We start from the raw sequence: 111,508 nt of genomic DNA on the forward strand, positions 1-111,508 counted from the left end.
GTACGCAGGTAGGCGCTGCCGGGCGCTGGCCGCCGAGCTGGGCATCACGGTGTCCATGAGCAGGAGGGCCAACGCCTGGGACAACGCGCCCATGGAGAGCTTCTTCAAAACGCTGAAGGTCGAGCGCATCCATCAGGTACGCTACGACACGCGGGCGCAGGCCAGGCTGGACATCGTCGATTGGATCGAAGGCTGGTACAACCGCCAGCGCTTGCACTCGGCCAACGGCTTCCTGCCCCGAGTGATCTGGGAGAGTACCCGCTTGGCTGCATGACTTGATGTACGTTGAAACGAGGCAGGGTCACTTCGCATCAGCGTTCCAAGACAGCCATCCAAGCCGTCGGTAGTGGACACCGCGATCGGAATGCACAACCGGCCGCTCGCTTCTGGCTGAGACGGTTCCGATGGTCGTGCCAGCGCACAGGCTCTGGCGTGACGCGGCGCAGGTGCTGATCCGCTACAGCCGCGGCGAAGCTGAGGCCAAGGCAGTGGCGGCGCGTGATCGGAGGGACCGGCCAGGCTGCCGGAGCTGCCTGCGCCAGCAAACCTGGCGGCGCCATGCCTGTCTCCAGCAGAGGACGAGCATGTGTCGGCGCTGGAAGCGAAAGGCTACTAGTCGCCGTTCAGACCCCCAGGATGAAGTAGCGTATCTGCAGCACGCCGGCATCAAAACGATAGATCTCCACCGTCTCGATCCCCCTATCCGCGCCGCGCAGTTTGTTGCGGTTGTGGCAGGCGGCTTCGGCACCGTTGACGATGGTCACGACCTCCTCTATCTCGACCTTGGCGCTTTGGTGCTCCCACATCTGCTCCAGGACCGGCCAGCCGTCCGCCTCAGCTCGGCCGACATACTCGATTCGCAGACCGTTGGGTGCGGCCGCCCGGTAGGCAGCGAAGAAGCCCACCTTATCACCCCTGTTCCAGGCCGCGACCTGGGCGTGCAGAAAGGCCTCGATGGCTTGCTTGTCCATGGCTCAGTCCCAGACCACATGGACCGACTTGGCGCCACGCAGGTGCGCGCCCTCGATCTTCGGCGCCGACTTGTCCGGGTCCAGCCGCAGGTTAGGCATGAGGTCCAGGATCGCATTGACGGCGCACTGCAGCTCAATCTTTGCCACGAACTGCCCGATGCACATGTGCGGGCCGAAGCCGAAGCCGAACGAGGGCTTCTGGCGCCGGTCGATGTCGAACCGATCGGGGTTCTCGAAGGTGTCGCCGTCGCGATTGGCCGACGCCACCATGCACTGCACGAACGAGCCCTTGGGGATCTTCACGCCGCGGATCTCCACGTCGGCCGCCGTCTCGCGGACCTTGAAGGTCGACACCGGCTCGAAGCGCACTGCCTCGTCGATCAGCTTATTCACCAGCGCACGGTCGGCACGTACGCGGTCCAGCAGGCCCGGGGTGGTGAGCAGGATCGTCATCACCGAGCTGAAGGTGCGGGTCGTGGTCTCGCCGGCGGCTGGCAGCAGCGAGCGCGCGAATGTCGCCACCTCGTGGTCGTTCAGCTTGTGGCCTTCGTACTCGGCCTTGATCAGGCGAGAGATCACGTCGTCGGTGTGTTCGGCACCTTCGGCCCGGCGCTTCTGCGTGGCCTCTAGCAGCGCGTCGTACAGGCCCTTGACGCCGATGTAGGCGAGGCGGCGCGCCTCCTCGACCTTGGAGGGATCGATCTGGTTGGCGCCCAGCATGGCCAGCGCCCAGGCGGCGTACTGGTTGTACTTCTCCTTGTCGCCCTCCGGAAACCCGACCAGGGCGTACATCAGGCGGATCGGGAAATACAGCCCGAACTCCATAAGATCGGCGCGCTTGTTCGGCACCAGTGGTTCGATGAAGTACTCGCGGATGATGCCGTCGATCTTCGGGCGCCACTTGTTGACCGTGTCGGGCATGAACCCAGGCTGCAACAACGCGCGCACGCGGCGGTGCGCCTCGCCGTCCATGCCCAGGATCATCAGCCCGTCCCAAACCTTGCCCAGGCCTTCGAGGATGAAGCCGTTGGTGTAGTTAGTGCCGTCCTTCAGCACCGCCATGACATCCTGATACTTAAAGATCGCGTAGGTCGGCCGCGTGCCGGCCTGCAGGCCGGCGTTGGTCGGCACGTTCAGGAACTTCGCGATGAAGTCGCCTTCGTAGACCGGCGTGGTCTCGCGCATCTCGCTGCAGGCCGCGAAGATGTCGTCGACGTTGCCCTTGTAGAGGGCCGAGACGCTGGAATAGGCCTCTTCAACCAGCTTGGCGCTGTCCTTCGGTTCGGCGATGGCTTGGGATGTGGTCATAGCAGTCTTTCGTGGGCTGTGATGGAGGTGGCACGGCGGCAGGTGCGCCGGCGCTGGCGTGGTGCTGGCTACTGCACTTCGGGCAGCGTGACGGACAGGCCGGAGAGTTCGGACGACATCACCACGCGGCAGGCTAGGCGGCTCGACGGGCGCCGAGGCTCGGCCGTGCAGTCGAGCATCGCGTCCTCTGTGTCGTCCACCGGCTCCAGGCGCGCCTGCCAGCCCTCGTCGATGTAGACGTGGCAGGTGGCGCACTGGCAGGCGCCGCCGCAATCACCGTTGAAGCCGGCCAGACCCTGGGCCAGCGCCGCCTGCAGCAGGCTGGTTCCGTGGGCGACCTCCAGCGTCGAGGTGCGCCCATCGGCATGGTTCACATTGCAAGTGGCAGTGGTCATCGGCTCTCCGGATGGCAGTAGGGTTGCAGCATGATATATAAACACTTATCAACTTTGTGTTCATATTTTCCCTAAGTTGGATAAGCCGCCAATAGATATAAACACCATCACGACAAGTGTTCACTTTTCGTTAAGCTGCACCGCAAGACAAGGGACCCGACCATGAACATCGACCTCAGCAACCGGCGCGTCATCGTGACCGGCGCCTCGCGCGGCATCGGCCGCGCCATCGCCTCTGCCTTTGCCGCCGATGGCGCGCGTGTGGCCATCTGCGCCCGCAACGCGGCCGAGCTACAGGCCACCGGCCGCGCGCTGCAAGAGCATGCCGGCGCGGTGATTGCACGCTCGGTGGACGTCACCGACACGGCTGCCGTCCGCCGCTTCGTTGACGAGGTAAGCGAGGCCTGGGGTGGCATCGACGTGCTCGTCAACAACGCCGGCCAGGGCCGCGGCGGCAACCTGGACACGCTGACGCCCGAACAGATCCTGGAACATGCCAACGTGCTGCAGATGGGGCATTTCCGCTTCATCCAGGCCGTGGTGCCTCACATGCGCCAGCAGCGCTGGGGGCGCATCATAGAGATCAATGCGCTGGCCGGCGCCGTGCCCACGCCGGACGGCATCCCCTCGGTCATCAACCGCGCCTCGTGCATCGCGCTGTCCAAAAGCCTGGGCATGTCGCTGCCCAAGGACGGCGTCCTGGTCAACACGCTCAACATGGGCTGGATCGACACCGGCCAATGGGACCGGCACTTCAGGGAAATGCCCGAAGGCAGTTGCACGCGCGAGGAGTTCGACGAGATGGCGCTGAAGGTGGTGCCAGCCGGCCGCTTCGGCCGCCCGGAAGACGTGGCCGGCATGGTCCTGTTCTTGGCCAGCGACCACGCTGGCTTTATCAGCGGCGCCTCGATCGACATCGCCGGCGGCATGCAGGGCCAGATCGCTTACTACCCCACGCTCAAGCGCGAGTTCAACGAGCAGATGAAGGCCCGCGTGGCGGCACAGCAAACCGCCTGACGTAGGTGTGGCAGGGCGGGCGCCCCGCTTCCCGCTCAGCGCCGCCGGGCCAGCGCCTCGGGATCCATGACCTCTTCCGGCGCACGCACGCTGGGGCCAAGGATGGGTCCCACGATCTCGTGGCCCCAGGTGCTGAGCTTCTCGGGGTTGAGCTCGAAGCCATCCTGGTGCCAGGGCTCCAGTTCGGTGATGGTCTCGATCGCGAAGCCGGACGGAGTGAAGTGATAGAACGACACATGCGGGTCCTGCACATGCTGGCCTAGCGTCATCATCATCTGCAGCTTGTGCAGCTTGACCAAGTCGTATGTCTCGCCCACGTCGCGCAGCGTCTTGACGAACAGGCCGACGTGCTGGACACCCATCTTGGCCGGCCCGAAGCCGTAGGCGATGTCGTGGCTGGTGTGCTCGTTGAGCTTGGCACGGTAGAAGCCCGTCGTGCCCTTGCCGGCGCCGGCGCCGTACCAGTGCATCCCCATCACCTCGGTCAGGAATTGTTCCAGCTCGGGCGGCTGCTCGGGCGTGATCACCACCACGTGCCCCAGCCCGCGCGCATCCGCGAGAAATCCGCCATGAGGCCGTCCCGGCACAAAGGAGCGCGGCAGCCACTTCTGCGCATAGAAGAGCTCGTGACGGAAGCCGACCGGGTCCAGGAAGCGCACCACCTCCTTGACCCCGCGGAGCTCGCACAGCGCAGCATCGCCGACCGTCACCTCGACCCCATGCTCGCGCAGCCGCGCCACCGCGGCGCGGTACTCGAGCTTGCCGCGCGCCTCCCAGCCGATGTAGGCCAGCCGGTCGACCTTGCCTGGGTGGAAGGCAAAACGGTGCCGCCGGTCGTCGATCTTGAAATAGACAGAGTCCGCGTCCGCCTCGGGGGCCTTCACGAGCTGGAAGCCCATGACCTGCGGGCCATAGGTGCGCCACTCGTCGAGCTTGGCGGATTCAAAGCCGAGGTAGCCGATGCCGATGAGGTCCATGTCTGCTCCTCAGACGGCTTCGACGCGCAAGGCCTCGGCCGGGCAGGCGGCCGCCCCCTCCCGAGCCTCTTCCTCCAACCCGGGCGGCACCATGTCGTCGTCCAAGTAGACGAGGCCGTCCGCATCGAGCTTGTAGACCTGCGGGCACACCTGCGCGCACAAGCCGTAGCCGCAGCAGCGGCTGCGGTCGGCGAAGACACGGAGGACACCCGAGGCTTTCATCGTCTGTTCTGTCATGCAAAGTCTCCTGAACAAGTCAATTAGTGAACACAATACCCCAAAGTGTCTCAAATATCCATGCCGTCTGTCTTGGTGTTTCTTCCGATATCGGCAAGTTATTCCGACTATAGAATTTGACTTGGCGCCAACCAGCCCGCTAACCGTACAGCGGCACCGTGCAGTGCGTCAGAACACATGAATCGAACCGCACGCGCACGCCTACCTGAACCATCCCCGCATGCCGCCGACGACGCACCTGAAACGGATGCTGGCAGCGTGCAGGCCAACCGCATCGGCGGCGGCGTCACCGTCAAGCCGGTCGTCAACACCGTCGGCATCCTGCGCCACCTGGCGCAGACTGGGACGCCGGAGCGTGCCGCCGACCTCGCCCGGCACCTGGCCATCAATCCCAGCACCTGCTTCAACATCCTGCGCACGCTGGTGGCCGAGGACGTGGTCGATTTCAACCCGGTGACGAAGATGTACTCGGCCGGTCTCGGTTTGGCGCGGCTGGCGGCCCAACTGGTGACGCAGGGCCAGCGTATGGAACACGCCAAGCCCTTTATGCAGGACCTGGCGGCACGCTTTCACGTCACCATCACCCTGTGGCGCCGCATGGGACCCGACAGGATCGTGCTGGTGAGCTCTGAAGCCAGCCCGACGGACCTGCGCATCGACATGGCCACAGGGCAGCGCCTTCCGATCCTGATGGGTGCCAGCGGCCGGCTCTTCGCCGAACAGTTGTCCGACAAGGAGTCGGATATCCGTGAGGCGTTCGATCAAATGCGCTGGATGAGGCCTTTGAGCTTCGACGCCTACATGCGTGAGGTCGGGCGCGCTAAGCGCCGGGGCTGGGCCACAGATGACGGCCATTTCGCCAACGGCATCCTGTCGGTCGCCGCGCCCGTGCGCGAAGCATCCGGCGCCATCGGCTTCACTATCTCCGCGGTCATGATCCGCGGCCACCACGATGACGCTGGCGTCGAGGCGCTCGGCGAAGCCCTGCGCGAGACCGGCGAGCAACTCTCTCAGATCCTCTTCTAAGTCCCGCCGGCTTCGGGCGCCGCATGGCGCCACCGGCCTGTCAGTGCTCCACCCGGCGGGCCTGACACCTCCTCGCCCCGCCGCCGTACACCGTCGCGCGCCATGCGCGGACGCCCTCTTCGCGCCACGCCTCTCCCGCGCGCTCCATGCATCGCCTGCCGCACCGAGCCTCTCGCCGGGGCGCGGCGCACGCCTGCGCCTGCCTGGAGCATGCGCACGAAATCGCACCGTCTAAGGGCAAATACTGAACACATTTCAACTTTATGTTCATATCATGGCCTGCGTCAATCGCAACCCCCTGCGTCACCGCCGGGCCCCAACTGCTTCAGAGGACATCATGAAACTGGAAGACCTCATCCTCGTCAGCGTCGACGACCACGCCATCGAGCCGCCGAACGCCTTTGCCCCCCACATGCCGCTGAAGTACAAGGGGCGCGAGCCCCACGTGGTCCACCGCGGTGGCCGCGACGTGTGGATGTTCGAAGAGCGCGCCACCGGCTACATGGGCCTGAACTCCGTGGTCGGCCGGCCGAAGGAGGAGTACGGCATGGAGCCCCTGTCGTACGAGCACATGCGCCGCGGCACCTGGGAGATCAAGGCCCGGGTGGATGACATGAACGCCAACGGCGTGCTGGGCTCGCTGTGCTTCCCCACCTTCCCCGGCTTCGCCGGGCAGCGCTTCCAGAACGTCGAGAACCGCGACATCGCGCTGGCAGCGATCCAGGCCTACAACGACTGGCATCTGCACGACTGGTGCAATGCTGCGCCCGGGCGTTTCATTCCGCTCGCGCTCGTGCCCTGGTGGGACATGCAGGCCGCTGCCGCCGAGATCACGCGCCTGGCCAAGCAGGGCGTGCATGCCGTTTCGCTGTCGGACAACCCGACCGTGCACGGCTTCCCCTCGATCCACAACGACCACTGGGACCCGCTGTGGAAGGCCTGCGCAGACAACGACGTCGTCGTGTGCTGCCACATCGGCACCGGCGTGAAGGCCGCGCATGCGTCCGACGAGTCGCCGATCGACGCCTGGATCACCTCCATGCCGATCTCCATCTCCAACTCCGCGGCCGACTGGATCTGGGCGCCGATGTGGAAGAAGTTCCCCAAGCTGCGCATGGCGCTGTCCGAGGGCGGCATCGGCTGGATTCCCTATCTGCTGGAGCGCGCCAACTTCACGCACAACCACCACAACGCCTGGACCAACTCGAACTTCGGCGGCAAGAAGCCCAGCGATATCTTCAACGAGCACATCATCACCTGCTTCATCGAAGACGAGTTCGGCCTCCACAACCTCGACTACATCAACGTCGACAAGGTCACCTGGGAATGCGACTACCCGCATTCCGACTGCACCTGGCCCAACTCGGCCAACGTGTTCCATTCGCAAAGCGGCCACCTCAGCGACGAGATCATCAACAAGATCACGCACCTGAACGCCATGCGCGAGTTCAGCTACGACCCGTTCTCCATCCTGGGCCGCGAGAACTGCACGGTCGGCGCGCTGCGCGCCAAGGCCACCCACGTCAGCATCGAACCGGCGCTGGGCATGGGCGGAGCAGCGCCCGAGCGCGACCCGACCAAGCCCGTCACGTCCGGCGACATCAACAAGATGTTCGCCGCCGCCGACGCGCAGACCGCGCTGTAAGCCGACGCCCGCACGCCGATGAGCATCGCGCAGTTCAGCTACAGCCGCATCCCGCCCCAGGCCGAGCGCCTGCGTGCCGATGTGCGGGCCTTCCTGAAGGAGGCCATGGCGGATTACCCCGCCGTGCGCCGCGCCGATTCATGGATGGGGTTCGATGCCGGCTTCAGCCGCAGGCTCGGCGCGCAGCGCTGGGTCGGCATGGCCTTGCCGCGCAGCCACGGCGGCGGCGAGGCCAGCCCCTTCGCGCGCTATGTCGTGATCGAGGAGCTGCTGGCCGCCGGCGCGCCGGTGTCCGCGCACTGGATCGCCGACCGCCAGAGCGGCCCGCTGATCCTGCGCTTCGGCACGGAGCGGCAGAAGGACCGGCACCTGCCGCCGATCTGCCGCGGCGAACAGTACTTCTGCATCGGCATGAGCGAGCCCGGCTCGGGCTCGGACCTCGCGTCGATCAAGACCCGCGCGCGCCGCGACGGCAGCGGCTGGGTGCTGTCGGGCCAGAAGGTCTGGACCACCAACGCCCACAAGTCCCACTACATGATCGCGCTGGCCCGCACGGCCGACCAGACCGCGTCGCGCCACGAAGGCCTGTCGCAGTTCATCGTCGACCTGCAGGCGCCGGGCGTGACGATCCGTCCGATCAAGGACCTGACCGGCAGCGAGCACTTCAACGAGGTGTTCTTCGACGACGTCAGGCTCGGCCCGGATTCCCTGATCGGTACCGAAGGCCAGGGCTGGGAGCAGGTCACGGCCGAGCTCGCGTTCGAGCGCAGCGGCCCCGAGCGCTTCCTCAGCAGCATGGCGCTGCTGCACACGCTGGTCGATGCCGTGGGCCCGCAGCCTGACGCGCTGCAGGCCAAGGAAATCGGGCGCCTGGTCGCACGCCTGCACGCGCTGCGCAACATGTCGCTGGCCGTCACGGCGCAGCTGGCATCGGGCGGCAACCCGGCCTGGGCCGCGTCCTGCGTGAAGGACCTGGGCACCGGCTTCGAGCAGGAGCTGCCCGAGATCGCGCAACTGCTGACCGATCTGGCACCTACCACGCAGGGCGGCACCAACCACGCCCGCGTGCTGGCGCAGCTGGTGCAGATGGCCCCCTCGTTCTCGCTGCGCGGCGGCACGCGCGAGATCCTGCGCGGCATCATCGCCCGTGGTCTCGGCCTGCGCTGACCTCCAAGGACACCCATGCGCGAAATCTACGAATCGACCCTCGACCGCCTGCTCGCCGATGCCGTCACGCCCGCCGTGGCACTGGCCGCCGAGGGCGGACAGTGGCCTGCAGCCCTCTGGGATGCGGTGGAGGCCTCGGGCTTCGCCCTGGCGGCCGCGCCCGAGAGCGCGGGCGGTGCCGGCGGCAGCTGGGACGACCTGTTCGTCGTGCTGCGCACCTGCGGCCGCCACGGTGCCCCGGCCCCCCTGCCCGAAGCCTTGCTCGCCAACGCCGTGCTGGGCCAGTGCGGCCTGGCGCCGGTGGAAGGCGTGCTGTCGTTCTCCACCAGTCGCGTGCCGCTGGAGCACGGCAGCGCCAGCGGCACGTTGCTCGACGTGCCCTGGGGCCGCCATGCCGCCCACGTGCTCGCCCTCTCCGACGATCCCAGAGCTCCCGAGCTGCTGCTGCTTCCGGCCACCGGCCTGCGCCACACGCCGGCGCTGAACACGGCCGGCGAGCCGCGCGACACGCTGCACCTGGACGCCGTCGTGCCGGTGGCCCGCGCGCCGCTGCCGGCCGGCGTGCCGCACGACGTGCTGCTACTCGGCGGTGCGCTGCTGCGCTCGGCACAGACCGCCGGCGCCCTGCAGGCCGTGCTCGAGATGACCACGCAGTACGCCACCGAACGCGCACAGTTCGGCCGGCCGATCGGTGCGTTCCAGGCCATCCAGCACCAGATCGCGGTGCTGGCCGAACACGTGGCGCTGGCCGGCATCGCGGCCGAAGCGGCCTGCGCGGAATCCAACAGCGCCTGCGTGGGCGGCTACGCCCCGCTTCCCATCGCCGTGGCCAAGGTCTGCAGCGCCGAAGCGGCGGGCACCGCAGCCGGCATCGCGCACGCCGTGCATGGCGCCATCGGCTTCACGCACGAGCACACGCTGCACCTGCTGACCCGCCGGCTCTGGGCCTGGCGCAGCGAGTACGGCTCCCTCACCCATTGGTCGCAGCGCCTGGGTACCGCCGCCTGCGTCGGCGGCGCCCAGGCCCTGTGGCCGGCCATCACCGCGGGCGGCTTCGCGCCCCAGACTGCAACGGCATCTCCATGAGCGACAAACCCTTTCTGATCATCGAACGCGATGGCCCGGTCGTCACGGTCCGCATGGACCGCCCCGACACGCGCAACGCCCTCACCGAGCCCGCGCAGATGCGCGAGATCACCGACCTGTGCCATGCGCTGCGCAGCGACCGCGAGGCCAAGGTCGTCGTGCTCACCGGCAATGGCACGGCGTTCTGCGCCGGCGGCAACGTCAAGGACATGCAGTCGCGCGGCGGCATCTTCGCGGGCAGCCCCTACGCGGTGCGCAACAGCTACCGCGACGGCATCCAGCGCATCCCGCTGGCGCTCTACGAACTGGAGCTGCCGGTCATCGCCGCCGTCAACGGCGCGGCCATCGGCGCCGGCCTGGACCTGGCCTGCATGTGCGACATCCGCATCGCATCCGACAAGGCGGTGTTCGCCGAGAGCTTCGCCAGGCTGGGCATCGTGCCGGGCGACGGCGGCGCCTGGCTGCTGCCGCGCGTGGTCGGCATGCCCAAGGCCAGCCTGATGGCGCTGACCGGCGACAGCATCGACGCCGCCCAGGCCCTGGCCTGGGACCTCGTCACCCAGGTCGTCCCGGCCGAGTCGCTGCTCGGCGAAGCGCAGGCGCTGGCCCGCCGCATCGCCGCCAACCCCAGCCACGCGCTGCGGCTGACCAAGCGCCTGCTGCGCGAAGGCCAGCACATGCGTCTCGACTCGCTGCTGGAGCTGTCGGCCGCATTCCAGGCCCTGGCCCACCACACAGAAGACCACCATGAAGCGGTCAACGCCTTCCTCGACAAACGCGCCCCCGTCTACACCGGCCGCTGACACACCACCATGACCACCCGCCCCGTCTTCCGCGACGACCACGAACACTTCCGCGACACCGCACGCCGCTTCGTCGAAAAGGAAATCGTCCCCCACCTGCACGCCTGGGAGAAGGCCGGCATCGTGCCCAAGTCGCTCTGGCAGAAGGCCGGCGCCGCCGGGCTGCTGTGCTCGACCGTGCCCGAGGAGTACGGCGGCTCGGGGGGAGACTTCGGCCACTCGGCCGTCATGATCGAGGAACTGGCGCGCGCCAACGCGACCGCCGTCGGTTTCACCACGCACTCGGAGATCGTCGCGCCCTACATCGTGGCCTATGGCACCGAGGAGCAGAAGCAGCGCTGGCTGCCGCGCATGGTCAGCGGCGAGCTCATCGCCGTGATCGCCATGAGCGAGCCCGGCATCGGCAGCGACCTGCGCTCCATGCGCACCTCGGCACGGCGCGAGGGCGACGACTACATCGTCAACGGCCAGAAGACCTTCATCACCAACGGTGGCAACGCCGGCCTGATGGTCACCGCCACCAAGCTCGACCCCAACGACAAGAAGCTCACGCTGGTCTGCGTCGAGGAAGACCGCGACGGCTTCTCCAAGGGCCGGCTGCTCGAGAAGATCGGCCTGAAGGGACAGGACACGTCGGAGCTGTTCTTCGACAACGTGCGCGTGCCGGTGGCCAACCGCCTCGGCGCCGAGAACGAGGGCTTCAAGTACCTCACGCACCAGCTGGCCTGGGAGCGCACCATCATCGGCATCCGCGCCGCCGCGTCGATCGAGACGCTGCTGGCCGAGACCATCCAGTACACGCGCGACCGGCGCGTGTTCGGGCAGACCGTGTTCGACTTCCAGAACACGCGTTTCAAGCTGGCCGAGTGCAAGGCGCAGGCCACGATGCTGCGGTCGTTCGTCGACGACTGCCTGGCCCGCGCCATGCGCGGCGAGCTGACCGCCGAGGTCGGCGCCATGTGCAAGCTGATGGGCTCGGAGATGCAGGGCAAGGTGCTCGACGAGCTGCTGCAGCTGCACGGCGGCTACGGCTTCATGAGCGAGTACAAGGTCTCGCGCGCCTGGGTCGATGCCCGCGTGGCCCGCATCTACGGCGGCACCAGCGAGATCATGAAGGAAATCATCTCCCGCAGCCTGTAGCCGACAGGCCCGGTGCGGACCGGCCATGCCGGTCCGCCTTCCTGCGCGAGCCGTCAGTCCCAGAGCACGTGGACGGCGTGCGGCCCGCGCAGCTGGGCGCCGGTGATCCTCGGCGCCGGCCGGGAGGGATCGAGGCGCAGCCCGGGCAGCATGTCCAGCACCGCGTTCACGGCCACCACCAGCTCGGTCTTGGCAACGAACTGCCCGATGCACATGTGCGGCCCGAAGCCGAAGCCGAACGAGGGCTTGGGCCTGCGGTCGATGTCGAAGCTCTCGCTGTTCTCGAAGGCGTCCTCGTCGCGGTTGGCCGAGGAGACGATGCACTGCACCATCGCGCCCTTGGGGATCTTCACGCCGCGGATCTCCAGGTCCTTGGCGGCCTGGCGCACCTTGAACGTGGCCACGGGCTCGAAGCGCACGGCCTCGTCGATGGCCTTGCCCACCAGGCTGCGGTCGGCCTGCACGCGGGCCAGCACATCCGGCCGCTCCAGCAGCAGCGCCATCAGCGAGCCGAAGGTGCGCGTGGTGGTCTCGCCGGCCGCCGGCAGCAGCGAGCGCACGAAGGTCGTGACCTCGTGGTCGTCCAGCGAGCGGCCTTCGTACTCGGCGCGGATCAGCCGGCTGATCAGGTCGTCGCCCTGCGCACCGCTGGCGCGCACTTCCTTCACGGACAGGTTGACCGCGTCGTACAGCGCCTGCGCCGCAGCCATGGCCTTCTTGCGCGCGATGGCCGCCTTCTCCGCATCGACCTGCGGGCCGGTCAGGATGTCGAGCGCCCAGGCCGCGTACTGGCGCACGCGCGCCGGGTCGTTGTCGGGAAAGCCGATCACCGAGTAGATCAGCCGGATCGGGAAGTGCAGCCCGAAGTCCATCAGGTCGCCCTGTCTGTGCGGTGCCAGCGCCTGCAGGTACTCCTCCCGCACGATGCGGTCCATCCTGGGCTTCCAGCGGTTCACCACCTCGGGCATGAACACCGGCTGCAGCAGCGCGCGCGCATGGCGGTGCGTGTCGCCGTCCATGCCGGTCAGGATCAGGCCGTCGAAGAACGCACCCAGGCCCTCGGCGATGAAGCCGCTCGTGAAGTTGGTGGCATCGCGCAGCACGGCCATCACGTCGGCGTACTTGAACAGCGTGAAGGTCGGCCGGTTCGGATCGAGGCCGGCGATGTCGGGCACACCCAGCCGCCCCATGAAGTTGCCCTCCATCACGGGCGTGTTGCGCCGCATGTCGCGGTAGGTGGCGTGCAGGTCGACATCGGACCCGCGGTAGTTGTCGGCCACGCCTTCGAACGCGCTCTGCAACGCTGCGGATTGCTCATTTGCCATCACGGTCTCCATGGGGTTTCTACGGGTCAATCAGCTGCCTGATCGTCATCAAGTGCCCGCATAATTTGAACACTTTTGTCAATTGTGACTCAATTAAGAAAGAGTTCAAGGAGCATCGATGGAATCTGTGCAGTACGACGTGGCGATCGTCGGCGGCGGCCACAACGGCTTGTCCGCCGCCTGCTACCTGGCCATGGCCGGCAAGAAGGTGGTGGTCATCGAGGCGCTGGACAAGGCCGGCGGCATGGCCACCTCCAGCTACGCCATCCCGGAGGCGCCGCAACACCTGGTCCACACCTGCGCGCTGGACCTGATGTCCTTGCGCGTGCATCCGATGATGCCGATCGAGCTGGAGCTGGAGCGCCACGGCTTCAGCCAGGTGGAGATGACGCCGGGCTATGTCTACCTGCATCCGGACGGCAGTTCGCTGGTGTTCTGGCGCGATCCGCAGAAGACCGCGGCCGAGATCCGCCGCTTCTCGGCGGCCGATGCCGAGGCCTTCCTGGCGTTCATGCAGGTCATCTACGCCTTCATCGACATGGCCGTGCCGATGATGCGGGTCGACCCGGCGCGCCGCAACATCGGCGCGAAGTGGCAGGCCCTGCGCACGCTGATGCGCAACAAGCACCTGAAGCCGGACATCATGGCCCTGCTGTCGGGCTCCGCCTATGCCGCCATCAAGGAGCGCTTCGAGCACCCGGTCACGGTGTCGGCGCTGTGCGCCCTGGTCGGCGCGGCCGGGCCCATCACCAACGACGGCACCGGCATCTACTTCGCGCTGCTCGGCTTCCTGCACCGCTTCGGCGTGGGCCGCGTGGTCGGCGGCATGCACAAGCTCAGCGGCGCGATGACCGCGCGGCTGAAGGAGCTGGGTGGCGAGCTCCTGCTGTCGGCGCCGGTCGAGGAGATCGTGGCCGCCAACGGCGCCGTGCAGGGCGTGCGCCTGGCCGGCGGGCGCGTGGTCAAGGCCCGCGCGGTGATCGCCACGCTGCACCCGAAGATGGCGCTGGAGATGGTGACGCCCGGGCAGATCGAGAAGCGGCTGCTCACGCGCGTGGCGCTGGCGCCGGCCAATGCCCACGGTGGCGCGCCGCTCAAGGTCGACGTGGCGCTGCGCGGGCAGGTCTCGTTCGGAAGGTATGAGGCCCTGCGTCCCGACGGTCTGAGCCTGCGCAAGAGCGTGCTGCTGATCGGCACCGAGGAGGCCGTGCTCGACAACTTCCGCTGCGCCGCACGCGGCGAGGTGTCCGAACAGCCCTACATGTGGATCACCGCGCCGAGCGCCGTGGACCCGACGCAGGCACCCGCTGGTCAGGACGTGGCCTATCTCTATCCGATCGCGATGCCGGTGAACCCGCGCGAGGGTTGGGATGCCATCCGCGCCGATGTCGGCCAGCAGATCATCGAGCAGGCCGACGGCTACATGGAGGGACTGGTGGAGTTCGAGATCGGCCGGCGCGTCGAGGCCGCGCCCGACCTGGCCAAGCGGCTGAACGTGCACAACGGCTGCGTCGTGCACATCGACACCTCGACGACGCGCTCGGCCGCCATGCGCCCGGCCGCCGGGCTGGGCGGCGACACGCTGCCCGTCAAGGGCCTGTACCTCGGTGGCGCCGGCATCCACCCCGGTGGCGGCATCAACGGCCTGCCCGGCAAGCTGGCCGCCAGCCGCGTACAGCGCTTCCTGCGCTGATGCCAGGCCCAGGGCCCAAGACGGTGAAGCCTGCAGCCGCCACCACGGCGCCCGATGGCGAGTTCAGGGCGGGCTGGCCGACGCTGCTGATGGCCCTGGCCGGCGTTGCCACCAGCGTGTCCGCGCTGCTGATCTACACGCTGGGCAGCTTCATCGTGCCGCTGGAGACCGGTCTGGGCTGGGACCGGGCCGACCTGCAGCTGACCGTGAGCTTCCTGGCCGCCGGCGGCGCGCTGTCGGTCAACCTGGCCGGGCCGCTGAACGCGCGCCACGGCATGCGCCGCGTCACGGCCGTGTCCGCACTGGCCGTGGCCGCGGGCTTCCTCGCGATGACGCAGCTGCAGGGCTCGGTCGGCTGGCTCTATGCCGCGTACTTCGTGCTGCCCTTCGTGGGCCTGGGCACCACGCCGGTGACCTGGAGCCATGCCGTGAGCCTGCGCTTCACGCGCCACCGCGGGCTGGCACTGTCCATCGTGCTGTGCGGCACCGGCCTCACCGCCGCGCTGCTGCCGCCGCTGCTGTCGCAGGCCATGGCCCAATGGGGCTGGCAGGCCGGCTATGCCGTGCTGGCGCTGGTGGCGCTGGCGATGTGGCTGTCGCTGGCCTGGCGCGGCCTGCCCGGCCGGCTGCCGCCGCCGCAGGCCGCCGCACCCGGCGCGCCCACGCCGCCCGAGGTGCAGGGCGAGCCTTTCGCCCGCGTGCTGCGCAACCGCAAGTTCTGGCTCTGCAACCTGGCGCTGGGCCTGGTGGTCTCGGCCATCTACGGCATGGCGGCCAACATCCTGCCGGTGCTGCGCGGCCTGGGCCTGTCGGCCGCGCAGGCCGGCGCCATCTTCAGCAGCTTCGGCGTCGCGCTGATCGCCGGCCGCATCGTCGTCGGCCTGCTGATCGACCGGCTCTGGGCGCCCGGCGTGGCCGCCGTCGCGCTGGCCCTGCCCGCCGTGGGCTGCACGCTGCTGCTGCAGGCCGATGCGCAGACGCCGCTGCTCTGGCTGATCGTCGCCACCGCGCTGTGCGGCATCGGCTCGGGCGCCGAGTTCGACGTGGCGGCCTACCTGGTCTCGCGCTACTTCGGCCTGCGCGACTACGGCCGCGTGTTCGGCCTGCACCTGAGCCTGGTCACGGTCGGCTCCGCGCTCGCCCCCTTCGCGTTCGCCGCCATGCTGCGTGGCAGCGACGGCTACGACGCCATCCTGGCCTCGTGCGCGCTCGCCTGCGTCGCCGGCCCGCTGCTGCTGTTGCTGATGGGCCGCTACCCGCGGTTCAGCCCTTCCGAGCCCCGGCTCGACCCTCGGACGGCCGATGCCGCTGCGCGGCCGTTCCCCCAACCCAAGGAGACGATGACATGAGAGTGTTCGAAAAGCCCACGCTGCAACGCGGCGACTTCGCGTTCCAATGCCTGGCCGGCCCGCAGCAGGTCAGCGGCGAGAGCCTGTTCGACCTGCGCGACCACTTCGGCCTGAAGCTGACCAAGCACATGCCCTTCGCCGTGCTCAAGGACGACGAAGGCCACGGCTACGCCATGGTGCGGGCCGTCAACGCGCCCGGCACCTCGCCCAACCCCACCCGCTTCATCTACCAGTCCACGCGGCTGGACGGCCAGAACTACCGCATCGACAAGCCGCGCTCGGCCGCCCAGGCCCGCACCGAGTTCGCCACGCGCGCGTTCGAGAACGGCGCGGCGGTCTGGACCAACCAGCCCGGCGAGGAAGGCCAGCCCTGGCGCATCACCGCCTCGGGCGAGCGCCTGACCTGGAAGGAGGAAGGCCTGTTCGACCTGCAGGGCCCGCTGCTGGGCACCGGCATGCAGTGGTACCTGCCGGGCCGCGACTGGGGCACCTTCTACGTCTCGCAGGTGTACGACCTGCAGGGCACCTGCGAAGGCCGGCCGGTCAAGGGCCTGATCGCGCTGGACCAGGCCTGGATGGCCGAGGGCGGCGCCATCCACTTCAAGAAGGACCTGGTCGTCAACAACAACATGCACGTCATCTGGTGGACCTTCGCCACCGTCTACAAGGACGGCACCTGGGACGTGGGCTCGTTCATGGTCGGCCACGACCACCTGGGCTACGCCATCTTCCAGGACCACACCGGCAAGGTGCGCGTGACCACCGACATCGAAGGCCTGGCCTCGCACAAGCCGGGCAGCTACTTCGTCGACAAGGCGCGCATCGTGCTGGAAGGCGGCGAGGAATGGGAGTTCCTGCCCGACGCGCGCGGCGAGATGGTGGACTTCGTCGGCGGCTTCCCGATCACCGCCCAGCAGCAGGGCCGCTGGCGCCGCGTGGGCGACACGCGCGAGCCCGACCGCTGGCTGGGCTGGGGCGAGAGCGACCGGCGCAACGGCAGCGCCCGCAACGTGCGCGGAGCCGACCTGTGAGCGCCGCCGCCCCCGCCCCCATCGACCCGGCAGCGGTGCAGCGCTTCATGCACGGCCAGGTGGCCTGCTGGAACGCCCACGACAAGGCCGGCTTCCTGGCGCTGTACCGCGCCATGGCGCCCGAGGCGCTCGACATCGAGTACGTGGGCCGCGACGACCAGCAGGACGGCTGGTTCGTGATCGAGGAGATGTGGGACAAGCACAACCGGCAGATCACGCTGGACGTGGTGACCTGCATCGTCAACGGCCACGAGGCGGCGGCGCACCACCGCAACTGCATCGTCGGCACCGACCTGGCGATCGAGAGCCTGGAGACCTACAGCTTCACGCCCGGCCGGCTGTCGATCCGCTACTTCCTGAAGCCGCCGCCCACCCAGGGCCTGGACCTGGCGCAGTTCCGCGGCTTCGCAGCCGCACCGGCGGCATGAAGCCCGCCATGCCGCCCCTGCCGGCGGTGCGGCCCGGCCGTTTCGACGGCCAGGTCGCCATCGTCACGGGCGGCGCCTCCGGCATCGGCGAGGCCACCTGCCGGCGGCTGGTGGCCGAGGGCGCGCAGGTGGTGGTCGCCGATGTCGACGGCGCGCGCGCCGGCGCGCTGGCCGATGCGCTCGGCCCGGCCGCCTGGGCCCAGGCCTTCGACGCGGCCGACGTCGCCTCGATCGAGCGCGTCGTGCGCACCTGCGTGGAACGCCACGGCCGGCTGGACGTGCTGCACAACAACGCCGCATTGAGCTCGCCCGAGGTCCATGCGCGCGACCGCAACGCCATCGAGATCGACTTCGACACCTGGGACCTGGTGTTCGCCGTCAACCTGCGCGGCTACCTGGCCGGCTGCAAGTACGCGCTGCCGACCATGATCGCGCAGGGCCGCGGCGCCATCGTCAACACCGCCTCCACCGGCGGCTTCGCGGGCGACATCACGCGGCTGGCCTACCCGGTCAGCAAGGCCGCCATCGTCGGGCTCACGCGGCAGATCGCCACGCAGCACGGGCGCCAGGGCATCCGCTGCAACGCGGTGGCGCCAGGCCTGGTGCTCACGCCGGGCACGCGCGGCGCTGCGGCGAGCGTGATCGAGGTGATGCAGCGCCACCTGCTGGTGCCCGAGTTCGGCGAACCCGAGGACATCGCCGCGCTGGTCTGCCATCTCGCGTCCGCCGAGGCGCGCTACATCAACGGCCAGACCTACATCGCCGACGGCGGCATGCTGGCGCACAACCCGACCATGGCGGACCTGATCGACGTCGTCGCGCGTGGTGCCTGAGCCCCGCGACCCGGCGACCCTGCGCGCCACGCTGGCCAGCCCGGCATTCGCGCGGCTGTGGCTGGCCTGGCTGGCCGGCAACGTGGCCATGTGGATGCACGAGGTCACGGCCGCCTGGCGCATGGCGCAGCTCACCGACGACCCGCTCATGGTGGCACTGGTGCAGGCCGCCGGCACGCTGCCGCTGTTCCTGCTCGGCCTGCCCAGCGGCGCGCTGGCCGACCGCTTCGACCGCCGGCGCGTCTACGCCGTGGCGCAGGCTGCGCTGGCCGTGGTCGCCATCGTGCTGGCCGTGGTGGCCGCCACCGGCACCGCCACGCCCATGCTGCTGCTGGCGCTGTGCGTGGCCAACGGCATCGGGCTGGCGGTGCGCTTCCCGGCGTTCGCCGCGCTGGTGCCCGACCTGGTGCCGGTGCACCAGTTGTCCGCCGCGCTCACGCTCAATGCGCTGGCGATGAACCTCACGCGCGTGGTCGGTCCGCTGATCGCCGGCGCGATGATCGCCATGCTGGGCAGCGCGGCGGTGTTCGCCGCCAACGCACTGATGGCGCTCGTGGCCTGTGCGCTGGTGCTGGGCGCGCGCGTGCCGCAGGCCGGCCCGGCGCCGGTGCGTCGTGTCCACCCGCCGCTGGCGGCGGCCATCGCCGAAGGCGTGCGCTACACCGTGCGCACGCCGCAGCTGCGCGCCATCGTGCTGCGCGCCTTCGTGTTCTTCGTGCAGACCATCGGCCTGGTGGCGCTGATGCCGCTGCTGGCGCGCCGGCTCGGCGACGATGCCACCCTCTACACCGCCATGCTGGCCGCCGCCGGCGCGGGCGCGGTGCTGGTGGCGCTGGCGCTGCCGCGCCTGCCGTCGGTGCGCCCGCGCGGCCGCGTGGTCGATGCCAGCGTGCTGGCCTATGCGCTGGCCACGGTCGTGGCCGTGCTCGCATCCAGCCTGTGGCTGGTGCTGCCCGCGCTGGCGCTGTCGGGCGCGGCCTGGCTCAGTGGCGTCAACACGCTGACCATGTCGGCCCAGCTGCTGCTGCCGCCGGCGCTGCGCGCGCGCGGCATGGCCATCTACCAGATGAGCATCATGGGCGCCAGCGCCGGCGGCGCCGCGCTGTGGGGCGCGCTGGCCAGCCGCAGCTCGGTCGCCACCGCGCTCGTCGCCTCGGCGCTGCTGGGCCTGGCGCTGCTGCCGCTGACGCGCCGGCTGTCGATCGAGGACGCCGCGCGGCCCGCCTAGAAATTGTGCTGCAGGCCGATGTCCACGCCGGTCCGGTCGGCCCAGGCCTCGGTGTCCCGAGCGATGTTGGCGTACAGGAAGCTGCGTTTGGACAGGTGGTGGTTGTAGCCCAGCGCGTACTTGCGGCTGATCGTCTGCTTGCCGCTGGTGTTCTCCAGGTCGCCGTAGACCAGCTTCAGGCGACCTGAGGCGATCGGCAGGTAGGCGCCGACGATCCAGCTGCGGCGCTGCTCCAGCGTGTCCGTGCGGCCACGGCCATAGCCGCCGGCCAGCGTGACCGGCCCGACCTCGGTACGCGCGGTGGCGAAGTGCCAGTGGTCGTGTCGGCCGCCCGGGTCTTCGTAGCCATAGCCCAGATACACCGGGCCGGCGCGGTAGGTCAGGCTCAATCCCTTGGGCCGCCTGGCCGTCGCGGGCGCCGGCAGCGTCGTGGAGTTCGGATGGCTGGCGTTCGCGATCTGCGCCTGCATGCCGAAGTCGCCGGCGTCGAACTTGTAGGTCATGGCACCGTCGTTGCGCACGGTACCGATGTTGCCGTTGCCGAACGCCACCATCGACGACACGCCGGTGTGGATGAACGGGTCGGGCGTCATCTGCACCTCGACATAGCCGGCGATGTAGTCACGGCCGAACGACAGGCTGCCCCAGCCGCCCTTCAGCCCGACGATGGACTGCCCCTGCCAGAAGCGCACGGCGGTGGACTCGCCGGTGTTCGAGCGCAGCCGGTGCTCGAGCCAGAAGAAGGCCGACAGCCCCCCACCCAGGTCTTCGGTGCCGCGAAAGCCGATGCGGCTCTGGGCGCCCTCGCCCATGCCATTCGTGCCCTGGGCGGTCTTGCTGCCGATCTTGTTGACATAGCCGGCATCGAGCTTGCCGAACACGGTGACGGAGGATTGGGCCGCGGCGATGCCGACGGTACCGAGGGCTGCCACGGCGGACAGCAGTTGCTTGTATTGCACGCAGGGTGCTCCAGGTGCGCGCAGGCTGCGCCCGGCCCCTGGGGCCGGCCGCGCCTGCACTGAGGATGAAAGGACGCGCGAAGCCGCGCGAACGGGAAGGGGCTGGTGGCCTACTCGGCCTGGATGCCGGCGTCGCGGACGATCTGGCCCCAGAGCTGGCTTTCCTGCACCACGAAGCGGCCGAACTGTCCGGCCGGCAGCACCGTGGGCACTGTGCCCAGGCGGTCGTTGGCGGCCTTGGCCGCCGGCGTGGCCGCGGCGCGCGCCAGCAGCGCGTTGAGCCGGTTCACCACCTCGGGCGGGGCCTTGGCGGGCAGGAACACGCCGAGCCAGAAGCCGATGTCCATGCGCTGCACGCCGGCCTCCTCGAAGGTGGCGAGTTCAGGTGCGAACGGACTGCGGGCGGCGTCGGTCACGCCGATCGGCCGCAGCTTGCCCGACTGCACGAAGGGCATGCCCGACAGGTCGGTGAACAGCATGTCGACCTCGCCGCTGACCAGATCCGGCAGCGCGGCGTTGCCGCTGCGGTAGGGCACGCCGACGATGTCCAGTCCGGCGGACTTGCGCAGCACCTCGGCCGGCAGCCGGCTCGTGATGCTGGTGTAGGCGAACGAGAACTTGCCCGGGTTCTTGCGCACCAGGTCGACGAAGCTGGCGATGTTGTCGACCGGCATCTTGCGCTGGTTCACGTACAGGATCATCGGCCCCTTGGCCACGGTATTGACCGGCGTGAAGTCGGCCACCGGGTCGTAGGGCAGCTTCTTGAACACGTGCGGATTGCCGGTGAAGGCCACGTTGCCGGTCACCAGCACGGTGTAGCCGTCCGGCGCGGCCCTGGCCACCGACTGTGCCGCCAGCATCGCGCTGGCACCCGGCTTGTTCTCCACGATGGCCTTGACGCCCGCCTCGGCCGCAACTTCGGCGGCGAGCGCACGCACCAGCACATCGGGCGCGGCACCTGCGGTGAACGGCGTGACGAAGGTGATCAGCTTGTGGGGGTACGTGGGCGCGGCCGTCGCCACGGGTGCAATGGGTGCCGCCAAACCTGCCATGGAGGCGGCCCAGCTGCAGGCGATCAACATACACAGCGACATGTTCGGTCTCCAGAAAGTTCTATTTGAAGAATGTGGTTCTGATATTAGATTGTTGATGCCACATCCGTGACAAGGTAAACCCTGAACACTTTTCTGTTTTGTGTCTATTAAATTCGTTCCATGCTGCGCGCCGGCAGCTGCACCAGGGAACACGCCATGCTGACCTTCTTCCACGCCCCCGGATCGTTCTCGTCGCGCATCGCGTGGCTGCTGGAAGAACTAGGCGCGGAAGTCCGCGTCGTCATCGTGGCGGCCGGCCCGGGCGCGCCGGTGCCGCCCGGCGCCCTGCCCGGCGACCCGCCGAATCCGCATCCGCACGGCTATGCGCCGGCCCTGCTGCACGACGGCCACGTCGTCACCGAGTCGGGCGCCATCGCGCTGTACCTGACGGACCTGCACCCGCACAGCCCGCTCGGCGTGCCGCCCGGCCATGCGCTGCGCGGCGCCTACCTGAGCTGGCTGTTCTACCAGGTCGGCGTGGCCGAGCCGCTCTACTACATGAAGGGCGCGGGCCTGCTGGCGCAGGACCGGCCGATGACGGCGCTGGACCGGCAGATGGCCCACCACATCGAGCACACGCTGCGCGAGGGCGGCCCCTACCTGCTGGGGGAGCGCTTCACCGCGGCCGACGTGCTATTCATGAGCCTGTTCGACCACGCGCGGGCCCTGCTGCCGCACAGCGCGGTGCTGGCGCGCTACCTGGCCCTGGCGGACCGGCCGGCGCGCCAGCGCGCGCTTCAGTGGAAGACGCGCAGCGTCACCGAGCCCTCGCCGAACTCGTAGATCTCGATGCCGGTGCTGAACTCGGCCTTCTCGGCCCACAGGTTGCGGTAGTAGCAGGCGACGCTGGCACCGTTGACGATGACCTCGACCGGCTGGATCTTCACCAGCCGTGCGTAGCCGTCCCACATGGACTGCAGGCCGGCCCAGGCGGCCTCGCCCGTCATGGTGGCCTTGCCCACGTACTCGATGGTCAGCGCCCGGGGCGCGAACTCGCGGTACAGCGCGATGAAGTCGTCGTGGTTGCCGCTGTTCCAGGCGGCGGCCTGGCGCACGATGAAGCGGCGGATGGTGGCGGTGTCGGGAATGCGCATGGTGATGCCCTCGGGTTGGAGTGTCAGGAAGATGCGGCGGCGTCCGGGCTGGCCAGCACGTGGTAACGGCCCTGGAAGTACAGCAGCGGCTCGCGCTCGGCGTCGGTCTCGAAATGCCGCACATGGCCGATGAAGACCAGGTGGTCGCCCGCGTCGTGGATGCCGTAGGTGTCGCAGGCGAAGTGCGCGACCGCGCCCTCCAGCCAGGGCACGCCCGGCGAGCGCAGCGACCAGCCGATGCCGGCGAAGCGGTCTTCCACGTGGCGCGAGGCGAAGCGGCTGGACAGCGCCTGTTGCGCGCTGCCCAGCACGTTGATGCCGAAGCTCGGCACGCTCATGAAGCGGCCCAGGCTGGCGGAACGGCGGTCCAGGCAGAACAGCACCAGCGGTGGGTCCAGCGAGACCGAGGTGAACGAGTTGGCCGTGAGGCCCACGGGCGCGCCGTCCTCGTCGGTGGTGGTGACCACGGTGATGCCGGTGGCGAACTGGCCGAAGGCATTGCGCAGCGCGCGCGGGTCGACGCCGGCGGCGACCGCGGCCGCGAGGTGCGGGGCGTTCATCGCAGCGGCTCCGCTGGCGCGCCATCGGCCGCCTGGATCTGCGCCGGCCGCCACCACGGCAGCGTGGCGCAGCGCTGCATCAGCAGCTGCCAGGCCTGGTCGGCCGCGCGGCGCGCGGCAGCGCGCGTCATGCCCAGGCCGCACAGGACGCCGCGGGCCAGGGCCGTGGCGTAGGCGGCATCGAGCCGGGGCAGGCGCTGCACGCGGCGCGAGCCTTCCATCGAGGCACCGATGGCCAGGTCGATGGCCGCCTCCAGCGACTCGAAGTGCAGCACGCCGGCCTGGCGCGCGGCCAGCAGCTGGTCGGTCACCACCATGCCGTGCAGCCGGCCGGTGGCGAAGTAGGCGCCGAAGTCGACGCTGGCGGTGCAGGCCACGTGCGTGGGGTCCATCGCCGAACGGCACAGGCTCAGCAGCGGGCCGACGGCGATGCGCACGGCCGGGTCGGCGATGTCGCCGAACAGCCGCTGGAAGGTGTCGACCATGTCGTCGGCCATGCGCTGGCCGAGCTCGGGCAGGATCTCCTCGATGGAATCGAAGTACTTGTAGAAGCTGCCGCGCGACACGCCCGCCACGCGCACCACGTCGTCGATCACGGGCCGCAGGCCGGGCGTGGAGCCGGCATAGGCCTGCAGCGTGGCCTCGACCAGCCGCTCGCGCATGCGTTCGCGCTTCTCGGCGGCGACGCGGCTGCGGAAGTCCTGGTCCGGCGCCTGCACGGCGGCGACGGTGGCCGCGCGGCGGCGCGGGGCCGGCACGGGCGTGGCGGCGGGAGGGGTCTTGCGCATGGTTCAGGCGCCCGCGTCGATGCGGGCCAGCAGCTGCAGGTTGGAGTCCAGCCCCAGCAGCGCCCGGCCGTACAGCTCGGACGACAGCGCGCTGTTGAGCGCGGTGTGGCGCGTGCCCACGCTCAGGTCGCGCCAGTAGCGCTGCAGCGGGCTGGCGGCGGCGAAGGCACCGGGGCCGGCCACGTCCATCAGGCGTTCGCCGGCGCGGCGCAGGTGGCGCATGGCATGGCCGCAGTCGGCCTGCACGCGCGCCTTCTCGAAACCGGTGAGCGGGCGCTGCTGCGCCGTCTCGTCGACCGCCGAGACCGCGCGGCGCACGTGCAGCCAGGCCGCGTCGATGTCGAGCGCGGACTCGCCGATCTGGTTGACGAAGACCTGCGAGTCGGCCTGGTTGGCGTACTTCCAGCCGATGATGGGACGCTGCCTGGCCGAGGCCACCACGGCGTCGAGCAGGGCCGTGGCCGCGCCCAGCATCGGCGACAGCACGCCCAGCGGGAACAGCGGCTCCACCGGCCAGCGGTCGCGCGGCTCCAGCGCGGACGCGGCGGCCGAGACCGGCTGGCCGGCGCCCTGGCGCATCTGCGAGAAGCGCAGCACGCGCGTGCGCGGCACGGCGACCTTCTCGGCCACCACGGTGTTGCTGCCCGAGGCGGCCAGCCCGGCCACCTGCCAGGTGTCGCGCACCGTGACCTGGGCGCCGTCGATCTGCAGCAGCGCGAAGCCGGCGTCCACCACCTGGCCGTCGCGGTCGAGGATGCGCACGCCGTTCAGCGCCCAGTCGGCATGCAGGCAGCCCGAGGCATAGCCCCAGGCGCCGTCGATGAGGTAGCCGTCGCCGGTCTCGCGCGCGGTGCCGGTCTGGCCGGCCACGCTGCAGACCAGCTCGTTGCCGGTCTGGAAGACCTGCCCGGCGACCACGGCCGGCATCGAGGCCACCGAGGCCGTGACGCCCGACAGCAGGCCGAACGCCCAGGCCGTGCCGGCGCAGCCCTTGGCCAGCTCGGCCACGGTCTCGACGTGGGTGATCAGCTTGTGGCCGGCGCCGCCGGCGCGGCGCGGAAACATCATGCGCAGCAGGCCGGCCTCGCGCAGTGCGCGAATACTCTCGTCGCTGGCGCGCCGGTCCTTCTCGGCCGCGGCGGCGTTGGCCGCGAGCAGGGGCACCAGGCTGCGGGCCACCGCCACCGGATCGGTGACGGCGGGGAAATCGGTCGTGGCTTGGGTCGTCATCGAACACCTCTCGGTAGTGGCAATGACGCCGATTAAATCAACACCAACGTCACAATGACATTGGTGTTTATTCTTATATCAGGCCTTGCGCTCGCGCACGCTGGTGGTGATCTTGCCGTGCGGGCTGGACACCTGGGCGGCCCAGGCCTGCGGGGCCTGATCGAACGTGAAGTGCTGCTGGTCCACCTCGAACGGCTGCTCGCGGTGCAGCTGCAGCAGCCGCTCCCAGATCGCCTGCCGGTCGGCCGGCGGGCGCTGGCCGGTGCCGATGCACGACAGCGTGCGGAACAGCAGGTCGGCGATGTCCAGCTGCACCTGGCGGCCCGCGCCGGTGCCGATGGTCAGCACGCGCGCGCCCCAGCGCGTGGCCTTGAGCGCCGCGATCATCGGCGCGCCGCACACCAGGTCGAGCACCACGTCGAAGCCCTCGCCCGCGGCCTGCTTCAGCGCGGCGGCGTCGTTGTCGCCGCCCAGCTGCACCACCGCGTCGGCCCAGCCCCTGGACTTGAGCAGCGCGAGCGCCGGCCCGGAGCGCGCGGCGCCGACCACCCGGCCCGCGCCCAGGCGGCGCGCCATCTGCAGCGCGAGCTGGCCCAGCGTGCCGGTGGCGCCCAGCACCAGGACCTGCTCGCCGGGCTGGATGCGCGCCTGCTCCAGCGGCACCCAGGCGCCGGTGGCGGCAATGCCCAGCGTGATGGCCGTGGCATCGTCGATGTCGTCGGGCACCGGCCAGACCTCGGCGGCGGGCACCAGCGTGCGCTCGGCCCAGGCGCCGAAGGGCTGCACCGAGCGCTCGCCGAAGTACACGCGCCGGCCGGCCGGGTCGCGGCCCACGCCCTCGCCGCGGATCACGCACGGGAACTCGATGCCCAGGCGGTAGGCGCCCAACACGTCCCAGCCGCCCAGGCCGGCGGTGTCGACGTCGATCAGCACGGCGCCCTCCTGCGCCACGGGGGCACGGAAGTCGGTCAGCACCGGCGTGGCGCCGCGCTCTGCGATCACGGCCGCCTTCATGCGCGGCTCCCCGGGGAAGAAAGCTTCAAGGTGTTCATCGTTCAGACTCCTGGTTGAAAGAAACGGGATCGGCCGGCGCGGGCCGCACGCCGCGCGCCTGCCAGGCGCCGGCACCGGTGGCCAGCGCCATCAGCCAGAACAGTGGCGCGGCCCCCAGCGAGGTGCCGAGCGCGCCGAAGGCCAGCGGCATGGCCGCCATCGAGAAGTGCACCGTCATCGAGCGCACGGCCAGCGCCTCGCCCTGGCGCTCCGGCGGCGCCACGTCGTGCACGCTGGACAGGATGGCCGGCTGCACCGCGCCCAGCGCCAGGCCCAGCACCGCGGCGGCCAGCGCCATGCCGGTCACGCCGCCCAGCAGCGGGAACACGCCGAACACGGCGGCCACCAGCGCCAGCGCGCCGCCCATGACCCAGCGCGGCGACAGCCGGTGCGCCAGCAGCGGGATCAGCAGCCGCACGGCCATGGAGGCGGCGGCATAGGCGGCCAGCACGCTGCCGATGGCCACGGCGCTGAGGCCGCGCTCGTGGCCCAGGATGGGCAGCGCGAAGCCGAACACGTCCCAGCTCGTGGCCACCAGCCAGTTGACGAGCAGCAGGCGGCGGAACGGCGCGGCGCGCAGCAGCTCCCAGGCCGGGCGGGGCCGCGCCGGCCCCGGGCCCGCGTCCACGGCCTGCAGCCGGCCGGTGTCGCGCGGCACCGCCTGCGCCAGCAGCAGCATGGCGGCGGGCAGCAGCGCCAGCGCGGCGAAGGCGCTGCGAAAGCCCGCGTGGTCGATCAGCACGCCCGCCAGCATCGGCCCCAGCAGCCCGGCCACGGCCGGTGCCATGGCCACCCAGCTGAAGATGCGCAGCCGCTCGGCGCGGCTGCGGGCCATGCGGCCGGCGCTGCGCTGCACGGCGATCATGCCGAAGCCCGAGCCCGCGCCGCACAGCGCCGCCGCGGCGCACAGCGCGGCATAGTGGCCGCCCAGCGCGGCGATGCCCGTGCCCAGCAGCGACAGCGCCCCGGCGATGCGCGCCGGCCGGTGGTAGCCGTGGCGGTCGGCCATGCGCCCGGCCGGCAGGGCCAGCACGGCCGGCAGCAGGCCGAACAAGGCCATCAGCAGGCCCACGGCGGCCGGCCCCTGGCCGCCATCGAGGGCCTGCAGCGGCGCGGCGAGCCGCACGCCCTGGGTGCAGGCATGCAGTCCGACCTGGCACAGCACCAGCGCCGTCAGCGCGGCCGGCAGCGCAGGCGGGGGCGTGTCGCCCGCGTCGGTGCCGGCCAGCGGTTCGGACATGCCTCGGCCCATGCGTCTTCAGGACGCGCGCAGGGCCACGGGCCCGGCCGGCCGGGCGGGCCACAGCACGGCCACGATCGCCGCGACGATGGCGGCGATGGCCGCGCCGTCCTGCCAGTGCAGCACCTCGCCCAGCCACCATGCGCCCGACAGCAGGCCCAGCACGGGGATCAGGCTCACGCTCACGCTCGACGCCACCGGCGGCAGCGCGCGCGCCAGCGCGAACCAGGCCGCATGGCAGAAGCCGAAGATCAGCACGGCGTTGTAGGCGATGGCGCCCCAGGTGCTGGCGTTCGGCCAGGCGCGGGGCGGCGCTTCGGTCAGCAGCGCCAGCACGCAGACCACGGCCGTGGTGATGGCCGTCATCCAGAAGGCGATGGCCAGCGTGGGCACGGGCAGCGTGGCGCGCCGCAGCTGCTGCGTGCCCAGCGCCCAGATGGCGGCGCCGAACAGCAGCGTGGCGGCCGCCACCGGCGCGCCGCTCAGGCGCGAGAACTCGTGCCACAGCAGCAGCAGCACGCCCACGCCGGCCGAGGCCACGCCGAACAGCTGGCGCCCGTCGAAGCGCTGCCCATACAGCAGCAGCCCCCACAGCGCCGAGAACACCGGCATGGTGTAGCCCAGGATGGCCGCGCGGCCCGAGCTCAGATGCGGCAGCGCCAGCATCAGCGCCACATGCCAGACCACCATGTTGGTCAGCGCCAGCCCGGCCACCGGCAGCCAGTAGCGCCGCGGCAGCGCAAACGGCACGCGGCACCACGCCAGGCCGATGGCCAGGCAGGGCAGGCCCAGCAGCATGGACAGCGCACGAAAGCCCATCGGCGGGTACTGGCCGACGGCCAGCTTCATCACGGGCCAGTTCACGCCCCAGAACAGCGTGAGCAGCACCAGGGCCAGGGTCTGGGATCGGGTCAGTCGGAGCATCGGTCTTGCGTGGGTTGCATCAGGGAATCATCAGGCCACCGTCCACCGCCAGCGTCTGGCCGGTGATGAAGCGCGCGCCCTCGCCGAGCAGGAACACCAGCACCGGCGCCATGTCGCGGTCGGGGTCGCCGAGCCTGCCGCCGAGCGGGATGGCGCGGGCCATCATCGTGTCGTGCGCCTGCAGCTCCTCGGCCGACATGCGGGCACGGTGGGCCTCGTACATCGGCGTCCACATGCCGGGCGCGAGCGCGTTGACGGTGATGCCGTGGCGCGCCCATTCCTTGGCGACGGTGCGTGTCCAGCCCAGCACGGCGGCCTTGGCGGCCGAGTAGTGCGCACAGCCCGGCAGGCCCATGACGCCGGCGGCCGAGGCGAAGTTGAGGATGCGCCCGCCCCGCTCGCGCAGGTGCGCGAACGCGGCCTGGTTGGTGTGCAGCGTGCCGCGCGCGTTGACGTCGAACATCAGGTCCCAGTCGGCGTCGGCGATCTGCTCGGCCGGCGCCGCGCGCTCGACCCCGGCGATGTTGACCAGCGCATCCAGCCCGCCGAGCCGCTCGGCCGCGGCCGCGAACGCGCGTTCGACCTCGCCGCGGTCGCGGATGTCGCAGTGCAGGTAGTGCGCCGTGCCCGGGCCCTGGGCCGTGGCGCCGGCGGCGACCTCGCGGCCCGCGGCGTCGGCGACGTCGAGCGCCGCCACCTGGGCACCGGCGGCGACCAGCGCGCGCACGGCACTGGCGCCGATGCCGCCGGCCGTGCCGGTCACGATCACGCGGTGCTTGGTCAGCATGGCAGGCTCTCCTTCAATCGGTTGGCGGTGTCGTCTTCGATGCGGGCCAGCGCCTGCGCCACCAGGCGCTGCGCCGAGGCGTGGTGGCGCTCGCCGATGGTCGTCGGCGCCAAGCCGGCGCAGGCGCGCGCATGGCTGCCTTCGAGCAGGATGGCCAGCTTGTAGCCGGCCAGGGCCACGTACCACGGCAGCTGCGCCAGGTCGCGCGGGCTGCCGGCGCGGTAGTGCGCGACCAGCTCCTCGGGCTGCGGGAAGCCGTCCCAGGGCTGCACGTGGATGGTGCCGGCGCCGTGGCCGCTGGCGTCGGGCCAGGTGGCCAGCAGCCAGCCCAGGTCGAGCAGCGGATCGCCGATGGTGGCCAGCTCCCAGTCGACGACGGCCGCGATTTCGGGCGCGTCGGGGCGGAACATCACGTTGGACAGGTGGAAGTCGCCATGCAGCAGCCCCGGCGTGAAGCGGGCCGGCATGTGGGCCGCCAGCCACTCGCCCAGCGCCTGCAGGCCCGGCACGCCGTCCGCGCCGGGCCAGCCGGGCAGCCCGGCATAGCCTTGCAGCTGCTTGCGCCAGCGCGGCACCTGACGTTCCAGGAAGCCCTTGGGCCGCCCGAAGCCGGCCAGGCCGGCACGCTGCGGGTGGACCTCGCCCAGCCGCAGCAGCGCATCGACCATGGCCAGGCCCATGCGGTGGCGCCAGGCCGGGTCGGCGGCAGGCGGCGCCGGCAAGGGCCGGCCGGAGGGGTTGAAGCCGTCCACCGGTTCCGTCAGGTAGAAGGGCGCGCCCAGCACGGCCGCGTCCAGGCAGGCGCCGAGCAGGCGCGGGTGCGGCACCTCGGTGGCGGCCAACGCCTTCAGCACCATGGCCTCGCGGTCGATGGTGGAACTGCCGGCCGGCCGGCCCGGCGCGGGCCGCCGCAGCACGAAGCCCTGGCCGCCACGCGCGAAGCGCAGCAGCAGGTTCTGCGTGCCGCCGGCCAGCGGCACGGCGCTGCCGATGGGGCCCTGCCCCAGCCCCTCGGCGTCCATCCACGCGGCGAGCCGGTCCAGGTCCACCGCCGCCTGCCAATCGGGCACCGCCCGGGTGGGCGTCGAGCTGTTCATCCGAGCACCGCCTTGAACTTCTCGCGCGCGGCGCGTGCGGGCGTGGGCCGGCGGCAGGCCGGGAACAGGCTGCCGCTGGGCTGGTACCCGCGCAGCAGTTGCCGGGCCACGGTGGCCTTGTGCACCGCGGTCGGCCCGTCGGCCAGGCCCATCTGGAAGGCGCGGTTCACCAGGCCCGCGAACGGCATCTCCTGCGACACGCCGACCGAGCCGTGTGGGTGCAGCGCACGCGCGACGATGTCGTGCAGCAGCCGGAGCATGGCGGCCTTCACGGCCGAGATGTCCTTGCGTACCTTGCCCATGGGCGATGCCAGGAACAGCGCCACATGGGCCATGTCCTGCGGCGTGCCGAGCCGGCCCAGCGGGATGCGGCGCAGCGCGGCGTCCAGCCGCTTGGGGTGGGCGGTGGTGATGCGCGTGAGCTTGGTCTCCACCAGCCCCGGCGCGATGCCGTTCACGCGGATGCCGTCGCTGGCCCAGGCCTCGGCCAGCGCGCGCGTGAGGCCGAAGGCCCCGGTCTTGGAGGCGTTGTAGGCCGGGTTGCCGCGTGTGGAATGGAAGGCCGCCGCGGAGCTGACGACGACCATCGCGCCGACCGCCGCCTTCAGCGCGGCATGGCAGCGCGCGGCGCAGGCCATCAGGCTCGTGCGGTTGACGGCCAGCACGCGTTCGAAGCCGGCGGTCTCGCACTCCTGCCGGTCGTACAGCACCGTGCCCTGGGCCTGCACCAGCACGTCGAGCCGGTCGAAGCCCAGCGGCACGGCGGCGATGCGCGCGGTGTCGGCCACGTCCACCTGCGTGTAGTGCAGGCCGTCCAGCTGCGAGCCGGGCTCGTTCGCATCGTCGGCCGCGCCGGGCCGCGTGCCCCAGACGTGCACGCGGGCACCGCGCGCCAGGAAGGCGCGGGCGATGCCATTGCCGATGCCGCTGGAGCCACCGACCACGAGCACGCGCCGGCCGCTGAAGTCGAGAAGGTCGGGTGGGGTCGTCATGGCGCCAAGGCGTTTGCGGGTTCACACGCGCAGCAGGCCGCGCTCGGCCAACTGGTCGATCTGCGCGGGCGCCAGCCCCAGGGACAGCAGCACCTCGCGGCTGTGCTCGCCCAGCGCGGGCGGCGGGCGCTGCAGCGCCAGCGGCAGGTCGCCGAAGTCCCACAGCGCGCCGACCTGCTCCAGCGTGCCGTAGACCGCATGCTCGTAGCGCGTGCGCAGCGGCGCGTTGGCGGGGTCGTCGAAGAAGGGATCGAGCGGCGCCTGCAGCACCGGCGCCGCGGGCACGCCGGCCTGTGCCAGCGCGGCCAGCGCCTGCGCCGTGTCCTGCGTGGCCAGCCGCTCGGCGGGCGCGGCGCCAGCGCAGGCGGTCCAGGCGGCGAGTTCCTGCGGCTGCGTGGCGGCCACGGCGATCCAGCCATCGGCGCAGCGGTACAGCCGGTGCGCGGCCGACACGCCGGTCTGCCCGGCGTCCAGCCGCTCCATCGGCGTCATGCGGCCGTCGTCGGCGCCTTGCACGGCCTCGCCGGCCGTCAGCAGCATGGCGCCCAGCAGCGACGAGGCCGTGGCCTGGCCCTCGCCGGTGCGGCCGCGCCGGTACAGCGCCAGCAGCAGCGCGAACACGCCCGACAGCGCCGCCAGGTGGTCGCCCACGCCGAAGCGCAGCCACAGCGGCGGGTTGCCCTCGCCGCCGCTCTCGACCTCCCAGCCGCAGGCGGCCTGCATGAGCTGGTCGAAGCCGGGCCAGTCGGCGCGCGGCCCGGCGGGGCCGTAGGCGCTGATGTGGCCGGACACCAGCGTGGGGTGGATGGCGCGCAGCGACGCGTCGTCGATGCCCAGCTTGCGCGCGGCCGGCATGCGCACGTTGTGGTGCACCACGTCGGCCCAGCGCACCAGCGCTTCGAGCGCCGGCTGCGACGCGGGATCGCCGAGCTTGAGCGCCACGCCGCGCTTGCCGCGCTGGGTGCCGGCGAAGGCGCGTTCCAGCCGGCGCATGGCGTCGCCAGCCGGCGGCTCGACCTTGACGACGTCGGCCCCCAGATCGGCCAGCAGCATGCAGGCGAAGGGGCCGGCCAGGTAGGCGCCGAGGTCCAGCACCTTGAGGCCGTGCAAGGGCGGCAGCGGCGCGGCGGCGGGCGCGGCCCTGGCGGCCTTGGCGCCTTGAGGGGCGGCGGGCACGGGCGCGGCGGTGTCCACGCCCAGCGCGCGCAACGGCCCGCGCACCCGGGCCGGCGGCGTGACGCTGTAGGCCGGTCCGGGCTGCAGCGTGCGGCCGAGCTGCGGATCGTCCACCGCGACGACGTAGCCGTTCAGCCGCGCCTGCGCGTCGCCGTAGATCTCGCCGAAGGGCAAGGCGACCTGGGCCGCCACGTCGTGTTCCCAGAAGTGGCGCACCCAGTCGTCGGCCGTGCGGGTCGCGATGATGCGCCGGTTGGCGCCGAAGTTCGGCGCCACATGGCTGGGCGGCCACTCGGCATTGGCCTGGGCCACGGCGGCCTCGCCCATCGCGGCCAGCGCCTCGGCCATCCAGGGCGCCCGGTCGGGCGAGTAGTGCACATGGATCCAGCGGCCGTCGGCGCACCGGTGCAGCGGGATCGGCAGGCCCTTGTGCAGGCCCTTGGCGAAGGCCGGCGTGGGCGTCGCGGCGCGCGCCCAGTGCATGGTCATGGGCACCAGCGCGGCCTGGGCCAGGCTGGTGCGGGCCAGGCCGCCATGGCCGTCGCGTTCGCGTGCGATCAGCCGCGCCAGCACGCCGATGGCGCTGAGCCAGCCGGCGATCCAGTTGGCGAACGGCATGCGGATGAAGACGGGACCGGGCCGGTGCCCCGGTTGTTCGTCGAGGACGCCCAGCCTGGCCAGGACCAGGGTTTCGCGCAGCGGCGTGTCGGCGCAGGCGTGCTGGCGCGGCCAGGCGCCGATGGCGCCCACGACCAGCCGCGGATGGCGCGCCGCCAGCGTCTCGTCCGCCAGGCCGCGCGCGCGGGCGGCGGCCGGTGGCAGGTCGTGGATGAGCACGTCGGCCGCCGCGAGCTGCTGTTCCAGCGCGGCGGCATCGGCCGGATCGAGCACGAGGCTGCGCTTGCCACGGTTCAGCACCGCGAACAACGCCGTGCCGCGCGCCGGGTCGCCGGCCGCTGCCTCGATCCTGCGGACCTCGGCACCGGCCTCGCTCAGGTGCAGGCCGGCGCTCCAGCCGGCGATGCCGCTGGCCAGCTCCACGACCACGAGGCCGTGCAGCACGCCGGGTTCGGAAGTGGCGATGGGCATCTTGTCTCCTGCCTTGTTGTCGGGTGGCCGGGTCCATCGCGCCCCCGGGAAATGCGCTGTGTCAGCCGAGCGCGGCCTCGATCGCCGCGACCAGCGCCGGGTCGTCCGGTGCGGTGTCGGGCGCAAAGCGGCCGAGCACGCGGCCGTCGCGGCCGACCAGGAACTTCTCGAAGTTCCAGGTCACATCGCCTTCGTGCCTGGGCAGCAGGCCGTGCTTGGCCAGCGTCTGGCGCAGCTGATCGCTGCCCGATTCGCGCGCCACGGGCTGGGCGGCGATCAGCTCGGCGTACAGCGGATGGCGCGGCGCGCTGTTGACCTGCAGCTTGCTGAACATGGGAAAGCGCACGCCGTAGTTGGCGCTGCAGAAGGAGGCGATCTCCTCGGCCGAACCCGGCTCCTGCGCGCCGAAGTCGTTGCTCGGAAAGCCCAGCACCTGCAGGCCGCGCGGCTGGTAGCGCTCGTACAGCGCCTCCAGCCCCGTGTACTGCGGCGTGAGGCCGCACTTGGAGGCCACGTTGACGATCAGCAGCACCTGGCCGCGGTAATCGGCCAGCGTGGCCGCGCTGCCGTCCAGGCGTTGCAATGCGATGGTGTAGAGGGAGTTGCTCATGCGTCTGCCTGGGTCCTTGCGTTCGTGTCTGTGTCTGCATAGGCCTGCTGCACCAGGGTCATGCGGCCGCCGGCCAGCATGAGTGCGCAGTACAAATTGAGTTCGACCACCTGCGGCACGCTGAACACCTGCTTCAGCGCGTCGAACACGGCGTCGTCGATGGCCAGGGGATCGGCCGCGAACAGCTCGGCATAGCGCAGCGCCGCCCGCTCGGGCGCGCTGAAGTGCGCGCTGTCGGCCGACAGGCAGGCCAGGTCTTCGTCGCTCACGGTGTCGCTCTTGCGCGCCAGCTGGCAGGCCTGGCAGGTGGTGACCGCGGCGATGCGCAGCCGCACCAGTTCGCGCAGCCGCGCATCGAGCAGGCTGTCGGTGTGCAAGGCCTCCAGCGTGGCCAGCCAGGCCTGCGCCACCTGCGGGCGGTGCGCCCAGACCTGCACCGGCACCGGCGTGCTGAGCGTGCCGCTGGCGCGCCCGCGCTCTACGGCCGCGCGCAGCGCGGGGGGCAAGTCGGCCAGCGGGACGAGCGGAAGCCGCGCCATGTGCCCTCTCAGCCCAGGCGCTCGATCAGCGTCGCCGTGCCCAGGCCGCCGGCGCAGCAGATCGCCTGCAGGCCGTAGCGCGCGCCGCGGCGCTCCAGCTCGTGCAGCATGGAGGTCATGATGCGCGCGCCGCTGGCACCCAGCGGATGGCCCAGCGCGATGGCGCCGCCGTTGACGTTGAGCTTGTCCTGCGACACGCCCAGCTCGTGCATCCATGCCAGCGGCACCGGGGCGAAGGCCTCGTTGACCTCGAACAGGTCGATGTCCGCCGGCGTGAGCCCGGCCTGGGCCAGCACGCGCCGCGTGGCGTCGATCGGGCCGGTGAGCATCAGCGTGGGGTCGGAGCCCACGGTGGTGAAGGCCTTGATGCGCGCGCGCGGCTTCAGGCCATGGCGTTCGGCCGCGGCGGCCGACATCAGCAGCAGCACGGCCGCGCCGTCGGAGATCTGCGAGGAGTTGCCGGCCGTCATCAGGCCCGCGGGCCGGAAGCTGCTCTTCAGCGTGGCGAGCTTGTCGGCATGGGTGCCGGGGCGGATGGTCTCGTCGGCGGCGAACAGCGCGGCCTCGCCTTCGATGGACTTCTCGCGCAGGCCGACCACCGGCACGGGCGCGATCTCGCGGCGGAAGTGGCCGGCCTCGGCGGCCGCGGCCGCGCGCCGGTGGCTTTCCACTGCGAAGGCGTCGAGCTGGGCGCGCGTGAGGCCCCAGCGTTCGGCCACGCGCTCGGCGGCCTCGCCCTGGCTGGTGAGTTCGAAGCGCTCGGCCGCCAGCCAGCCGAAGGCCTCGCCGTGCAGGTCGCGGTTGCTGCCCATGGGCACGCGGCTCATGTTCTCGGCACCGCCGGCGACCACGACCTCGGCCGCGCCGGCGTGGATCAGCCCGGCCGCCAAGTGGACCGCCGCCTCGCCGGAACCGCATTTGCGGTCGATCGTGAGGCCGGGTACGGCTTCCGGCCAGCCTGCCCCCAGCAGCGCTGTGCGCGCGATGTTGGCCGACTGCTCGCCGATCTGCGTCACGCAGCCGAAGACCACGTCGTCGACCAACCCGGGTTCCAGCCCGGCCCGACGCAGCAACTCGCCCAGCACATGGGCCCCCAAATGATCGGCACGCACGCCGGCCAGGCTGCCGCGGAATTTGCCGATCGGCGTGCGAACGGCCTCGACGATGACGACATCGCTCATGGCCGCCCCCGCCTCACAGCGCATGTGATGCACGGGCCCATCCGGCTGGCGCCCACCACCAGCACTGACATGTTGTTTTCGATCATTTCCTGATTTCCTTCGATCCTCGATGTGCGGACCGTTCGCACGGGGCCCGGACGCCCACGCCGGCTCGGGTGGAAGACGTCACGGGGCCAAAATCACAATTCTTCATGAAGAATAAAATTCTAATATTGAAATTCATATCCTTGAACAGAGGAAACACCGACCTGTTGCGCGAACCGCCTCCACTCAGGGCGGCGCCGCGCCGGGACGGGGCTCCCCGGCGTCGAAGTCCACCTCGACCTCGCAGCCGTTCGGGTCCTCGAAGAAAACCTGCCACGTACGGAACGGCGCGGGCGCGCGGATCAGCTTGTGCGCAATGCCATGCTGCCCGAGCAGGGCGAGAAAGCCGCCCAGGCCCTCGCCGGCGTAGGCCATGTGGTCGAGCACGCCGCGGCGGGGCTGCGGCATGGCATCCCGCTCGATGACGTGCAGCACGGCCTGGCCGTTCAGGTAAAGCCAGGCACCGGGCACGCTGAAGCCGGGCCGCGGTCCCTCGGAAAAACCGAGGCGGCCGTAGAACGCGATCGTTTCCTGCAGGGCATCGGTGACCAGGGTGAAATGGTCCATGCGCTGGATCATCATGGATGGCTCCTTGAACGGATGTCAGATGCCCGGATAGCTGCCTCCGTCCACCTGGAGGTTCTGCCCCGTGATGTAACCGGAGAGGGACGAACACAGGAAGGCGCAGGCCGCGCCGAACTCCGCCGGCGTGCCGAAGCGTCCTGCAGGGACGGGGCGCAGCATCTGCGCGCGGGCAGCCTCGAAGTTGATCCCTTGCTGCTGCGCGGTCCAGCGCGTCATGCGCGTCAGCCGTTCGGTGTCGATGCGCTCGGGCAGAAGATTGTTGATGGTGACGTTGTCGCGCACGACCTCGGCGGAGAGCGCCTTGGCCATGGCGGTCAGCCCCGAGCGCGCCGTCGTCGACAGGCCCATGGCCGTGCGCGGCGCCTTCACCATGGCCGAGGTGATGTTCACGATGCGCCCGAAACGCCGCTCCCGCATGCCGGGCACGGCGGCTCGCAAGAGCATGAGGGCGCCATCAGGTTCGCGTTGAGCGCGGCGGCCCAGACAGCCTCGTCCCATTCCTCGAAACGGCCGGGCGGCGGCCCCGCGTTGTTCGTCACCAGGATGTCGCACTGCGCCGCCGCCGCACCCAGCGAGGTCCGGCCCGCAGGCGTGTCCAGGTCCGCGAGGATGACGGCCGGCCGGCGGCCGGTCGCCTCTTCGATGGTGTCCTGGGCTTGCCGCAGGCGCCCGGGGTCGCGGCCATTGAGCGTCACCAGCACGCCTTCGCGCGCGAGCGCTTCGGCGCAAGCCCGGCCCAGCCCCTGCGACGATGCGCAGACCAGGGCTTTTCTGTCGGCGATGCCGAGGTCCATGGTTTCGTCTCCCCGTTCGCATTGGGTCAGTCCGGCGTGCGCGCCGGCAGGGCGCCGGCCAGCGGACGCAGGCGGCCATCGAGCAGCGCCTGCCGCACCGCGGCGCGGCCGACCTTGCCCGCATCGGTGCGCGGAACCTGCCCCAGCAGTAGCTCCCTGGGCCGCTTGAAGGATGCCAGGCGCTGCCCGCAATACGCGATCAGTTCGGTGCGCAAGGCCGCCAGTTCCGCAGGCGCGGCCGCATCGCGCGGCTGGACCAGCGCGAACACGCTCTGGCCCCATTCGGGGTCGGGCAGGCCCAGCACCACGGCGTCGGAGACGGCCGGGTGCTGCATCAGCGCGGCCTCGATCTCGGCAGGATAGATGTTGACGCCGCCCGAGAGGATGAGATCGGAACGGCGGTCGCAGAGATAAAGCCAGCCCTGCGCGTCCAGGTAGCCGTAGTCGCCCGCGGTGAACAGGGCGCCGCGCTTGGCCGCGCGGGTCTTCTGCGGATCGTTGAAGTACTCGAAATCGAAGCCGTCATGCATGTAGACCAGGCCCGGCTCTCCGGGCGCCAGCGCGTTGCCGTCGTCGTCCAGGATGGCGAGCTGGCTGAAGGGATACGCACGCCCCACCGTCCCGGGGTGCCGCAGCCAGTCCTCGCTGCCGACGTAGGTGCCTCCACCCTCGCTGCACGCGTAGTACTCGTACAGGACCGGGCCGAGCCAGTCGATCATGCGGCGCTTGGTTTCGGGCGGACAGGGAGCCGCCGCATGGATGACGGTCCTGAGGCTGGACAGGTCGTGACGGCGGCGGACCTCCTCGGGCAGCTGCAGCAGGCGATGGAACAGGATCGGCACCAGCTGCACGCTGTCGATGCGTTCCCGCTCGATCAGGCCGAACACGCGTTCGCCGTCCCATTTTTCCAGCAGGACCACGCGGTGGCCCAGATGCAGCATCTGGATGGCGCGCGAGCCCGGCGCCGCATGGTAGAGGGGAGTGCAGACCAGGTGCCGCCCGTCGCCTGCGCGCAGGCCGAACATGCCGGAATACAGCGGCAGCGTCCGGGCCAGCGCCGCCTCGGGCGTCCCGCCCGTCAGCGGCCGCCGGATCCCCTTGGGACGCCCCGTGGTTCCGGAGGAATAGAACATGACGCTGCCCGCCAGCCGGTCGGCCGGCGGCCCTGGCGGCTGCGCGTCCAGCAGCGGCTGCAGATCGCGGAAGCCCAGGATGCTCCCCGCCACCGCCAGGCGTCCCTGCGCAGGAAGCTTTGCCTGCCGGGCAGCCTGGCTGGCGGCAGCGGCGAAGCGGTGGTCGGCCAGCAGCACCCGGCTGGCGCTGTTGGACAGCAGGTAGGCGAGGTCCTCGGCCGTCAGGTGCCAGTTCAGCGGCACCAGGTAGGCGCCGATCTGCGCGATGGCCAGCGCGCTGGCCAGCCAGTCGCCGGTGTTGGGCAGCAGCACCGCCACCGCATCGCCCGTGCCTGTGCCGCAGGCGCGCAATGCGTGGGAAAGGCGGTCCACGCGTTCGCGCAGTTCGCCGAAGGTGCTGCGGCCGCCGTCGGCATGCACGATCGCGATGCGTCCGGGCTGCTGCTCGGCGATCTTCCAGAAGCCCAGCGCGCCTGCGCAGAGATAGTGAGGATTGATGGCCGGCGTCGAAGTGCCGGCGATGGGGATAGCTTCCGGCATGCGCTACTCGATCGTGATGCCCGCGGCCCGGATTGCTTGGGCCCAGGCGAGCGTGTCCCGCTTCTGCAAGGCCACCAGCTGCTCCGGCGTACCGAGCAGCGGCTGCAGGCCGATACCGGCGAGGAATGCCTGGCCCTCAGGCGCTTCCAGCACCTCGTTGATCAGCCGGTTGAAACGCTGGACGGCCGCGGCCGGTGTTCCGGCCTTGCCGTAGAGCGCCAGCCAGGCGGAGACGTCGAAATCGGGCACACCCGATTCCGCAAGCATGGGAATGTCGCTGGCGGCGGCGATCCGGGTGCGCGTCGTCACGGCCAGCGCGCGCAGGCGGCCGGAGCGCACGTGCGGCAGATAGCCCTGGGGATCGCCGAAAGCATAGTCGAGGTGCCCGCCGATGACGTCGGACACCACCTGGGCCAGCACCTTGTAGGGCACGAAGGTCGACTGCAGGCCCAAGCGCTGGTTGAGGATGGCGCCGGCCAGCCTGCCGGTGATGGCCGAACTGGCGTAGCTCAGCTGGCCCGGCCTGGCCTTGATGAAGGCGAGGAATTCCTGGAACGTGGCGGCGGGTACCCGTGCGGGGTTCACGACCAGGATGTAGGGCACGGTGGCCAGCGAGGCCACGGGCGCGAAGTCCTTTTCCGGATCGAAGGGGAGCGTCTTGTACAGGCTCACATTGGCCGCATGCGTCGAGGAGCCCGTCATGAGGAATTGATGCCCGTCGCCCTTCATGCGGGCCACCGCGTCCGCGGCGATGTTGCCGCCGGCGCCGGGCCTGTAGTCGATGACGAAGCCGATCTCGGGATGGCGCTTCTGGATCTGCTCCGTGCAATAGCGGATCAGTCCGTCGATGGCGCCCCCGCCGGCATAGGCCACGGTGATCGAAACAGGTTTGCCGGGCCACGCGGCCTGGGCGTGAAGGGACGTGTCCCACACCGCAAGCGTGCCGGCCGCCAGGCCGAGCACCTGGCGTCGCGTCGGATGCGTCATGCAAAGGTCTCCATGGAGGTTGGCCGCGCCGCCGCATCGCCGTGGCCGCACCTGCGGTCGCTCGGCAATGCGGGCCGCATTCACAGCGCGCTGGCCTTGAGGCCCGAGGCCGGCACGCGCTGACCGTTCTCGTAGCGGTAGACGCCATGCCCGGTCTTGCGGCCGAGGCGGCCGGCCGCCACCATCTTGATGATCAGCGGACAGGGGCGGAACTTGTCGCCCAGCGTGGCGTGCAGGTACTTCAGCACCGACAGGCGCGTGTCCCAGCCCGTCAGGTCGCCCAGTTCGAGCGGGCCCATCGGGTGGTTGAAGCCCATGCGCAGCGCGGTGTCGATGTCCTCCGCGCTGGCCGTGCCTTCCTGCAGCATCCACATCGCCTCGTTGCCCGCCAGCGCGGACATGCGGCTGGTGGTGAGCCCCGGCGATTCGTTGACGACGATGGAGGTCTTGCCGATGGCGTCGGAGTAGGCGCGGCTGCGCGCCGTGGTCTCGTCGCTGGTGGCCAGGCCGAGCACCAGCTCGACCAGCTTCATCTTGTGCACCGGGTTGAAGAAGTGCATGCCGATCACGCGCTCGGGGTGCGGCACCGCGGTGGCGATCTCGGTGACGCTGAGCGCCGAGGTGTTGGTCGCGACGATGGCGCCGGCGGCCAGCGCCGGTTGTGCGGTGGCCAGCACCGCGCGTTTGATGTCGAGCTTCTCCGACACGGTCTCGATCAGCAGCGTGCCGCCGCGCGCCGCCTGCGCCAGGTCGCTGTCGATGGACAGCCGCGCCTTCGAGGCATCGGCCGCGGTGGCCTCCACCTTGCCCAGGCGCACGCCGTCGTCGAGGATCCTGGCGATCTGCGCGCGCGAACTCTCCAGCGCCTCGGCGCGGTTGTCGACCAGCACCGTCGCGAAGCCCGAGCTCGCGAAGGCGTGGGCGATGCCCGTTCCCATCAGGCCGGCGCCGACGACGACGACCTTTTCATGCTGACGTGCAATTTCCATCAAGCCTCTCCTCCCGTTCATTTCAGATCCAGCTGCAGGGCGCGGCGCGTCTCAGCCGCCCTTGCTGCCCACGATGTTGCGCAGCGTGCCGATGCCTTCGACCGTGGCCTCGACCACGTCGCCCGGTTGCAGGAAGCGGCCGCTGCCCTGCCCCGTGCCCGCGGGCGAGCCGGTGAACATCACGTCGCCGCACTCGAAGCTGGAGCGCTCGTCGACGAAGCGCACGAGTTCGGCGACGTCCCAGGTCATCTCGGCGGTGTTGCCGTCCTGCCGCACATCGCCGTTGACGGCCAGCGTCAGGCGCAGCTGCGGACTCGCCGGTCCGAACTCGTCGCGCGTCACGATCCAGGGCCCCAGGCCGGTCGTACGGTCCTGGCTCTTGGCCGCGAACAGGTCCATGCCGACGCCGGGGGGGCCGCTGCGCTGCAGGTCGCGCGCGCTGACGTCGTTGCCCACGGTGTAGCCCAGCACGCTGGACAGCGGGTCGGCGCGGTCGACCTGCAGCGCACCGATCACCGCGACCAGTTCGACTTCGTGGTCGAGCTCCGCGGTCAGCGGCGGGTAGCGGATGGGATCGTGCGCGCCGATCATGGCGCCGTGCGCCTTCAGGAAGGCGATCGGCTGGCTGTGCGACTTGATGCCGAAGTCGCTGGCCAGGTGCTTGGCGTAGTTGGCGCCGGCCACCACCACGCGCTTGTGGCGTTCGACCGGCGGCAGCAGGCGCACGCCGCGAAGCGGCCGCACGGGGCCGGTCAGCGTCAGCGCTGCCGCGCCCTCGCCGCGCGTGAGGCGCGGCGCCCAGTCGTCGAACGGGCCGGCAATGGCCTGCACCGTGCCTGCGACGGTATCGACCACGGCCCAGAACGGCGCACCGCCGTCTTCGCTGCAGCGGGCGATCTTCATGCCGCGACGGCCGCAAGCTTGGGCGTGGGCGCGCCGACCTTGGCCGGGTCGATGTGCAGCAGCTTGCAGGCGTTCTGCCAGCGGATCTTCTGCAGGTCGGCGTCGGAGATCTTCAGGCCGTCGGTCAGGTCGTGCCGCACGGCATCGCTGCCGCCGAAGTTGCTGCCGTACAGGATGCGGTCGGCACCGACGATGTCGATCAGCGCCTGGCGCATCGGCAGCTCGTGGAGTTCGACATCGAACCAGAAGTTGTTCAGATACTCGAGCACCGGCTTCTTGTTGTGGTGCGTGTCCAGGTTGGGATTGCACTGGGCCAGGCGGCCGAGCTGGTAGGGTACGAATCCGCCGCCGTGCGTGATGTAGACCTTCAGGTTCGGGAAGCGGTCGAACACGCCGCCGTTGACCAGGTACCAGAAGCAACGCGTCTCGTCGTAGTTCATGCCGACGATGGCGGTGGTCTCGTAGCGGTCGGTGTTGGCCTGCTTGCCCCAGGTGACGGACTGGTTGTAGCCGTGCACGAACATCGGCAGGTCGACATCGCACAGCGCCTCCCAGACCGGGTCCATCTCGGGCGAATCGAACTCCAGGCCGCCGAAGTTGGCGCCTCCCGCGACCAGGCCCTTGGCGCCCAGCGTGGTGCAGGCGCGGCGGATCTCCTTGGCCGCCTCGACGGGGGCGTTCAGCGGCGCGTGGGCCCAGGCCATCAGGCGGTCGGGCGCGGCCGAGCAGTAGTCGGCCAGCGTGTCGTTGACCTTCTGCGCGAAGGGCACGCCGAACTCGGCTTCGGCCCAGTACATGTAGCAGTGCGACGGCACGGACACGACCTGCGCGTTCTGCCCCGCCGCGTCCATGCCGGCCAGGCGCGTCTTCGGATCGGCCCAGCGCGCAAGGTAGTCCTCGATCTTCAGCGTGCCGGCACGCACCGCCGCCTTGCGCTCGGGCGAGCCGAGCGTCAGGATCCAGTCGCCCACGCGCAGCTTCACGTCGCCATCGGCGTGCTTCTCGAAGAACGGCCCCCAGTGCGGGTGCTGGTTGTAGTAGTTGGGATGCGGGGCATGGGCATGCAGATCGATCAGCATTGGGTGAACCTTTTGGACCGTGGTTGTTGGGATGCGCTACCGGCAGCGTCGTCGGCTGCGCTGACCTCGATCATGCCAAAGTTAGTCACTTTCTTCAAATGTGTTCAATTAATGGTTTACGCTTACTTCCGGGCGCATACACCCCTGGCACAGTTCGGCATCGGCTGCAGCTCGGGAAGAAGGACATGGACGGCATCCAGCGCATGGACCACTTCACCGTGGTCACCGACAGACTCGACGAGACCTGCGCGTTCCATGCGCGGCTGGGGCTGGTCGATGGAGTGCGGCCCGACTTCGGCGTCGATGGCCGGTGGCTGTATGCCGAAGGCCATCCGGTGCTGCATCTGGTGGCGGTTGGCACGATGCCCATGCCACGCCGTGGCGCGCTCGACCACATGGCATTCTTTGCCCGGGGTCTGGCAACGACGCTGCAGCTGTTGCGACGCGAAGGGATCGCCTACCGGCTGCTGCGGCAGCCGCGCCCCTGGAGCACCTGGCAGGTGTTCTTCTCGGACCCGAGCGGTGTCGAAGTGGAGCTCGACTTCGACGCGGCCGAGACCATCCCGCCCGCGTTGAAGAACGGCCAGCCTGGCGGCTGACCGGCCCCGCGCCCTCGCTTGGCGCTACAGCAAACCGTCGTACGAGCCGCCGTCCACCTGCAGGTTCTGGCCCGAGATGAACGAGGCCTGGGCCGAGCAGAAGAATGCGCAGGCGGCGCCGAATTCTTCGGGCCTGCCAAGGCGGCGCGCGCGCACCATCTTCGTCTGCAGCATGCGTGCATCCTCGAACGTGACACCGCGGGCACGGGCCATGCGCTCGGCCATCTCGATCTGTCGGCCGGTGTCGATGTGCTGAGGCAGCAGGTTGTTGATCGTGACCTTGTCCGCAACGACCTCGCGCTGCAATCCCTTCGCAAACGCAGTGAGCCCGGTGCGCGCGGTGGTCGACAGGCCCATGCCATGCCGGGGCGACTTGACCACGGCCGAGGTGATGTTCACGATCCGGCCGAAGCGCCGGCTGCGCATGCCCGGCACGACGGCATTCATGAGCGCGATCGGCGTCAGCAGCTTGGCCCGCAGCGCAGCCTGCCAGGCCCCAGCATCCCCATCGTCCGGAGCACCGGGGGGCGGACCTGCGTTGTTGCCGACGAGAGTCCCCGGCTCGCTGCACGCGGCAAACCAGGCGTCACGGCCCGAAGATGTGTCGATGTCCGCGACCACCTTGCGCGGCTGCGGCCGGTCGCGCCTTCGATTTGGTCGGCCGCTGCAGACAACCGCACCGCGTCCCGGCCGTTGATGAGCACGTCGCAGCCCTCGGCCGCCAGCGCCATGGCACAGGCCAGCCGCAGGCCGCGCGACGATGCGCACACCATGGCCTTGCGTCCCTCGATGCCCAGATGCATCGCATCAGCGGCGCTGCCCGCGCCCCTGGTTCGTCAAGGCCTGCACCAGCCGGCCGACCCGCTTGGGCAGGTTGACCCGATCGGATGTGCTGGGGACGAGCAGCGCACTCATCACATAGCGGATCAGCATCTCGCACACCAGGTCGCGATCGATCTTGATCCCCAATCTGTCGTCCCAGGCATCGAACACGGGATCGAGGACGTCCTCGAAGCGCACGATCGCATCGTTGAAGATGCGCTTGAAGAAGGTCAGCGCGTAGTCGGGCGCCACCACCAGCAGGCGCCGCGCGCGGCCATGCTCGAGATAGTTGTCGAGATGGTCGACCAGGGCTTTGAAACGTTCATCGGGGTCGTCATGCGGCGCAGTTGCCTCGATCAGCTTGTGATGGAACTCGTCCCGCTTGTGGCGCGAGAACGCATCCAGAAGTTCGTCCTGGGACGAGTAGTAGCGGTAGAAGGTGCCGCGCGAAATGCCCACCATCTTGCACACGTCAAGGATCGAGATGCGACTGGCGCCCGAATCCAGAACGATCTGCTCGGTGGCGGCGAGGATGTTGGCAATCGTCTCGTCCGAACGGCGATTGCGTCGCTTGCGCTTGGGTTCTGGCTTGTCGGGCAGCGCCGCCCGTTCCTTCGCCTTGGCGGCCGGCGCGCGCTTCGCCGCAGGCACGGCTGCGCGCTTGGACGCGGGAGCTGGAACCCGCTTCACTGCCGCCTTGGTGTTGCTGCTGCGCCCCGGGGCCGTTGTCGCCGAACCCTCTTTTTCCTTGGCCATGCTGGAGTCTTTCATGAATGCGCTGCCACAGCAGCTGCCGCGGCGGAACGGAGTGTCAACAAAACATTCAGGGTTAGCCCGGTCTGCATCTTCCTCATCTCTTCCTTAGAATTTAATTCTGATATTGGAATTTCTAGCCTTTACAACGCCTTCGGCACGGGAGACTTTCATATGGTAGGCATGGGGCCTTCGTACGGTTGGGACATGGGAGAGCGCGACACGGTGGTTGCCGCGCTCGAACGTGCGGTTGCAAAGCACCCGGACCGCGTGCTGCTCGATTTTGGCGGCGATCTCTTCACCTATGCGCAGGTCGACCGCCTGTCCACCCGCCAGGCGCATGCCTTCGCTGCGCTGGGCGTGCAGGCGGGGCACACCGTGGTGTCGATGCTGGACAACAACATCGACGCGGTCATCACCTGGCTCGCAGCCAACAAGCTGCGTGCCGTCAGCGTGCCGATCAACACCGCGCTGCGCGGCGAGTTCCTGCGGCACCAGATCGCCGATGCCGGCGCCGCCGTCGTGGTCTGCGAGGCCGACTATCTGGAGCGCATCGCCGCCGTGGCGCAGGGGCTGCCGCAGGCCCAGCTGATCCTGCACCGTGGCAGCATGGCCGCAGGACTGCCCAGTGGCGTGGCCTACGCGCCGCTGGACGCGCACCGTGGCAACGACGACACCCCCTTCGAGCGCAAACCCGAACCGTCGGAGCTCGCCTGCCTGGTCTACACCTCCGGCACCACCGGCCCCTCCAAGGGCTGCATGCTGAGCTACAACTTCATGTGCAACCTGGCCCGGCTGCAGCTGCGCGCAGGTCCGGCCACAGCGGACGACGTGACGATCACCCCGCTGCCGCTGTTCCACATGAATGCGCTGTGCGTTGGGATCATCTCCAACATCCTGGTCGGTGCGCGGGTGGCGATCGTGCCGCGCTTCTCGGTGTCGAACTTCTGGCCCGAGGTGGAGCGCAGCGGCGCCACCATCGCATCCATCCTGGGCAGCATGGGTGGACTGCTGGCACAGGCGCCGGACACGGACGTCGCCAGGCGCTGCGTGGGCCAGATCCACACCGTGCGCGGCAACCCGTTCACGGAGGAAACCAAGGCCATATGGCGAGACCGCTTCGGCGCACGGCAGGTGGGCGGCAACGGCTACGGCCTGACCGAGGCCTGCGTCATCACCTCGCTGGCGGGCGGCGAGTATGCGGCGCCCGGCTCGTCCGGCAAGCGCATCCCCGACTTCGACGTGCGCATCGTCGACGAACTCGACCGAGAGCTGCCCGCCAACACCCCCGGCGAGATCATCGTGCGCCCGCTGCGGCCGGACATCATGTTCATGGGCTACTGGCGCCGGCCCGAGGACACGCTCAAGCTGCTGAACAACCTGTGGTTCCACACCGGCGACATCGGCAAATTCGACGACCAGGGGTTCTTCTACTTCGTCGACCGCAAGAAGGACTACCTGCGCCGGCGCGGCGAGAACATCTCCAGTTTCGAGATGGAGGCGGCCTTTGCGGTGCACCCTGCCCTGGCCGAAGTCGCCGTGCACGCCGTACCCTCGGACAAGGGCGAAGACGATGTGAAGGTCACGGCGGTCCTCAAGCCGGGCGCCACGCTGGAGGCGGCGGATCTGTTCCATTGGGCGGTCGACGCAGTGCCCTACTACGCGCTGCCGCGCTACATCGAATTCCGCACATCGCTGCCCAAGAACCCGCAAGGCCGCGTGCTGAAGTACCAGTTGCGCGACGAGGGCAAGACCGCGGCGACCTGGGACCTCGAAGCCACGGACATCAAGGTCGCCAAGCGCTGAGACGCGCGGCTCAGAGCTCCCGGACCGGCACATGCGCAGGGCGGGAGTTGTAGCCGGGCAGGTGCAGCCCGCCATCGACATGGATGGCCTCGCCCGTGACGTAGCGGGCCATCTCCGACGCCAGGAACACCACCACCGGACCGATGTCGTCCTCGGGCTCGCCACAGCGCCCCAGCGGCCGCATCGCGGCGGACCGCTCGGCGAAGCCCGGATTCTCCGCACACAGCTTGTGGAAGGTCGCCCCCATCGCCGTGGGCGCGATCGCATTCACGGTGATGTTGAAGCGCCCCCATTCCGATGCGGCACTGCGCGTCAACCCCAGGATGGCGCCCTTGGCCGTGTTGTAGTCGCCATGCAGCCAGGCACCGAGCTCGACGTCGATCGAGTAGAAGTTCACGATGCGCCCGCCGCCCCGCTTGCGCATGTGCGGCAGGGCCGCCTTCATGGCCCACCAGCTGGCCCACACCGTCGAATCGAGCGTGCGCGCGAGCATCTCGTCGGTCTTGTCCTCCAGCAGCACGTTGGGCGTGGGCGCGAAAGCGTTGTTCACCAGGATGTCGAGTCCGCCGAAGCGCTCGGCCGCCGCGGCGACGGCCGCCTCGACGCTGTCCTTGCGGGTCACGTCGGTGCGCACGAACAGCGCGCGGGCGCCCAACTCCTCGCATTCGCGCGCGACCACCGGGCCGCTGTCGGCATCCAGCTCGGCGATCACGACGCAGGCACCCTCGCGCGCGCAACGCCGCGCAACGCCGCGCCCGATCCCATTGCCCGCGCCCGTGATCAACGCAACCTTGTCTTGCAGCAAACCCATGGACTTCTCGATGTGGTGTTAAATTGAACAGATTTTTCCAACTTGTTCAACTATTGGCAAGTAAGGAGAACACCTGATGGGCCGCTTCCGGCGCCGTATCGTCATCGTCCACCGCATGCACACCGGCCAGGCGCCTGGCGCAGAAGACGCGGCCGGCGAGGCCCGTGCCTGCCTGGAGGACGATTTTCATCATTTCCGCGTCTCCGTGCTGCACCGAGGCGGCCGCGTGCAGGCCGTGCAGGCCAGCGCCCCGCGCACGCCCTACACCCTGTGCGGCATCGCGGCAGAGCAGCTCCAGCGCCTGCAGGGCATGGCCTTGTCGCCGGTGGCCGGCAGCGTGAGCAGGGTGACGGATGCCAGCGACCAGTGCACGCACCAGTTCGACCTTGCGGGCCTGGCCATCGCCGCAGCCGCCAGCGCGCGGCCACGGCGGGAATACGACATCGAGGTCGAGGACCGCGTCGGCGCGCGCAGCCGGGCCGCCATCCTGCGCGATGGACGGCTGCTGCTGGAGTGGATGCTGGACGGGAGCACCATCGCCGGCCCGGTGCCGTTCGAGGGCGTGTCCCTGAAGGCGGGGTTCGCGCGCCTGGTGCATGCGCGGCTGCCGGTGGACGACGCAGAAGCTGCCATCGCCCTGCGGCGCTGCGCGCTGATCTCTCTCGGGCGGGGCAAGCCGCTGGACCAGCAGCTCCATGCGGCGCCAACGGGCCTGTGCTTTGCCCAGCAGCCGCAGCGCGCACCGCAGGCGCTGCGCGTGGTCGGCTCGACCTGGGACTTCAGCGATGCTGCGCGGCGATCGGACCTGTGCGCCGACGATGGCGACTGGCTCGCCTTTCGCTAGCAGGCCACAGGCCGCGCGCGGCGGCCCGGCCGCAGGTCAGAGGAAGACGGCCAGGTTCGGCGTGCCCAGCACGGCCTGGTCGAGCAGCACCTCACGGCGTGCCAGCTTGAAGCTCTCGCCGTCGGCGCGCAACACGTCGTTGCGCTCGCCGCTGATGAAGTCGAACTCGTCGAAGTTGAAGCGGCTGCGCGTCATGAGCAGGTAGCTGCTCACAGCGTACTCGCCGTCGTTCGGCATCGTGCGCACCCGGATGTTCGTGACGAGACGGCGCGTACGCGATGGCGGATCTTCCGCCCAGGCGCTCTTGCCGGACAGGCGCATCACACGCCCCATGACCGACCGGTAGTCGTCGTGGTAGTGCTGCGTGGTGCGCACCACGCTGGCCTTTTGCTCCGCGGTCGTGCGCGTCGTGCGCAGCGGCGCGGTGTAGACGAGGTCGTTCGCCAGGCGGGTCGCCCATTCCTGCAGGTGGATGCCGTCGAGCAGTTCGGCCTCCTCGTACAGGAATTCGACGATGCGGTTGTAGACCGGCGATCCGACCGGGACACGTTGGCCGACGAACTCGGCCGGCGCTGCGGCGGCGCCGCGTTCTTGCAGTTCTTGCATGGTGTTTCCTCGATGTCAAACTTCGGCGGTCATCAGTTCGCGCCAGTAGGCCCACCAGTGCCACTGGGTGTCGTCCTTGGTGAAGCCTTCGTTCACGATGCCGGGACCCGGCCAGCCCGCCGGCGCGCCGGTCTCGTAGCAGGCCTGGTACTTCATCGTCATGTGCCGCCCCATCGCCCCCTTGGCGGCCAATGTCATGTGCGGCCAGGTGTCGGAGTCGTCCTGCTCCACCATGCCGGAGGTGCCGAACAACTGCACGGTCTGCTTGAGCATCTTCTCGCGCAGTTCGGGCGGTGCGTCCTTTTCGGCGAAGATCCAGTTGACGAACTCCAGCTTGTCCGGGCCGCGCGGCACGTAGGCGTGCATGGTCATCGAGCCGACGACCGAGCCATCGCCCTGCGGGATGTAGACGAAGCCGAACAGCACGTTCGGGAAGATGCCTCCGACCTGCGGCGGCATGGTCGTCAGCACCTGCAGCTGCTCCGGCGTGAGCTTCTCGAACAGCTCGTCCACCATGGACGCCGTCATGCCGGCCGGCGGCAGCGCATCCAGCTTCTGGCGCACCGACAAGGTCTTGGGGTCGAGCCCGGCCAGGCGCTGGATCTTGCGGCCCAGGTCGATGCAGCGCAGCGCATGGCCATGGGGGGAGCTGACCTCCACGCCGTACATCTCGGGACTCAGGTCGGCACCGCCGCCCTCGCCGTCGCCCTTCTTCGCGTAGTTGCCCACCTCGCCCAGCCAGCGGTGCAGCGTCAGCGTGTGGAAGCCATCGGCGGCGGACTGCTCGCCAGCGGCCTTCCAGTTCGCGCGCACGATGAAGCGCTGCGGCGGACCCAGCACCTCCATGCCCTTGAGCGTGCGGCAGAACAGCATGTCGTAATACCACTTCGTGTCGCCGAGGAACTCGTCGAACGAGGGGCCGTTGATATTCCAGGTGGCGAACACGAGGCCGCCGTACAGCGCGACCCGCGCCTTCTTCAGCCCGAGCTGCTCCTTGGACATCATCTTGCCGTGCATGCACTCGCGCTCCACCGGTGAGCCGATGAACTCGCCACCCGGGCGGAACGCCCAGCCGTGGTAGATGCACTTGTGGATCTGCGTGTTGCCGCAGTCGGCCGTGCTGATGCGCATGCCGCGGTGCGGGCACACGTTCAGCATCACGTGGACCTGGCCTTCCTTGTCGCGCGACACGATCACCGAGTCGGACCCCATGTCGCGGACCATGAAATCGCCGGTGTTCGGAATCTCGGACTCGTGCCCGAGCATGACCCAGATCTTGCCGAAGATGCGGTCCATCTCCATCTCGTAGAGCTCGGGGTCCGACAGGGCGCGCATCTGCACCTCGCGCGTGGCGGGAATGACCAGGTCGGCAACCTTGGTCCCGTCGGACAGTGTGGGGCTTGTCTTCGTCAGCATGGGAGAACTCCTGGGCGTGTGGGACGAGTTAATTAAGACACTTTTGACGATACTGTGCACTAAATGCCAGAATGGCGACCTAGTAGGAACCCCAACCACCGCTGCGCAGATGCGGTGCCTCGGCTTGGCGCGGTGGTGCCGCGCTGACCAACGCGGGGCCGTGCACGCGCGGCGCCATGGCATCGATGAAGGTGTACGGGAAGGCGGCAGGCAGGGCCCCCGCGGCGTCGAGCCGGGCCTCCAGTTCGGCCGGCAGCTGGAAGTCCAGCGCGGCCAGCGTGTCCTCGAGCTGGGCGACACGCGTGGCGCCCAGCACCACCGACGCGACGGCCGGCCGGTTGGCCACCCAGTTCACCGCCACCTGCGCCATCGGCCGGCCAACGGCACGGGCCACCGATTCCAGCTCTGCCACGATGCGCCAGTGGCGCTCGCGCGTGCGGCTCAAGGCTGGCGTGGCCATCGCCGCCGTGGCCTTCAGGCGCCCTCCGTCCTGCCCGGCCGCGTCCACGCCCGGCCGGTACTTCCCGCTGAGCACACCGCCCGCCAGCGGGCTCCACACCATGAGCCCCATGCGCAGAGCCTGGCACATGGACGGGAACTCGTAGTCGATGCCGCGCTCGGCCAGCGAATACTCCATCTGCAGCGCGCAAGGCGGCTCGCGGCCCTGCAGGCTGGCGACGGCGTGCGCGCGTGCGGCGTACAGGCCGGGACGTCGGACAGACCGAAGTGGCGCACCTTTCCCTGCGTGACCAGGTCGTCGAGCGTGCGCAGCACCTCCTCCACCGGCGTGACGCGGTCCCAGGTATGGAGCAGATACAGGTCGATGTATTCGGTGCGCAGGCGCCGCAGCGACCCCTCCACCGCTCGCAGAATGTTTTTGCGCCCGTTGCCCGCGGCGTTCGGGTCGCCCTCCTGGTTGGCGAAGTTGTGCGTGAACTTGGTGGCAAGCACGATGCGCTCGCGCATGCTGCGCTCGGCGATGAACTCGCCGAGCCAGCGCTCGCTGGTTCCCTGGGTGTAAACGTCGGCTGTGTCAATGAAGTTGCCGCCAGCCTCCAGGTAGCGGTCCAGCAGCGCGGCCGCGACGGCGCGGTCGCAGCCCCAGCCGTTCTCAGTGCCGAAGGTCATCGTCCCCAGCGCCAGCCGCGACACGCGCAGGCCGCTGCCGCCCAGCAGGTGGTAGGTCATGCCCATGGCTGGCTCAGCGGGTGTTGTGCTCGACGCGCTCGGGCACCGTGATGCGAGTCCGCAGCAGGCCGAGCTGCGCGATCTCCAGCTCCACGACGTCGCCGGGCTTGAGCATGCGCAGTTGCTCCAGCCCGCAGCCGTTGCCGACCGTGCCCGAGCCGAGGAATTCACCTGGGTACAGCGTCTCGGAGCGCGAGATGTGCTCGATCACGTCGCCGAACTGCCAGTGCATGTCGCGCGTGCTGCCGCGGCCCCACTCCTCGCCGTTGACGCGCGCGACCATCGTCAGGTCGTAGGGGTCCTCGATCTCGTCGGCCGTCACGAGGCAGGGGCCCATGACGTTGGCCGTGTCGAAGTCCTTGCTCTTGGCCGGCCCCAGCATCCCGACCATCTCGATGGCCTGGGCATCACGGGCGCTGATGTCGTTGAAGATCGTGTAGCCGAGGATGTACTCGTGGGCGCGGGACTTCGGTACATCCTTGGCGCGGCGGCCGATGTAGCAGCCGAACTCGAGCTCGAAATCCAGCGCCTTGGAGAAGCCGGGCCAGACCACGTCGTCGTCGGCACCGATCACCGCGAAGCGGTTGCACTTGTAGTAGATCGGCTGGCGGCGGAAGGTGTCGAGCACGCGCTCGTCGGACTTGGTGTTCATCGCCTTCAGCGCCGCCTCGGGATCGGGACTGCGTTGCGCGCGCATGCGCCGGGCGGCCGCGAAGCTCTGCTGCAGATGCAGCTCGAAGCACGAGCAGTCGCGCATCTGGATCGGCGGCTGGATAGGCGCGCGCAGCCGCACGTCCTCGCGTGACAGCACGGCCGCCGTCGGTGCGCGCGCCACCAGGGCGCGGGCTGCCTGCAGCGCGGCATCGCCGCCTTCCACCAGCGCCTGCACGCTGGCGAAAGCCGGGTGGGCAGCGCCGTGCAGCGCCTGCTGTGCGGCCTGCAGCGACAGCACGGCCTGGCCGTTGTCGAGCAGCGCGCCGGCCAGCTCGGGGCCTGGATCGTGGGTGAACGTGACGAGTCTCATCGGTTGGTCTCCAAGGGGTTGTGTGGTGGTCCGGCGCCAAGGCTCAGACGCGCCCGGCCACCGGCAGGCAGGCACCGGTGATGGCCGCGGCCTCGTCGGACAACAGGAAGGCGACGATGCCGGCCAGGGCCTGCGGCGTGACCCAGCGCGCGAAGTCGGCCTGCGGCATGTCGGCCCGGTTAGCCGGCGTGTCGACGATGCTGGGCAGCACCGCATTGACGGTGACTCCCCGGTCCTTGAGCTCCTCGGCCAGCGCCTCGGTCAGGCGCATCACGCCGGCCTTCGATGCTGCGTAGGCGCCCATGCCGGCCATGGCCTTCAGCGCGGCCTGCGCGCCGATGTTGACGATGCGCCCTCCGCCGCCAGCCAGCAGGTGCGGCAGCGCGGCGCGCGTGGCCGAGACCGCGCTGCGCAGGTTCGTGGCGTACATGCGGTCCCAGGTGTCGAGCGCGCCATCCGCGAGTGTCTCCCAGACGAAGCCGCCGGCCACGTTGACCAGCGCGTCGAGCCGGCCCCAGCGTGCGCGCACCGCAGCCATGGCGGCCTGCGTGGCTTCGGGCTGCCCGAGGTCGACACCGCCGAGCCGCAGCATCCCGTCTTCGTCACCGCCGGGCCCGGCGGCGGCACGGTCGAGCAGCGCGACGCGCGCCCCCTGCGATTGCAATTGCACACCGACCGCGCGTCCGAGGGAGCCGAAGCCTCCCGTCACGACGATCACCCGGTCGTGGAATGGTCCAGACATGGCGTAAACCCTATAAGTTAGACAGATCTAATGAAAGTGTTCATGAATTAGACTTCCCTTCTCTGACGAACGTCAACCAGGATTTCCTCGACATGCTGATCGATGTCCACGCCCATCTGTTCACGGCAGGCATGCTGAACCGCCATCCGTTCTGGGGCCCTGCCATGAAGGTCCAGGGGCTCACCGTCGGCCACTTCTCGCTGGGCACCAAGCAGCGCAAGACCGCCGCGAACGACCAGGAGGCCGAGGCCAACCTGCTGGCCCGCATGACCCACGCGGCCCGGCGCGAACTGATGGCCCAGCGCGGCGTGGACCACCTTGTGCTGTCCACCCCCTCGCATGCCTTTATGTACTGGGCCGAGGACTTCGGCAACACCTACGCGCGCATCTGCAACGACGAGCTGTCGGCCTACTGCGCGCAGGACCCGGCCCACTTCTCGTTCTGGTGCCATGCCAACCTGGCCGACCCGCAGGAGGCGGCGCGCGAGATCCGCCGCGCCGTCACGCTGCTCGGCGCGCGCGGCGTGTGCGTGGGTGGCGCCAACTTCAAGGGCCTGCAGGCCCATGACGAGGCGCTGTTCCCGGTCTGGGAGGTGCTGGCCGGGCTCGACGTGCCGATCATGGTGCACGGCTACAACCAGTCGATCTGGCTCGGCGAGAAACACCACGAGGACCGCTTCGAGACCAGCTCCATCGTCGGCGACTGCGTCGACGAGACGCTGTTCTTCTGGTACCTCATCTGCGGCGGCGCGCTCGACACCTTTCCGACACTCAAGACCTACATCACGCACGCCGGCGGCATGGCCGTGTTCCAGCTCGGCAGGCTGGCCGAGCTCAACAAGGCCATGGCGCCCGACACGCGCAACCGCCGCCCGCTGCTCGACTACCTGCCCAACTTCTGGTTCGACCTGGACGTGCACACGCCCGCGCTGCGCCGCGGCGTGGTGGACGTGGTCGGCGTGGACCAGTTGCTGTACGGCACCAACTTCGGCGGCGCCTACGACAACGGCGACCCGACGCGGGACCTGGGCCTGGACGAGGCCCAGCGCGAGAAGATCCGCAGCGGCAACGCACGGCGGCTGCTCAAGCTCGACGTGATCTGACGATGGCACGCAAGCTTCCCGCACTGACGCCGGACAACACCGCCTTCTGGCAGGGCGGAGCGCAGGGCACGCTGCACATGCACCGCTGCACGGCCTGCACGCGCTTCTTCCACCCGCCCGCGCCCGCGTGCCCGCGTTGCGGCAGCGCAGACGTCGGCCCGCGGGCGGTATCGGGCCGTGGCAAGGTCGCCACCTACACCGTCAACCAGCAGGTCTGGACACCGGACCTGGCCGACCCCTACGTGGTGGCCATCGTCGAGCTGGCCGAACAGCCGGGCCTGCGCTTCGTCAGCAACGTGATCGGCTGCGCGCCCGCGCAGGTGCACATCGGCATGCCGGTGCAGGTCTGCTTCGAGCAGCACGACGATGTCTGGCTGCCGCTGTTCCAGCCGGTGGCGCAGGAGGCCGCGGCATGAGCCGGCGCTACGGCGAGAAAGAAGTCGCGATCACCGGCATCGGGCAATCGGAGGTCGGACGGCCATCCGCGCGCCCGGCACTACAGCTCACACTGGACGCTTGCCGCGAAGCCATCGCCGACGCCGGCCTGAGAAACGAAGACATCGACGGCGTGGCCTGCTGGCCCGGCGACAACAACAACGGCAATCCGTTCTCGCCCATCGGCCCGAATGCGCTGGCCAGCGTGATGGGGTTTAACGTCAACTGGTATGGCGCAGGCTACGAAGGCCCGGGCCCGCTGGCTGGTGTGATCAACGGCGCCATGGCCATCGCTGCCGGGCTGTGCCGCCATGTGCTGGTGTTCCGCACCATCGCCGAGGCCAGCGCGCGTCGGACCGACCGCAATGCCGCGGCATTGACCAACAAGTCGCCAGGCCGCGACAGCAGCTTCTTCTGGCAGTGGTACACGCCGTTCAACGTTCTGTCGGCCGTCAACCTGATCGCCATGTACGCGCAACGGCATTTCCACGACCACGGCACCACGCCCGAGCAGCTGGCGCAGATCGCGCTGACCTGCCGCCGGAATGCGGCGCTGAACCCCAAGGCCGTGTTCCGCCAGCCGCTGACGCTGGACGACTACATGGCCTCCAAGATGATATCCACGCCGCTGCGGCTGTTCGACTGCGACGTGCACTGCGATGCCGCCACGGCCATCGTGCTGTCGCGCGCCGACGCGGCCCGCGATGGCCCAAACCAGCCGATCCGCATCGAGGCCATCGGCGCCGCGCTGCACCAGCCCTGGTCCTGGGACCAGATCTCGCTGACCGAAATGGCGGCCTTCGACGTGGGCCGCATGATGTGGTCGCGCACCGACCTCAAGCCGGGCGATGTGGGCAGCGCCCAGCTCTACGACGGCTTCTCGATCCTCACGCTGATCTGGCTCGAGGCGTTGGGCCTGTGCCCGCCCGGCGAAGGCGGGCGCTTCATCGAGGGCGGTACGCGCATCGCCCGCGACGGCGTGCTGCCCCTTAACACCAACGGTGGCCAGCTCTCGGGCGGGCGCACGCACGGGCTGGGCTACGTGCACGAAGCCTGCACGCAGCTGTGGGAACGCGGCGGCGAGCGCCAAATTCGGCCGCATCAGGTCGCGGTCGCCGCTGCCGGTGGCGGCCCCCTCGGTGGCAGCCTGCTGCTCGTCAAGGACTGAGGTCGGCCACCGACCCCATGGAAACACAAATGCACACGAACACCACCTCCGGCAAGACATCCGGCGCCGCGGTCGACATGGCCGAGTTCAAGCTCGGTTGGCGCATCCTGGTCCTGGCCATCGTGGGAGTCGGCATCAATGCCAACTCGTCGATGCTGTACGCCTTCGGCGCGCTGACCATCCCGCTGCAGGAGGCGCATGGCTGGGAGCGCGGCCAGATGCAGGGCTCGATCAGCTTCCTGTTCGCGGGCGCCGTCGCCAGCGCGCAGCTGGCCGGCTGGCTCAACCTGCGCCACGGCATGCGCACCGTCACGCTGGTCTCGCTGGTCTGCCTGTCGCTGGTTTTCCTGGCGATGACGCAGATGGGTAGCTCGATCGTCTGGCTATACGTGATGTTCATCGCCCTGCCGCTGGCCAGCCTGGGCACCATGCAGGTGACCTGGACCCACCTGGTCAACCTCTGGTTCGTGCGCAACCGCGGCCTGGCACTGGCGCTGGTGCTCTCGGGCACCGGCCTGGCCGCCGCCCTGCTGCCCTCGGCCGTGACCTGGGCCGTCGGCCGCTGGAATTGGCAGGCCGGCTTCGTGCTGCTGGCGCTGCTGCCGGTGTGCCTGGCGCTGCCACTGGCGCTGCGCTGGATGGCAGAACCTGGCGAGCGCGGCGGCGTCGCCGATGCGCAGCAAGCCAGCGAAGCCGCCGCGCAGCGGCGCCAGGGCGTCAGCTTCCGCGAGGGCATCGTCAGCGCACGCTTTTGGGCCATGAACCTGGGCTTGTCGCTGGTGGTCGCCAGCGTCGTGGCCATGGTCACCAACACCGTGCCGATGCTGCGCGACAAGGGCCTGTCGGCGGCCGAGGCGAGTTCGGTCTTCGGTGCATTCGGTGTTTCGCTGATCGCCGGCCGCGTGATCGTGGGCTACCTGGTCGACCGCCTGTGGGCGCCCGGTGTGGCTGCCGTCGCGCTAGCGATTCCGGCCCTGGGCTGCTGGCTGCTGCTGCACGCCGGTGCCACGGACACCGGGCTGCTCATCGTCGCCGCCATGCTGTTGGGCGTGGGTGCCGGTGCCGAGTTCGATGTGGCCGCCTACCTTGTGGCTCGCTACTTCGGCCTGCGCGACTATGGCCGGCTGTTCGGCGTACACCTTGGCCTGATCACGCTGGCCTCGGCGCTGGCCCCCATGTTCGCCGGCATGCTGTACCGCAGCGCGGGATTCTACACCCCGCTGCTGACCATCTGCGGCATCTCCTTTCTCATCGGCGCGCTGGTGCTGCTGCCACTCGGCCGCTACCCCCGCTTTGCCGACCGCCCTGCCCCCACTCCCCAAACAGCCTGAGGACTGCTGTCCATGCCAACCGACAACATCGTCATCGCCGGCGGCGGCCAGGCCGGCTTCCAGGTGGCCGCCTCGCTGCGGCAGGAAGGCTTTGCCGGCCGAATCACCATCGTGGGCGACGAGCCGGGTGTGCCCTACCAGCGCCCGCCGCTGTCCAAGGCCTACCTGCTGGGCAAGGTCGGCGCACATGCGCTGCGCTTTCGCCCGCCCGAGTACTTCGAGGAGCACTGCATCGACCGGCTGCACGACCGCGTCGCCATGATCGACCGCGACGCCCGCATTGTGCAGCTGGCCTCCGGCTCCAGCCTTCCCTACGACCACCTCGTCATCGCCACCGGCGCGCGCAACCGCGTGCCGGCGCTGCCCGGTGTCGAGCTCGACGGCGTGTTCGGCCTGCGCACGCTGGCCGATGCCGACGCGCTGTCGCCGCGCATCGCCCACATCCGCCACGCCGTCGTGCTAGGCGCCGGCTTCATCGGCCTGGAGTTCGCCGCCGTGGCAGCCGCGCGCGGCGCCTCCGTCCACGTGCTGGAACTCGGCACGCGGCCGATGGCCCGGGCCTTGTCGGAGAATATGTCCGCGCTGTTCACCGTGGCGCACCGCAGCTGGGGCGTGACGCTGGACCTGAGTTGCGGGCTGCAACGCATCCTCGGCCAGGATGGCAAGGTTACGGGCGTGCAGACCTCGGACGGCCGCCACCTGCCCGCCGACCTGCTGGTCTACGGCATCGGCGTGCTGCCCAATGACGAACTGGCGCAGGGCGCCGGCCTGCAGGTGCGCGACGGCATCTGCGTTGACGCGCAGTTGCTCACCAGCGACCCAAACATCTCGGCCATCGGCGACGTCGCCAGCTTCAGCAGCCCGTATGCCGAGCGGCCCATGCGGCTCGAATCGGTGCAGAACGCTATCGACCAGGCCAAGTGCGTCGCCGCGCGCCTGCTGGGCCGACCCGCAGCCTACGAGGCCCTGCCCTGGTTCTGGACCGACCAGGGCGAGCTCAAGCTGCAGATCGCCGGCATCTCCGAAGGCCATGACGAGACCGTGCTGCTGGGCTCGGCCGACACGCGGCAGCTCAGCGTGCTGTGCTTCCGCGCCGGCCGCCTGATCGCCGTGGAAAGCGCCAACCGGCCGATCGACCACATGTCCGCGCGCAAGATCCTGGCGCGCGCGCCCAGGCTCACGCCCGCGCAGGCGGCCGAGCCCGGCTTCGAGCTCAAGGCCTACGAGGCCGCCACACGGCCGGCTTGACGTTGGCACCTCCTCCTCGGGGAGGCGCCTTGCAGCGGTGCGCCGCTGTGCTTGCAAGCCGACTAGTAACGCGCCAAGCGCGCCGATGCAAGCCGGCGCTCAGATGCCGTCCTTGAAGTCCGCGATCGGCGATATCGAGGCACCACCGTCCACCAGCAGCGGGGTGCAGGTGGCTTAGACCACCTCGGGCAAGGCCAGGAACATCGAAGCGGCGGCGATCTCGCAGGGTTGGGCGACGCGGAGTAACGGGAAGTTGGCGGCGATGCAGCGGGACAGTTCGTCGTTTAGGCGCTCGCGCATGCGGTCGGGGGCGATCAGGCCTAGCTCGACCACGTCGACCAGCACATTCTTGGGCCCGGCGTCCTGCGCCAGCCCCCGCGAACGGGTTAATGCAGGCCTTGCTGAAACCATGGCCGATCAGGCCGGATCTGGCAGCTGCCCGTGTCGGCCAGCCGCTCGAGCGCCGCCGCGTAGTCGTCAGGTCAGCCCTCGGCGAACTGGCCGAGTTAGCGGATCACGTTCTCGCGGTTGCGCTCGCAGATCAGCTCAAAGCCCCAGGTAGTCGGCCTTGCCGATGTCTACGCCGGCATGGCGCAGTAGCGCATAGGCCGTGGTGACGTGGAAGAAGAAGTTCGGCAGCGCCCAGCGCTGTAGCAGGCTGCAGCCGTCGAAGTGCAGCGGCGGCGCGGCCCTCTGCGGCAGCACGATCTGGCGGCCGGCGGCAGCGTTGACGGCCTGCGCGTCCACCGAGGCCACCCATTGCGCGCTGGCGCGCAGGCGCTGGCGCAAAGCTGCGAGCGTGGTCTCGTCGTCGGCATGGCGCGGCATCTCGACATCGGCCAGCCGCGCCATCGTCATGCGCGCGATGTCGGCCGCGATGCGAACCTGCGCCACGAAGGGCAGCATGTCGGGCGCCAACCGCAGGTCCAGGTAGACGGCGCTGTCACTGCCGCGCGCCTGGTCCTGAATCTCGGCCTTGGCCAGACAGCCTTCTAGGTTGTCTAGCATGCGGCACATGATCGGCGCGCTCGCCGCGTGCAGGCTCATCGTCATGGAGTGCTCCAGAACCGGGTTCAGAGTTTGTTGGAACCTTGGCGCTCGAAATACTCGCGCAGCGGTACCATGGACGGCGAATGGCTGGTGAAGCCGCCGTCCACCGGGATCACGGCACCCGTGATGAAAGAGGACTCGTCGCTGGCCAGGAAGGCCACGGCATCGGCGATCTGGCGCGGCCGGCCGAGGTCGGGCGTCAGATGCTGCGCGAGCAGGATCTGCTTGACCTCCTGCGGTACTGTCTTCTGCGCGTGGTCGTTGAGGACGAAGCCGATCATGATCGCGTTGGAGCGGATGCCCTGCTTGCCGTACTGCGCCGCGACCGAGCGTGCCAGCGCCATCAGCGCAGCCTTGGAGGCGGCGTAGGCCGTTAGCGTGATGTCGCCGAGCTGGCCGAAGCCGGAGGTCGAAAACACGATGGACCCGCCGCCGCCGCGCAGCATCACCGGCACCACGTGCTTGCAGCACAGCATCGCGCCACGCGCGTTGACGTCCAGCGCGGTGTCCCAAGCTTCCAGCGAGACGTTGCAGACGTCGCGGTCGGCCTGGCGCTGCGCCACGCCCAGCGCGGCCGCGTTGTTGTGCAGCACGTCGATGCGGCCGAAGCGGTCAGTCACAGTGGTGGCCATGGCCTGCACGTCGCTCTCGCTGCGCACGTCGGCCTGCACGGCCAGCGCCTGGCCGCCGGCGGCCTCGATCTCGGAGGCGACCTGGACCGCCCCTTCGTAGGCCAGGTCCACCACGGCGACACGGGCCCCCTGGGCGGCCAGCACGCGAGCCGTCTCGGCGCCCAGGCCGTGCCCGCCGCCGGTGACCACGGCCACCTTGCCTTGCAAGCGCGTTGGATGGGTCATCTGCATTGCTCTCTGTCGTTCAGGTAGATCATTGGCCGCTGAAGCGAGGCGCGCGCTTTTCGCTGAATGCGAGCGCAGCTTCCTTCACGTCCTGCATCGGCGCCAGCAGCGCGAAAAGGCCGAGTTCCTTGTCGAGCCCGGCCTTCAACTCCAGCTGCTGCGCCGCGATGACGGCCTGCTTGACGCTTGCCGTGGCCATGGGCGGCTTGGCCGCGATCTGCGCCGCAAGCGCACGCACTTCGTCCTGCAGCGCGGCATCGCTGCTGGCCACGCGGGTGACCAGGCCGATCTCGCGCGCCTGCTCGGCATCGAGCCTCTGGCCGGTGAGCATGAGGTCCATGGCGCGGCCGGGGCCGACCACGCGCGGCAGCCGCTGCGTGCCGCCGCCGCCGGGGATCAGGCCCAGGCCGGTCTCGGGCAGGCCCATCACGGCGCTGGGCGCGGCGAAGCGCAGGTCGCAGGCCAGCGCGAGTTCCAGGCCGCCGCCCAGGCAGAAGCCGTGGATGGCGGCGATGACGGGCTTCTCGGTGCGGTCCAGCGCCTCGATCCAGCGCGCCTGCTCCATGCGCCGGCGCACCTGCAGCGAGGTCTCGGCGCCGCGGCGCTCCTTGATGTCCGCGCCGGCACAGAAGCCGCGCGGCCCCGCGCCGCGGATCACGATCACGCGGACGGTGTCGTCGGCGTCGAGCGCGCGCAGCGCGGCCGGCACGCCCTCGCGGATGCCGTCGTTGATGGCGTTGATCTGCTCGGGGCGGTTCAGCACCACCCAGCCGATGGCGCCGTCGCGCTCCACCTGCACGGCGTTGGACGCCGTGGCGGCGGCGAGCGCCGCGGCGCCGCTGGCGGTCAGATCCTCCATGGTGCTCATGCCTCCTCGAACTCGAACAGCTGGCCGGCCACATCGGCCAGGTCGACGCGGATCATCGGCTTGCCGCCCAGGGCCTCGGAGGCCTCGATCCAGGTGTAGCGCGTGCCGCGCGCCTTCAGGTCCTCAGCCTTGGCGGCCAGCCCGTTCACGGCGATGCGGATGTAGTACGGGCCCGGGCCCCAACTGTTCAGGTAGACGCCGGCGTCACCGTTCCAGCGGGTGGCCTCGATCACGTCGAGCGATGCGCTGTTGGGCAGCGTGAACGCCATGGTGGCGCGGCGGTAGCCTTCGCTGGCGAGGGCCTGCACCGGGCCCTGCGGTTCCCAGTCGAGGTTCGCCGAGCAGCGGCGCAGCGTCTCGTCGAGGTTGCGCACGATGAAGCCGCGCGCGGACACGCGGACCATGTCGCCGGGTTCGGCGTTACGCGGCTGCGGCGCGGGCGTCTCGAAGGTCTCGGCCGGCATCTGCAGCGGCTCGATGGGCATGACCTCGATGCACAAGCCACCGTCCACCGAGGGCTCGTAGCGCGGGTCTTCGGGCGTGACGCCCATCCACATGCGGTCGAACGGCATGGCCGGCGTGCGCTGGGCCATGCGAAACCGCAGGCGGCGGCGCATGAGCTTTTCCATGAGCGCGTCGAACTTGTGACCGTGCGTGGCCAGCACTATGGAGTGCGTCAGCATCGGACGGTGGCGGCCCTGGTAGTCCTTCAGGCTTTCCAGGAACTCGTGAAACATCGGGTCGCCCAGGTTGGGTTTGTCCAGGTGGCCCTGTGGCTCCACGCGCGTCGGCGACACGGCCAGCGACTTGTGCACGCGCAGGAAGTGCGCGATGTAGGGATGGTCCGCGAAGGCCTGGCGCCAGCGCTCGTGCTTGTGGATTCCCAGCTTGGTGTGCAGCACGTCGGTGACCGCATCGGGGTCCGACACCATCATGTCGGCGCTCATCAGAAGTTCAAACATCGTTACTCCAGGGGGAAAAGCGGGGGTTCAGGCCGCCACGGGCGTGGCAGGCCGCTCCACCGGCGCGTTCTTGCGCGGGTTCAACAAGAAATGGGAAAGTGCGGGCACGAGCACCAGCGCGCCCACCATGTTCCAAACGAACATGAAGGTCAGCAGGATGCCCATGTCGGCCTGGAACTTGATCGGCGACCAGGCCCAGGTGAACACGCCGGCAGCCATGGTCAAGCCGATCAGCGCCACCACGCGGCCGGTGAAGTCGAGCGAGCGGCGGTACGCCTCGGCCAGCGAGGCACCGCGCGCCTGCATGGCGATCTGCACGCTGAGCAGGTAGAGCGCGTAGTCCACACCCACGCCCACGCCGACCGCGATGACAGGCAGCGTGGCGACCTTCAGGCCTATGCCCAGCCAGACCATCAGCGCCTTGCACAGCAGCGTGGTGATGACCAGCGGGATCATGGCCACGATGGTGGCGCGCAGGCTGCGGAAGGTCACCAGGCACAGCAGGGCCGTGGCGCCGTAGACAGCCAGGTACATCTTGATGATGCCGCGCTCGACCTCGATGTTGGTCGCCGCCTCGATGCCGGCCGAACCAGCCGCCAGCAGGAACTGCGTGGAATGCTCGGTGTCTATCGGCGTGTTGTAGCGGTCGGCGAAGGACTGGCTGACGGCCAGCACGCGCGCAAGTGTGTCGGCCTTGTGGTCCGCCAGGTAGGCGATCAGCGGCGATACCGAGCAGTTCTGGTTGGTGATGTCGGGAGAGGCGATCATCGCGGCGGAGACGGCTGCGTTAGTGATGGCCTGGTCGCGGCTCAACGTCAGCCACTTGCCGCTGCCTTCGGCCAGGCCCGCGGTGATGAAGCGCGTGGTCTCGGCCAGCGATTGCGTGGCCTGTACGCCGGGTGTCATGCGCAGTTCGCGCGCCAGCTCGTCCATGAGCCGCAGCGAGCCGTAGTGGCGGCAGCCGTCGTCGCTGGTCTTCATGATCACGACGAACTGGTCGCTGGACAGGCCGTAGTGCTCGGTGATGTAGGCGTTGTCGCGGTTGTAGCGCGACTCGCGCCGCAACTCGGGCGCACCGGCGTCCAGGTCGCCGATGCGCAGGTCGCGCATCACCACCACGCTGACCAGGGTGACGATGACCGACAGTACGATGATGGCGATGGCGGGGCCGCGCTCGGTGAAGCAGTCCAGACCGCGCCAGATGCGCGCCAGCACGCCCACGCCCTGCGCGGTCTCGCGGTCCTCCGCCAGCGCGCGGCGCGCGGCCTTGGGGCTCACGCCGATGTAGGACAGCGCCACCGGGATCAGCACCAGCTTGGTGAAGATCAGCACCGACACGCCGATGCTGGTGGTGATGGCCAGGTCGCGGATCACCGGAATGTCGATGATGATCAGCACCGCGAAGCCGACCACGTTGGTCAACAGCGCCGTGAGCCCGGCGATGAACAAGCGCCGGAAGGTGTACCGCGCGGCCACGTACTTGTGCGTGCCTCGGCCCACGTCCTGCAGGATGCCGTTCATCTTCTGCGCGCCATGCGACAGCCCGATCGCAAAGATCAGGAATGGCACGAGGATGGAGTACGGGTCGAGTTCGTATCCCAGGATCTGCATGAGCCCGAGAAGCCAGACCACGCCGGCCACCGCCACTGTGACCAGCAGCACGGTACTGCGCACGCAGCGCGTGAACATGAACACGAACACGGCTGCCGTCAGCACCGAAACGCCGAAGAAGGCCATGACCTGTTGCAGCCCGTCGATCAGGTCGCCGACGATCTTGCCGAAGCCGACGATATGGATGGCTATGTGCTCGCTCTCGAACGAGCGAATCTTCTTCTCCAGCTCTTGCGAGAACACGCCATAGTCCAGCGGCGCGCCGGTGGCCGGGTGACGGTCAAGCAGCGGCGTAACGATCATGGAGGAGCGCAGGTCGTTGGCGACCAGGCTGCCGACGATGTTGGCGCGCGCGATATTGCCGCGTAGCTTGCCCACTGAGGCGGCCGAACCGTCGTAGTCCGACGGCATTACGGCGCCGCCGGTGATGCCCTCCTCCGTCACCTGGCGCCAGCGCACTATGGGCATCCACAATGACTTCATCCAGGAGCGGTCGACGCCGGGCACCAGGTATAGCGCGTCGTTCACCTTGCGCAAGGTTTCCAGGTAGGCCGGGTCATAGATGTCGCCGCGCTTGTTAACCACCACGACCCGAATCGAATTGCCCAGGCCGGGCAGCTCGGACCGGTTTGCCATGTAGTTCTGGATGTACGGGCTTGACGGCGGGATCATGCGCTCGAAGTTCGCGTTGGCCTCGATCTTGGCCGCGAACCAGCCCAGCACCACGGTGGCCAGTAGGCACAGGAAGACCATAAGCGGGCGGTTGTTGAAGATGATCCGCTCGGCCAAGTTGCCGGAGTTCATGTCGAAGTCCCGCAGGTCCGCAACCACGGGCATAGCGGGATTCCCGCTGGTATGGGCATTCATCGTGTTGTGTCCTTGTGAGGCGCAGCGTCAGAGCGCCAAGCGCGGCAGTTCCACGCTCAGCGCGCCGCCCGGCCGTGCCAGCACAACTCGTCCTGCACCCACCGTTGCCGCACCGACGGCCTCGCCGGACGGCACGCTCGTGGTGAGCGGCCGGACCTGGCCGTCCTCGAGGTCGAGCATGAACAGCTGGCTCGATTGCGAGACCAGCAAGAGCTTGCCGCGCTCCAGCGGCTGCGCGGCCACCAGCGCGGTGTCGGTCCCGGTGTCGAGCTTGAGCCAGCTGGCACCGTCATCGCGGCTCAGGTAGGCGTTCCCGCGCAGACCGTAGGCGACGATTGCGCCGGGCTGCACGCTGACACCGAAGAAGGTGCCGTTGTAGGGGGTCTCGACCTTCTGGAAGCGCTCGCCCGCGGCGTCCCAGCGCATCAGCAGACCCTGCTCGCCGGCCACCCAGCGCCGGTCGCCCAGGCCCTGGATGGCGTAGAGGTGGTAACGGCGCTCATTATCGGTGTGCTCCAAAATAGGCACCCAGGTTTTCCCGCCGTCGCGGGTACGCAGCATCAGGCCGAACGCTCCAGCGAGCAGGCCCTCCTGTGCATCGGCAAACCAGATGTCGAAGAACGGCGCAGGCAGCACGCCGGGCGTGGCCGACTGCTCGGCCGAGCGCTCGATCTCGCGCAGCAGCCCTGCGGCCGCTTCGTCGCCTCGGTTGGCCAGCGCACCGTAATGCGATTGCATTAGCGCCAGCAGGCTACGACCGTCGAGCACGCGTTGCCAGCTGCCGCCGCCGTCGCTACTACGCAGCACCACACCGTCGTGGCCAACAGCCCAGGCCGTGCTGCTATCGACAATGCGCGCCCCGACAAGGTCCACGGAGACCGGGCTGGCCGACTGCCTCCAACTGGCGGCACCGTCGCCCGAGACGTAGATGCCTCCACGCGCGCCAACGGCGATGAGCTGGTCACCCTGACGGTCCACGGCACTGGTAGACACCTGCGGGTTAGCGGCCGGCGCCACCGCCGCGTCCAGCACATCCGCGAGCCGCTGCGCACTGCCGGAAGCGGCAGCGACCGCCACGCCCAGGCACAGGGTCAAGCACACGACCGCGCAGCGGCGGCCGGACATGAAACGGGGCCGATGCAGCATGGCAGGCTCGCACGTCATGGGGATCAACGCGCCGTCTCGCGCGTGACAATCGCTTCTGGATTGAGTTCGCGCTCCGACAAGGCTTTCGGCAGCACCTTGTAGCCACCGACCATCACGTCGTTGATGTAGGCGTACATGCCCTTGTTGAGGTCGTAGATCACGTTCTTCGCCGAGAACGGGATCAACTTGTCGTAGAACGGGGCGGTGGACTGGAACAGCACACGATACAACTGGCCGCTCTGGTCGAAGGCGTCATAGTTACCCGCACCCGTGAGGTCCTCGTCGAAGTAGTAGATGCGCTTCGAATAGACGTGGCGCTGGCCGGGCTTAAGCGTGGCCTCTACAACCCAGACTCGGTGCAGTTCCCAGCGCTCGCACTCCGGGTTGACGTGTTGCGGCTTGAGCGCGGTCTCAATAGTTGGGCAGTCGTAATAGTTCTTGTAGCCGTTGTACTGGATGAACATCTCCCTCTTGCCGATGAGCTTGAAGTCGAATCGGTCCATCTTCCCGGAAAACACGAACAGTTCGTCAAACAGCGTGACGCCGCCCATGCTGGCCACGGGCGTGTCGTAAGCGAACTCTGGCGACAGCTTCACGCGCCGTTGGCCGGGGGTGTAGCTCCAGGCACGCCGCGGCTTAGCGACCGGGTCGATGAAGTCTGTTAGCCCAGTCATCTCCCCGGCGCGCCGGGCTGGCGATTGGGAGATTGAATAGGTGCGGTATCCGATGTCGGGATCGCGATCGCCGAGTTCGGTCTGGTAAAAGGGGAACTCCTGCAGCGTCTGCTGTTGCGCCGTCAGCGTCGGCTTACCCGACGAATCGATTACCCAGGAACGTGAAGCGCTGGTGGTGATGGCGGTTTCGCCTTGGTAGCGCAGCATATGGTTCCACATCACCTCGTACCCTGTCTTGGGCACCGGAAAGGGAATTCCTCCGCGGCAGGCGCGATCGATGGACTGACCTTCATTGGCGGTCTTGCAGACGGTGGCATTTCGCACCGTCGCGTCTAACACCTTTTTGGGATAAGCGGCCGTGCGGCGCGACGGATAGACGTCGATGTAGTACGACGGGAACTTCTTGAGCATTGCCACCTGGCCCTGGCTCAGCTTCTCGGCGTACTTGTCGACGTTCTTTCCATCAATTCGGAACAGCGGCTTGTCATTGCCAAACGGGTCGGACCAGGAGCCGCTGTCAGGCTTGAAGCCGGCGGGCGGTGTCGCCAGGCCGCCGGTGTAGGGCGGAATGCTGCCATCGGCATTGCCGGCCTTGATTGCGCCGAATTCGGTCAGCGTGGTGCCAATCTGCTTGGCCTCCTCCTCAGAGACGGCGGCTAGTGCGGAAGCGGCCACTATGCCCAGTGTCGCAGCGATAAGGGTGGGACGGATGTTCATTGGGGGTCTCCTGGAATGTCGGTGGCGAGCGTCAGAGCGATGTCTTGTAGGTGAAGACCAGCCATCCGCGGTCGGTGGCGCCCACCGTGCTGCCTAGCGCGCCGCCGCCAATTACGGAGGTACCTGCAGCGTTGTAGCGGGTCGGGGCCTTAATGTCTGAGTAGCGCAGTGAGAACTCGTGGCGCTGGGAGTACGTGAGCTTGGCACCAACCGACCAAGTCAGGACCTTCTCGAAGCCGCTACCAGTCGGTGAGTTTCCATTCAGCCCATAGTTCAGCGAAATGGGCAGGTCGAGATCCCACGACGGCATCACGCCCAGATACTGCGGCGTGAAGTTGACCGCGACCTGCATGAAGTTGCGCGTGGAGCAGGCGTCGCCCTTGCCGCCCGGCAAGGCCGACGCCCCGCTGGTCCCGGCCCGTGTGCACGATGCCGTTGAATAGCCGACGCCGCGGTACAGGTCTTCGTTCTCGGTGATGTCAAGCAGGCGGGCGTAGGCCAGTTCGGCCATCAGGACGCCGGTGCTCCAGAACGGTGTTTTCGGCAACCCATACACGCCGTTAACGACGGCATGCAGGGTGTTGCCGCGCGCGCCGGTATCTTGAGTCGGGCTGTAGGTGGTCCTGGAGTTCAGATGGCCGTTCTTGCGGTAGGACACTTCGCTGCCAAAGCTGACCGGGCCGATGGACTTGGCCAGACTCAGGCCGAACAGCTCGACGTTGCGCGCGTAGGTGAAGCGGAAGGGGCCAGTGGCGCCCAGCGTCTGGATGCCGGTCTCGGGTGCGTAGTCGTCAAAGCGCCGGTAGTACGCGCCCACGGTCGCATCGATAGCCGCTGCGTTGTATCGCAGGCCTACGCCCCAGTTGCCTGTGTTTCCAGGCTCATTGTTGCGGGTGCGGGGCAGCGAGAACCCCGGGGCGGCCGGCAAGCGGTCGACTGTTGGCGCAGTGTCGGCACCCATGAGGTAAGTGCCGCCGTGAGGCACACGCGTGGGCTTCCATTCCAGGAAGTATTGCGCCATGACGCTCAGATCGCTGGTCAGTTGCGCCTTCACCGAGATTTGGTTCAAAGGCAAGAAAACTTCCTTGGTCTCGATGCCTGGGCTGCTCAGCGCCTTGACGCCATCGGTAGGCGATTGCGAATAAGAAATCGCATGACCGCCAATCAGCAGGCCCTCGCCCCAGGCAAGCGTATGGCGCCCCAGCTTGACGTTGACCGGCACCTCGCCAAGGCTGAAGTTGCTCCAAACGAAGGCGTCGAGAAATTCAGCTGAGGGGCCGTTAACGTAGCGGGAGACAGAACTGTTGTAGCGGTCGTTGTTGTAGCTGGTCTGGAACGCTCCGCCCAGCGCAGGGGACTTGACCGAACGGTCGTCATAGGCCTGGTCGTACCAGCCCGCCGCGCTGACGCGCAAGCCGAACTGACTCTTGTAGTTCAAGTCGATCTCGGACAGGAGGTCGACCCGGTTGGTCACCACATCGTGGCGCCCAAACTTGCTGTCCGACTCGTCGTAGCTTGGGCCAAGGATGCGCGCGTCCTGCCCTTCCATCCGCATCCCCAGGTTGTAGCGCACGGTGTTATCCCAACGAATGCGCAGATCGGCATTGGTTGTCTCAATCTCGACCGCCACGGCACTCGACCAGGAAAACAGCGCTGCGGCGCTCGCCATGAGGGCTGTGGTGGTGCGTGGAGTCCCGATGCGGCTTGGTCGTGGCGCTGTGTTCATGTGTCTCGCTCCGGCTGGATCATGGTGTGACGGCACGCGTGCTGCACGCACACCGCTGCTGCTCTTCAAACGTGCTCGCCAAAAGAATTCTGGATAGCGATGGCAATTCTGTACCCAGAATTTGAACAGAATCTCAGAGTTTGTACTTATATCGCCAAGAAAAGATGCCACAACAATCCGCCAGGGCCTCCGTTCTTCATTGGTGCGGACACGGTGGCTCCGACCGCCCTCCTGCCTCCTGCAGTGGCTTCGCGAGGCGCACAGGCTCGGTGCGCCGCTCGTCTACTCTCAGCCCGAGCACCATCACCGGCAGAAGCTGCATATCATGAACAGTTTGATGATTTTTGTTCATATCGTTAATCCTGAGGCCTACCGTGCGTCGTAGAACGGTTCTCTGCTTGCTCGCGGCCAACATGGCATCCTCGCCATCCACCGCGCGATCAGCATCTCCGTGGCCTGTCCGCACGTTGTTGATCGTCATTCCGTTTCCGGCTGGAGGATTGGCGGACTCCGTTGCGCGCGCTTTGCTGCCGCTGCTGGAGGCCGAACTGGGCGTCCCGGCCGTTCCGATCAACCGTCCAGGGGCCAGCGGCGCCATCGGCGCTGCGCACGTTGCATCGGCCAAGCCAGACGGATATACGTTGCTGCTGACACTCTCCAGCATCACGACGCTACCGGAGCAGGCTCGCGTGAACGGCTACAAGCCTGCCTTCGAGCTGCAGCAACTGGCCCCCATTGCGCGTTTCAGCAGCGAGGCGCTCGTACTGGTGGTGCCAGGGGCCAGCCACCTTCAACGCGCAAGTCAGCTGATTGAGCAAGCCCGGCGGCAGCCGCGACGCGTGTCTTACGCTTCCAGCGGCAACTATGGGGCGGTTCACCTACCTGTAGAAGGTTTGGCCGCGGCTGCCGCGATCCAGTTCAATCACGTCCCCTATGCCGGTGGTGCGCCAGCTTTACAGGCTCTGCTCGGCCAGCAGGTCGACTTCAGCCTGCTGCCGCGCTCCGCAGTCTCAGCGCACATGAGGAGTGGTAGGCTGCGTGCTCTGGCAACGCTGAGTGCGGGTCACTGGTCGGCGTGGCCGGACGTGCCGACCTTCCAGGAAGCGGGCATCAACATTGACCACGGCCCGCCCTGGACCGGCATGTTCGTGCCTGCCGCTACGTCCAAATGCACCACTCGCCGCTTGCGAGCCGCCTGCGCGAACCTGGTCGCCAGTTCCGAGTTTTTCAACGCTATCGATCGCGCGCAGGGGCAACTGGCGTATCTCGATGCGCCTGACTTCGAACGCCTTCTTGCAGTAGAAACTGTCAAGCTGGGAGCGCTGGTGCGCCGAATTGGCAAGCTGGACTGACGGAAGCTTCGCGTACATAGCACCACTCCGGCTCAACGTGAAACGGAACCCTTATGTTGCAGTCACGCCTGCAATAGAGTCGAGGTGGACGCTCCGATTGCTACATTCCCTGGGATTGACTCGTGCTGGTCGACCACTGACAACCAGTCGAGTAACCCTCTCGATTCTCGGCAATCGATGCGCCGCAGCTTGTGTTCGCCGCGGATGCTACAAGTGGTCTGACGCGGGATCTGTTGAGCAATTTGGCCGATTTCCCTGGCGCGGCTGCCGTTCGATGCGCTGTGCGCCATGACTTCCGAGGCCACGTCATTACAGCCCGCGCGGCCCAACGGCCACCTCCAGGTACTTGCGCAGCACCTCAGCGATTGGGCTCAGCTTGCGGCCCTTGAGCCAGATCAGGCCGACCTCCATCGGCGGCACCGGGTCGGCCAGCGGCACCGTGCAGATGCGGCGCCCGTCGAGCGACCATGGCCGGAACACCATGTCGGACAGGATGGTCACACCCAGGCCCAGCGCCACCATCTCACGCACCGCCTCCATGGACGATGTCCGCATCTGCGACGACGGCTGGACGCCGGCCTGCGTCCAGTAGCCCATGGCCGAAGCCTCGCCTTCGTCCACCGTGGGCACCACGTATGGGTGTTGCGACACCTCGCGCAGCCTCACCTGCGGACTCTCGGTCAGCGGGTGGCCGTCGGCAACCCACAGCTGCCTGCGCGAACGTGCAAGAGCGCGGCGATGGAAGCGCTTGTTGTCCTGCAGGTTCGAGGTCAAGGCCACCGCAAGCTCGATCTGACCTGAACCGAGATTGCTCTCGATCTGCGCACGGTCGCGCTCCACAGGCACGACACGCACGTCCGGGTGCTGCTTCTGGAACTTGGCGATGAACGGCAGCAGGAAGTAGCCCAGCACCGTGTAGCTGGCGGCCAGCTCGATCGTGCCCTGCACGTCGCTGCGCTCGCGGAAGGGATGGCGCGCGGCATCGGCAGCGGCCTCCAGCACCGCGTGGGCGTGCTGCAAGAACAGATGGCCCTGGTAGGTGAGCGCTGCGCCTGTCCGGCTCCGCTCGAACAGCAGCGTGTCCAGCGCGCGTTCCAGCTCGGCGATAGCCGCCGTCATGGTCGATTGCGTGACGTTCGCTTCGGCGGCCGCGGCGGATATCTGGCCCGTGCGGGCCACGGTCACGAAGTACTGGAGCTGGCGCAGCGTGAAGCGGATGGCGGCCATGGGATCCATCGATTTCGTCGATATTGACCAACAACTATATGCGTTTTACATGCTTCTCCGGGGCCACAAGAATCTGCCCGCCGCCCAACAGGAGACCGCATGCACGCACCGGCCACCACCCTAGAAGACCCCACGCCCAGCACCGTCGACCGTACCCACCAAAGCCCGGTCACGCTGGACGACAAATACCAGCAGCCCGCCGGCCGCGTCTACATGACGGGCACGCAGGCTCTGGTGCGCATGCTGCTCGCGCAGAAGGAGCGCGACGCGGCCGCGGGCCTTAACACCGCAGGCTTCGTCTCCGGTTACCGCGGCTCACCGCTGGGCGCTGTCGACCAGGAGCTCTGGAAGGCGCGCAAGCACCTGGAGCAGCACCGCATCAAGTTCAATCCCGGTCTGAACGAGGAGCTGGCCGCCACCTCGGTCTGGGGCTCGCAGATGGTGAACCTGGACACCAAGGCCACAGTCGACGGCGTGTTCGCGCTGTGGTACGGCAAGGGCCCGGGCGTGGACCGCAGCGGCGACGTGTTCAAGCACGGCAACATCGCGGGCTGCTCCAAACACGGCGGTGTGCTGCTCATCGCCGGCGACGACCACTCCTGCAAGTCCTCCAGCCTGCCGCACCAGAGCGAGCACGCCTTCATCGCGGCCATGATCCCGGTGCTGAATCCCTCGGGCGTGCGCGAGTTCATCGAGTTCGGCCTGCATGGCTACGCCATGTCGCGCTACTCCGGTTGCTGGGTCGGCTTCAAGTCCATCAGCGACACCATCGAGTCGTCCTCGTCCTTCGAGATCGACCCGATGGCGGTGGAGATCAAGATCCCCGACAGCTACCCGATCCCGTCCGACGGCTTCCACATGCGCTGGCCCGATCCGCCGCTGGAGCAGGAGAACCGGCTGCAGCGCGAGCGCCTCTACGCGCTGCTGGAGTACGTGCGCCTCAACCAGCTGAACCGGCAGGACTGGCATGCACCCGTCGCCAAGCTGGGCATTGTGACCACCGGCAAGAGCTACCTCGACGTGCGCGAGGCGCTGGCCATGATGGGCATCGACGAGCACGGCGCCAAGGCGCTGGGGCTGCGGCTGCTCAAGATCGGCGTGTCCTGGCCGCTAGAGCCGCAGTGCATCCGCGAGTTCGCCGATGGGCTGGACGAGATCCTGGTCGTCGAGGAAAAGCGTCAGATCATCGAGTACCAGCTCAAGGAGCAGCTGTACAACGCGCCCGTGGCCTCGCGCCCGCGCGTCGTCGGCAAGTACGACGAGAGCGGCGAATGGGTCAAGGTGCCGCACGCCGGCATCCTGCTGTCGCCCAACGGCGAACTGACGCCGGCGGCCATCGCCAACGTGATCGCCGCGCGCATCGCCAAGGTGCTGGGTGTCGAGAGCCTGAATGGGCCGGCGCGCGACTACCTGGTGGAGTGCAAGGCGGCCGACGGCTTCACGCGCGTCGAGCCGGGCTCGCAGCAGCGGCTGCCGTTCTTTTGCTCCGGTTGCCCGCACAACACCAGCACCAAGGTGCCCGAGGGCTCGCGCGCCGTGGCCGGCATCGGCTGCCACTACATGGCGCAGTGGATGGACCGCCGCACCGAGACCTTCACGCAGATGGGCGGGGAGGGCGTCAGCTGGATCGGGCAGGCGCCGTTCACGGGCACGGAGCACATCTTCGCCAACCTGGGCGATGGCACCTACATGCACTCGGGCTCGCTGGCCATCCGAGCGGCCAAGGCGGCCGGCGTCAACATCACCTACAAGATCCTCGTCAACGACGCCGTGGCGATGACGGGCGGCCAGCCTGTGGAGGGCTCGCCCACGGTGCCGCAGATCCTGCAGCAGGTGGCGGCCGAGGGCATCGAGCACCTTCACCTGGTCACCGACGAGCCCGACCTGTACCGCGGCATGGCCGATCTGCCAGCGCGGGTGGTGGTGCGCCACCGCGACGGCATGGACGCGCTGCAGCGCGAGCTGCGCGAGGCGAAGGGCGTGTCGGTCATCGTCTACGCGCAGGTCTGCGCGGCCGAGAAACGGCGCCGACGCAAGAAGAAGGAGCTGGTGGACCCGCCCAAGCGCGTGGTCATCAACGACGAGGTGTGCGAGGGCTGCGGCGACTGTGGCGTGCAGAGCAACTGCGTGTCCATCCTGCCGCTGGAGACGCCGCTGGGCCGCAAGCGCACCATCGACCAAAGCTCCTGCAACAAGGACTATTCCTGCGTGAAGGGCTTCTGCCCCAGCTTCGTCACGGTCGAAGGCGGCGCGCTGCGCAAACCGGCCAAGGCCAAGGCTACGGCGCCCGAGAACCTGCCGGCTCCCCTGCTGCCTGCGCTGCACCAGCCCTGCAACGTGATCATCACGGGCGTGGGCGGCACCGGCGTGGTGACCATCGGCGCGCTGATGGGCATGGCCGCGCACATCGAGGGCAAGGGCGTGCTGGTGCTGGACATGGCCGGCCTGGCGCAGAAGGGCGGCGCCGTGATGTCGCATGTGCGCCTGGCCGCCACGCCCGCGGGCCTGTTCGCGGCGCGGGTCGCGGCGCAGCAGGCCGATGTGGTGCTGGGCTGCGACCTGATGGTCGGCGCGGGCAAGGAGGCGATCGGTGCCATGGACGTGCGGCGCAGCAAGGCCGTCATGAACACCGATGTGGCGCCGACCGGCGCCTTCACGCAGAACCCGGACTGGGAGACCTCGCCAGAGGCCATGCTGCAGCGCGTGCGCGAGAACACGGTGTCGTGCGACTCCCTCAACGCCACCGCGATCGCCACTGCCCTGATGGGCGACGCCGTGGCCACCAACGTCTTCGTGCTCGGCTTCGCGTGGCAGAAGGGCTGGATCCCGCTGGGCGAGGCGGCGCTGCTCCGCGCCATCGAGCTGAACGGCGCCGCGGTGCCGATGAACAAGGCCGCCTTCGCCTGGGGCCGGCAGGCCGCGCTTGACCTGGCCAAGGTGCGCACAGCTGCCGGCCTGGACCAACAGGGTACCGTGGTCATGATGCCGCCGCGCCGCATGCCGCTGGACGCCCTCGTCGCCGACCGCGTGCGCCGGCTCACGGCCTACCAGAACGCCGCCTATGCACATCGCTACGAAGCCCTCGTCGCGGACATCCGTAGCAAGGAGAAGGAACGCACGGGCAGCGACCGCTTCACACGCGAGGTGGCCACCAGCCTGTACAAGCTCATGGCCTACAAGGACGAGTACGAGGTCGCACGGCTGTACCAGGAGACGGGCTTCTTCGACCGGATCGCCGCTCAGTTCGAGGGCGACTACAAGTTGCGCTTCCATCTGGCACCGCCGCTGCTGGCCAAGCGCGATGCCGATGGGCTCCTGGTCAAGAAGCCGTACGGCCCGTGGATCCGCCACGCGTACAGCGTGCTGGCCAAGGCCAAGTTCCTGCGTGGCAGCGTGCTCGACGTGTTTGGCTACACCCGGGAGCGTCGCGACGAGCGCGCCGCCGTCGGCCACTTCGAGCAACTGGTCGGGCAAGTCGTGGCCGAACTCACGCCAGAGCGCCTCGCCACGGCCGTGGAAATGGCGCAGTTGCCGCAAAGCGTGCGCGGTTACGGCCACGTTAAAGAGCGCAACCACGTGGCCGCCAGCACGAAACTGCAACGACTGTTAGCTGCATTCCGACAACCTGTGCAGGCGGCTTCGCAGCGCCCCAGATCGACCGCTAGCTGTTGAGCCTTACGAGATCTGACACGCCGAAGACGCGATGCATACGCGGCAAGTTGTTGGCTTTCGTCTGCTGGCCACGAGCTCATCCTCATCTCGCAGCCAATGCCCAGCCCTTCCCTACCGACACGTAGATCGCGCTGGGGCTGCTGCAGAGTACGCGGCCATTGAGCGCGGCTAAGTGTCGAAGGAAGCCGTTAAAAGTGGTGGGAAGCCTGGATTGGAGGCCAGGAGATGCGTGTGCTCGCTGACCATCCAAAGTGTTGCCGTGACAGCTCGTCAAGTTCTCGGTTCTGCAACGCGACGCGGACTTGCAGCACGCCATCCGCGCCTTTGCGCGACCACCGCATGTGCTGGCTCTTGCACATCCGCCGCCCGATGAGCCGATTGACGTTTGATTCCACATACCCGGTGGAAATCCGTCGCCCCACCTGCTGGTACCGCCGATAGTCGACCAGGGCATTGATGTTTGCGTTGAGGTAGTGCAGCAGTTCAAGCAACTTGTATCGCGTAAACCGAGCCTGCGACGCCAGACCTTCGGTGTCGACCTGTTCACGCAGCTCCAGCAGTTCGTACAACCGCGATCCTGCGTTCTGCCACTTCAAGGTCTGCCCTGTCCACACATAGCAGCGGAACCGCACGAAAAGATCCCATAGTTCGAACGCCGATCCTCGCGGCGTCAAACGACCGTAGGCCAAGGGGGTGATCGATCGGTCAACGTGCCAGAGCTTTCTTCCGATATGTGCCCAGTCCAACATCCAGCGACTATCCTGACGCAGGATACTGGACACATCCGCCAGGTCTTTGGCTGCGTCCGTGATGACCTGGACTTTGGCGTCTTCTCCGTATCCACTGTCAGCGAGAAACGCCTCCATTTCAGTTTGCAGCTTCGGGGATCTCGGTTGTGCGGAAGCCCACACTCTCGGGCGCTGGCCTCTTGGGCCAACAGCTGCGACTACGACTGAGATAGCCCCCGTTTCACGCTCGCCATCGCGGGAGCGTGACCGTGCCTTGGCCTTTCGCACGTAGCCCACATCTATGCCCAGTTCGGCGATCGAATCCCGAGGTCTTTCATGCTCGCGTGGGCGTGGCGAGGTTCGAACAGCTTGTCCAACAGCGATGGTGTGGTTGCGCACCGTCACGTGGCTATCCCTGCCGCTGGAAGGCAGAAGCAAGGCGAGAATGTCAAGCGCTTGCCTGTATGGAAGCATGGCACCGAGCTTGGCATGCAGCCACTTCAATTCTGCCGTGCACATCTCACGCACGTAGTCCTTCAGCGGCGAGATGTAGCGTCCACCGTCGGCACCGCAAGAGCAGGCCTTCCAGCGTTCGCGAACATAGAAAACACGGCCGATAACCGTCCAAACCTCCGAGCAATGACTGTCGTGCAATCTTCGAGCGGCCCCACATCGAGGACATGCGCGGCGACTCGCGCAGTAGCGATGCAGTTGCTCCTCGACAAAGTCCTGCTGGATCGACTGCATGATCGTCTTGGCCTCGGCAAGGCTAAGGCCGACGTCTCCCGTTGCCGGCGCCTCGGCTCTATGCAACCGAAGGACTTCGACCCTCCGTGGAGGATCGTCGTCGCCGGAATCAAACTCAAGTACGAGTGTGCAGCGCATTTGGCCTCCAGCGTGGCGATGTGCAGCCCGTCAGCGTACCTCGTATCCACCAATGCGTCCCACCACTTTTAACGGCTTCCTTCGACACCTCGGGCGTGCGCTGTCTGGGTAACAGATCGGGGAAAGGGGACCTTGCTGCTCTTGGCAGGCGATCAGAACGCATGTCGGGCGGCTCAGCACCGCAGCCGCACGGCTCGATGCGAGGCGCTTTGACGTGGATGGGACCTAGGCCAGTAGCGATGCTACGAGGCCGCTAGTCCTTGATCCGCCGATATGCACCACAGTGCTGGCAATGCCTTCGATGCAGGTCGTAGGCAACGATCTGGTCCTGGGCTACCTGATGCTGAAGCGCGATGAGGAGCTTTCGGCTCTCTGCGATCGACAAGCCGAAGTCCCCGACGGTTGCCTCGTCTACGGGGCGGCGGAAGGTTGCCAACGCAGTTTCCCCCGGCGTGCCGTTCTTTCGCACGAAGACGGTCCAAAGTATGTCCATCTCGCCTCCTAGAGTTCCCGAGAGACGGTCAGGCTACACCACGTCCGAGGACTCCCCCAACTTCTATCCGCTCCCTGTCTATTCGTTCAAATTTGCAGTTATTTCGTTCTTTCGACACTCGGTCTTCAACGCGTTGACCAGCTAGATGTTCGAGCGGAAGCGCACCCGCTTGCCATGGCACTGGATCGCCTGCACTCCCAGCGCCGTGGCCGGATGCGTCTTGCCGGTGCCAGACCCGCCGATGAACACCACGTTGTGCGCGGTCTCGGGGACCGCCCGATCCCGATGCGCAGGGAAGCGCGCAGCCTTCATCTGGTAGCCGAGAAGGATTCCGTCGCAAGGCGCTTGGATCGTCCATCCATCTGACTGCGCCTCACTGCTGGGGCAAGTCCATCGCAGCGCGCCATCCAAACCCCTGCGATGCCAGTAAGCGGTCGAAGGGCAGTTCGGCTGCCTCGAATACCCCCCTCATGCCCTCCAGCGTTCTGAGCAGGGCCTCGCTCGACAGTTCGAAGAAAGGCTTCTGACCGGCCTGACGGATCCGCTCGTGCGCACTGCGGATGCTGGCGCGGGCGTCGCCATGCTTTTGCAGATGCGCCTTGGCCTGCGCCTCTTCGGCGACCTGACAAGGTCGCACGGCCGCCAAGATACGATCGATGCGGTTGATGGACAGCGGATGGGTTTCGCTCTGCTGCGAGCTCAAGTTCTCCAGCATCATTTGGGGTCCCAGCGCATAGTTGGCCCAGCTGTAGGCCAATTCGCGCCCAGCGTCAGACAAGCAGCGCAGCACGAAGGCGTCGGCCTCGAGTTCTTCCCGCTGCGTTTCGGAGAGCGTCTGTCCCACCAGTAAGTCCTCGCTGATGGCTGGTCGTGAGCGCCTCGCGCCGCTCGCCATGTGCCCCAACTCGAAATGCGCCACCTCGTGCAGCAGCATCCACCATGCAGTGCCCACCAGCGCATGCCGGATCTCGCTTTCGAAGCCGGGTGGCCTGATCAGCAACCGGAAATCCGGCATGGGCTCCGCGAACTGGATAAAGCGGTTGACCAGGCAGGAAAGGATCACGCTCATCCAGCCTCTGGCGGACAGCTCCGGGACGCCGGAAAAGGGTCTCACTTCGTCGAACACAGGGGGCAAACTCTTCACGGCATAGCTCATCGCGATGGTGGCCGTGGCTGCATCGAGCAGGCCGTCGAACAGGAAGATGCATTCTTCCCCGCGGAAATGCCGGGCCACCGCGTTGCACAGAGGCAAGGGAATGGATATCACGGTCCGTCGGGATACCGCCTGCATCGCCTCGTCAAGAACCAGTGGCCGGTAAGGTGCCATGGTGCGAGCCAAGTCCCTCGTTTGAGGCGAATCGGAGGCCATCTCGATCAGGGACCGGCGCGCCATCGCCAGCAGCCTGGTCCTGGCGTCTTCGTGGACAGCGTTGGACAAGGCCGAAAGGCCGTCGTTCAACACATCGATCGCGTCTTCGGCCGTCATGCGCATGGAATGTCCCTTCCGTTAATGCCTCTCGGGCGATGGCCGGCCCCATTCGGGGCCAAGCCGGCATGGCGCAGCCGCACGTGCCAGACGAGATGGGCCTCGCGGCCTTCCTCGCGCATCGTCCCTTTCCTTCCGTTCGAGAGCCAGCGCATCTTGTCGGCGACGCTCAACAACTCCGCGAGAACGCTCTTCTTGTGGGTAGGAGCGCCAGAAGATCACGCGCCCCGCCAGCCTTCGCAGGAATCTTCGGTAAGGCGGCCCATGTCCTCCTTCGCGGATGGCTGCGCGGTGGACAGCCCGCACAGCTGCCCGGATCGATCGCCGCAGGATAGGTTCGATTTCCCGCGTCCCGGCGGTGAATCTGGTTCTTCGATCAGCATCGATGACGAGCGACTGGGCGAAAGGCTTTCACCGGACGGTCCGATCCGGCGACTTGACCTCGGCTCCAACTTTCAATTCGCCCCAGCGCCAAGGATAGGACGCGTCGACAGCACGCAGCGCGCGGGCCAGCATGGTGAAATCGTCGGGCAGCAATGGCAACGGGCGCTGCCCGGGCACATGCTGACGCAGCGAGAGCAAGTCGCCCTTGTAGGCGATGACAACGAAGCGGTGGGTACCAGGCACAGGGGCGAGTTTCAAGGGCTCGGCGCGCTTCATGGGAGGCACGAACTCTCTGGAGGACGTAGCCATGCCAGTATGTTTCCAAGGCACCAGTTGCATGCAATGGGGTGGATCGGCGCCTGTCAACATGGCCATGAAAAGGCAGGTGCCCTGCTCCGTCTCGATTTCGAAGCGCAGACCATCCGTCTCGCACCAGATGTGCAGATCGATGGCGCTAAATGGTTCGTACAGCTCGTCGAGGCTCAGCATGCCCCTGTCGGGGCGCAATGGCTCCGCCCGCACCATCAACTTCAAGCGCTTGCGTTCCGGCTCCAGCACGTCGTCAAGCGTGTCGCAATGCATCAGGCCGCGGAACAGCGCGAGGTCGTTGGCCTTCCAGAGCCCCGCGGCGTCCTGGTCGCTGAGCGGCCTGAGCGCGACTTCCTGCAAAAGTCGGATGAACCGAGGAAAGATGTCCCCGGGCACTTTGTCGAACTCGGACGAGGTCGACGTGCCGTTCTGATACCCCGCCAGGCTGCTCTTGGAACGGTGGATCTTCTGGGCGATGATTTCATGCGTCCAGCCTGTCGCTTGACACAACACGTCCAGCTTCCGCTTCAGTTGGGGCGTGGAAATCGGGGGCGATCGCATGACTCGACCTGCAGGATCCGCGGTCGGACCAGTATAGCGATGGGCGCCTTGCCACCCAGCATCACTGGCCTGGCACAAGTCCGAACCATGTTCGATTGAAGTTCGATCTGGCCTGTTCCCACCCTCGGAATGATGACGACATACCCGAAAAAGGAATGTCGCCATGAACCAGACCGCCCAAGCATCAAACGACCACTTCGACGCGGCCTTGCTGGCCGAACTCCGCCTGCTGACCGGCGTCTCGCCACGCCCCAACTGGCCAGACCTGCTGGGGGGTCAGGGCGAAGCGCCGGGCCACTTCGGCGAACTGTATCAGGGGGCCATGGTGAGCCCGTCCGCCAGTGAGGCGGACCACGCCCTCGCACGGAAATACCCTCGGCTCGCTGCTCACATCGCGTGGCAGGACGAAACCGAACCGCTGCCATGGAATGCCACGCGCACCCTCCTTGACCTGAGCTGCGCTCCTTTACGCACCCGCGCCGGGGTTTGCATCCACACGCGCGAGGACGGCGACGTCACGGCCAATGCGGATGCGGACAAATGCATCCGGGTGGTGAAGCTGGTGCTCGCGATGGCTGGCCTGCAGGGCAAGCGTGCGCACGTCCTGCTGCAATCCAACATTCCACCAGCAAAGGGGTGCGGGTCGTCGAGCGCGGACGTGACCGCCGTTTGGCAGGCCATCTTTCGTGCCCTGGGCGTGTCTCCCACCGACGAGGCACTGTCACTGCTCCTCGTGTTCAGCGAGCGGGCATCCAATCCGGTACACCTGCGCCAACCCTGCCTGTTCGCACAGCGCAGGGGGCGGATCCTGCGTCCGTTGGGAGCGGCGTGGCCTGCCTTCCATGTGCTTGGATTCGATCCAGGCGGCACGGTCCGGACGGAAGACCTCCCGCCACTGCGCTACACCGCGAACGAGCTGCGCCAGCACTGCGTCTTCATCGAGGCCCTGAGCCGCGCCATCGCGCAAGGCGACGCTGCGACCGTAGCGCGCATCGCCGCGACAGTGGCGAGAGCGGACGATCGCCTGCCGCACGACCACAGCCAGCTTGCGTCGCAGGTCAAGGCGTTCCGGGCCGGCGGCTATGCGGTCAGTCACAGCGGAGTGGTCGCTGCGCTTCTGTGGCCTCGCACGGCCGAGGCCATGCGCGACCGCAAGCGCGCCATGCATGAGCTTCGCAGCACGGGCACGCCCTTCTGGGCCTGGTCGACGTGAATTTCTCCATCCACATCAAAGGGACGAACACCATGAACGCACTTGGATCCTTCGCGCACCACATGATGGCCATTGGCCAACCTGGCGCCTTGCCGACACTCATCCGCGACCAGGGCCTCACGATGCTGCAGTTCACCTTCATGAAGGAACTGGCCGCATACGCGTGCATCGAAGGCGCGCGGCGCCGGGGCGAGTTGCGTCCGGGGCAAGCGGTGATCGAGACCTCCAGTGGCAACATGGCTTACGGGTTGGCGCGCGTCTGCGCAACCCTGTTCCACCCGCTGACCATCGTATCGGCCGACCTGGACCCATGGCTTCAATCGGCCTTGATCGCGCACGGCGTGCGACTCGAATTGGTGGATGCGGGCGGGAGCCTGGAACGCGTACAGCAGGTTCGCCTTGAAAGACTGCACCAGCTCATACAGCCGCTGGGTGCCTACTGGCCATGCCAGTACGACAACCCGGACAACGCGAACGGCTACACGGCGGCGGCCGAGATGCTGGTGCGACAGCAAGGCTTGCCCGACATTCTGGTGTGTCCGGTGGGATCGGGGGGCAACTCTCTGGGACTGATCACCTTGCTGCGCGGCATCCAGCCTGAGACCCGGCTCGTCGGCGTGGACTGCTTTGGGTCGGTCACTTTCGGCCTGCCCATGGCACAGCGCGAACTGGGCGGCATCGGCAACAGCGTGATGCCCAACTGCGTGGTGCACGAGAACTTCGACGAAGTGCATTTCATCAACGGCGCCGTGGCCATCGACGGCGCGCGGCGCATCCAGGCCGACGGCTTCGGCGACTTCGGCTTGACCTCTGGCGCAGCCTACGTGGTCGCCAGATGGCACCAACAGCGCAACTCCAGCGCGCGCATCGCGGTGGTGTTCCCCGACCGCGGCTTCCGTTACGCGGACACGCTGGCCACCGCGCCAGCGTTCGACACGCGAGGCCTAGCGCCATCGACCGTCCGCACGCTCGACCATGTGGCGCCGCCATGGTCCAGAATTCTGTGGAGCCGCCTTCCACTTACCCATTGGACGGGCACGAGATGAAACCCCGCGCCCAGCTGCAGTCCAGGTGAGCTGCGTGCGGCCGGTGAAGATGGGCTGACTGGACGCTCACGCCTCACTACGCCAACCTCATGTCGTCGCCGCAGCCATACAACAACGCGTCGGGAACGAATCAGCAGGGGCGAATGAGCGAGGGCTGACACATGCCGTGAAGCTCACCAACGTAAGAAGCCAAGCCTTCGCGAACCGAAGCCTCCGACGAATCGCAACGGCTCCCCATCACGATCGCGACGGCTTTGTCGACGTCCTTCCACGGGCATACGCGTGCGCGGAGCTCCTCGATCCCGTACATGTCCAGCACGCAGGTGATGACGCATTCGACCGGCACCACGCGGGCTGCAATCGCGTCTCGAACAGCTTGGTCCATTGCAGCGACCGCACGCAACGCGCGCTTGTCGCCGGTCAGGAACATGGCTTGCGGGTCCTCGATCAAGCGAGCCAACATGACGGCTTCGCCGGCATCGATTCCCACGACGTCCTGGAACTGAGCCAGCAACGGGGCATCAGCCTGCGGAAGTTCTCCGAATGCCTCCAGCGCGTCGAGCACAGCCTGGGCCGCGTTCCCGCAGCGGAAAACTTTGCCGTCAGGCTTCACCACCGACTTCAGCGCCCTGAATCGCGTCGAAACCAGTGTTGAGCAAGCATGCGGCTCAACACCCGTGATCGCAGGCAACAGTTCCAGCAGCCGCCAATGCGCTAGCTTGCACATCGCATCGACGTCCACCAGAAGACTGGTTCCGCCCGGCATGACGCAACTCATGGATGAGTTCCGCTCCACCCGGTGATCTGGGCGACCAGGTCCTGCATGTCATCTGACACGGCATCCATGTTCAGCCGTCTCTCGAACTCCTTCAGGAGAGCGGCCTCCGGATTCACGTCTTCGCTGAGAAAGCGCAACGCGATCACCGCTTCTGGCCACCGCCTGTTGATGAAGGCGTGGCGCAGAATGAAATGACCTGGCTCGATCCCCTTATCTTTGGAGGCGGATCGCGCCTTCACCGCCAGTTCCACGGGAGCCATCTGTGCAGTCCATCGTCCGACCACGGACTCCACGGCGTCACCGCCCATGGCCTCGAGCGCGAACGCATCTGCCTCCGCCTCTTGCGCGTCGTGCTGCTCATCGGTGGCGTAGGTGGCCCCCTCTTGCAGCGACACGTCGACGATGGTCGATCCAGGCTTCAGGTGGCCGAGGGCAATGTGGCCGATCTCGTGGGCAAGGATGAAGCTGAGCCACGCTCTGGAGGACTTCTTTTTTGCAATCACGATCACAGGTCGCTCGCCGATCTGCAGCGCCGCCCCATCCATCTTCCTGACGCCCACGGGGAGGTTTGGCAAAGGAATGACGGGGATGCCGTGTTCCCAGCACAGCGTGAGCAAGGCGTCGAAACCCAGAAGTCGTGCGCCTCCGTCCGTTGCAGCTTGGCTTAACTCAACTGCACGGCTTGGCAGCTTGCGATAGCTTGCGGGAAGCGCGGCGAGCACGGTTTGGCCAAGCGACGAAGCAATGGCACTTGCAGCGGCCAGCGTGTCGGCAGCCACGCCAGCGCGGTGTTTGAATGCCACGGACGCCATAGCCCCTTTGGGACTGAGCTGCCCCCTCATCAGAGCGCCCACGTCGACGCTCAACCGGCGGCCAAGGAGCATCGCAAGTTCACTGATGCCCGATGGATCCTTCTCGGCCTCGGTATCCCACCATTCAGGCAGCAACCGGCGCACCTGGGCCGGCTTGAGCCCAAGTTGTGCGACGGTTCGGTAAAGGGTCTTGGCGTCGATGGTCACTTGTTTCTGGTGGGCGAGGAACCCAACCGCATCGAACGCAGTATCGGCCCGATGGCGTCTATTAGGACGGCGAGCTTGTCGGCGCCTTCGGCTGTTCCGTCCCAGTTTCGCTCAACAGCAGCGCGAAGTCGCGAATGATCGAGGCCCTCGGCTATGCGAGGAATGTCCGAGGCTTGATCAATACCTGCATAAGTGAGCGCGCGTTGTATCGCGGGCGTGACCGTCTTGGTCCTTCCTGTGAGGAATCGACTGACGGTGGATTGCTTGACTGCCGCCAGGACAGAAAGCCGGTTCGCAGAGATGTTTTCACGGTTCAGATAGGCTTGTAGGTCGTGCCGCATCTGCTGGCAATGCATCGTATGCGGCCTTGCAATTCTTGGCATAGAATCGATATTATACTGCATAACATGCAAACTACCCGCCCCATTTCTGAAGCTGAGCTTCGTGCGTTCGTGCGCGATCGTCTAAGCGGGCGCGCCAGTGCGCCGGGGGCCCGAATGTTCGAGGAGTTAGGCATCGAGCGGGGCGGAGCGCGCGTCGATCTGGCATTGGTCGAAGATGGGCTTGAGGCGTTCGAGCTCAAAAGCGACCTCGACAACTTCGGGCGGCTGCACAACCAGATCCATGCATACAACCGGGTCTTTGATCGCATAACGCTTGTGACCGGCTCGACACTGAGCGATGCCGCCCTCGATGTGATGCCCCGCTGGTGGGGCATCTGGGCTGTGCGTCGGCTCAAGAACGGCAACTTGTCACTCAAGAAGATTCGGGACGCCGCACGCAATCCACGACAAGAAACCCGCAGCCTGGCCACTCTGCTGTGGCGCGAGGAAGCTGCCGACGTGCTTCTGGACGAGACCGGTGAGTTGCCATCGAAGCGCGCGTCGCGCGCGCAACTTTGCGACTCGATCGCAGAGCAGGTGCAACTTCATTCCTTGCGTCGCCACGTCGCCCGTCGCTTGGTGAGCCGACAAGCTGTGCGCGAGGCGATTCCTACAATGCCCGCTGCGTTAATACCAAGTGGTGATTGGTCGCATCACGACGCCAACTGCTTGGATTTCCATTTCCCAACCTAGCGCTAGCTGCATCGTCGTACCACTTGTCACCGTGGCTGAATGTCGGCCCTGAATAAACCGCGTCGCCCAGCAGCAACTGGCACAGAGCCCGGTACTGGTCCGGCGCGCCCTTCTTGAAGCCGCCCGCCTTGAACAGGCGCCAGTGGCCGTCGGCCGCATAACGGATGGCGACTGAGGGGTTCGTTTGCCGCGGATCCATGTCAGGCGCCAGTGCTGGATGCGTGACGCTGTAGTCCGAGTACCGAACGGTCGAATAGCTGCCCCCTCTGCGGATCTGCTTCCAGACCTTCCACTCGACACGGTCGATGTCGAAAGACCCCTGCTTGAAACCGATGAGGTTCACTGGGAACGAGCCTCCTGCCACCGTGACGCTTGCGCTATTGCTGGCCAGGGCCTCGTCCAAGTAGGGCTGGACCATAGCCGCCATCACCATCGACTCCTTGCCCACCAACGAGAACTGGTCGATCACGACGTGCACGCCCTTGTTGTTGAACGCCTCCTTCACGATTTCGATGATCGGCTGGACCTGCGCTGCGACGACGTTGGGCGTATCGATGCGAACTATGCATTCCTCGAAGCGTTCGGCAAGTCGATAGAGCTGGTCCCCTTCGCTTTGCACGAGGGCACTTGTGATGACCGGCAGAACCGGGCGCTCTGTCACCTTCGCCAGCCGCGTACACACCGCGTTGAGCAACGGAACTTGTTTGGGGTAGCCCGTTGACACGTAGCGCGTATCGCAAGCAAAGGGGGCTCCTTCTGGCAGGTCCTTGCGCATGTCGTTGGCGATCTTGTCCACGTAGGTCGTCAAGGCCGTCTGAAGTGACGCGAAGTTCGGAGCCGCAGAGATAGGGAGCAGTTCGATCAACGGGGTCAGCCCCTCCAATTGGGCCGGCTGTAGGTGTCGCAGCGCAATGCGCTCGCCCTGCTTCCACTTGAGGATGGGCAGGTACTTCCACTCTGTCATTACAACTCCCTCAACGTGCTCTGGGCTGACGAATGAGCGACTTCCTTGGGAACTCCCCTTTGAAGCGACGAAAGCGCCAGAGCGACTGGTAACAAAACGAAACGAGGCAGTCTAAGTGCCGAACGTTCGGGGTGGTCGAAGCGTTGGCGGGTTCATCCTCAAAATGGCCGAAAGACCATTTCAAACGCCGTCGCGAAGTTCACAAGCATCGGCTACGAATGCACCTGATCGCCGACGCGCAAGCCTTCGCGCTGCAGGTGCTGCGTCGTGTGCGTCGCCATGCCCCACCTCACCGTCCGTAAGCGTGGGCTACCCGAGCCAGGGCCGGCACGGGCATTCGATTCGCCAGCGCGCGGCTTGTGCCACTCACTGATGGGAGGGAGGACATCGGGAAGCCGTCAGCCAGACCGCGCGCAGTTCGACATGTCACGACTGTCCCCAGAACTTTGACATCGCCTTCATCCGCCGCTTCTCCTCGGTCGTCACGTAGACGCTCGTCGTCGCCAGCGACGCGTGTCCGAGGATCTCCTTCTCGATCTGCACGGGTGTGCCACGTGCGATCGCGTGCGATGCGTGGGTGTGCCGCATCCAATGCGTGCTAGCCCTGCGCAGGCGGTCCGCACCCTTGGCATCTCCCAGAGAGTCCAACACGCGCCCGCACTCCTCGAAGAAGCGTTTGAGCTGGTCGTACAGCGTGTTCGCTGCGATCCCATGCTTGGGATCGTCCCCGTGCCGCTCCTGCAGCGACGGCGCCACCGCCTCCAGGTCGGCAGCCTTGCCCAGCAGGTAGGCCCCCTGGTTGACCCCAGCCTCCGGGTCGGGGTCCAGGCCTCGGGCGATCAGATAGTCAGCCAGCAGGCCGACCACGTCGACGGGCACCGGCACCTGGCGCAGCTTCTGTCCCTTGCCCACCACGTTGAGCAGCCAGCCTTCCACGTGCTCCGCATCCTCGCTGTCCGGCGGGTACTCCACCCATTGCAGGTGGTCGACCTTGGCGGCCACTGCCTCCGACAGCCGCAACCCCGTGGCGTACAGAAGTGACAACGCCAGCTTCAACCGCTGTGAGGTCGAACGCTCGCGCTGCATGTCGGCCTGCTCGCAGATGAACTGCCACTGCGCCATCGTGAAGCTGCGGCCCGTGTTCATCTTGGGCAGCGCTGACCTCGGTACGGTAATGCCGCTCCACGGATTGCCCATGAGGTAGTTCTTGTCCACCCAGTAGGCGTACAGGTTCTTCAGCACGGTCAGCGCATGGCGCTGCGCCGCGGCCGACAACGGTCCTTCAAACGGCCGCCACAGCGGCGACCAACGCTCGCGGTTGCGCTGCCCGCACCAGCGTGACCGCGGCTGCGGATCGCCCAAGAAATCCCGGTACGCCGTGCAGTCCTCGGTCGTCATGGAGGACAGCGGCTTACGCCGTTCGATGACGGCCCACAGCAGGAAGCGCTCGGCCTCCTTGCGGTAGGCCCGCTGCGTGTGCGACAGCGTCGTGAGCCAGTCCAGCGCAGACTCCACACCCAGGTCGCGCCCGCGGCGTTTGGCCTTGGCCTGGGCCTGCTGCGCTGGCGACGCACCATTCTTCGAGCGCAACCAGGTGAGGATGGCCTCGTAGTCGTTGCGCGCGGTCATCAGGCACTGGGCATGCGGCCGACGGTACACGCCCGCGCGGCCGTCGAGCTCGGCGGGCACGAGCAACTTCTCCAAGGGCCGCACATCGGTGGCCGGCTCCACCACCTTCTGCAGCTCGTGCCGGAACACTTTCCCGCGGGCCAGGGCCACATGCCCGCCGATGGCCAGGCCGAGCGAGTTCTGGTGCTCGGTCAGCCAGCGCTGAACGCGCGCGGCTTTGGCTGTTCCCAGGCCGCGGATGGACGCGGTCCAGTTGCGCCCCACCCCATTGATGCGCTCTACCAGCTGGTCCAGCGTGAAGATCCCCACGGCCTCCAGCCGCCCGGACACGTTCGGGTTCAACCAGGCCGCCACGGCATCGCCCGCGCGCGGCGGCTGCGCCACCAGTTGCTCAAGCCAGCGCAGGGCATCGAGCTGCCGCGCGATGAGCTTGGCGCGGCGGCCCTGCCGCACGTTGGCCTTGCCGAACTCCGCCTCGAAGGCCTCGATCTGCTCGGCCTCGGAGAAGTCGTCCAGGCCGCGCTCAGCCGCGAAGTCCTCCAGCGAGGGCAGCACAGGCTCGGGGTCCGCCAGGCGGCGCACATCCATGAGGATGAGGCGCGCCGTACCGTGGCGGCTTTCGCGGCGCGCGGCCGCGGCGAACGCGTCGCGGATCCAGTCGATGGTGCCCTTGACCAGGCGCAGGTCGGTGGCCAAGCCCTCAACCTGCAGGTACCGGTCCCAGGCCTCGCGCAGCGCGATGCCCTGCACGAGCGCGCGCATGAAGGCAAAGTGGGCGATGCCCAGCTTGCGCGTGCGGACGTTGGCGACCTGGGCATTCATGCCACGGCGGCGCGCGTGCAGCCACGCGCGCGCCCTCCTCTTTCGCTTGTGCGAGGCGCGCAGGCGCAATGCGAACGCAACGAACGCTCCGCACTGCCCTTCCCGATTTGTCCTGTCGCATCAAGCACTTGAAAACCCTCCGACCTGTCTCAGTTCAAAACCCTACGTTTATGACTGCAGATTTTATAGTGTTGATAAGGATACTAATCAACATATGGTGTAGCTCACAATGCACGTTGCAATCTTGCCTGGAGGCTAGGCAACACTAGGTGCTTTGGCCCCCATGAGCCCAGATCGACACGTGGATCCCAGTCCTGCTACCGTGCTGTTCGTGCGGAAGCCTTTACGAGGCCGCCAAGGGGAAAAGGGTTCTGCCCTACCCTACCCCTTGGCGCCCCGCTGAAAGCGTCCGTATGGGTGGCTATAGGCAGCGCTATCGCCCTATCCAGCTTCATCCGCAATTGGCACCTGTCGACCGGCGCCCTCGTGAAAGGAGCTCCCGCGGCCGGCCTTCGGGCGCAGTTCTCGAACGGCTGCATGCGCAGTGAGCCCGTCAATGAGTACATTGCGTCAGCGCCACAATCCATTGCTCAATCTGGTTCCAAGCCTCAACCGTTTACCCTCGACACGGAGCTTGGCCGCGTGCCGGGATGAGCTTGACAGATGTACGCTGTCTACTTGCGACGATGCCGCGGACTGACGTTTGCCCTTGTTGCGCCCGTCAAAGAGTGTCAGAAGGTCTCCGCATGCACACTCCGCTGGTCCAGCGGTTCCCAACAGGACGTTGGCCTGGGCTGCTCTAGTCACCATGGCAGGGTGAACCGTTCAGGGATGGCGGCTATTGATCCTCGGTGAGACCACCACCAGAGGACGACCGCTCGGTGGGTGGTGCCGACGATGAATGATCCTCAAGTGCTTTGCATCGGTCTTTAACCGCAAGGTCGTCATCCTGACGCGGGCGCAGAGGCTACGGTTGCCGTTTCGCGGACATAGCGGCAACGTGGAGCGAAGTTGCCAGCTGTTCTGAGCGACCTATTGCACCAGACGTTTTCGTTTTCATCGCTTCCAAGTGGGTGTTGAACCGTTCAACACCCATCTGAGTGCACTGTGAACACTTGCGTAGTCGGCGTGACCAGACGGCGATGAGCTGTTCGAGAAAACAAGACTCTGGCCCCCATGTCTCCAGGGGAGAGGCTCACAGCCACTCGCAAGCTCACGTCGATCGGACGTGCCTCAGCATCGCTTACCAGCACTCACCAATGCGAGGCAATTTGAGCTGCTACAGGAGTGCTGTGCTCGTATGCCTATCAACTCCATCATCGTCGCCAAGTCAGGGTGACATCCTGAGGCTGCGGCTAGGCAGAAGCCGGTCTGTATGTTTCCGAATAGTGTGCGAAGGGGAGTTTCGGAATCCCTACGTTCGCCTGTAGGTTCACCCACTTGGGTGCAACCGATCCTGGGAGCGAATCGACAGCACGTCCTTCGATCCTACGGTTTGACGAAGAACCCAAAGCGGACATGCAAGCGTGCCGAAGGAAGGCGTTGAACGGTTCAACACTTGTACCCGCGCAGCACTTCAGGCCGGTTGAACGGAAGGTCCCGCTTCGATCAGCTGCCACTGTCGATGCCGGATAGCCGCGGCTTTTCCACATATCGATCTGTGGGCAAACCGGTGACAAGGACTCCAGGGTGTTGAACCGTTCAACACCCTCTGCGCTAGGCACTTGACGCAGACACTAGCTGAGCCGAATGATCGGCTCAAACAGTAGCGCCTGCCGTCGAATCATCCCTGTCGATGCGGGATGCACGACAACCGCGGACAAAAAATTGGGCAGAAGGATAGCGTGGTGAACGGTTCAACGCCTCCGCTCAAATAGGTTCCGCAGCTGGCATGAGGAAGGTGGGGATCGGCGAAAAGTCGAACCTCCGCGGCCTCCTTCACGGGACATAGTTATGGAGATATTCAGCGGTGTTGAACCGTTCAACACCCTTGCTCGCTTCGCGCGTTGAATCGACTCGGCGCCCGTAAGCACTTTGGCTTGCTGAAGATGGTCGCAGTCATCATGATGAGCCCGTAGCAGCGGACGGCGCAAGCTCGATGGACAAAAAAAAGGGTGTTGAACCGTTCAACACCCTGTCATTTTCAGCTTCAACTCGTGCGTCTACCCCGGCTCTGCCTCGGCGAGGCTGTCTCGCAACCACACGATCATTGCAGCCTCGCGCTTCGCAGTGAGTACGCCAGGATCGAAAGTCAGAACCACTTGCCCATCAGCGCTTTTTCGTAACAGCGCGCCACGCCCAGCCTTCCCGATACGCCGCTCCACAACGGGCGCCGAACCGTTCAACGGCTTCTCAGTCATCAGCAGCTTGTCGAGCACTGCTTTGCCAAGCATGGGCTCATTGGCTGCCGAGATTTCCCTTGCACGTGCGACCAGCCCTTCAGGGTCACGCTGTAGTGCCTGGCTGAGAGGTTGCGCCCAACGGAACTGCACATTCAAGGGAGACCCAAATGCGGCCACCACCGCGTCGGGCAATCTGGCAAGGGCGACGCCCTTCGAAATCAGTGCCAGGTCGACCCCGAGTGCTTCCGACATCTTGCGCTGCGAGGGGTACAAGCCGAGGTCGAGAGCTTGCCGGTACATCATGCCCTGCTCCCATGCGCTGAGGTTCTTCCTGCCGCGGTTCTCCCGCTCCATGGCCTCAAACAATTTGACGTCTGTCAGCTCCACTATCAGTGCTTGAACGAGCAAGCCGAGCTCAAGGCAAGCTCTGTGCCGTCTGTGGCCGAACACGATCTCGAACTCGACGTCGCTGCCGGAATCAGACGGAACTGGGCGCACGCAAATCGGCTGTACGTTCGAGCCGGCCGCCGATATCTCGTTGCGCAGCTCTACGAACTCTTTGTCAGCGAAGGCGTCTTCGTGGCGGTTAGCGTACTTCGACGGCTTGATGCGCCTTGGGTCAAGGGCACGCACGATCAGTACGCCGTCGAAGTCCTTCAGCTTCTGCCGCAGCTCATCAGCCTCGCGCACAGCAGCAGACTGGGTTGCCATGAAGACAGCCATCGTTCCTGGAGCTGTCTTGGCTCGAGCCTCCGGGCGCGACACTGAGGGTCCGGCGGGGGCTGGCAATGCTGCATCGGCCTTCGGTACGATCGGAGCGGCCGCGGCAGAGTTGGCTTGCGAGGTGACCAAGGCGTGTGCAGCATCGGGTCCGACAGCCGGCGCAGGAGTCAGACTTGGCGGAAGCTGAATTAGGCTGGCCTTGGCAGCAAGTTTTTTACTCATCGACGCGTCTCCTTAGATTGGGGACCAGGTGTTGAACCGTTCAACACCCCTACTTGGCGGGCCCAGACAGCCCGAATGGAACCCTCGATGTGGCCAACAAAACTGTCATAGGCGTCTCGCGCACGCTTGAACGTTCGCGCGCTGCCGTCATAGCGCGAGACGTCATAGACAGTACCGAACTCCGCACTCGCAACCCCAGTGACGGCGGTCTTAGGGATCTCGACCGGAAGCACCTTCTCCGCGTAAGTCTGCCCAATCCATTGCCGAATGACCGTACTGGCTGCATCAGCGGAATCCACCCGTGCGAGCAAGATGTGGATGAAGTCGAAATGCTTGTCCATTCCCCGTTTCGTCAAAAGCTCACGGGTCAAATCCGAGAACAGGTTCCAGAACTGCGAGGCGGAGGCGAAGTCCAACGCGTTCGGAGGCAGGGGCATGATGATCCCATCCGAAGCAATGAAGGCATTGATCGTTGTGTACGACAGCGCGGGTGGCGTGTCGATGATGACGACGTCGTAGTCAGCGCGGACGTCGTCGATTCCAAGATCCAGTACGCGCCAGAACTCGAAGCCTGGTTCCTGAGTTTGACGGGCAGGAAGCGCAAACTCAGCACCAAAGAGAAGAGGAGCCGCCGCAACCAGATCAATACCGTCCCAATAGGTGGGTCGGATCGCGTAGCGAATGGAGGTTTCTGTTCCGATACACAGCGGAAGAATGGTGTCGGGTTCTTCAACTTCCGTGTCGGGGAGAATTCCGAACAGCGTGGTCAGAGAGCCTTGCGGGTCGGTATCGATGACCAGTACTTTGTAGCCGAGCAAGGAAAGGCCCTGGGCGAGCGTTACCGCAGTCGTCGTCTTTGACACCCCGCCCTTGAAGTTTCCGATTGAAATCGTTACTGCTTCGCAGCCTTCCGGACGGAGCCGGTCTCGCCGGTACTCTCGAATCCACTCTCGGCTCTCAGCGAGGGTGAACTCCCGGCGACTTCCCGAGGCGTTCAACTTTCCGGCGGGTAGGTCTCCCTTGGTCAGTCGATGAGAGATGCTGCCCTTCTCGACCCCAACCATCCCGGCCAGCTGCGACAGGCTGTAGAGCGGTGCAACCTTTCGCGCTGTCGGGGCAAGCATCGCGCTACGGATCTGGCCCATCATTGCAATAGCCCTCTCCGCCTGATTGGAGATATCGGCCAAGGTGATTGGTTTGAGTTGGGGAAGCGGTGTAGATGTCATGCAGAACTCCTGTCACGCTGAGTTTAGCGATGGTTTTACAGTTTCCACACGCACCATCCGAAAAGCGTCAAATTAGTGGCTGCTGTTGTCTTCGTTGACTTACGAAGCTCCGATGCACATTTGGAATTTTCTAAGCCCTTGAACTCCTTTAATATCTTTACACTAGAATTTATCCTTAAAAATCAAATACTTAAGGTCTCTTCTGGAGAGATGACAGGGGCAACTGGAGATCAGGCGGGATGAAGCGTGATGGGATACGGGGGTCAACGGCGATCTACCAGGAACGAAGGTGAGTGGTTTCGGGATCTGGGCCCTGTGGTTGGTGAGTTCAAAGTGGAGAGTTTTCGGGATCGCTTCCTGCTCCTGGCGACGCGTCTGAGGTGAGGGTTTTCGGGAGATGGGACGGGATTGATAGGCTGGATTAGCGAGTGGATCGCTTCCAAAGGTCGTTCTCGGTGTTCGCAGGCTGTCGGTTTCGCGGCGTTCTGAGCCGGGGGGCTATCAAAGTCCCGAAAACTCTCCACGGCCAGCGGCTACCCTTGCGGCGGTGCCTATCTCACGTGAGAGTTTTCAGGAGTTTGCGCTTGTCAATTTGACGTGAGTTCGCGTTTTCACGTATCGCTTACAGTACAGCGATGACAACGGGACCTCAGCAAACGACACGCGAACAGGCCGCGCCGAAACGTACGCGTAGTGGTCGCGCGCCCGCTGGCAACGATGGGCAACTGGTGCGCAAAGCCGTCAACACGCTGGCCATAGTTCCGAAATCGACCAGGATCACGACGCTGGCTCGCAAGAGCTACAACGTGCTCCTCTACCAGGCACAGGAGCAAGGCCTGGAGCACGATGTATTCAAGGCCCCGCTGGACAGCATCGTCAAGGGCCTGGACTTTGACAGCAACGACCATGGCTTGATCAAGAAGCATCTGCGCGCCATGGTGTCTACTACAGTGGAGTGGCAGTCTCCTACCGTCGGAGAAGGTGCTGCCTGGAACGTCAGTGGCTTGCTGGCGCATGCTCGAGTCAGCAAGGAGCGTGGCCAAGTCTGGGTTGAGTGGTCGTATGCGGTCAATTTGAAGCAGGAGTTGCTGGACCCCACGGTGTTTGCCCGCCTGCGGCTCGACGTGATCAGCCAGCTAAGGACGCACGCCGGTGTCGTGCTCTATGAGATCTGCACTCGCTACCGCAACGTTGGCCGCACTTCGCGTCAACCCTGGCGATGGTGGTATCCAGTCTTGAGCGGCAATCCCCCCAGTGAAAAGTCAGACCGGCTCGAGTACCGGATCTTCAAGCGGGACACGCTCAAACCGGCCATCGCTGAAGTCACTGCGATCACCGATCTTGAGATCGAACTTGTGGAGCACAAGCAAGGTCGGTTTGTCGACGAGATCCAGTTCCTTATCGGGCTGAAGAAGCAGACCTCACTTTCACTTGGACGACCGCCTCAACCCATTGACATGGGTTTGATACAGCGAGCACATGTTCTAGGCATTGGAGAAGATGCACTGGAGCCGCTGCTCGCGGAGTTCGGAGACGCTGCCGTGCGGCCGGCGTTGGACGCGGTGGAGCGTCGTGTAGCAAGTGCTTTTCCTGAGCAGCTCCGAGATCCTCTGCGCTACTTGAAGGTCCTTTTACAGAACTCGTTGGGTCGAACGGAGGAATCAAACTCTGATTCGCAACCGCAGGAGAAGCCTGCGTCTGCTTCTCGCGATCAGCAAGCAGCCCGGCGAGCTCGTTGGCAGCTCGAGTGGACGAGGCGTGCCAACGAGCGCTGTGCCAGTGCCATTTCGGAGCTTTCAGCTCTGCAACAGCAAGAGCTGGTTGCGCAACTGCTCGAAGCTCTGCGAGAACGGGATGCTCATCCGTCGATCATCAAGCGTCTGAGCACTAGTGGTTGGCAGCATCCCATGGTGCGCCACGAGATGCTCAGGTTCTTTGGGGAAGCGACATTTGGGGTAGGGTGGGACAAGCCGACAGCCGAGCAACTTTTGGAGGTCGCGACCGAACTCGGGGCGGATGACGACTAGCCCGACATTATGGGGCTGTCGGTTGCGCCACTATCTGGATCGCTTCCTGGATATGCGCACCTCGGCGAGACCTCGTAGTGATTGGACGTCAACCCAGGATCGAGGCAGTGCGCTTGGTAGTCGCACAAAAGGAAAACCCCAAGCAGCGGGCACAGATGTGCGTCACTGAAGGGGGCCGTGTTGGCGTGATTATGCGGGCAGGACAAGCAGGCATGAACCGCCCCGGAATTCGCGGAGGCCCGTTGGCTTGAGTCAGGCCGACATGGCCTGCTGCTCAAGAGTTCGATAGTAGTTGGCCTCGAACTCGGCCGGTGGCACGTACCCGATGGGTTCGAGCAGGCGCTGGTGGTTGAACCAGGCCACCCATTGCAGCGTCGCCAGCTCTACCGATTCCTTGGTCTTCCACGCACTGCGCCGATGGATGACTTCGGCCTTGTACAGCCCATTGATGGTCTCGGCCAGCGCGTTGTCGTAGGAGTCGCCCTTGCTGCCCACGGAGGGCTCGATGCCGGCCTCGGCAAGCCGTTCGGTGTAGCGGATGCTGACGTACTGCGATCCGCGGTCGGAGTGGCACACAAGGGCATCTTCGCGCTGCGGACGACGGTCGTACAGCGCCTGCTCCAGTGCGCCCAACACGAAGTCCGTCCGCATGGAGCTGCTCGTGCGCCAGCCCACGATGCGCCGCGCAAACACGTCCACGACGAAGGCCACGTACAGCCAGCCTTGCCAGGTGGACACGTACGTGAAGTCCGACACCCAAAGCTGGTTGGGCCGCTGCGCGTTGAACTGGCGATTGACCCGGTCCAGCGGGCAAGGCGCTTTGGCGTCGCTGATCGTGGTGCGTGCGGCCTTGCCACGCATCACGCCGCGCAGACCCATGTGGCGCATGAGTCGTTCCACGGTGCAGCGGGCCACCGTGACGCCCTCGCGCTGCAACTGGTGCCAGACCTTGTCGGCGCCGTAGACCCGCAGGTTCGATTGCCACACGCGCTCGATCTGCGGCATCAGCACCGCATCGCGTTTCGCGCGGGCGCACAGCAGCTCGGGGTGGCGCTGGCGGGCCGCATGGCGCCGGTACGCCGACGGGGCGACCTGCAGTGCCCTGCAGATCGGCTCGACCCCGTGCGCGGCGCGATGCGCGTCGATGAACGCCTTCACGACTTCAGCCGGCGGTCGAGCTCCGCCTGGGCGAAAAACGCGCTGGCCAGCTTCAGGATCTCGTTGGCCTTGCGCAGCTCGCGGTTCTCCCTTTCAAGCTCCTTCATGCGCTGCGTCTGCGTCGTGGTCACGCCCTCGCGCTGGCCCGTGTCACGCTCTTGTTGGCGCACCCAGTTCAGCAGCGTCTGCGGCGTGCTGCCGATCTTGCCGGCAATCGACACCACCGCCGCCCACTGCGACTCGTACTCACCGCGGTGCTCGAACACCATGCGCACGGCGCGCTCGCGTACCTCGGGCGAAAACTTCACTGACTTCCTCATGGCTCCATCCTCTCAAAAGTTGGAGCCTCCTCAAAATACGGGGCGGTTCAGGCATGCTATTGCCGTGCGACGCTACGGCTCATTCCATTCGTCGGTGAAGGCGAAGGGGTAGAGCGGGGGCGCCTGCGGCTGAGCATCCTTGGAGATTGCGTCCGAACTCGGGCCGGCCTAGGAAGGGGAGGGTGCGCGCGCCCAAATCGTTGCTCCTGGGCCATGCCCAGAAAGGGAATTAACAGCGGACGCGCTCTTGCCTGCGGACTCGATTTGTCTGGTAACCTCTGGCTTGCTGTTAATTCCCTTTTAGATGCGCGACCTGTTTGATCCTTTACCGCCAGCCACCGGGGCAATCGCCGAGTTCGAGATCGCTTTCGAGTCCTGGCTCAAAGCCAAGTTGGCCGCGGGCTCACGCACGACCGATGCGTCCGGTGACCTGTACAGAGCCATGTGGCAGACGTTCACCAAGTGGTGCGTCGAACAGGATCCGCCGGTACGCTTGCCCGAGGTCTCTGCAGAGGACGTTCGGCGCTTCGCCTCCAAGCCTTCCATCCGCAATTCGGCCGAGGCGCTGTCTCCGCGCTATGTGTGGCGCCTGCTCGATCTCATCGAGAAGGTGCTTGCTCACCGAGCACGGACCCACGGCGCGGAGTACACATCCGTGGCCGCCCAGGTCCTGGCGGACAAAGAGACTTGGCACTATGCCAATGCCTCGGAAAAGGATCCACTGCCACAGTACCTTCAAGCGGGGGACGCGGCTTTGCTCGTCAGCTATCTTTCCGCTGCGCGCCCAAGGCCATCACGGCCTGCCGTCCGCAACTGGCAGGAGTTGCGGAACAGAACCGCTGTCGCGCTGATGCTCGGGGCAGGGGTCACGCCTGGCGAGGTCCGCGCGGCGCAACTCGGTGACGTGGTCGTCTCGGGCGGTCGGACGAAGAGTGTTCCGTGGAAGCTTCGCATCCAACCCATCGGGACATCGGCCGCACGCGAGACGCCGATCGCGTCATGGGCTGGCCAGCTGCTCCAGTACTGGCTGGTCATGCGCACTCAGGAAGGCATTCTTGGCACAAATCTGCTACCTGCGACGCGATCTGGCAAACCCTGGGGTCAGGTCACACAGTACAAGGCCACCCGACTCGTCATGCGCGAATCTGGCCTTGATCCGGCCCTAGAGAAGGGCGGGTCCTTTCGTCTTCGGCACACCTTTGCGCTGCGCCAACTTCGTCGCGGCCAGGCCGAGGAGGTGGTGGCGGCCTGGCTGGGCGTCGAAGTCGCGGAGATGGCTCGGTACCGAAGAATCGTCTTCACGTCTGCGTGGGATGTGGTCTAGCACCGACCCATGCCGGTTTGCCTCCGCACATCACCCCGGTTAGCACTCACTCTCCTGTTCGGCGCCCAATTCACTGATGGCCGGCTTGGCCTGGCAGCAAGGCCAACGCGCCGGAAGCCGTCGACCGCCTCAAGACGGCCCGCCTCTCTCGCTGCACACGACACCGAGGTTGAGGAACGTTGGCAACGTAGCTAACATCAAGTGATGGCGTGGATGGTTGAAGCAGCTGCTCCGACTCTCGCCCCGAAACATCCCAACAGGAAGATGAACGAATACAGCTTGACCCTTCCCGGACTCGAGGAGTCGATCGCGAAAAGCCGACCGGACCTGTGGCATTCGCACCTGGTGCAAGCGGTGGCTCGTTTCCCAGGCCTGGAAGCTGCCACCGTGCGCGCGACGCGTGGCGGCGACGGCAGCATCTACATGCAGCGTCGCAAGGTGATGCGTGCGGACGGATCCGTGGAGCACGACAACCATGCGGCCTGGCTTGCTGAGCAGTTGCGTGCAGACGATGGCGATGCGAAGGCGACCTACGAGCGCCTGTCCCAGCAGGGGTACCGGCTCAGCCGCTGCGACATCACGCGCTTGCACTTGGCTTGCGATCGGGGCGGGGCGGACCAGGCGGACTTCCTGCAGGTCGACGTCGACCTGTGCGACGAACGCGTGCACTGCGCGCTTTTCCGCAGCTACTTCTTCGACGAACCCCGCACGCTGCAGGACCTGGTCGACGCCGCCGAAGGTGAGCCAGTCGGCGAGGAGCAGCGCACGCTCATCAGCGTTCACTACCAGCTGAGCCGTGCGGTGGATGTGGCCAAGTTCGTCGACCTGGCAGAGCAACTGGAGGAGCAGCAACGCGCCAAGCTTCGGGCGCGCAGGTACGAGGTCACCCGTGGCGACGGCACCAAGGAGACGAGGACACACGCGGACATCGATCCCGGGTTCGACCGCTTCCCCAGCAAGACCCGGCGCCTGTTCGACGACTGGAGCACAAGCAGCGCCGGCAGGTCGGGGGCGAGGCTGTGCGAACACTGGTTGCTCCAGTTCAGCGACTGGACCGATCCGAGCTCGGGAACACGCTACCTCAGCGTGGTGCCGCTGTGGGCCTTCAGCAAAAAGCTGGCCGAGGTGAACGCCCGCAGCGGCGATGTCTACGGGCTGTTCAGCAAGCTCCAGACGATCGACCGCCGCGTGGAAGTCCCGTTCGGGTGGTACTTCTACATGCTCCACGGCAACCGCGTTCATGACGGTGCCGGCAAGCGCGTGCTCGAAGCCGCAGAGGGTGGCCTGATCGTGCTGCCTGAGCACGACTACCGGGTGCTTCGCAACTGGGCCGATCGCAGTTATGGCTTCTGAGCTGCAAGGCCGATAGACAGGAGAACGACCATGGGACATCCGCAGATCAAGACCGTCACGAGCCGGGAGTTCGTGCACAACGTCAGCGCTGCCAAACGCGTTGCGAGCGAGGGCGGCACCGTCATCATCACCGACCGCGGCGAACCCTCCCTGGCACTCATCCCGATTGCCGAGTACCGTCGGCTGACGAAGACCGATCAGAACCTGGTCGACCTGTTGCGCATGCAGGAGGCCGCCGGCGACGAGATCGACTTCGAGCCCGTGCGCATCCATGCTCGGGACATTGACGCATGACGATCAGGGCTAGCGCCGAACACCCGGCCACCTGCAGCCGCGCCTTCATGCGCGTGCTGGCCACGCTGCTCGCGCAAGCAGGGCAGGGCGCCACGAGCCTCGTCGGCAGGCCCCGCGCGTGATGCTGCTGCTGGACACCAATGTCATCTCCGAGGTGCGCAAGGCCAGTTGCGACGCAAACGTACGCGCCTGGATGATCAAGCAGGCCACCGACACGCTGTACATCAGCGCGATCACCGTGCTGGAGATCCAGCGCGGCATCGGCCTGGCGGCGCAACGTGGAGACGCCGCGCAGGCGGCGGTTTTTACGCAGTGGTTTGAAAGCCAGGTACTGCCCGCCTTCAATGGCCGCATCCTGCCCGTTGACCATCTGGTGGCCAGGAAGGCTGCGCAGCTGCCCTGGCCAGATCCGCGGGACTATCGTGACGCCTTGATCGCGGCGACAGGCTTGGTGCATGGAGCAACCGTGGTCACGCGCAACGTCAGGCATTTCGAGGCCTGCGGCGTGCCGTTGCTGAACCCCTGGACACAGCAGTAGCCGACGGTCTGTAGGCCGTCAGAGCACGTCGGGCAGAAAGCATGCTTGCGTGAGGGAAAGCAAAGAGCAACGTCACCAGGCGGTAGCACCCGACATACTGCCCCACGGAGTTGCCTATGCGTGACCGGACTCCCACACACCCGCGCTGCAGCCGGCGGTCGCAGGCAAGTCAGGAGCCGCTGCCTTGTGCTTTGGCCCGGCGCGCGGCCAGTTCGCGACGCGTCCTGTCCAGTTCGTCGGCAAGAAGGTTCTCATCCGGCAGCATGGTCTGGTACTCGGCCGCCAGCACCTTGTTGGGCAGCCCTTCCAGCGCGTACCGCGCTTCGTTGCTCCCCTTGCTGGCGCATAGGATCAAGCCGACGGGTGGATTCTCGCCGGGCTTCATCCAGTGCTCCCGCGCATAGTTGAGGTACAGGTGCATCTGCCCGGCATCGGCGTGGCTGAACTTGCCGATCTTCAGGTCGATGATCAGCAGGCACTTGAGGCGGCGGTGGAAGAAGAGCAAGTCGACACGGAACCAGTTGTCGTCCAGCCGAAGGCGACGCTGGCGGCCGACGAAGGCAAAGTCGTCACCCAGCTCGAGCAGAAAATCGGCCAGGTGCTGGATCAAAGCATCTTCAAGGTCGGACTCAGAGTACTCGTCCTTGAGGTTGAGGAACTCCAGCACGAAAGGATCTTTGATGGCCTGCTCGGGCGTGATGGCGTCGTCAGGATCGGCGAGCTCGCTTTTCTCAAGCATGGCCGCTTTGTTGCGAGAGAGGGCCGTGCGCTCGTAGAATTGGCTGTTCACCTGCCGATCCAGTTGGCGCACCGACCAGCCGCAGCGCAGCGCTTCTGTTTCATAGAAGGCGCGGGCCTGCGGGCTCTTGACCGAAAGCAGGCGCACGTAGGCTGACCAGGGCAAGGGAAAGGCTTGAGACACGACCGTCAGATCCGCGGATTGTCCAGACACCGTCTGGAGCGTTTCTGCGAGAGCCGATTCTCCCGACGGTGTCTGGAGAATCTGTGCGGAGGGCATCTGGCCCGCAAGTGCACGCGACACTTGATCGACCGGCCATGCCAGGTGGAAGGCCCGCATCTGCCAAAGGTTCTGCTTACTGAACCCACGACCAAACCGAGCCGACAGGTCACGCGACAAGCGTTCGATCAACAGATCACCATAAGCAGCTCGTTCCTGACCACCTTGCTCGTACGCCACGATGCGATGGCCAACGGCCCAGTAGGTCGCAGTCATCAGCGCATTGACACTCCTCGCAGCCGCACGCTGGGCGGATTCCACCAACGCGACGACATCGCGATGGAAGGCGGCGTACGTGGGCGCGTCAGGCAGCGCCGACGCCCCGTCCTCGCTCGGCGTTGGAGCGACCTCGGTTTTCTTCATCCCGGAATCTTGCCACTGAAACGAGCCTGCATTCGTGGCGAACCAGCGACTTGATCGCCATAGGCATTGGCGGACCAAGCTGATCGCTGGTTTCAACAAGCGAGCGTCAACCGCCTGGCTGGCCAGCAGCGCCTGCAGGCTTCGTCTTCTGCGGATCGCCCGCCCTGGTCGCCGCAGACGGGTCATCGCAGCGATTGCGCAATGCGCGTCCGGCGAAGAGATCCGCCAAAGTCTCTTTGCAGCCCTTCACGATGGTGCTTGCACTCGTGTTCAGGTTCTGCCGCACCTCCGGCGAAAGCGACCAGCCAAGGGGCGGCTCGGGCTGATCCTTCTCCAGGTCCGGCAGATAGGCCTCTACGACGATGCCGTTGCGGCGTCGAAACGCTTCCGCGGCCGCCACGACGGCCAGGCGTTCGCGCTGCTCGCGCGTGGTCAGCAGGGCATTGATCGGGCTCATCAGCTCCGGAAGCAGCCAACCTGGCGACAGTGGTTTGCGCTCACGGCTGTGCGTGCTGAGTGACAGGCACTGACCATCCGCGAGCTCGCCCTTGCAATATGGCTCGGTCCCCGGGGAGTTGCGAATGAGCAGCAGCACAGGGCGTGTGCCGACGCGGTTGCGTACCCCTTCCTGGCCTTGGTTTTCTGGCGAGGAGGTGTCGTGGCTTTGCCGGGAGGAATCCAACGCGCCCAGGAGCTGAACGATGGTCGCCGCACCCGAATTCTCGAAGTAGCCGCCATCGACGATGCGCGCGTCGCTGAACGGTCCTGCGCCCGTGCAATCGCTCAGATTCTTCAGCCGTCCGGCCGGGCTGACATAGGTGAACCGCGCGCTGTTGTGCACGGCCCCTGAGAGCGAGATGCTGGCGGTGTCGGGTGCCTTGTCGGCGGGTAGGCGCGGGCAGCCAACGTCGTACACGTCCAAGAACTGCTCGACGCTGACGTTGGCCTGAATGGCGCGTCGAGATCCCGACGGCCAGCGCGTCTTGCGTGCGCAGTGCAATGCGCGCATAGCCCAGACCAGCAGCGAACGGCGGCAGCGCGGCCAGCACGCGCGGCAGCCACTTGCGGATCGCCCTCGTCGCCACAGCGTCGACGGGATAGAAGCGAAAGCCGCGTGACACCAGGGGGCGTGCCGCGTACCAGATCGAGAGCGATGCGACGGCGACAGAAAGGCCGGACAGAACGCTTCGCAGAGCGGTTGCCAGAAAGGCGCTGCCGAGCGTTCGACCAGCATCGTCCGGTGCCCAAGAAAGCTCGCTCAGCGCGGCGAGCATCAGGTCGAGGCCTTGGTCGGAAACGGCGATCACGTAGGCCGCGATCGCACTGCCGAGGATGGGGTATGCGCACAGAACAAGCACGCGCAACGACGCCTGCACCTTGCGCCATGTGCCGGGAGGAATTGAACGCCTGTTGCGCATGGGGTCGGCATTGATGGGCATGGTCAATCTCGCGATAGCTGCAGAGCCCCCTGAGGTGAGCCGTGCTGCAGTCCAATGAACATCCTCAGCCCGAGCCATGACAGCGCCATGGCTAAGGGAAAGCCAATGCTGCCAGCCCTGCGGACCGAGCCCCGGCCAAGCCGACTTCGTGGTTGCGTCGGCGAGATTCTCTGTCCGCCCCGTTGCGCCTGACATCCCACGAGTTGCTGAGGCGCCTGGCCAAGCCATCGCGACATGCGGCGGCGCACTCGCGGCTCGAAGACAATGCCCCCATGCTGCAAGAGTCCCACTGGCTTGCTTCGCTCGATGCACTTCGCCTGGAGTGCGACGGGATGACGCGCGTGATCTCCGCGCTCTTGCAGCGCGACGGCATCGCCCATACCCCGATGATGGGAAGCTTGAACGTCGAGACAGCGGGCCGGATCGCGCCACATTGCTGGGTCGAGCTGGAGGACGGTCGTCGCATCGACCTGCGTGCCCGCATGTGGCTTGGCGACAAGCCAGGTGTTCCGCATGGCATCGTGCCTGCGCATGCGGTCGACGTGCGCTACGAGGGCGCGACATTTCAGGTAGTCGTGAATCCGATCGTCTTCTGGGCACTTACCGACACCACGATGGATGACTTCGGATCGGCGGACTTCCTGGCGAGCAGCGCGCCAGTGGCGCATGCAGGAACTCGCTCTGGTTCGCGGTCGCGGAAGCCACCCGAGCGAGATCCCTGCTCCAACGTCGACTGAACCGTCCCATGTACGCGGCCGACGTCGACGTCTCCCTGCTACCGGACGAGGTGCGCGAGCGTGTGCCAATCGCGGTGGAGAGGGCTCACCGCAAGCTGCGGACGGTACAGCCCAATCGTGAGGCCGACCAACTCGTCAGGGCCGCACAGAAAGCCGCGACGGCCTCGCAGCGGGTGCTTTGGCTGCAGCGCGCGGCCTCGGCGTGGGCCAAGCCCATCGAGAAGGTCGCGGCCTGTCGTAAAGGCTGCGCGCACTGCTGCCACATCTCGGTGACCATCTCGGCCGTCGAAGCCGCTGTGATCGGCCGCCACGTGGGCGTCAAACCCGCGCAGCCGGAGAACGCCGTCAAACTGCAGGAGCTCCAGGAGCTGCAAAACGCATTCTCCGAGGTGCAGGCCATCAGCGCGCGCACCGAACCGTCACCATGCCCGTTCCTCGTCGACAACGCCTGCAGCATCTACGAGGTCCGCCCAGTGGCGTGTCGGCTGCTCCTCAGCCTGGACGACGATGAGCTGCTGTGCAGGCTGATCCCGGGTCAGGCGGTGCCCGTCCCCTACGCGAACAGCGACCAGCTCAAGACTCTGTACTTGATGGCCCAGGTCGCGTCGCCGCTGGCGGACATCCGCGACTTCTTCCCTACCGCGCCATCCTCGACCAGACCGCGATGAAATCCGGCGTGCCGTTCATCGCGCGCGAGTAGATCCAGTCCGGCGTTTCACATTCGTGCGGAAGCATCCAGATCGGCTTTGGCGCATGAACCTGCTGGTTGCCGATGAAGATGTACTCGTCGCAACCCGCAACAATGGCCTCTTCGTCCACACCCGTCGTGCTGCCGCCCCGCTCCGGTGAGCGTGGATCAAACCGGTGGGTGACCCAACAGCCGATCACCACGTCGGGCTTGTACTTGGCGATTGCGGCAGCGGCATCGAGCATCTCCACGTTGTCGCCGTAGGGCACGGTCGGCTGGCCAAGGCGTTGGTAGTACGCTTTCACCTCGGCCTGGTCCTGCTGTCGGTTGTCCGTTGCCGGGATGCCCAGCGCCTCGGCAAGAACCCCGTTGCCGGCGCCGATCTCGATGGCGCGCCGTCCGGCGATTCGCTCACGCAGATGGCTGCACAATTCTTCGGTCGGAAAGCTGTAGAGGCCATGCCGCACGCCGAAGAGCAAGCGCTCCTCGGGCGTAGTCGATGCAAGGGTGCTGGCAGGAACGACGCGAGCACGGCCGCGCGCGTCGAGCATGAAGGGGGAGATATCCCTGGTTGTACTTGGATCGAGCGCGAAGGTTCCCACGCCTGAATTCTAGGAGCGGTATCGCGAACAGCCGATGCCGCCCTTGGCGCTCAAAGCGCCGCGTCTTTGAGCTTCTTGAGCGAGCGGACCTTCACGCGCACCGTGGCGGGCTTGGCCGCAAATTCGCGCTCGACCTTCGTGAAGGGGTCGATGCCGCGACGCTTCTTCTTTGCCGGGATGGCGACCGAGGTGACCTTGAGCAGGCCGGGCAGCGTGAATTCGCCCAGGCCCTTCTTGTGCAACGAAGCGACCATGGTCGCTTCCAACGCGGCCAGGACGGCCTTCACGGCCTTGGGCTCGACACCCGATGCTTCGGCCAGGTGGGCCTGCAGGGTGGACTTGTTGAACGCCGTCTTAATTGGCTTGAATGCAGCCGGCGCGGCTGCAGTCTTCTTGGCAGGAGCCGCCTTCGTTACAGCAGCCTTTTTGGTTGCGGGGGTCGCCGTCTTCGAGGCGGTGGTCTTCTTTGCAGTTGCCATGTTGGTTCGTCCTTCTTCTGTGGGATGCGCTGTGCTCGCGCATGACGATTCTAAGAAGGCGGGTCGAAGCAGGCGCGGCTCGTATAGCTCGCCGCGGCGTCACGGTCGGCCATGTGGGAACCAACAGGGCCGCTGCCTCTGCAGGCCAAGCCGATCATGCAGCCCCTCAAAGGTTGCCGGCGACCTTGGCCAACAGCGCGGCGAGTTGCTCGCGCTCGGTAGCTGACAAGTTGGCGGACAGGCTGGCAGTCCATCGACCATGCTGCTCGACCAGTGTCTTGACGAGACGTTTGCCCTTGTGCGTGAGTTGAACGCGTTGGGCACGACGGTCGTTGGCATCGGCATGCCGCTCGATCAGCTCTTCGCGTTCGAGGCCGTCGAGCAGTCCCGAAACGGTTCCACGCGTCACACCTGCTTGCTTCGCCAGCGCATTGGGTGCCAGTCCATAGGTGGAGGCATCGAGCAGGGCCAGCAGAACGAACCGCCCCTCGGACAAGCCATGCGGCTCTAGCAAAGCGACACAGCCGCGGTCGATACCCGCAGCGACGGAGAGCATCTGAAAACACAGGCGAATGCCTTCGACGTCGGGCAGTCTGTGTCGCTCCGCCTCCGCGAGTAGCGCGAGATACTTCTGTTCCAGGTTCATGGTGCTGCCCTACGTGCTGGCGCCGAACTGTAGCGACCTGCTTGTCTTGGAGGAGGCAACGGGCAGGTAGGACGCGGGCGAGAGGGACGCCCGCACATCGAACACCATCAACACAGCGGCTGATCAATCGCGTGGAGCCTGCCGCAGTTGGGCAAGCACTGCGAGCTCATGCCGCAGTTCCTCCAGGTGGCGCGCGGCCTCTCGGTGAAGCTCCGTCGCACGGCCGGGCAGCGGCTCGCCCGAAGGCATGCAGCCCGACTCCGCTGAGTCGCGCAGGATGTTGACGGCGGCCTGCAAGGCGGTGTCGAGGTCGATGTCCATCGTCGAACTCAATGCCGAAACATGAAAGCCGCCACCAGCAGCAGCGTGCCGGCTGCGATCCAGGACGCCGCATAGAGCCCGTAGGGCGGCGGTTTCACCTGCGCGAGGAACTCGGCGAGCTGCCGATCCCCGAATAGAACGTCGCGGCGACGGCTCAGCGCTGCACGCGTCAACGCGTGCTCCACACCTTGTACAAAGCAACCGGCGGCGCAGAGCAACACGAGCGGGAAGACCCACCACAGGACCGACGACAGGGTTTCGACTTCTTGCATGGGCAGGCCTCAAGTGCAGGGCTCCGGCTCGGCGATGAAGCTCGAGCAGGCAGTGCATTGTCGCCGCGCTCAGAACGCCCCTTCGAGGGGATCGCGACTTCACTCGCACGTGGGCATTCGTCATCGCGTTGCATTGGCGTCCCAAGCGAGCGGTCCTGTGCGTCGCTGTCGCGCGATGGCGCGGCCCACGCAAAGGCCGGTAGCCACAGCGCTGCGCGGCCGTCACGTGTCAACTGCATTTGACTGCTCCAGAACCAGTTTGCTAGATTGCGCGCTGTGAACTGCCGAAAGGCAAACACGCGGCGCCTCGGTTCTTGAAAGGCGCACGGCTCGACTCCCAAGGTCGGACCCAGAACACATCTGTCACTGCAACCCGGACGGGGATCTGCTTCCCCGTCCAGACCTTGCGGTCAGGCTTGGGCATGCCGGTCTCTTTCCATTTTTTGGAGATCACCATGGCAAACCAAGCACAAGCTCAAGCTCAAACTCAATCCGAGTACTTCAACCTGCACGTTTCCGGCGTCGGCTACCTCAGCCGCGTCCGCTGGGTCGGCAACAACAGCCGCAGCGGCGGCCGTCGATCCGAACCGTTCCTGAGCTGCGCCATCAACGCGCTCCGGGGCAGTTCCGACGATCCGCAGTACACCTACTTCGACCTCAAGGTCAACGGAAGTGATGCGATCGAAATCATCCGCAACCTGGAGAAGGCTGCAAACGAGGGCCGCAAGGTCATCGTGTCGTTCAAGGCCGGGGACATCTATGTCCACCAGTACGACCGGCAAGTGCGGGATGCCCAGGGCGGGCAGTCCAACAAGACCGAGAAGGCAGCGCTCGTCAAGGGACGCCTGATCCTCATCAACACCGCCAAGGTGGATGGGGAGCTGGTGTACCGCCGCGAGCGCGAAGAGCCTGGTGCTGGCGGCGAGGATGGCGATTCGCATGCCACTTCGCACGCTGGCCCAGACCAGGAAGAACCTGCCCGCGCCCGGCAGGAGGATCGCTACGAGGACCGCGAAGAGGAACGGCAACAAGGCCGCCCGCACTCGCGCAACTTCGTCAGCGAACCGCGGCGCGAGCGCCGCTGGTCGCGGTCAACCCGCGGCTGATGTGAACCGTTGAAGCGCCCCGGTCCGCATGGATCGGGGTGTTTTCTTTGCCTTCAGCGCGGGCGCTGATGCAGGCCAACGAGTCTCAGAATTGCTCGAAAATTGCACGGTCAATAGGGCAAAAACTGTGCGATTCGTATTTACTTTCTGGTAATCTTGACAGGTTCCTGAGTGTTTTCTGGTGTCACTACAAACCAGGTGCCGGTCTTCCGGCTGCAGCATCTCAACCCCCGAACGGTGCACGTCGAAAGACCGGGGTACATGTCCGAGGCGCTATCTCGCTGATCCGCAAACTTCGTCATAGCGCTTAATCTCTGGCGGGCTGGAAACCTGCCAGTAGATCAGAGCCCATTGCGCCAACCTGCCACCTCGGTACGTTGGCGCAATCCATTTTCAGCAGTCTTGTCGCCGTGGCCACGCCACGACGACACATCCCGACGGGACACCGATCCCGTCGCGGGCTTGCGTGCTTCCGTTTCCATCCCCCCAACGGAGCACACCATGATCAAGATCGAGCGCACCACGCTGCGCGTCAAGAAGATCCAACAGAGCAAGAACGGGCCCTTTGCGGTCGCCAATCTCTTCACCGAGATCGGCGAGTTCAAGGTGAAGGACTCGCTGCTGGACCAGTTCGACGAAGGCGAATACCAGGCCACGGTGTGGATCTCCGAGATCTACCTGGGCCAGTACGTCGCCTACGGCCGCGCTGTGGCGGAAGTCAGGGCCAAGCTGCACGACATCCGCGTCGACTCCGCGTCCGAGCTCGATGAGGCCCCAGAGCCTCCTGAGCCGGACCCGATTGACGAAGTCGAAGCACCGCGGGCAACGCGCAGGCCGGAGAAGCCTTCGAGGCAGCCGGCTACGCAGCCAACGACGCAGCCGCAGAAGGATGTCGACAGAGCCGGCTCCACTGGCGATCTGTCCGACCTGAAGTCCGCGCTGCAAGGTATCGGCCGCAAGGCCAAGCCTGAACCGGAGGCCAAGTCACCGATTAACCTTGCCGAGCTCTTCGGCGTCGAACTTTGCGTGCGCATTCGACAACGCGAGCCGGTCAAGCTCGACTCCACGGTCGACCGCGCCTTGTTCCGCCGCCAGGCGGCCACACTGCGCGAAGAGCTGGGCTACGAGTTCGATCCGATGCAACAGACGTTCAACCCGGTCAACTGACCAACCACACAACCCGCGCTGCGGGTTGTTCCATGCGCCCGAGGTGGACGCATCGAACAGCCCGCAGAGCGAAGACTCTCAGCCTGGGTGGCGGCAGCCTGATGTGCCGCGGCCATTGCGATTGAGGGTGCCCGGGTCAAAGCCACGCCCCCGCACCACTCCCGCGCCATTCCTTGGCCACCAGGGCCCCGCGCCGGTGGCCGGCATGCATGGCAAGTCCATGCAGCCAGGGGCAGCGTTCAACCAGATCTCAAAACGAGGAAGCCGATGGCTTCCCGCAGCGCCTGGCCAGGGCAGGGCGCTGCGGGAAACCATCACTCCAACCGACGATGGATTCAGGCGCGCTCAGCCATGCAAGCGCGCAGCCGGCACTGCCGGCCAGGCACATCTCTCATCAACCCCGACGGGCGCACGCCCGTCGGGGTGGCTCCCGTTCCCATCAGGAGCTCACCATGAAAACACCCGTCACGTTCTCGACTTCCGACGCAACGTCGACCGCGCCGTTGATCGTGCGCGACCGCAACGGCGAATACTTCTCGGCACAGCCCGAGGACATCCTGCAGGCAGCACGCGCGCTGCTGGAGCGCAAGCTACATGGCCAGGTCTTCCTCGACCGACCCGAGACCGTCCAGGACTACCTGCGCACGCGCATCGGCCACCTGGACCACGAGGTATTCGGCGTTGTCCACCTGGACGCGCAGCACCGCATGATCAAGGCCGAAGAGATGTTCCGCGGCTCCCTCTCGCAGACCTCGGTCTACCCGCGCGAGGTCGTCAAGGACTGCCTTCTCTCCAACAGCGCTGCAGTCATCCTGTACCACAACCACCCGAGCGGCTCGCCAGAGCCTTCCAGGGCCGACGAAGCGTTGACGCAGCAGCTCAAGGCTGCCTTGAGCCTCGTCGATGTGCGCGTGCTGGACCACATCGTGGTCACGAACACGACGACGATGAGCTTCGCCCAACGTGGACTGATCTGACATGGCCATGGCCCTCTTCAACATCCAGCTCGCCGATGGCTCCGTCATGACCTCCACCTGCCGGCGCGTTCGCGCGACGGTCGATGGCAAGGCCTTCTGGTTCGCGATCCATCAGTCCCCGGGCAAGGTACCCAAGTCGATCTCGCACATCGCCAGCGGCAAGCGCGTCTGCGACCTACCGACAGGGGTCGCGTTCGCGATGCACCGGCGGCCGGACGAGCGGGAGATGGCACTGGAGGCGCTGGCCGCGGTTGCGCAGCGTGTGGGTCCCGCCCGCATGCGCGAGGCCTTGGAGGCCGCAGAACGTGAGCCGCGCAGCTGCGCAGGCGCACCACATGGGTGCCGGCCGCAAGGCTGATCCTCCAAGGAACCCGATGGGTTCCTGCAGCGCCTGCACTGCGGGCGCTGCAGGAAACCATCCACCAACACCATGGTTTCAGGAGCGCTCAGCCTTGCAAGCGCGACCGGCGGCAACGCCGAGGCACATCTCACCATCACCAACCCGACAGGTTGCCGCCTGTCAGGGCGGCCTCCTGTCACAACCCAGGAGTTTCGATGTTCATGCATTCACACCCGGCAGCTCTGCAGGAGGCGGCCACGGCCGCGCCACCCGCGCACGGTGTTCTCGCCGCCGCCTGCGGCAGGTCGGATCTGAAGCTGACGGTGCTGCAAAGCGCCGCGGGCTTCTACCTCGGCACCTTCTGCCCTGCAGACGGCCCCTTCACGCGGGAGTCCGTCGAGTACTTCCCGACCCGCTTGCTGGCGGACGGTGCGCTCAGCAGCGGCCGTTGGACGCAGCGCGCGCACCTCTGATCCCTGGCCTGCAGGTCACGTTTCCACAACCGCAGGACTGCAAGCCCTGCGGGGCCTGCATCCACCCATGGAGATCCACATGTCATTTGTTCGCTCGCAGGAACTGCCTGCCTATACGACCGACCGTACGACCGCACGTACAGCTGAGAGCTTGCCGATCTGGTCCGGT

106 protein-coding genes, 4 pseudogenes and 1 other annotated feature (1 of these 111 cut by a window edge) are annotated in these 111,508 nt (G+C 67.0%); of the genes and pseudogenes, 42 read left to right on the forward strand and 68 right to left on the reverse strand.

Going from position 1 to position 111,508, the window contains the following annotated elements; all coding sequences use genetic code 11:
- Positions 1–274, forward strand: a 274-nt coding sequence (locus ACSQ4M_RS35060) for an integrase core domain-containing protein (protein ID WP_436194128.1), incomplete at its 5' end; no start/stop codon positions are given.
- A gap of 349 nt (positions 275–623) precedes the next feature.
- On the opposite strand, the gene ACSQ4M_RS35065 is transcribed toward ACSQ4M_RS35060, so the two are convergent.
- The 3 genes from ACSQ4M_RS35065 to ACSQ4M_RS35075 form a co-directional block, all read right to left on the reverse strand.
- Positions 624–971 carry a nuclear transport factor 2 family protein gene (locus ACSQ4M_RS35065; RefSeq protein WP_436194129.1) on the reverse strand — a complete coding sequence of 116 codons (348 nt, stop codon included), beginning with the start codon at positions 969–971 and terminating at the stop codon, positions 624–626.
- Between the two features lie 3 nt (positions 972–974).
- On the reverse strand, positions 975–2,279 hold the full coding sequence (locus ACSQ4M_RS35070; RefSeq protein WP_436194130.1) for a cytochrome P450: 1,305 nt from the start codon (positions 2,277–2,279) through the stop codon (positions 975–977).
- Between the two features lie 68 nt (positions 2,280–2,347).
- Positions 2,348–2,674, reverse strand: a complete 327-nt coding sequence (locus ACSQ4M_RS35075; RefSeq protein ID WP_436194131.1) for a 2Fe-2S iron-sulfur cluster-binding protein — start codon at positions 2,672–2,674, stop codon at positions 2,348–2,350.
- Positions 2,675–2,836: 162 nt separating this feature from the next.
- On the opposite strand from ACSQ4M_RS35075, the gene ACSQ4M_RS35080 reads away from it, so the two are divergent.
- Positions 2,837–3,691: an SDR family oxidoreductase gene (locus ACSQ4M_RS35080; protein WP_436194132.1), complete on the forward strand. Its 855-nt coding sequence runs from the start codon at positions 2,837–2,839 to the stop codon at positions 3,689–3,691.
- Between the two features lie 35 nt (positions 3,692–3,726).
- Here ACSQ4M_RS35080 and ACSQ4M_RS35085 read toward each other — a convergent pair whose 3' ends face one another.
- Positions 3,727–4,668 carry a VOC family protein gene (locus ACSQ4M_RS35085; RefSeq protein WP_436194133.1) on the reverse strand — a complete coding sequence of 314 codons (942 nt, stop codon included), beginning with the start codon at positions 4,666–4,668 and terminating at the stop codon, positions 3,727–3,729.
- A 9-nt stretch (positions 4,669–4,677) separates the two neighbouring features.
- A complete protein-coding gene (locus tag ACSQ4M_RS35090; RefSeq protein WP_436194134.1) occupies positions 4,678–4,905 on the reverse strand; it encodes a ferredoxin in 228 nt (75 codons plus the stop codon).
- Positions 4,906–5,163: 258 nt separating this feature from the next.
- Here ACSQ4M_RS35090 and ACSQ4M_RS35095 point away from each other — a divergent pair, with 258 nt between their 5' ends.
- From ACSQ4M_RS35095 to ACSQ4M_RS35120, 6 genes are all read left to right on the forward strand, one after another.
- Positions 5,164–5,931 carry an IclR family transcriptional regulator gene (locus tag ACSQ4M_RS35095; RefSeq protein ID WP_436194135.1) on the forward strand — a complete coding sequence of 256 codons (768 nt, stop codon included), beginning with the start codon at positions 5,164–5,166 and terminating at the stop codon, positions 5,929–5,931.
- A 337-nt stretch (positions 5,932–6,268) separates the two neighbouring features.
- A complete protein-coding gene (locus tag ACSQ4M_RS35100; protein WP_436194136.1) occupies positions 6,269–7,576 on the forward strand; it encodes an amidohydrolase family protein in 1,308 nt (435 codons plus the stop codon).
- 18 nt (positions 7,577–7,594) lie between these two features.
- Positions 7,595–8,743, forward strand: a complete 1,149-nt coding sequence (locus ACSQ4M_RS35105; RefSeq protein ID WP_436194137.1) for an acyl-CoA dehydrogenase family protein — start codon at positions 7,595–7,597, stop codon at positions 8,741–8,743.
- Positions 8,744–8,758: 15 nt separating this feature from the next.
- Positions 8,759–9,829, forward strand: a complete 1,071-nt coding sequence (locus tag ACSQ4M_RS35110; protein WP_436194138.1) for an acyl-CoA dehydrogenase family protein — start codon at positions 8,759–8,761, stop codon at positions 9,827–9,829.
- Positions 9,826–10,632 (forward strand): crotonase/enoyl-CoA hydratase family protein, encoded by an 807-nt coding sequence (locus tag ACSQ4M_RS35115; protein WP_436194139.1) that lies wholly within the window; start codon positions 9,826–9,828, stop codon positions 10,630–10,632. Before ACSQ4M_RS35110 ends, ACSQ4M_RS35115 begins: the two co-directional genes overlap by 4 nt.
- A gap of 9 nt (positions 10,633–10,641) precedes the next feature.
- Complete coding sequence (locus ACSQ4M_RS35120) at positions 10,642–11,772, forward strand: acyl-CoA dehydrogenase family protein (RefSeq protein ID WP_436194140.1); 1,131 nt, start codon at positions 10,642–10,644, stop codon at positions 11,770–11,772.
- 53 nt (positions 11,773–11,825) lie between these two features.
- On the opposite strand, the gene ACSQ4M_RS35125 is transcribed toward ACSQ4M_RS35120, so the two are convergent.
- The gene (locus ACSQ4M_RS35125; RefSeq protein WP_436194141.1) at positions 11,826–13,097 is read right to left on the reverse strand and encodes a cytochrome P450; all 1,272 of its coding nucleotides are present in this window, start codon (positions 13,095–13,097) and stop codon (positions 11,826–11,828) included.
- 118 nt (positions 13,098–13,215) lie between these two features.
- Here ACSQ4M_RS35125 and ACSQ4M_RS35130 point away from each other — a divergent pair, with 118 nt between their 5' ends.
- From ACSQ4M_RS35130 to ACSQ4M_RS35155, 6 genes are read left to right on the forward strand one after another with little or no spacing between them, the layout of a single operon-like run.
- Positions 13,216–14,790, forward strand: a complete 1,575-nt coding sequence (locus ACSQ4M_RS35130; protein ID WP_436194142.1) for a phytoene desaturase family protein — start codon at positions 13,216–13,218, stop codon at positions 14,788–14,790.
- A 23-nt stretch (positions 14,791–14,813) separates the two neighbouring features.
- Positions 14,814–16,139, forward strand: a complete 1,326-nt coding sequence (locus tag ACSQ4M_RS35135) for an MFS transporter (protein WP_436194143.1) — start codon at positions 14,814–14,816, stop codon at positions 16,137–16,139.
- Positions 16,136–17,170, forward strand: coding sequence for a hypothetical protein (locus ACSQ4M_RS35140; RefSeq protein ID WP_436194144.1), 1,035 nt, complete (start codon positions 16,136–16,138; stop codon positions 17,168–17,170). Before ACSQ4M_RS35135 ends, ACSQ4M_RS35140 begins: the two co-directional genes overlap by 4 nt.
- Positions 17,167–17,598, forward strand: coding sequence for a nuclear transport factor 2 family protein (locus tag ACSQ4M_RS35145; RefSeq protein ID WP_436194145.1), 432 nt, complete (start codon positions 17,167–17,169; stop codon positions 17,596–17,598). The genes ACSQ4M_RS35140 and ACSQ4M_RS35145 overlap by 4 nt, the downstream gene beginning before the upstream one ends.
- Before the next feature lie 8 nt (positions 17,599–17,606).
- Positions 17,607–18,431: an SDR family NAD(P)-dependent oxidoreductase gene (locus ACSQ4M_RS35150; protein ID WP_436194146.1), complete on the forward strand. Its 825-nt coding sequence runs from the start codon at positions 17,607–17,609 to the stop codon at positions 18,429–18,431.
- Positions 18,424–19,659, forward strand: coding sequence for an MFS transporter (locus ACSQ4M_RS35155; protein ID WP_436194147.1), 1,236 nt, complete (start codon positions 18,424–18,426; stop codon positions 19,657–19,659). Before ACSQ4M_RS35150 ends, ACSQ4M_RS35155 begins: the two co-directional genes overlap by 8 nt.
- On the opposite strand, the gene ACSQ4M_RS35160 is transcribed toward ACSQ4M_RS35155, so the two are convergent.
- Positions 19,656–20,618, reverse strand: a complete 963-nt coding sequence (locus ACSQ4M_RS35160; RefSeq protein ID WP_436194148.1) for a porin — start codon at positions 20,616–20,618, stop codon at positions 19,656–19,658. The two genes, ACSQ4M_RS35155 and ACSQ4M_RS35160, sit on opposite strands and share 4 nt — an antisense overlap.
- A gap of 110 nt (positions 20,619–20,728) precedes the next feature.
- Positions 20,729–21,712, reverse strand: a complete 984-nt coding sequence (locus ACSQ4M_RS35165) for a Bug family tripartite tricarboxylate transporter substrate binding protein (RefSeq protein ID WP_436194149.1) — start codon at positions 21,710–21,712, stop codon at positions 20,729–20,731.
- A gap of 156 nt (positions 21,713–21,868) precedes the next feature.
- Between ACSQ4M_RS35165 and ACSQ4M_RS35170 the strand changes: the two genes are divergently transcribed.
- Positions 21,869–22,495: a glutathione S-transferase family protein gene (locus tag ACSQ4M_RS35170; RefSeq protein WP_436194150.1), complete on the forward strand. Its 627-nt coding sequence runs from the start codon at positions 21,869–21,871 to the stop codon at positions 22,493–22,495.
- Here ACSQ4M_RS35170 and ACSQ4M_RS35175 read toward each other — a convergent pair.
- The 21 genes and pseudogenes from ACSQ4M_RS35175 to ACSQ4M_RS35275 form a co-directional block, all read right to left on the reverse strand.
- Positions 22,450–22,806 (reverse strand): nuclear transport factor 2 family protein, encoded by a 357-nt coding sequence (locus ACSQ4M_RS35175; RefSeq protein ID WP_436194151.1) that lies wholly within the window; start codon positions 22,804–22,806, stop codon positions 22,450–22,452. The genes ACSQ4M_RS35170 and ACSQ4M_RS35175 overlap by 46 nt on opposite strands.
- A gap of 23 nt (positions 22,807–22,829) precedes the next feature.
- Positions 22,830–23,366 (reverse strand): flavin reductase family protein, encoded by a 537-nt coding sequence (locus tag ACSQ4M_RS35180; protein ID WP_436194152.1) that lies wholly within the window; start codon positions 23,364–23,366, stop codon positions 22,830–22,832.
- On the reverse strand, positions 23,363–24,154 hold the full coding sequence (locus tag ACSQ4M_RS35185) for a TetR/AcrR family transcriptional regulator (protein ID WP_436194153.1): 792 nt from the start codon (positions 24,152–24,154) through the stop codon (positions 23,363–23,365). The genes ACSQ4M_RS35180 and ACSQ4M_RS35185 overlap by 4 nt, the downstream gene beginning before the upstream one ends.
- Before the next feature lie 3 nt (positions 24,155–24,157).
- The gene (locus ACSQ4M_RS35190; RefSeq protein ID WP_436194154.1) at positions 24,158–25,384 is read right to left on the reverse strand and encodes an acyl-CoA dehydrogenase family protein; all 1,227 of its coding nucleotides are present in this window, start codon (positions 25,382–25,384) and stop codon (positions 24,158–24,160) included.
- Between the two features lie 78 nt (positions 25,385–25,462).
- On the reverse strand, positions 25,463–26,398 hold the full coding sequence (locus ACSQ4M_RS35195; protein ID WP_436194155.1) for a quinone oxidoreductase family protein: 936 nt from the start codon (positions 26,396–26,398) through the stop codon (positions 25,463–25,465).
- A gap of 34 nt (positions 26,399–26,432) precedes the next feature.
- Positions 26,433–27,677: an MFS transporter gene (locus tag ACSQ4M_RS35200; protein WP_436194156.1), complete on the reverse strand. Its 1,245-nt coding sequence runs from the start codon at positions 27,675–27,677 to the stop codon at positions 26,433–26,435.
- Between the two features lie 18 nt (positions 27,678–27,695).
- Positions 27,696–28,601, reverse strand: coding sequence for a DMT family transporter (locus tag ACSQ4M_RS35205; RefSeq protein WP_436194157.1), 906 nt, complete (start codon positions 28,599–28,601; stop codon positions 27,696–27,698).
- Between the two features lie 19 nt (positions 28,602–28,620).
- Positions 28,621–29,388: an SDR family NAD(P)-dependent oxidoreductase gene (locus ACSQ4M_RS35210; RefSeq protein WP_436194158.1), complete on the reverse strand. Its 768-nt coding sequence runs from the start codon at positions 29,386–29,388 to the stop codon at positions 28,621–28,623.
- Positions 29,382–30,485: a phosphotransferase family protein gene (locus tag ACSQ4M_RS35215; protein WP_436194159.1), complete on the reverse strand. Its 1,104-nt coding sequence runs from the start codon at positions 30,483–30,485 to the stop codon at positions 29,382–29,384. The genes ACSQ4M_RS35210 and ACSQ4M_RS35215 overlap by 7 nt, the downstream gene beginning before the upstream one ends.
- Positions 30,482–31,477, reverse strand: coding sequence for an SDR family oxidoreductase (locus ACSQ4M_RS35220; RefSeq protein WP_436194160.1), 996 nt, complete (start codon positions 31,475–31,477; stop codon positions 30,482–30,484). Before ACSQ4M_RS35220 ends, ACSQ4M_RS35215 begins: the two co-directional genes overlap by 4 nt.
- A 21-nt stretch (positions 31,478–31,498) precedes the next feature.
- Positions 31,499–33,742 (reverse strand): CoA transferase, encoded by a 2,244-nt coding sequence (locus tag ACSQ4M_RS35225; protein WP_436194161.1) that lies wholly within the window; start codon positions 33,740–33,742, stop codon positions 31,499–31,501.
- A gap of 61 nt (positions 33,743–33,803) precedes the next feature.
- Positions 33,804–34,352 (reverse strand): glutathione peroxidase, encoded by a 549-nt coding sequence (locus tag ACSQ4M_RS35230; RefSeq protein WP_436194162.1) that lies wholly within the window; start codon positions 34,350–34,352, stop codon positions 33,804–33,806.
- Positions 34,349–34,891, reverse strand: coding sequence for a carboxymuconolactone decarboxylase family protein (locus tag ACSQ4M_RS35235; protein ID WP_436194163.1), 543 nt, complete (start codon positions 34,889–34,891; stop codon positions 34,349–34,351). The genes ACSQ4M_RS35230 and ACSQ4M_RS35235 overlap by 4 nt, the downstream gene beginning before the upstream one ends.
- A gap of 8 nt (positions 34,892–34,899) precedes the next feature.
- The gene (locus tag ACSQ4M_RS35240) at positions 34,900–36,072 is read right to left on the reverse strand and encodes a thiolase family protein (RefSeq protein WP_436194164.1); all 1,173 of its coding nucleotides are present in this window, start codon (positions 36,070–36,072) and stop codon (positions 34,900–34,902) included.
- Positions 36,073–36,342: 270 nt separating this feature from the next.
- Positions 36,343–36,738: a VOC family protein gene (locus ACSQ4M_RS35245; RefSeq protein ID WP_436194165.1), complete on the reverse strand. Its 396-nt coding sequence runs from the start codon at positions 36,736–36,738 to the stop codon at positions 36,343–36,345.
- A gap of 21 nt (positions 36,739–36,759) precedes the next feature.
- A pseudogene (locus ACSQ4M_RS35250) lies at positions 36,760–37,535 on the reverse strand (SDR family oxidoreductase).
- Positions 37,536–37,561: 26 nt separating this feature from the next.
- Positions 37,562–39,208 carry an AMP-binding protein gene (locus ACSQ4M_RS35255; RefSeq protein WP_436194166.1) on the reverse strand — a complete coding sequence of 549 codons (1,647 nt, stop codon included), beginning with the start codon at positions 39,206–39,208 and terminating at the stop codon, positions 37,562–37,564.
- A 3-nt stretch (positions 39,209–39,211) separates the two neighbouring features.
- Positions 39,212–40,279 (reverse strand): Bug family tripartite tricarboxylate transporter substrate binding protein, encoded by a 1,068-nt coding sequence (locus tag ACSQ4M_RS35260; RefSeq protein WP_436194167.1) that lies wholly within the window; start codon positions 40,277–40,279, stop codon positions 39,212–39,214.
- Positions 40,276–41,184: a 3-hydroxyacyl-CoA dehydrogenase gene (locus ACSQ4M_RS35265; protein ID WP_436194168.1), complete on the reverse strand. Its 909-nt coding sequence runs from the start codon at positions 41,182–41,184 to the stop codon at positions 40,276–40,278. Before ACSQ4M_RS35265 ends, ACSQ4M_RS35260 begins: the two co-directional genes overlap by 4 nt.
- A 51-nt stretch (positions 41,185–41,235) precedes the next feature.
- On the reverse strand, positions 41,236–42,087 hold the full coding sequence (locus ACSQ4M_RS35270) for a fumarylacetoacetate hydrolase family protein (RefSeq protein WP_436194169.1): 852 nt from the start codon (positions 42,085–42,087) through the stop codon (positions 41,236–41,238).
- Positions 42,084–43,166: an amidohydrolase family protein gene (locus ACSQ4M_RS35275; RefSeq protein WP_436194170.1), complete on the reverse strand. Its 1,083-nt coding sequence runs from the start codon at positions 43,164–43,166 to the stop codon at positions 42,084–42,086. Before ACSQ4M_RS35275 ends, ACSQ4M_RS35270 begins: the two co-directional genes overlap by 4 nt.
- Before the next feature lie 185 nt (positions 43,167–43,351).
- On the opposite strand from ACSQ4M_RS35275, the gene ACSQ4M_RS35280 reads away from it, so the two are divergent.
- The gene (locus tag ACSQ4M_RS35280; RefSeq protein ID WP_436194171.1) at positions 43,352–43,765 is read left to right on the forward strand and encodes a VOC family protein; all 414 of its coding nucleotides are present in this window, start codon (positions 43,352–43,354) and stop codon (positions 43,763–43,765) included.
- 24 nt (positions 43,766–43,789) lie between these two features.
- Here ACSQ4M_RS35280 and ACSQ4M_RS35285 read toward each other — a convergent pair.
- Positions 43,790–44,568: pseudogene (locus ACSQ4M_RS35285) on the reverse strand (SDR family oxidoreductase).
- Positions 44,569–44,572: 4 nt separating this feature from the next.
- The gene (locus ACSQ4M_RS35290; RefSeq protein ID WP_436194172.1) at positions 44,573–45,358 is read right to left on the reverse strand and encodes a TetR/AcrR family transcriptional regulator; all 786 of its coding nucleotides are present in this window, start codon (positions 45,356–45,358) and stop codon (positions 44,573–44,575) included.
- A gap of 189 nt (positions 45,359–45,547) precedes the next feature.
- Between ACSQ4M_RS35290 and ACSQ4M_RS35295 the strand changes: the two genes are divergently transcribed.
- Positions 45,548–47,146: an ATP-dependent acyl-CoA ligase gene (locus tag ACSQ4M_RS35295; RefSeq protein WP_436194173.1), complete on the forward strand. Its 1,599-nt coding sequence runs from the start codon at positions 45,548–45,550 to the stop codon at positions 47,144–47,146.
- A gap of 10 nt (positions 47,147–47,156) precedes the next feature.
- Here the strand turns inward: ACSQ4M_RS35295 and ACSQ4M_RS35300 are convergent, their stop codons facing one another.
- On the reverse strand, positions 47,157–47,957 hold the full coding sequence (locus tag ACSQ4M_RS35300; RefSeq protein WP_436194174.1) for an SDR family NAD(P)-dependent oxidoreductase: 801 nt from the start codon (positions 47,955–47,957) through the stop codon (positions 47,157–47,159).
- Between the two features lie 76 nt (positions 47,958–48,033).
- Between ACSQ4M_RS35300 and ACSQ4M_RS35305 the strand changes: the two genes are divergently transcribed.
- A complete protein-coding gene (locus ACSQ4M_RS35305) occupies positions 48,034–48,801 on the forward strand; it encodes a DUF2889 domain-containing protein (protein WP_436194175.1) in 768 nt (255 codons plus the stop codon).
- 36 nt (positions 48,802–48,837) lie between these two features.
- Here ACSQ4M_RS35305 and ACSQ4M_RS35310 read toward each other — a convergent pair whose 3' ends face one another.
- The 6 genes and pseudogenes from ACSQ4M_RS35310 to ACSQ4M_RS35335 form a co-directional block, all read right to left on the reverse strand.
- Positions 48,838–49,407 carry a 3-phenylpropionate/cinnamic acid dioxygenase subunit beta gene (locus ACSQ4M_RS35310; RefSeq protein ID WP_436194176.1) on the reverse strand — a complete coding sequence of 190 codons (570 nt, stop codon included), beginning with the start codon at positions 49,405–49,407 and terminating at the stop codon, positions 48,838–48,840.
- A gap of 15 nt (positions 49,408–49,422) precedes the next feature.
- A complete protein-coding gene (locus ACSQ4M_RS35315; RefSeq protein ID WP_436194177.1) occupies positions 49,423–50,823 on the reverse strand; it encodes an aromatic ring-hydroxylating dioxygenase subunit alpha in 1,401 nt (466 codons plus the stop codon).
- 79 nt (positions 50,824–50,902) lie between these two features.
- Positions 50,903–51,460, reverse strand: coding sequence for an aldo/keto reductase (locus ACSQ4M_RS35320; RefSeq protein ID WP_436194178.1), 558 nt, complete (start codon positions 51,458–51,460; stop codon positions 50,903–50,905).
- Between the two features lie 128 nt (positions 51,461–51,588).
- Positions 51,589–52,017, reverse strand: a pseudogene (locus ACSQ4M_RS35325) (aldo/keto reductase); the annotation flags it as partial.
- 7 nt (positions 52,018–52,024) lie between these two features.
- Complete coding sequence (locus tag ACSQ4M_RS35330; protein ID WP_436194179.1) at positions 52,025–53,035, reverse strand: fumarylacetoacetate hydrolase family protein; 1,011 nt, start codon at positions 53,033–53,035, stop codon at positions 52,025–52,027.
- Positions 53,036–53,078: 43 nt separating this feature from the next.
- Positions 53,079–53,777 carry an SDR family NAD(P)-dependent oxidoreductase gene (locus tag ACSQ4M_RS35335; RefSeq protein ID WP_436194180.1) on the reverse strand — a complete coding sequence of 233 codons (699 nt, stop codon included), beginning with the start codon at positions 53,775–53,777 and terminating at the stop codon, positions 53,079–53,081.
- 92 nt (positions 53,778–53,869) lie between these two features.
- Between ACSQ4M_RS35335 and ACSQ4M_RS35340 the strand changes: the two genes are divergently transcribed.
- The 5 genes from ACSQ4M_RS35340 to ACSQ4M_RS35360 are packed head-to-tail and all read left to right on the forward strand — an operon-like array spanning position 53,870 to position 59,062.
- Positions 53,870–54,880 carry an amidohydrolase family protein gene (locus tag ACSQ4M_RS35340; protein WP_436194181.1) on the forward strand — a complete coding sequence of 337 codons (1,011 nt, stop codon included), beginning with the start codon at positions 53,870–53,872 and terminating at the stop codon, positions 54,878–54,880.
- A 2-nt stretch (positions 54,881–54,882) separates the two neighbouring features.
- Entirely contained in the window at positions 54,883–55,296 is a 414-nt protein-coding gene (locus ACSQ4M_RS35345; RefSeq protein WP_436194182.1) for a Zn-ribbon domain-containing OB-fold protein, read from the forward strand.
- Positions 55,293–56,483, forward strand: a complete 1,191-nt coding sequence (locus ACSQ4M_RS35350) for a thiolase family protein (RefSeq protein ID WP_436194183.1) — start codon at positions 55,293–55,295, stop codon at positions 56,481–56,483. The genes ACSQ4M_RS35345 and ACSQ4M_RS35350 overlap by 4 nt, the downstream gene beginning before the upstream one ends.
- Positions 56,484–56,512: 29 nt before the next feature.
- Positions 56,513–57,814 carry an MFS transporter gene (locus tag ACSQ4M_RS35355; RefSeq protein WP_436194184.1) on the forward strand — a complete coding sequence of 434 codons (1,302 nt, stop codon included), beginning with the start codon at positions 56,513–56,515 and terminating at the stop codon, positions 57,812–57,814.
- Positions 57,815–57,826: 12 nt separating this feature from the next.
- Entirely contained in the window at positions 57,827–59,062 is a 1,236-nt protein-coding gene (locus ACSQ4M_RS35360) for an NAD(P)/FAD-dependent oxidoreductase (protein WP_436194185.1), read from the forward strand.
- A gap of 174 nt (positions 59,063–59,236) precedes the next feature.
- On the opposite strand, the gene ACSQ4M_RS35365 is transcribed toward ACSQ4M_RS35360, so the two are convergent.
- The 10 genes from ACSQ4M_RS35365 to ACSQ4M_RS35410 form a co-directional block, all read right to left on the reverse strand.
- Complete coding sequence (locus ACSQ4M_RS35365; protein WP_436194186.1) at positions 59,237–59,473, reverse strand: SDR family oxidoreductase; 237 nt, start codon at positions 59,471–59,473, stop codon at positions 59,237–59,239.
- A 135-nt stretch (positions 59,474–59,608) separates the two neighbouring features.
- Positions 59,609–60,115: a DUF1993 domain-containing protein gene (locus tag ACSQ4M_RS35370; protein WP_436194187.1), complete on the reverse strand. Its 507-nt coding sequence runs from the start codon at positions 60,113–60,115 to the stop codon at positions 59,609–59,611.
- Between the two features lie 20 nt (positions 60,116–60,135).
- On the reverse strand, positions 60,136–60,969 hold the full coding sequence (locus ACSQ4M_RS35375; protein ID WP_436194188.1) for an SDR family NAD(P)-dependent oxidoreductase: 834 nt from the start codon (positions 60,967–60,969) through the stop codon (positions 60,136–60,138).
- A 28-nt stretch (positions 60,970–60,997) separates the two neighbouring features.
- The gene (locus ACSQ4M_RS35380; protein ID WP_436194189.1) at positions 60,998–61,837 is read right to left on the reverse strand and encodes an enoyl-CoA hydratase/isomerase family protein; all 840 of its coding nucleotides are present in this window, start codon (positions 61,835–61,837) and stop codon (positions 60,998–61,000) included.
- The gene (locus ACSQ4M_RS35385) at positions 61,834–62,799 is read right to left on the reverse strand and encodes a lactoylglutathione lyase (protein WP_436194190.1); all 966 of its coding nucleotides are present in this window, start codon (positions 62,797–62,799) and stop codon (positions 61,834–61,836) included. Before ACSQ4M_RS35385 ends, ACSQ4M_RS35380 begins: the two co-directional genes overlap by 4 nt.
- Before the next feature lie 27 nt (positions 62,800–62,826).
- Entirely contained in the window at positions 62,827–65,247 is a 2,421-nt protein-coding gene (locus ACSQ4M_RS35390; protein WP_436194191.1) for an efflux RND transporter permease subunit, read from the reverse strand.
- Positions 65,248–65,304: 57 nt separating this feature from the next.
- Complete coding sequence (locus tag ACSQ4M_RS35395) at positions 65,305–66,423, reverse strand: WD40/YVTN/BNR-like repeat-containing protein (RefSeq protein ID WP_436194192.1); 1,119 nt, start codon at positions 66,421–66,423, stop codon at positions 65,305–65,307.
- Between the two features lie 23 nt (positions 66,424–66,446).
- Positions 66,447–67,814, reverse strand: coding sequence for a DUF1329 domain-containing protein (locus tag ACSQ4M_RS35400; RefSeq protein ID WP_436194193.1), 1,368 nt, complete (start codon positions 67,812–67,814; stop codon positions 66,447–66,449).
- A 31-nt stretch (positions 67,815–67,845) separates the two neighbouring features.
- Positions 67,846–69,540 (reverse strand): DUF1302 domain-containing protein, encoded by a 1,695-nt coding sequence (locus tag ACSQ4M_RS35405; RefSeq protein ID WP_436194194.1) that lies wholly within the window; start codon positions 69,538–69,540, stop codon positions 67,846–67,848.
- Positions 69,541–69,736: 196 nt separating this feature from the next.
- Complete coding sequence (locus tag ACSQ4M_RS35410) at positions 69,737–70,021, reverse strand: hypothetical protein (protein ID WP_436194195.1); 285 nt, start codon at positions 70,019–70,021, stop codon at positions 69,737–69,739.
- Between ACSQ4M_RS35410 and ACSQ4M_RS35415 the strand changes: the two genes are divergently transcribed.
- A complete protein-coding gene (locus tag ACSQ4M_RS35415) occupies positions 70,008–70,892 on the forward strand; it encodes a tripartite tricarboxylate transporter substrate binding protein (RefSeq protein WP_436194196.1) in 885 nt (294 codons plus the stop codon). The two genes, ACSQ4M_RS35410 and ACSQ4M_RS35415, sit on opposite strands and share 14 nt — an antisense overlap.
- A gap of 309 nt (positions 70,893–71,201) precedes the next feature.
- Here ACSQ4M_RS35415 and ACSQ4M_RS35420 read toward each other — a convergent pair whose 3' ends face one another.
- On the reverse strand, positions 71,202–72,119 hold the full coding sequence (locus ACSQ4M_RS35420; protein WP_436194197.1) for a LysR family transcriptional regulator: 918 nt from the start codon (positions 72,117–72,119) through the stop codon (positions 71,202–71,204).
- Between the two features lie 99 nt (positions 72,120–72,218).
- Between ACSQ4M_RS35420 and ACSQ4M_RS35425 the strand changes: the two genes are divergently transcribed.
- On the forward strand, positions 72,219–75,791 hold the full coding sequence (locus ACSQ4M_RS35425) for an indolepyruvate ferredoxin oxidoreductase family protein (RefSeq protein WP_436194198.1): 3,573 nt from the start codon (positions 72,219–72,221) through the stop codon (positions 75,789–75,791).
- Between the two features lie 188 nt (positions 75,792–75,979).
- On the opposite strand, the gene ACSQ4M_RS35430 is transcribed toward ACSQ4M_RS35425, so the two are convergent.
- The 4 genes and pseudogenes from ACSQ4M_RS35430 to ACSQ4M_RS35445 form a co-directional block, all read right to left on the reverse strand.
- Entirely contained in the window at positions 75,980–77,404 is a 1,425-nt protein-coding gene (locus tag ACSQ4M_RS35430) for an ISKra4 family transposase (RefSeq protein WP_436194199.1), read from the reverse strand.
- A 637-nt stretch (positions 77,405–78,041) separates the two neighbouring features.
- Positions 78,042–78,221: pseudogene (locus tag ACSQ4M_RS35435) on the reverse strand (ATP-binding protein); the annotation flags it as partial.
- A 49-nt stretch (positions 78,222–78,270) separates the two neighbouring features.
- Positions 78,271–79,389 carry a hypothetical protein gene (locus ACSQ4M_RS35440; protein ID WP_436194200.1) on the reverse strand — a complete coding sequence of 373 codons (1,119 nt, stop codon included), beginning with the start codon at positions 79,387–79,389 and terminating at the stop codon, positions 78,271–78,273.
- Positions 79,390–79,794: 405 nt separating this feature from the next.
- Complete coding sequence (locus tag ACSQ4M_RS35445) at positions 79,795–80,637, reverse strand: hypothetical protein (RefSeq protein WP_436194201.1); 843 nt, start codon at positions 80,635–80,637, stop codon at positions 79,795–79,797.
- 163 nt (positions 80,638–80,800) lie between these two features.
- Between ACSQ4M_RS35445 and ACSQ4M_RS35450 the strand changes: the two genes are divergently transcribed.
- On the forward strand, positions 80,801–81,850 hold the full coding sequence (locus ACSQ4M_RS35450) for a GHMP family kinase ATP-binding protein (protein ID WP_436194202.1): 1,050 nt from the start codon (positions 80,801–80,803) through the stop codon (positions 81,848–81,850).
- Between the two features lie 32 nt (positions 81,851–81,882).
- Positions 81,883–82,896 (forward strand): pyridoxal-phosphate dependent enzyme, encoded by a 1,014-nt coding sequence (locus ACSQ4M_RS35455; protein ID WP_436194203.1) that lies wholly within the window; start codon positions 81,883–81,885, stop codon positions 82,894–82,896.
- 130 nt (positions 82,897–83,026) lie between these two features.
- Here ACSQ4M_RS35455 and ACSQ4M_RS35460 read toward each other — a convergent pair whose 3' ends face one another.
- The 3 genes from ACSQ4M_RS35460 to ACSQ4M_RS35470 are packed head-to-tail and all read right to left on the reverse strand — an operon-like array spanning position 83,027 to position 85,076.
- Complete coding sequence (locus ACSQ4M_RS35460; protein ID WP_436194204.1) at positions 83,027–83,662, reverse strand: hypothetical protein; 636 nt, start codon at positions 83,660–83,662, stop codon at positions 83,027–83,029.
- An 8-nt stretch (positions 83,663–83,670) separates the two neighbouring features.
- A complete protein-coding gene (locus ACSQ4M_RS35465) occupies positions 83,671–84,693 on the reverse strand; it encodes an ImmA/IrrE family metallo-endopeptidase (protein WP_436194205.1) in 1,023 nt (340 codons plus the stop codon).
- Positions 84,690–85,076: a hypothetical protein gene (locus ACSQ4M_RS35470; RefSeq protein ID WP_436194206.1), complete on the reverse strand. Its 387-nt coding sequence runs from the start codon at positions 85,074–85,076 to the stop codon at positions 84,690–84,692. Before ACSQ4M_RS35470 ends, ACSQ4M_RS35465 begins: the two co-directional genes overlap by 4 nt.
- A 24-nt stretch (positions 85,077–85,100) precedes the next feature.
- Here ACSQ4M_RS35470 and ACSQ4M_RS35475 point away from each other — a divergent pair, with 24 nt between their 5' ends.
- A complete protein-coding gene (locus ACSQ4M_RS35475; RefSeq protein ID WP_436194207.1) occupies positions 85,101–85,769 on the forward strand; it encodes a sce7726 family protein in 669 nt (222 codons plus the stop codon).
- Here ACSQ4M_RS35475 and ACSQ4M_RS35480 read toward each other — a convergent pair.
- From ACSQ4M_RS35480 to ACSQ4M_RS35495, 4 genes are all read right to left on the reverse strand, one after another.
- Positions 85,687–86,733, reverse strand: coding sequence for a beta family protein (locus ACSQ4M_RS35480; RefSeq protein WP_436194208.1), 1,047 nt, complete (start codon positions 86,731–86,733; stop codon positions 85,687–85,689). The two genes, ACSQ4M_RS35475 and ACSQ4M_RS35480, sit on opposite strands and share 83 nt — an antisense overlap.
- 426 nt (positions 86,734–87,159) lie before the next feature.
- On the reverse strand, positions 87,160–89,253 hold the full coding sequence (locus ACSQ4M_RS35485) for a phage integrase family protein (RefSeq protein ID WP_436194209.1): 2,094 nt from the start codon (positions 89,251–89,253) through the stop codon (positions 87,160–87,162).
- 2,093 nt (positions 89,254–91,346) lie between these two features.
- Positions 91,347–92,471, reverse strand: a complete 1,125-nt coding sequence (locus ACSQ4M_RS35490) for a ParB/RepB/Spo0J family partition protein (protein ID WP_436194210.1) — start codon at positions 92,469–92,471, stop codon at positions 91,347–91,349.
- Positions 92,468–93,697 carry an AAA family ATPase gene (locus ACSQ4M_RS35495; RefSeq protein ID WP_436194211.1) on the reverse strand — a complete coding sequence of 410 codons (1,230 nt, stop codon included), beginning with the start codon at positions 93,695–93,697 and terminating at the stop codon, positions 92,468–92,470. The genes ACSQ4M_RS35490 and ACSQ4M_RS35495 overlap by 4 nt, the downstream gene beginning before the upstream one ends.
- Before the next feature lie 728 nt (positions 93,698–94,425).
- Here ACSQ4M_RS35495 and ACSQ4M_RS35500 point away from each other — a divergent pair.
- Complete coding sequence (locus ACSQ4M_RS35500; protein WP_436194212.1) at positions 94,426–95,724, forward strand: replication initiation protein; 1,299 nt, start codon at positions 94,426–94,428, stop codon at positions 95,722–95,724.
- A gap of 252 nt (positions 95,725–95,976) precedes the next feature.
- Here ACSQ4M_RS35500 and ACSQ4M_RS35505 read toward each other — a convergent pair.
- Positions 95,977–97,202 (reverse strand): IS3 family transposase gene (locus ACSQ4M_RS35505; protein WP_157086564.1). Its coding sequence is split into 2 segments (ribosomal slippage): positions 95,977–96,914 and positions 96,914–97,202, totalling 1,227 coding nucleotides; the frame shifts between segments, so codons are not numbered across the junction.
- Positions 96,808–96,924: a sequence feature (AL1L pseudoknot), on the reverse strand. It overlaps the preceding gene by 117 nt.
- A gap of 304 nt (positions 97,203–97,506) precedes the next feature.
- On the opposite strand from ACSQ4M_RS35505, the gene ACSQ4M_RS35510 reads away from it, so the two are divergent.
- From ACSQ4M_RS35510 to ACSQ4M_RS35530, 5 genes are all read left to right on the forward strand, one after another.
- On the forward strand, positions 97,507–98,526 hold the full coding sequence (locus ACSQ4M_RS35510) for a tyrosine-type recombinase/integrase (protein WP_436194213.1): 1,020 nt from the start codon (positions 97,507–97,509) through the stop codon (positions 98,524–98,526).
- 264 nt (positions 98,527–98,790) lie between these two features.
- Positions 98,791–99,879 (forward strand): hypothetical protein, encoded by a 1,089-nt coding sequence (locus ACSQ4M_RS35515; protein WP_436194214.1) that lies wholly within the window; start codon positions 98,791–98,793, stop codon positions 99,877–99,879.
- Positions 99,880–99,909: 30 nt separating this feature from the next.
- A complete protein-coding gene (locus ACSQ4M_RS35520; protein WP_436194215.1) occupies positions 99,910–100,173 on the forward strand; it encodes a type II toxin-antitoxin system Phd/YefM family antitoxin in 264 nt (87 codons plus the stop codon).
- Positions 100,170–100,295 (forward strand): hypothetical protein, encoded by a 126-nt coding sequence (locus tag ACSQ4M_RS35525; protein WP_436194216.1) that lies wholly within the window; start codon positions 100,170–100,172, stop codon positions 100,293–100,295. The genes ACSQ4M_RS35520 and ACSQ4M_RS35525 overlap by 4 nt, the downstream gene beginning before the upstream one ends.
- The gene (locus ACSQ4M_RS35530) at positions 100,292–100,711 is read left to right on the forward strand and encodes a type II toxin-antitoxin system VapC family toxin (protein ID WP_436194217.1); all 420 of its coding nucleotides are present in this window, start codon (positions 100,292–100,294) and stop codon (positions 100,709–100,711) included. Before ACSQ4M_RS35525 ends, ACSQ4M_RS35530 begins: the two co-directional genes overlap by 4 nt.
- 169 nt (positions 100,712–100,880) lie before the next feature.
- Here ACSQ4M_RS35530 and ACSQ4M_RS35535 read toward each other — a convergent pair whose 3' ends face one another.
- Together ACSQ4M_RS35535 and ACSQ4M_RS35540 are read right to left on the reverse strand one after the other, a co-directional pair.
- Positions 100,881–102,092, reverse strand: a complete 1,212-nt coding sequence (locus tag ACSQ4M_RS35535; RefSeq protein ID WP_436194218.1) for a PDDEXK nuclease domain-containing protein — start codon at positions 102,090–102,092, stop codon at positions 100,881–100,883.
- A 106-nt stretch (positions 102,093–102,198) separates the two neighbouring features.
- A complete protein-coding gene (locus tag ACSQ4M_RS35540; protein WP_436194219.1) occupies positions 102,199–103,101 on the reverse strand; it encodes a hypothetical protein in 903 nt (300 codons plus the stop codon).
- Between the two features lie 702 nt (positions 103,102–103,803).
- Between ACSQ4M_RS35540 and ACSQ4M_RS35545 the strand changes: the two genes are divergently transcribed.
- The gene (locus tag ACSQ4M_RS35545) at positions 103,804–104,268 is read left to right on the forward strand and encodes a hypothetical protein (RefSeq protein WP_436194220.1); all 465 of its coding nucleotides are present in this window, start codon (positions 103,804–103,806) and stop codon (positions 104,266–104,268) included.
- Between the two features lie 8 nt (positions 104,269–104,276).
- Positions 104,277–104,936, forward strand: coding sequence for a YkgJ family cysteine cluster protein (locus tag ACSQ4M_RS35550; protein ID WP_436194221.1), 660 nt, complete (start codon positions 104,277–104,279; stop codon positions 104,934–104,936).
- Here ACSQ4M_RS35550 and ACSQ4M_RS35555 read toward each other — a convergent pair.
- From ACSQ4M_RS35555 to ACSQ4M_RS35575, 5 genes are all read right to left on the reverse strand, one after another.
- On the reverse strand, positions 104,905–105,558 hold the full coding sequence (locus tag ACSQ4M_RS35555; protein WP_436194222.1) for a hypothetical protein: 654 nt from the start codon (positions 105,556–105,558) through the stop codon (positions 104,905–104,907). The genes ACSQ4M_RS35550 and ACSQ4M_RS35555 overlap by 32 nt on opposite strands.
- A 50-nt stretch (positions 105,559–105,608) precedes the next feature.
- Positions 105,609–106,037: an HU family DNA-binding protein gene (locus tag ACSQ4M_RS35560; protein ID WP_436194223.1), complete on the reverse strand. Its 429-nt coding sequence runs from the start codon at positions 106,035–106,037 to the stop codon at positions 105,609–105,611.
- Positions 106,038–106,203: 166 nt separating this feature from the next.
- Positions 106,204–106,683: a MarR family winged helix-turn-helix transcriptional regulator gene (locus ACSQ4M_RS35565; RefSeq protein ID WP_436194224.1), complete on the reverse strand. Its 480-nt coding sequence runs from the start codon at positions 106,681–106,683 to the stop codon at positions 106,204–106,206.
- Between the two features lie 123 nt (positions 106,684–106,806).
- Positions 106,807–107,004, reverse strand: a complete 198-nt coding sequence (locus tag ACSQ4M_RS35570; protein WP_436194225.1) for a hypothetical protein — start codon at positions 107,002–107,004, stop codon at positions 106,807–106,809.
- An 8-nt stretch (positions 107,005–107,012) separates the two neighbouring features.
- A complete protein-coding gene (locus ACSQ4M_RS35575) occupies positions 107,013–107,276 on the reverse strand; it encodes a hypothetical protein (RefSeq protein WP_436194226.1) in 264 nt (87 codons plus the stop codon).
- Between the two features lie 455 nt (positions 107,277–107,731).
- On the opposite strand from ACSQ4M_RS35575, the gene ACSQ4M_RS35580 reads away from it, so the two are divergent.
- From ACSQ4M_RS35580 to ACSQ4M_RS35605, 6 genes are all read left to right on the forward strand, one after another.
- The gene (locus ACSQ4M_RS35580) at positions 107,732–108,382 is read left to right on the forward strand and encodes a DUF3577 domain-containing protein (RefSeq protein WP_436194227.1); all 651 of its coding nucleotides are present in this window, start codon (positions 107,732–107,734) and stop codon (positions 108,380–108,382) included.
- 501 nt (positions 108,383–108,883) lie between these two features.
- Entirely contained in the window at positions 108,884–109,549 is a 666-nt protein-coding gene (locus ACSQ4M_RS35585; RefSeq protein ID WP_436194228.1) for a DUF3275 family protein, read from the forward strand.
- A gap of 452 nt (positions 109,550–110,001) precedes the next feature.
- The gene (gene radC, locus ACSQ4M_RS35590) at positions 110,002–110,526 is read left to right on the forward strand and encodes a RadC family protein (RefSeq protein WP_436194229.1); all 525 of its coding nucleotides are present in this window, start codon (positions 110,002–110,004) and stop codon (positions 110,524–110,526) included.
- A gap of 1 nt (position 110,527) precedes the next feature.
- A complete protein-coding gene (locus ACSQ4M_RS35595) occupies positions 110,528–110,884 on the forward strand; it encodes a hypothetical protein (protein ID WP_436194230.1) in 357 nt (118 codons plus the stop codon).
- A 197-nt stretch (positions 110,885–111,081) separates the two neighbouring features.
- On the forward strand, positions 111,082–111,339 hold the full coding sequence (locus ACSQ4M_RS35600; protein ID WP_436194231.1) for a hypothetical protein: 258 nt from the start codon (positions 111,082–111,084) through the stop codon (positions 111,337–111,339).
- A 67-nt stretch (positions 111,340–111,406) separates the two neighbouring features.
- On the forward strand, positions 111,407–111,508 hold the beginning of the coding sequence (locus ACSQ4M_RS35605; RefSeq protein ID WP_436194232.1) for a hypothetical protein. Its footprint extends 222 nt past the window's final position; 102 of the gene's 324 nt are visible here — the first part of the coding sequence; its start codon is at positions 111,407–111,409; the stop codon falls past the right edge of the window.

The organism is Pseudorhodoferax sp. LjRoot39, from assembly GCF_964253035.1.
Lineage (GTDB): Bacteria > Pseudomonadota > Gammaproteobacteria > Burkholderiales > Burkholderiaceae_C > Pseudorhodoferax.

Bases quoted from the DNA above. Each gene is read 5' to 3' on its own strand.
- ACSQ4M_RS35065 (WP_436194129.1), bottom strand. From the start codon at position 971: ATGGACAAGCAAGCCATCGAGGCCTTTCTGCACGCCCAGGTCGCGGCC.
- ACSQ4M_RS35070 (WP_436194130.1), bottom strand. From the start codon at position 2,279: ATGACCACATCCCAAGCCATCGCCGAACCGAAGGACAGCGCCAAGCTG.
- ACSQ4M_RS35075 (WP_436194131.1), bottom strand. From the start codon at position 2,674: ATGACCACTGCCACTTGCAATGTGAACCATGCCGATGGGCGCACCTCG.
- ACSQ4M_RS35080 (WP_436194132.1), top strand. From the start codon at position 2,837: ATGAACATCGACCTCAGCAACCGGCGCGTCATCGTGACCGGCGCCTCG.
- ACSQ4M_RS35085 (WP_436194133.1), bottom strand. From the start codon at position 4,668: ATGGACCTCATCGGCATCGGCTACCTCGGCTTTGAATCCGCCAAGCTC.
- ACSQ4M_RS35090 (WP_436194134.1), bottom strand. From the start codon at position 4,905: ATGACAGAACAGACGATGAAAGCCTCGGGTGTCCTCCGTGTCTTCGCC.
- ACSQ4M_RS35100 (WP_436194136.1), top strand. From the start codon at position 6,269: ATGAAACTGGAAGACCTCATCCTCGTCAGCGTCGACGACCACGCCATC.
- ACSQ4M_RS35105 (WP_436194137.1), top strand. From the start codon at position 7,595: ATGAGCATCGCGCAGTTCAGCTACAGCCGCATCCCGCCCCAGGCCGAG.
- ACSQ4M_RS35110 (WP_436194138.1), top strand. From the start codon at position 8,759: ATGCGCGAAATCTACGAATCGACCCTCGACCGCCTGCTCGCCGATGCC.
- ACSQ4M_RS35115 (WP_436194139.1), top strand. From the start codon at position 9,826: ATGAGCGACAAACCCTTTCTGATCATCGAACGCGATGGCCCGGTCGTC.
- ACSQ4M_RS35120 (WP_436194140.1), top strand. From the start codon at position 10,642: ATGACCACCCGCCCCGTCTTCCGCGACGACCACGAACACTTCCGCGAC.
- ACSQ4M_RS35125 (WP_436194141.1), bottom strand. From the start codon at position 13,097: ATGGCAAATGAGCAATCCGCAGCGTTGCAGAGCGCGTTCGAAGGCGTG.
- ACSQ4M_RS35130 (WP_436194142.1), top strand. From the start codon at position 13,216: ATGGAATCTGTGCAGTACGACGTGGCGATCGTCGGCGGCGGCCACAAC.
- ACSQ4M_RS35140 (WP_436194144.1), top strand. From the start codon at position 16,136: ATGAGAGTGTTCGAAAAGCCCACGCTGCAACGCGGCGACTTCGCGTTC.
- ACSQ4M_RS35150 (WP_436194146.1), top strand. From the start codon at position 17,607: ATGCCGCCCCTGCCGGCGGTGCGGCCCGGCCGTTTCGACGGCCAGGTC.
- ACSQ4M_RS35165 (WP_436194149.1), bottom strand. From the start codon at position 21,712: ATGTCGCTGTGTATGTTGATCGCCTGCAGCTGGGCCGCCTCCATGGCA.
- ACSQ4M_RS35170 (WP_436194150.1), top strand. From the start codon at position 21,869: ATGCTGACCTTCTTCCACGCCCCCGGATCGTTCTCGTCGCGCATCGCG.
- ACSQ4M_RS35175 (WP_436194151.1), bottom strand. From the start codon at position 22,806: ATGCGCATTCCCGACACCGCCACCATCCGCCGCTTCATCGTGCGCCAG.
- ACSQ4M_RS35180 (WP_436194152.1), bottom strand. From the start codon at position 23,366: ATGAACGCCCCGCACCTCGCGGCCGCGGTCGCCGCCGGCGTCGACCCG.
- ACSQ4M_RS35185 (WP_436194153.1), bottom strand. From the start codon at position 24,154: ATGCGCAAGACCCCTCCCGCCGCCACGCCCGTGCCGGCCCCGCGCCGC.
- ACSQ4M_RS35190 (WP_436194154.1), bottom strand. From the start codon at position 25,384: ATGACGACCCAAGCCACGACCGATTTCCCCGCCGTCACCGATCCGGTG.
- ACSQ4M_RS35195 (WP_436194155.1), bottom strand. From the start codon at position 26,398: ATGAAGGCGGCCGTGATCGCAGAGCGCGGCGCCACGCCGGTGCTGACC.
- ACSQ4M_RS35200 (WP_436194156.1), bottom strand. From the start codon at position 27,677: ATGTCCGAACCGCTGGCCGGCACCGACGCGGGCGACACGCCCCCGCCT.
- ACSQ4M_RS35205 (WP_436194157.1), bottom strand. From the start codon at position 28,601: ATGCTCCGACTGACCCGATCCCAGACCCTGGCCCTGGTGCTGCTCACG.
- ACSQ4M_RS35210 (WP_436194158.1), bottom strand. From the start codon at position 29,388: ATGCTGACCAAGCACCGCGTGATCGTGACCGGCACGGCCGGCGGCATC.
- ACSQ4M_RS35215 (WP_436194159.1), bottom strand. From the start codon at position 30,485: ATGAACAGCTCGACGCCCACCCGGGCGGTGCCCGATTGGCAGGCGGCG.
- ACSQ4M_RS35220 (WP_436194160.1), bottom strand. From the start codon at position 31,477: ATGACGACCCCACCCGACCTTCTCGACTTCAGCGGCCGGCGCGTGCTC.
- ACSQ4M_RS35225 (WP_436194161.1), bottom strand. From the start codon at position 33,742: ATGCCCATCGCCACTTCCGAACCCGGCGTGCTGCACGGCCTCGTGGTC.
- ACSQ4M_RS35230 (WP_436194162.1), bottom strand. From the start codon at position 34,352: ATGAGCAACTCCCTCTACACCATCGCATTGCAACGCCTGGACGGCAGC.
- ACSQ4M_RS35235 (WP_436194163.1), bottom strand. From the start codon at position 34,891: ATGGCGCGGCTTCCGCTCGTCCCGCTGGCCGACTTGCCCCCCGCGCTG.
- ACSQ4M_RS35240 (WP_436194164.1), bottom strand. From the start codon at position 36,072: ATGAGCGATGTCGTCATCGTCGAGGCCGTTCGCACGCCGATCGGCAAA.
- ACSQ4M_RS35245 (WP_436194165.1), bottom strand. From the start codon at position 36,738: ATGATGATCCAGCGCATGGACCATTTCACCCTGGTCACCGATGCCCTG.
- ACSQ4M_RS35255 (WP_436194166.1), bottom strand. From the start codon at position 39,208: ATGCCGGAAGCTATCCCCATCGCCGGCACTTCGACGCCGGCCATCAAT.
- ACSQ4M_RS35265 (WP_436194168.1), bottom strand. From the start codon at position 41,184: ATGGAAATTGCACGTCAGCATGAAAAGGTCGTCGTCGTCGGCGCCGGC.
- ACSQ4M_RS35270 (WP_436194169.1), bottom strand. From the start codon at position 42,087: ATGAAGATCGCCCGCTGCAGCGAAGACGGCGGTGCGCCGTTCTGGGCC.
- ACSQ4M_RS35275 (WP_436194170.1), bottom strand. From the start codon at position 43,166: ATGCTGATCGATCTGCATGCCCATGCCCCGCATCCCAACTACTACAAC.
- ACSQ4M_RS35280 (WP_436194171.1), top strand. From the start codon at position 43,352: ATGGACGGCATCCAGCGCATGGACCACTTCACCGTGGTCACCGACAGA.
- ACSQ4M_RS35290 (WP_436194172.1), bottom strand. From the start codon at position 45,358: ATGAAAGACTCCAGCATGGCCAAGGAAAAAGAGGGTTCGGCGACAACG.
- ACSQ4M_RS35295 (WP_436194173.1), top strand. From the start codon at position 45,548: ATGGGAGAGCGCGACACGGTGGTTGCCGCGCTCGAACGTGCGGTTGCA.
- ACSQ4M_RS35300 (WP_436194174.1), bottom strand. From the start codon at position 47,957: ATGGGTTTGCTGCAAGACAAGGTTGCGTTGATCACGGGCGCGGGCAAT.
- ACSQ4M_RS35305 (WP_436194175.1), top strand. From the start codon at position 48,034: ATGGGCCGCTTCCGGCGCCGTATCGTCATCGTCCACCGCATGCACACC.
- ACSQ4M_RS35310 (WP_436194176.1), bottom strand. From the start codon at position 49,407: ATGCAAGAACTGCAAGAACGCGGCGCCGCCGCAGCGCCGGCCGAGTTC.
- ACSQ4M_RS35315 (WP_436194177.1), bottom strand. From the start codon at position 50,823: ATGCTGACGAAGACAAGCCCCACACTGTCCGACGGGACCAAGGTTGCC.
- ACSQ4M_RS35320 (WP_436194178.1), bottom strand. From the start codon at position 51,460: ATGGAGTATTCGCTGGCCGAGCGCGGCATCGACTACGAGTTCCCGTCC.
- ACSQ4M_RS35330 (WP_436194179.1), bottom strand. From the start codon at position 53,035: ATGAGACTCGTCACGTTCACCCACGATCCAGGCCCCGAGCTGGCCGGC.
- ACSQ4M_RS35335 (WP_436194180.1), bottom strand. From the start codon at position 53,777: ATGTCTGGACCATTCCACGACCGGGTGATCGTCGTGACGGGAGGCTTC.
- ACSQ4M_RS35340 (WP_436194181.1), top strand. From the start codon at position 53,870: ATGCTGATCGATGTCCACGCCCATCTGTTCACGGCAGGCATGCTGAAC.
- ACSQ4M_RS35345 (WP_436194182.1), top strand. From the start codon at position 54,883: ATGGCACGCAAGCTTCCCGCACTGACGCCGGACAACACCGCCTTCTGG.
- ACSQ4M_RS35350 (WP_436194183.1), top strand. From the start codon at position 55,293: ATGAGCCGGCGCTACGGCGAGAAAGAAGTCGCGATCACCGGCATCGGG.
- ACSQ4M_RS35355 (WP_436194184.1), top strand. From the start codon at position 56,513: ATGCACACGAACACCACCTCCGGCAAGACATCCGGCGCCGCGGTCGAC.
- ACSQ4M_RS35360 (WP_436194185.1), top strand. From the start codon at position 57,827: ATGCCAACCGACAACATCGTCATCGCCGGCGGCGGCCAGGCCGGCTTC.
- ACSQ4M_RS35365 (WP_436194186.1), bottom strand. From the start codon at position 59,473: ATGGTTTCAGCAAGGCCTGCATTAACCCGTTCGCGGGGGCTGGCGCAG.
- ACSQ4M_RS35370 (WP_436194187.1), bottom strand. From the start codon at position 60,115: ATGACGATGAGCCTGCACGCGGCGAGCGCGCCGATCATGTGCCGCATG.
- ACSQ4M_RS35375 (WP_436194188.1), bottom strand. From the start codon at position 60,969: ATGACCCATCCAACGCGCTTGCAAGGCAAGGTGGCCGTGGTCACCGGC.
- ACSQ4M_RS35380 (WP_436194189.1), bottom strand. From the start codon at position 61,837: ATGAGCACCATGGAGGATCTGACCGCCAGCGGCGCCGCGGCGCTCGCC.
- ACSQ4M_RS35385 (WP_436194190.1), bottom strand. From the start codon at position 62,799: ATGTTTGAACTTCTGATGAGCGCCGACATGATGGTGTCGGACCCCGAT.
- ACSQ4M_RS35390 (WP_436194191.1), bottom strand. From the start codon at position 65,247: ATGCCCGTGGTTGCGGACCTGCGGGACTTCGACATGAACTCCGGCAAC.
- ACSQ4M_RS35395 (WP_436194192.1), bottom strand. From the start codon at position 66,423: ATGCTGCATCGGCCCCGTTTCATGTCCGGCCGCCGCTGCGCGGTCGTG.
- ACSQ4M_RS35400 (WP_436194193.1), bottom strand. From the start codon at position 67,814: ATGAACATCCGTCCCACCCTTATCGCTGCGACACTGGGCATAGTGGCC.
- ACSQ4M_RS35405 (WP_436194194.1), bottom strand. From the start codon at position 69,540: ATGAACACAGCGCCACGACCAAGCCGCATCGGGACTCCACGCACCACC.
- ACSQ4M_RS35410 (WP_436194195.1), bottom strand. From the start codon at position 70,021: ATGACGATCAACAACGTGCGGACAGGCCACGGAGATGCTGATCGCGCG.
- ACSQ4M_RS35420 (WP_436194197.1), bottom strand. From the start codon at position 72,119: ATGGCCGCCATCCGCTTCACGCTGCGCCAGCTCCAGTACTTCGTGACC.
- ACSQ4M_RS35425 (WP_436194198.1), top strand. From the start codon at position 72,219: ATGCACGCACCGGCCACCACCCTAGAAGACCCCACGCCCAGCACCGTC.
- ACSQ4M_RS35430 (WP_436194199.1), bottom strand. From the start codon at position 77,404: ATGCGCTGCACACTCGTACTTGAGTTTGATTCCGGCGACGACGATCCT.
- ACSQ4M_RS35440 (WP_436194200.1), bottom strand. From the start codon at position 79,389: ATGCGCATGACGGCCGAAGACGCGATCGATGTGTTGAACGACGGCCTT.
- ACSQ4M_RS35445 (WP_436194201.1), bottom strand. From the start codon at position 80,637: ATGCGATCGCCCCCGATTTCCACGCCCCAACTGAAGCGGAAGCTGGAC.
- ACSQ4M_RS35450 (WP_436194202.1), top strand. From the start codon at position 80,801: ATGAACCAGACCGCCCAAGCATCAAACGACCACTTCGACGCGGCCTTG.
- ACSQ4M_RS35455 (WP_436194203.1), top strand. From the start codon at position 81,883: ATGAACGCACTTGGATCCTTCGCGCACCACATGATGGCCATTGGCCAA.
- ACSQ4M_RS35460 (WP_436194204.1), bottom strand. From the start codon at position 83,662: ATGCCGGGCGGAACCAGTCTTCTGGTGGACGTCGATGCGATGTGCAAG.
- ACSQ4M_RS35470 (WP_436194206.1), bottom strand. From the start codon at position 85,076: ATGCCAAGAATTGCAAGGCCGCATACGATGCATTGCCAGCAGATGCGG.
- ACSQ4M_RS35475 (WP_436194207.1), top strand. From the start codon at position 85,101: ATGCAAACTACCCGCCCCATTTCTGAAGCTGAGCTTCGTGCGTTCGTG.
- ACSQ4M_RS35480 (WP_436194208.1), bottom strand. From the start codon at position 86,733: ATGACAGAGTGGAAGTACCTGCCCATCCTCAAGTGGAAGCAGGGCGAG.
- ACSQ4M_RS35490 (WP_436194210.1), bottom strand. From the start codon at position 92,471: ATGAGTAAAAAACTTGCTGCCAAGGCCAGCCTAATTCAGCTTCCGCCA.
- ACSQ4M_RS35495 (WP_436194211.1), bottom strand. From the start codon at position 93,697: ATGACATCTACACCGCTTCCCCAACTCAAACCAATCACCTTGGCCGAT.
- ACSQ4M_RS35510 (WP_436194213.1), top strand. From the start codon at position 97,507: ATGCGCGACCTGTTTGATCCTTTACCGCCAGCCACCGGGGCAATCGCC.
- ACSQ4M_RS35515 (WP_436194214.1), top strand. From the start codon at position 98,791: ATGAACGAATACAGCTTGACCCTTCCCGGACTCGAGGAGTCGATCGCG.
- ACSQ4M_RS35520 (WP_436194215.1), top strand. From the start codon at position 99,910: ATGGGACATCCGCAGATCAAGACCGTCACGAGCCGGGAGTTCGTGCAC.
- ACSQ4M_RS35525 (WP_436194216.1), top strand. From the start codon at position 100,170: ATGACGATCAGGGCTAGCGCCGAACACCCGGCCACCTGCAGCCGCGCC.
- ACSQ4M_RS35535 (WP_436194218.1), bottom strand. From the start codon at position 102,092: ATGAAGAAAACCGAGGTCGCTCCAACGCCGAGCGAGGACGGGGCGTCG.
- ACSQ4M_RS35540 (WP_436194219.1), bottom strand. From the start codon at position 103,101: ATGCGCGCATTGCACTGCGCACGCAAGACGCGCTGGCCGTCGGGATCT.
- ACSQ4M_RS35545 (WP_436194220.1), top strand. From the start codon at position 103,804: ATGCTGCAAGAGTCCCACTGGCTTGCTTCGCTCGATGCACTTCGCCTG.
- ACSQ4M_RS35550 (WP_436194221.1), top strand. From the start codon at position 104,277: ATGTACGCGGCCGACGTCGACGTCTCCCTGCTACCGGACGAGGTGCGC.
- ACSQ4M_RS35560 (WP_436194223.1), bottom strand. From the start codon at position 106,037: ATGGCAACTGCAAAGAAGACCACCGCCTCGAAGACGGCGACCCCCGCA.
- ACSQ4M_RS35565 (WP_436194224.1), bottom strand. From the start codon at position 106,683: ATGAACCTGGAACAGAAGTATCTCGCGCTACTCGCGGAGGCGGAGCGA.
- ACSQ4M_RS35570 (WP_436194225.1), bottom strand. From the start codon at position 107,004: ATGGACATCGACCTCGACACCGCCTTGCAGGCCGCCGTCAACATCCTG.
- ACSQ4M_RS35575 (WP_436194226.1), bottom strand. From the start codon at position 107,276: ATGCAAGAAGTCGAAACCCTGTCGTCGGTCCTGTGGTGGGTCTTCCCG.
- ACSQ4M_RS35580 (WP_436194227.1), top strand. From the start codon at position 107,732: ATGGCAAACCAAGCACAAGCTCAAGCTCAAACTCAATCCGAGTACTTC.
- ACSQ4M_RS35585 (WP_436194228.1), top strand. From the start codon at position 108,884: ATGATCAAGATCGAGCGCACCACGCTGCGCGTCAAGAAGATCCAACAG.
- radC (WP_436194229.1), top strand. From the start codon at position 110,002: ATGAAAACACCCGTCACGTTCTCGACTTCCGACGCAACGTCGACCGCG.
- ACSQ4M_RS35595 (WP_436194230.1), top strand. From the start codon at position 110,528: ATGGCCATGGCCCTCTTCAACATCCAGCTCGCCGATGGCTCCGTCATG.
- ACSQ4M_RS35600 (WP_436194231.1), top strand. From the start codon at position 111,082: ATGTTCATGCATTCACACCCGGCAGCTCTGCAGGAGGCGGCCACGGCC.